Genomic DNA, 115343 nt, shown 5'->3' on the forward strand with positions numbered 1-115343 from the left:
AGTTGTTGGCGTTGGCTGGCAATCCGCACCTGGTGCGGGTGGTGGGGGATCTGCGCAAGCGGTCGCGGCTGTACGCGTTGCCGGCGCTGGCCGACCGGGGCGGGTTGACGGCCTCGGCGGCCGAGCACGTGGAGTTGCTCGAGCTGTTGCTGGCCGGCGACGCGGTGGGTGCTGAGCGGCTGATGCGCCAGCACCTCGGGCACGTTCGGTCCCTGTGGGCGGCGTCGCAGGAGTCCTGAGCCGGTCGGGAGGTCCATGGTGTGACACCGGATCCGGCTTGTGTGCAATGCAATGTCACATGTCTCTTGAGAAGGTGTGAGCTGTGACATATGGTATTGCACTGTCGCTGCATGCGGCACTCGAAGGCGCTACCCACCTCGCCGGCCCGCCATCAGGCCACCCCGACACCGTCGCCTGAGCCGATCGCGGCTCGTCGCGCCGGGGGAGCGCACGCGTATCCCTGCCTCTGCCTCCGCTGCCGCGCGGGCAGATCCGCTCCGCAGAGAGGAACAGCCGTGATCGCACCCTCGGCCGGTGTGCTTCGGCGGGCGAGACATCTCGCCGTCGCCGGGGTCGCCGTCGGCCTCACCCTCGCTGGACTCGCCGGCCCGGCCACCGCCGCGCCGGCCGACCAGCATCCGGCCTCGGCCGGATGGACGCAGCTCGACGGCAAGTGGACGCAGATCCAGGCCGGTCATCCGCACGCCGCTCTGAACGCGAAGACGGTGGCGGAACAGCGACAACGCGCCGCGACCTCCGGCGGGCTCGCCCCGCGCAACCAGTACGACCTCCAGATGGCCTACCACGGCGGCCAGGACTCGATCGGCGTCACCACCGGGCCGCCCAAGGTCTACCTGATCTACTGGGGCTCGCAGTGGGGCAGCCAGTCCAAGAACGCGGACGGCGACACCGTGCTGTCCGGCGACCCCGAGAGTTCGGCCCCCTACCAGCAGGAGTTCTTCAAGGGGCTGGGCACCAACGGCGACGGCTGGAGCGCCGTGATGACCCAGTACTGCGAGGGCGTCGCGGCCGGATCCACCGCCTGCCCGGCGGGCGCGCCGCACGTTGGCTACCCGCAGGGCGGCACGCTGGCCGGCGTCTGGGTGGACGACAAGGCGCCGGCGCCGGGCTCCGCGACCGAGCCGCAGATCGCCGCCGAGGCGGCCGCCGCCGCTGCGCACTTCGGCAACACCACGGCGCAGCAGAACCGCAACGTGCAGTACGTGATCAACACCTCGCAGGGCACCGACCCCGACAGGTGGCTCGAGTTGGGCTACTGCGCCTGGCACACCTTCGAACGCACGTCCTTCGGCACCATCCCGTACACGATCATGCCGTACCTGACGGACAACAAGTACTGCGGCACCAACTGGATCAACCCGGGACAGCGCGGCCACCTCGACGGCTACGGCATCATCGGCGGCCACGAGTACGCCGAGACCATCACCGACCAGAACGCCATCGGCGGTTGGACGGACGCCACCAACCAGGAGAACGGCGACAAGTGCGCCTGGATCCCGCAGGGCAGCAACGGTGGCCTGTTCAACCTCCAGCTCGCCACCGGCACCTTCCCGGTGCAGACCACCTGGTCCAACTACGACCACGCCTGCACGGGCAACGACCCGATCGTCGCCAACCCGCCGTTGGTGCTCAGCGCCATGTGCGACCGCACCACCCAGCCCGGCGACCCGGTCAGCGTGCCGGTCATCGCCACGGACGCCACCAGCGGCAGGGTCGGCTACGGGGCCACCGGGCTGCCGGCGGGCCTCTCGATCGACCAGGCCACCGGCGTCATCACCGGACACACCACGGCGACCGGCTATCACGACGTGCACGTGACCGCGTCGGACACCCAGGGCAACCGGCAGGAAACCCGGTTCTGGTGGGGATTCTTCCCCGGTCGGACGGGATGCCTTGGTGTCGAACAGTTCGTCGACGCCGGCTTCGAGAACGGCTCGGCCACCGTCAACGGATCGGCGATGGACGGCGCGTGGAACCCGTCCACCTACAACCTGATCACGCCGTCCTCGGCGCACCAGGCGCGCACCGGAAGCTGGTACGCGTGGCTCGGCCAGAACACCGCAACCGACGACTCGATCCAGCAGTGGGTGGAGACCACGCCCGGCTACACCGAGGAGACATTCTCCTTCTACCTCAACGTGGCCACCACCGACACCGCCACGAACCCCGAGGACACGCTGTCGCTTGAACTGGTCGACCAGTACACAGGGCACACCCTGGCGACCGTGCGGACCTGGTCGAACCTGGACGCCACCAAGGACTACGGGTTCCAGTCCGTGAACCTGACGCCGTACGTGGCCGCCGAGTTCGGCTCGACGGTGGCGATCAAGCTGGTCTCGCACGAGACCAGCGGCAAGACCGCCTTCCTGATCGACGACACCTCGCTGCGGCTGTTCTGAGGGTCTGTTCCGATTGATCGCCCTGGCGGGCGGGGATCTCACGTCCTCGCCCGCCAGGGCCATGCGCCAAGCGAGGTTCGATGCGTGCCACCACAATCCTGGTCGGCGACCTCACGGTCGAGGTGTCCGCCACCGGGTGCGAACACCTGACCGCCGACACAAGTGCCCTCGCCGAGGGCGTCGTCGAGCTGCGGGTGACCGCGCACGGCGGCGAGCGCGCGACAGTCACGGTCTCCTGGGAGATGCCGTGTCTCGACCTCGTCGGCTACTGGACACCGCGCAGCCAGGACCATCGCTGGCTGCCGGCGGTCTGGGCCGAACCCAGGACGACCTCGTTGCTCACCGACGCGCCGGTCGGCTCGCTGGTGGCCGGCGCGGACACGAACCGGTGCACCTTCGCCGCCGCCGAGACCCGTCGTCCCGTGACGATCGCGGTCGGCGTGCGCGAGGAGACGGGGGAGTACGAGGTTCGGGTCACCCACGAACTCGCCGTCGGCGAGGAGCCCGACTCGCTGCGGCTGCTGCTTGACCTGTCCGACCGGCACTTCGCGGCCTGCCTCGCGGACGTGGCCGACTGGTGGCGGGCCGACCACCGCAGGGCGCCGGTGCCCGCCGTCGCCCGCAGGCCCGCGTACTCCACCTGGTACGCGCACCACCAGCACGTCGACGCGGCCGCGGTGGAGCGCGAGGCCGCGCTGGCCGGGAAACTGGGCTGCGACACCATCATCGTCGACGACGGCTGGCAGACCTCGGACACCCGCCGCGGCTACGCCTTCTGCGGTGACTGGGCGCCGGACCCGGTGAAGTTCCCCGATCCGGCCGGACACGTTGCCCGCGTGCGCGCACTCGGCCTCGGCTACCTGCTCTGGTACGCCCTGCCGTTCCTCGGGCGGGACAGCGCAGCCTGGCCCCGGTTCCACGACCGCTGCCTCAGCTACGACGAGGACCTGCGGGCCGGTGTGCTGGACCCGCGCTATCCGCAGGTGCGGGCGCACCTGGTGGCCTCCTGCGCGCAGGCCGTGCGGACCTGGGGCGCGGACGGCCTGAAGCTCGACTTCGTCGACGCCTTCGCGGTTCCCTCGCCACCGACCGTCGGCCGGGACGCGGACTGCGACTCGGTCGAGGAGGGTGTCGACCGGCTGCTGCGGGAGCTGGACAGCACGCTGCGGGAGACCAACCCGGAACCGCTGGTGGAGTTCCGGCAGGGCTACGTCAGCCCGGGGCTGTGGCGGTACGCGACGATGGTGCGCGCGACGGACTGCCCGCTCACCCCGGCCGAGAACCGCGTGCGCACGGTGGATCTCCGGCTGGTGTGCGGGCCGCTGGCCGTGCACGCCGACATGCTCACCTGGCATCCGGACAGCCCACCGGAACAGGTCGCCGGCCAGCTGATCAACGTCCTGTTCGCGGTGCCACAGATCTCCGTGCCGCTGAAGGAGATCGACCCCGCCCAGCGGGACGTCGTGGCGTTCTGGCTCGGCTTCGTGCGCGAACACGCCGTGGTGTTGCAGTACGGTGAGTTCCGCCCCAGCGGGCTCGAACTCGGCTATCCGTTGGTCCGCGCGACCGACGGCCGGACCTCGATCGTCGGTCTCTATGCTGAGACTGTGGTCGAGTTCCCCCAGCGGTGCCGGGAGTTGTTGGTGGCCAACGCGAGTGCGGCCGACCGGGTCACGGTCCGCGCGGCCGAGGACCTGACCGGGCTGCGGGTGACCGCGCACGACTGTCGCGGGCGGGTGGTGGCCAGCGTCGAGGACATCGACCTGCCGGCCGGCGTGCACGACCTGCCGGTGCCCGTCGGCGGCCTGCTGAGCCTGCGGCGGCCGCTGTGATCGGCGACCGGAACGAACTGTTCAGCCTGGACCCCGAGGTCGCGCACCTCAACAACGGCTCGTTCGGCGCGGTGCCGCGCCAGGTGCAGCGCGCCCAGGACCTGCTGCGCGCCGAGATGGACCGCAATCCCATGCGGTTCTTCACCAGGGGGCTGCCGGCGCGCATCGCCGACGCGCGTCGGCAGGTCGCGGACTTCCTCGGCGCGGCACCCGGGCTGACCGCGTTGCTGCCCAACGTCACCGCGGCGACCTCGGTCGCGCTCGGCACGATCGACCTCGGTCCGGGGGAGGAGGTGCTGGTCACCGACCACGGCTACGCCGCGGTGACCTCGGCCTGCGCGCGGCGCTGCCGCGAGGCGGGCGCGACACTGACCGAGGTGTCGATTCCCTTTGCCGCGACCGACGACGAGGTCACGGCCGCGATGCTCGGCGCGGTCGGCCCGCGCACCAGGCTCGCTGTGGTGGACCACGTCACCTCGCACACCGCGCGCACCCTGCCGGTGCGACGCCTGTGCGCCGAGCTGGCGCGGGCCGGTGTCGCGGTGTTGGTGGACGCCGCGCACGCGCCGGGCATGCTGCCGGAGCCGGTCGCCGGCACGGGCGCGGACTTCTGGATCGGCAACCTGCACAAGTGGGCGTTCTCGCCGCGTTCGGTCGCCGCGCTCGTGGTCGCGCCGCGCTGGCGTTCCTCGGTGCGCCCGCTTGCACTGTCCTATGAGGACTCGATGGGATTCCCCGCCGCCGTGGAGTGGCAGGGCACGCTCGACTACACGGCCCTGCTCGCCGCCCCCGCCGGCCTGGCGATGCTGGCGGAGCTCGGCCTGCCGGCGATGCGCCGGCACAACTCGGCCCTTGCCGCATACGGACAGCGCGTGGTGGCCGAGGCGCTCGACCTGGATCCGGCCGGCCTGCCCGGCGAGGAGGCGTTGGCCATGCGGGTGATCCCGCTCCCCGTGGCGGCGGCGCCGGACGAGGCGTCTGCGGTCGCCCTACGGGAGCGCATCGCCGACGAGCTGCGCTGCGAGGTGGCGCTGAACTTCTGGCGGGGCAGGCCGTTGCTCCGATTGTCCGCGCAGGTCTACAACGACGAGGCCGACTTCGACCGGCTCGCGGCCGGGCTGCCCGGCCTGCTGCGCTGAACGGGCCGTCGCGGTCGACCGACCGCGACGGCCCGTTCAGCTCGCCCGAATCGAGCGGCACCGGCCGGTTCCGGACCGGCCGCTGACCCGCTGTGCGCTCGGCCCGTCGAATCTCCGCACAGCGTGCATTTCGGAATAATGACCACGGAGCTCCCTGACTGGTCGAATGGGTTCATATCAGCGGAACCCGTCAGGCGATATGTCACACTTCAAACTTGACACTTGACGAATCGCGCGACGGCCCCCTGCCGGTGTCGCGGTCGTCAAGCACGAACACCTGCGCGTGCGCATCTTCGTGGCGGAGCAGAACCCTGACTGCGCCGACTGACTATGCAACCGGAGTGTTGATGCAGACATTGGAACTCCGCCATCTTCAAGCTCTGTGTGCGATCGCCGACACCGGCAGCCTGCGTCGTGCGGCGTCGGTGCTCGGCTACTCCCAGCCAGCGTTGACCACCCAACTCCAACGGATCGAACACTACTTCGGCGAGCCGTTGTTCGACCGGGGCAGCGCGGGGGTGGTGCCGACACCGTTCGGCGTGGAGATCATCGCCCAGGCCCGCGACGTGCTCGCCCGTGTGTACGCCATCGGGCGGCGCCCGCCGAGCAGAACCGCGGGAGCGAACCGGGTCCTGCGGCTGGCCGCGACCAACACCCCGATCCTGTCGGGGCTCCTGGCCAGGCTCCGCGCCGCGCTGCCGGATCTGGCGTTGACCGTCAGCAGCGTCTACTCCTCTTCGCAGATCGTCGAACTCCTGGAGGCCGCCGAGCTGGACGCCGCGATCGGCGTGGACTACCCCGGACTGGAGCTGCGCCATTCACATGCCGTGGCGCACCGGGGCATCGTCACCGAGCCCTCGTTCGTCGCGCTGCCCGCGAGCCACCGGTTGGCGCACAAGATGGAGGTCTCGCTCAGGGAACTGGCCGAGGACGCCTGGTTCCTGACCCCCGACGACGGCGCGGGCTGGCCCGGCGTGTTCTACACCGCCTGCGGCGCGGCGGGTTTCAGCCCGGCGACCGTGCACGAGTTCCTCGGCGATCGGATCCAGCTCCAGAATATGATCGCCGACGGGCTCGGCGTCTCGACCGTGCAGGCGACGTTCCAGCCGGCCGACGGCGTCGTGGTCAAACCCCTGACCGGCACGCCCCTGTGGTGCCGCTACCTGTTGGCCTGCCGCGTGCCTGGCGTCGCCGACGAGGTCTCCGACGCCGTCCACCGGTCCGCGACGGCCGCCTACCGCGACCTCGTCGCGCGCGCCCCGCACTACCAGGCGTGGGCGTCGCGGACGTTCTACGCGCCTCGCCGTTAGGCCGTGTCCCGTGGATCTCTTTCCTGCTGCGCGGGGCCCAGGCGCCGCCTCGCCGCGTTGCGCCCACGCCCCCATCCAACACCGGGATGGGGACGCGTGCGCGCCTTGCGAGACGACACCTGGATCCCCGCTCGCGACGGAAAAGACCCACGGGACACGCCCTCACGCCGTCGCAACGCGGTGCGGGGGAGGGGAGGCACCTGCGCCTCCCCTCCCCCGCACCGCACTCACGCGTGTCAGTACTGCGTGCTGACGGTGACTCCGCTGAACGCGGTGGTCGCGTACAGGCTGATGTAGCGGTATCCGGCGGTGGTGTTGGTGACGGTGATGCTCTCGTCGTTCCCCGCGCTGGTCGACTTGGCCGTGTAGGCGGAGTTCGTGGCCCAGGAGGTCGGGTTGTAGTAGAGGTCGGCGTTTCCGGTGCCGCCGCTGGTGGTGACCTTCAGGGTGACGGAGCCGGCCGGCAGGTAGATGTACAGGTAGTCCAGGTTGCCGGCCGTCGCGGACTGGTTCGTGCGCGAGCAGCCCTGGTCCATCACCCGCGAGTCGGTGGCGGTGCAGGCAGGAAGGGTGCTGCCGCCGCCGGCGAGCCCGTCGAGCCAGCTGTTGAAGTCGGCGTCGTACTTCGTGCCGATCCCGGTGTTGTAGACCGCGTAGCCGCCGGTGTAGTCGCCGGTGCGGAACTTGGCCAGCATGGCCTGCACGTCAGCCGGGTGCCGCTCAATCATGTACCGCACCGAAAGGTAGCCCCACGGGTAGGTGCGGGTCTGGTCGGAGTTGGCGTAGGTGCTCTGCCACAACGTGCTCAGCGAGTAGGTGTGGTTGGGAGCGTCGTCGAGCGCCTCGGTGTCGGGGACGCCGCGGTAGCTGTAGGAGATGTACTCCGCGAAGCCCTCGATCCACCAGATGTCCGGGACGGACTGGCCGGCCTCGAAGTCGCCGTAGGTGTCATACCGGCCGTCGAGGTAGTGGGTGTACTCGTGGTTGAGGTTCCAGATGTCCGCGGGGAAACCGTCGTTGACGCTCTTCACGTACGACAGGAAGCGGGCCTGGTTGCCGGCGGCGGAGGGGTCGCCCTCGAGGTATTCGCCGCCGTTGTTGGTGGAGTTGCCGAAGATCCAGCCCGAGTAGGTCTGGTAGTCCTTGGGGCTGGCGAACGTCACGATCTGGATGTTGGTGTTGTGGTCGTTTGCGACCGGGCCGTTGTCCTTGACGATGCCGTGGAAGTAGGCGTCCTGGCCCTGGAGGCTGGTGCACGCGGTGGCCAGGGCGGCGTTGGTCAGCGACTGGGCCCGGAAGGTGTGCCCGGCGTCGCAGTTGTAGGTGATCGGCAGTGCCGCTGCGGTGAGCTTGGCCGTGAAGTCGCAGGTGCCGTAGGAGGAACACTCGGCCTTGTCGTACGCGTCGGTCATCGCGGCCACCCCGACCCACAGGGGCGCCGTCGTGCCGGTGATCGCCGAGGCGCCGAGCAGGCCCTTGGCCAGCGGCCGGACCTTGGCCTGGAGCGCTGGGGTGTCCAGGAAGCGGGCGGTCTCGCTGCCGGCGTTGGAGTCGAGGTAGAACCAGGTGTCGTTCAGCTTGGCCTGGTGGTTGAGCGCGAACGTGCTCAGCGTGTCGATGATGCTCGGGTCGGCGGTGACGGCGGTGATGTACGCCGGGTTCCAGTGACCGCGGAAGATCGGCGTGAAGACGGAGTTGACGGCGGAGTCCATGCTCCAGTACGCGTCGTAGGAGCTGTTGTACGCGTTGAGCACCTGCTTGTAGGTGTTCAGGTAGCGCGCCTGCTCGTTGGCGCTGTCGGTGAGGATGAGGACCTCGCCGAGGACGTCGCCGTTCGCCGAGCTGACGTCGAGGAAGTGCGGCGAGGCCACGAAGGTGTCCAGGCCCGCTTCGGTGGCCGAGGCAAGGGCCTGGCCGTAGGACCCGACGTCGGCGGCGTGGTAGGACTGCACGTAGTAGCCGGCGCGCAGGAACAACACGAGCTGCCACACGTTGCTGGAGTTGTCGCCGGGATAGGTCGCCGACACGGAGTGGAAAGCGTTGGCGACGGTGACCATCTGGGCTTCTTGGAACACATTGCGGGCGTCGGTTCCGGTGAGGGTGAACAGCGAGTTGACGCAGTTCATCGTCGAGGACTCGACGTAGGTGACCAGCGCGGATCCGCTCCGGCTACCGAAGTCCGCTGCGGTGCAGGACTGCGCGGCGGCGAGTGACGCCGTTTTCCGGTCGGCTGCGACCTTCGACGGGTTCTGCGATTCCACCGGGCTGAGCGGACGCTGGTGGGCGGCGTCGAGCTGGCCGCGTTGCGCGGTGGCCTGGTCGGAGGTGGTGCTGGTCGAGCCGAGCGGCCGTGTTGCCTTGGTCGTCGGCGAGACGCTGGCGGCGACCTGGGCGGCGGCGTTCGGGACAGGGGCCGCGAACGCAGGCGAGGCAAGGAGGCCGACGGTGGTGAGGCAGGCCGCTAATCCGGCGGCCAGTGATCTGGGCAGGGCAGACCTGTGGCGCATCAAATGCTCCCTCGTGAACGGAATGCAGCGCCTCGAAGAACGGTAGGTGAGGCGTGTAATGAAACTCTCACCCGCCCGTGCCGATGGCAACGGAATGGGCGATAGAACAATTGTCCAGCCGGCTATAACATCCGCGAGGTCGCGCAACGGTGAAACGGCTTGACCTTCGACACGGGTCGAAGGCTTACCGTCGGGCATGACCACGATGCGGATCTCCCAGCTCGCCGAACGCTGTGGCGTCCCGGCCACGACACTGCGGTTCTACGAGGGCGCCGGTCTGTTGCCGGCCGGCCGTTCCTCCTCGGGGTACCGGGTCTACGGCGAGGAAGCGGTGCGGCGCCTGGCGTTCATCACCGCGGCCAAGCAGCTCGGTCTGCCGCTGGAGGAGATCCGCGACCTGCTGGCGGTGTGGGAGGCGGGTGCCTGTGCCGAGGTGAAGGCCGACCTGTTGCCCAGGATCGCCGCGCACCTCGGCGAGGCCGAAGGCCGCGTCGCGGAGCTGGCCGCGTTCGTCGCCTCGCTGCGCGCCTCGCTGGACCGCCTTGGCGCGCTGCCGGATCGGGCCGGTCGGTGCGATCCCGAGTGCGGCCTGGTCGCGCCGATTCCGTCCGCCACCCCGAGAGTGCGGGACGACGCCGCGTCGGCGGGTCGTCACCCGGTCGGCGAGTCCTGGCGCACCGCGCCCGTGGCCTGCTCGCTGTCGAGCGCGGGACTTGCCGAGCGCGTCGAACAATGGCGTGCGGCCGTCGCCGGCGCTGTGCGCGTCGAGATCCCCGACGGCGTGCGGTTGACGCTGCCGGTGGAGCGGGCCGGCGCGGTGGCGGCGCTGGCCGCGGCCGAGCTGGAGTGCTGTCCCTTCCTCTCCTTCCGGCTCGAGCTGGAAGGAGGAGGTCGGGAGCTGCGCATGGAGGTCCGTGCGCCAGCAGGCGGAGTTGCGCTGCTCAGCGAGTTCCTGTGAAGACAGTGTCCCTTCTCCGGCGAACGTGATCCACGATACCCCCATGGGGTACTTGCGCGAACCGGTTGATCGACTTACTGTCTCCGTCAGATACCCCAAGGGGGTATGAAGTACCTAGAGACGGAGACCGTTATGTTGACCGCAGAAGTGAACCCGCGACGGTGGTGGGCGCTGGCGTTCATCGCGCTCGCCCAGTTCATGGTCATCATGGACACCTCGATCATCGGTGTCGCACTGCCCAGGATGCAGACCGACCTCGGGTTCTCGCCGGGCAGCCTGTCCTGGGTGTTCAACGCCTACGTCATCGCGCTCGGCGGCCTGGTGCTGCTCGGCGGGCGGCTCGCCGACCTGTTCGGCGCGCGCCGCATGTTCGCCGCCGGTTGGGCGATCCTGCTGGCCGGCTCGGTCGTGGCCGCGCTCGCCGGCACCGCCTGGGTCGAACTGGCCGGCCGCGTGTTGCAGGGCGCCGGATCCGCGCTGATCGCGCCCGCCTCGCTCACGCTGCTGATGATGCTGTTCGGCGGCCAGCCCAAGGAACTGGGCAGGGCGTTCGCGATCTACGGCGCGGCCGCACCGGCCGGCGGCACCGCCGGGGTGTTCCTCGGCGGCGTCATCACCCAGTGGCTGTCCTGGCCGTGGATCTTCTGGCTGTACGTGCCGATCGCGCTGCTCGCCATCGCCGCCACGCCGCGCCTGATGCCCACGGCACCCGCACGTCGCGGCTCGGTCGACGTGGTCGGCGCGGCCTCGGTCACCGCTGGCCTCGCGCTCGCCGTGTACGCCATCGTCCGGGCACCCGAACTGGGCTGGGGCTCGCTCCGGACCATCGGGACCCTGGCCGGGGCCGTCGTGCTGCTGGGGATCTTCGTCGCGGTGCAGCGCGCCAGGAAGGAACCGTTGGTGCGGCTGGCGATCTTCCGCACGCCCAACCTCGGCGGCGCGAACCTCGCGCAGTTCGTGCTCGGCGCGGCCTGGATCCCGCTGTGGTACTTCTTGAACCTCTACCTCCAGCAGGTGCTCGGGTACGGCGCGTTCGCCAGCGGCGCGGCCCTGTTGCCGATGACCGTGCTGATCGTCGTCCTGATGGTGGCGGTCGCGCCGAGGCTGATCGCGAAGTGGGGCTTCAAGGCCCTGATCCTCGGCGGCCTCGCCGCCCTCGCGGTCGGCCTGGTGTGGCTGTCCTTCGCGCGCCCGACCGGCAACTTCGTGGTGGACGTGCTGCCCGCCTCGTTGGTCGCCGCGCTCGGCCAGGCGCTCGCGTTCATTCCCTCGCTCGGCACCGCGATCTCCAGCGCCCGCCCGGAGGAGGGCGGCCTTGCCTCGGGCATCGTCAACACCTCCTACCAGGTCGGCTCCGCGCTCGGGCTCGCGGCGATGACCGCCGTCGGCATGTCGCACGGCGCTGGCAGGCTCGGCGACACCGTGGCGCTGACGAATGGCTTCTCCGCCGCGTTCCTCGGCGCGGCCGGTGTCGCGGTGGTCGGCGGGATCCTCGCGATGCTGACGCTGCACACCGCGCCGAAGGCGGTGACCGTTCCCTCGGAGCCGGCGTCGAGCCAGCCCGGCTGACCGAGGATGCCAGGACGCCACCGGGGCGTCGATCGCCTGGCGTGACCGCCGAGCCCGCGCGGCTCGGCACGTCACGCGGAGATCGACGTCCCTCTCGCGTGGTCGGGGCCTCGGTCAGCCGAGGATGAGGAACAGGGCGCCGGCGAAGGCCAGGTAGAACAGCGCGCCGAAGGACATGTTCCGCGCGGTGAAACGCTTGGTGTGCAAGAGGAACAACAGGTAGACGATCGCGGCCGTCGTGGCGAGGCCGGACGCCAGCAGCGCGCCGTCGAAGCGCCACGGAGTGAACAGCAGGCCGAGGCCGCTCGGCACGGTCGCCTGGATCATCATCGCGCCGGAGATGTTGGCCAGCGCCAACGGCATCTTGCCCTGGCGGACCCAGATGATGGCGTTCATGATCTCGGGCAGCTCGGTGGCGATCGGCGACAGCAGCAGCGCGGTGACCGCGGCGGGCAGCCCCAGCATCGGCCCGACGGCGTCGAGTTGGCGCACGAACAGTTGCGAGGCAACGAAAATCACGGCCAGCGCGGCGAGGGTCTGCGCGATGACCGCCCAGGTCTGCGGCTGCCGGCGTCGACGCTGGAGCTTCAACGGGGCCAGCTCCTCGTGCCCGCCGTCGCCGTCGTCGCCGCCGCGGATCTCCTTCCAGAAGTACACGGCGTAGGCCGCGAAGAACAGCAGGCCGAGCCACGGCTTGACGGCGAACGCGACCAGGCCGAGCGCCACCTTGACGACGAAGATCGTCAGGAACCAGGTCTGGTCCCTGGCCAGTTTGCCGACGTCGCCGAGATCGTCACTGGGCAGGCCGGCGCCGCCCCGAGTCCCGGTGCCGACGCCGACCGCGACCCGGGCGCGCCGGCGGGAGAGGATCATCCAGCCGGTCACCGCGTACGCGACCGTGGCCAGCGCGAGCGGGCCGCCCATCGCCGCGCCGACGCCGATGTCCTTGGCGGCGGCGCCGTCGCCGAAGACCACCGCCACGAACGTGACGACGCTTTCGGGCAGCGCGGTGCCGAACGCGGCCAGAATCGTGCCGACGGCCAGCGGGCCGACCTTCAGCCGCTGGCCGAGCCACTCCACGGCGTTGACGAACAACTCGCACGACAGGTAGATCGCTACCGCGCACACGATGAGCAAGACGAAATGAATCACGAGTCCGGTGTCCCTCCGCGTCAACCGCAGGAGTCGCGAACCCGGAACATCCTCACCGAGACCTCGACCCATACGGCGACACACGTCGCCTACGGTCGAAGGTCTCGTCCACCTCACCAGGGATGAGGCTCGGCCACCGGGAGCCCGCCAAGGCTCCAGCATGTCGACGACCGACGGAGGACTACTCCCCTTCAGGCGCGCAAGGGTAGCCCAGTTGGCCGAGGGTTGCGACTCGGGGCGGCGGCTGTGCTCTCGCCGTCACGGAGGGTGGAGCTACCGCGCTACTTCGGGTGATCGGTGGCCGATGCCGAGCGCGGCGGGGTGAAGCGCAGCACGTCGATGCCGTGCGAGTACTGGGCGGCGTACACGAGTCCGTCGTGGAACGCCGGTGTCGCGGCCGTGCTGCCCTTCGGGACGAAGTAGCCGACCTGGACCGGATGCCGTGGGTCGGAGAAGTCGATGAAGCGGGTGCCCTGGCCGTAGTAGGTCTGCACGAGGATGTTGCCGTCGCCGACCCCGGGCATCGGCGCGAAGAAGTGCGCCGAGCATTCGGTGTTGGGCTGCTCGCCAGGGTTTCCCGCCGGTCCCCACTGGCCGATCACGGTGAGCCGGAAGGGGTTCTCGGGCGTCGACCGCCACGCCTGGCCCTGGTAGCTGCCGTCGAGCGAGACGACCAGCAACCGGCCCGCGTCGGCGCAGGTGGCGCCGAAGTCCTCGTCGGTGACGAACAGCAGCTCGCCGGGCGCGAACCCGCCGATGGACCGCCACGGGTGCCAGGAGTTGTGGTCGAAGATGTAGTTCGCGTTGTTCGGGCTGATGATTTTCCCGCCGGCGTAGGGCACGGGATCGGCGGGCGAGGCAAGCCGGATCCGCCGCGCGACGGGGTCGTAGCGCCAGCCAGAGGTCCAGTACCCGCGAACGCCGCCGGTTCCGGAGGTCCAGGCGATGCCGGCGGCGTCAACGTCGGTGGCGTGCACATAGTCGGTGACGCCGTCGTTTCGGTTCAGGTCAACGGGATTCGGGAAGGTGGTCGGGTGTGCCGGGTCGCGCACGTCGGTGACCCAGGCCGGCTGCCCGTGCCACTCCGGCGGCTGGTTGCCTACGCCGGTGTGCGACGGCCCGCCGGTCCACAGGTACTGGCAGCGGGCTATGCACTCGGTGGTGTGGCCGCCGGGCTCGATGTGGGTGGTGATCAGGGTGGGTCGCCGGGGGTCGCGCACGTCCACGATCTGGATCGCCGAGGTGCCGGTCTGCTTGGTGCCGCCGAACGCGCGCGGATCCCGGGACAGGAACACCAGTTTGCGATCCTGGTCGACCTGGAGGTGCTCGCCCTCCCAGAAGCCCTTGGACACGTCGTCGCCGGGCAGGGCGAGCGCGGCGGCGGGCAGCTCGCCGATCAGCCGAGGATCGGCGGGATTGGCCAGCGACCAGGCGCGCAGCCCGAACGGGCCGTCCGCGAACAACACGTCGTGGTCGCGGTGCCCCGGATAGGCGATGAAGGCAAGCCCCGCAACACCTGTCGGCGTGTCAACGTGGGCCAGCCAGGACACGTTCTGCGCATCGACGGGTCCCGTCGGCGGGGACGCCGCCGGATCGGCCGTGGCCGCACTGGCCGCGCCGGTCAGTGTCAGCGCGGCGAGGATGGACGCGAACGAGCGAACCCAGCGCATACGTCACTCCTCGTTCCGAGGCGGCCACCACACGTGACCTGCCCAGTACTAACGAGATCTGGTTTCGCCGTCAAGGAGCCGGTTTGCGCTGTCCGACCGGTGGGACGGGGACGGCACCGCGGGCGCCGCCCCCGTCCGCCGTGGTCAGCCCTGCGACAGCAGGGTCTGCATCTCCTTGATCTCGGCCTGCTGGCCGTCGATGATCTGCTGCGCCAGCTTCTTCGCGTCGGCGTTGGCGCCGCCGGACAGCTCGGTGTTGGCCATCGCGACGGCGCCCTGGTGGTGCTTGACCATCAGCGAAAGCCACTGCCTGTCGAAGTCGGCGCCCTTGGCCGCCGTCAGCTGCCGCATCTCGTCGGCGCTCATCATCCCGGCTCCGGTGCTGTGGTCCATGCCCGGCATGCTCATGCCGGTCATCGACGCGGTCGCGCCCCACGCCGTGAGCCAACCGGTCATCCGCTGGATCTCGGGGTCCTGCGCCTTCTGGATGCGGCCGGCCAGGTCGACCACCTTGGGGTTGGTGGTTCGGCTGTCGACGAGCTTGGCCATGTCCAGCGCCTGCGCGTGGTGCGGGATCATCTGCTGCGCGAAGGTCACGTCGGCCTGGTTGTGGTCGCCCTGCTGGCTGGTCGGCGCGGCGGAGCTCGACCCGCCCATGGCGCCCATGTCGTGGCCGCCGTCGTTGTTGCTGCCGCAGCCGGCGAGTACCGCGCCGGCGGCCAGGACGGCGAGCGCCGTCCCGACCAGTGTCGTCCTGGTCATGCGTTCGTCCTCGAATCTCGTGTGCTGTCAACGGAGATGGCCGGAATGCGCTCCGCGCAGGGCGGCGGCGCATCGGCCATGTCACAGCCGCAGCACGCAGAGGGAGGACAGAAGTTCGGCGGTTCGTGGCACGGACGGCGGCCCGCGACCGGCCGTCGCGATCACCGCAAGGACGCGGTTCGACGCCCGCGCGAGCCGGCCGCGCCGGACCAGCAGCCCGGCCAGCATGAGGGCCGCGGCCGCCACCAGGACGGCAAGGCACAGGTGCAGCATGTCGTGCCCGCCCATGCCGTCGGCGCCGGACAGTTCGACGATCGCGCCGCGGTCGTCGCCGCAACACGGCGGGCCGCCCGCGTCCACGGCGTGCGCCATGACCGTCGGGGCCGGCATCGCCGACGACATCGGGTCGCCCGCGACCAGATGGTGCATCGCCGCGACACCAAGAACGAGCGCGCACAGCAGGACCCACCGGAGCGCTGCCGCGCGCACTGCGTCCCGGCCGTGGCGACCGCGCCGCTCAGTGGTGGTGATGATGGCCATGGTCACCGTGGTGTTCGGCCGGCTGGTGGTCGGGGGAGCCGCCCATCATCCGCATCATCTCCCGGCCGCCCGTGCGCAGGAACCGCACCAGCAGGACGGCGGCCAGGACGAGGAAGGCGATGTTGAGCCACGTCGTGTAGTTCCACGAGATGCCCTCGGTCATCACCATCGCGGAGCGCTGGGTCGGGATCAGCCCGCTGACCCCGAAGATCAGCTCGACCAGGTAGCCAGCGCCGACCATCGCGGCGTAGAAGGTGCCGAGCAGCACCAGCGCCATCCTGGTGCCGTAGTACTTCCGGTAGATGTTGAGGATCGGCAGGATGAGCAGGTCGGCGAAGATGAACGCGACCACGCCGCCGAAGCTGATGCCGCCGTTCCACAGCACCGCCGCCAGCGGGACGTTGCCGATCGAGCAGACGAAGCTGAGGATCGCCACGAACGGCCCGACGATCGGCCCCCACAGCGCCGACAGCGTCGGGTGGTCGGTGAGGAAGAAGTTGTGCCAGAAGCTGTCGGGCACCCACGCGCCGATGGCTCCCGCGATCAGCAGGCCGATCACCAGGTCGCGCAGGATGGCGGCCCACTCCATCACGAACACGTGCGCCACGGCGGTGAAGCCCTGCGGGGAACCGAGCCGTCGCCAGAACGTGCCGTCGCCCTGGACGGACATGTCCATCGCGGCGTGGCCCTCCATGGAGCCGGCCAGTCCCTTGTCGGCCTGCTCGCGGGCCTTCTCCAGCAAACGCTTGCGGACGAAGATCCGGAACAGCACGGCGAGCAGGACGATCATGATCGGTCCGCCGACGAACTCGGCGAGGGTGAACTGCCAGCCCATCAGCAGGGCGAGGATGACGCCGAGCTCGACGACGAGGTTGGTGGAGCCGATCTCGAAGGCCATCGCGGCGGTGAAGTTGGCGCCCTTGCGAAACAGCGAACGGGCCAGCGCGACGGCGGCGTAGGAGCAGGAGGAGGAGGCCGCGCCGAGCAGGGAGGCCACCGCGAGGGTGCGGGGCCGGTCGTCACCCATCAGACGGACCACTGTGGACTTGCGGACCACCGCCTGGACGACGGCCGACAGCACGAAGCCGAGGATCAACGCCCAGAGAATCTCCCAGGTCATCGATCCCGCCAACGCCAGAGCATGCCCGACCGCGCCCACGCCACCCGCTCCTACTCTTACCCTGTATAGGTATCTGCTCGTACTCTTTCCTCGCGGTTACCGGCCTGTCAAGTTGTTGTTGCCGCGGCGCGCCGGTGTCGCCGCCCACCGCCGCGACTCGCTGCGCTGCGTGTCCGCGCCGTCACCCGTTCGCGACAATCGGGACAATCTTCGATGTTTGGCCACCGTTTGCCAGATCATCGTCTTAGGCTCTCGGTCGCAGGCGCTCTGACCAGTTCGTTTGACGACCGTGTCGAGCCCCGTCGTCTGCTGTGTGCGCGTGACTCGAGGAGCAGCTATGAGGAAATCCAGGGCAGCCTCCGGGCTGGCGTTGTTGGCTGGCGCCGCGCTCTTGCTGAGCGCGTGTGGCGGGGGTGGGACCGGCAACGGCGGGTCGGACGGTTCGCCGCAGAACCTGAACCCCGGTCAGATCGGTGGTGCGGACCAGGTCTTCAAGCGGCCGACGGTGTCCGACATCGGCGACGTGGCCGTGGCCGTGGAGGAGAACTTCCACAACTACAACAACTACACGGGCGCAGCGAACAACATCTCGAGCGTCTACGTGCTCAACCAGGTGCTGCCTTCGGCGTTCGTGGTCGACGTCGTGGACGGCAAGCAGATCATCAAGCTCGACGGCGACCTGATGGACTCGGTGACCGTCAAGTCCAAGGACCCGATGGTCGTCGAGTGGAAGGTCCGCAAGGAGGCGGTCTGGTCCGACGGCCAGCCGATCGACGGCAAGGACTTCTACCTGCGGTGGCTCGCCGCCACCAGCAAGGTGAAGGTCGGCACCAGCACCAGCACGGGCGACCCCGGCTCCGGGTTCGACTCCTCGCCCTCCGGCTACGACCAGATCAGCAAGGTCGAGCTGGCTGACGGCAACAAGACCATCACCACGACGTTCAGCAAGCCCTACGCCGACTACCGGTCGCTGTTCTCCCGATTCGGCGCCAACGGATTCCTGCCGGCGCACATCCTTGAGGCGAAGACCGGTATCCCGGACATCACCAAGGTGACCGACGCCGACCAGCCCTCCGTGGACAAGGCCGCGAAGTTCTGGACCGAGGGCTGGAAGGGCTTCACCAAGGACGTCGCTGTGTCCGGCGGTCCCTACCTGATCGATTCCGCGGACCTGAAGGACCAGACGGTCCTGGTGCGCAACCCGAAGTACTTCGGTGCCAAGGGAGGTCCGGCCAAGCTGACCATTCGCACCAACTCCGACTCGCAGGCCGCGATTCAGCAGCTCCAGAACAAGGAGGTGCAGGTCGCCGCTCCGCAGGCGGAGTCAGCGGTGGTGCAGGCGGTCCGCAACGACGGTTCGCTCAAGGCCTTCGTCGATTCCGGTCTGACCTACGAGCACATCGACCTGAACATGTCCCGCCCGCTGTTCAAGGACATCGCGGTGCGTAAGGCCATCTTCCAGTGTGTGCCTCGGCAGAGCCTGATCGACAACCTGGTCAAGGACGTCAACCCGAACGCCAAGCCGCTGGGCAGCTTCATGTTCATGCCCAACGAGCAGGGCTACCAGGACCACTACTCGGACCTGGGCAACGGTGACGTCGCCGCGGCGAAGAAGACGCTCGAGGACGCCGGCTACAAGCAGGGCACCGACGGCGTCTACGCGAAGGGCGACCAGAAGGTCTCCTTCAAGCTGGGCCACAAGGTCGTGCCCCGTCGTGCCGACACCGTTCGCCTGGTGCAGGCGAAGTGCAAGGAGGCCGGCATCGACATCCAGGACGATCAGGCCTCGAACTTCAACGACAAGCGCCTTCCGGCCAGTGAGTTCGACGCGGCGCTGTTCGCGTGGGTCGGCAACCCGACCAAGTCGTCCGCGTTCGGCAACTACGCCACCAAGTCCGCCGGTGGCACGTCGAACTACAACAACTACTCCAACCCCGAGGTGGACAAGGAGTACGCGGATGCCAACGGGGAGCTGGACTTCCAGAAGCGCGTCGACATGCTGAACGACGTCGACAAGAAGATGCACGACGACTACCACAGCCTGCCGCTGTTCCAGCTGCCCGACTTCGCCGCGACCAACGCCGGGTTCGGCCCGGTCAGCTACGTCGGATTCGCCGGCGGCGTCACCTGGAACGCCGAGGTCTGGCAGAAGAATTAGTGGACTCGAGGCACTGACGGGACCGGGGGTCGGCGATTGAACACGCCGACCCCCGGTCCCGTTGTCAGATCACGCGATGCGCCGCAGCAGTAACGGCGGCAGCACCGTCACCCGCACGGTCGCCTGGCAGGTCCCGACGTTCCCCGCCACGTCGACGCCCTGGTAGGTCAGGGTGTAGACGCGGTCGTGCGCGCCGTCGATCATCGCCCGCAGGTAGCCCTGCGTGTCCGCGGTGCCGGTGGTCCAGCCGACGATGTCCTGCGGATGCGGGCCCGAGCTGGTGGTCACCGACTGGAGCGTGAACTGGCCGGGCCCGGACAGTCCGTCGGCGACCGTCACCGACACGCGGATCGGCATCAGCTGGAACGTCGGCGGCCACAGGTGGTCGGGCGTGGCCTGACAGGTCAGGGCAGGTGCGGTCTTGTCCAGTCGCACCGTGACCTGCCCCGAGGAGGTGTTGCCCGTCTCGTCCACCGCGGAGTACGTCACGGTCGTCACGCCGTCCGTGGTGATCGGCACGGTCGCCGAGGCGCCGGGCACCGTGGTCGAGGCGCCGCCGGTGGAGTAGGTCACCGAGGCGACCCCTGAACCACCCGGCTCGTCCGTGGCCGCCAGCGCGACGGTCACGTCCTGGTTGTTCCAGCCGGCCGCGTTCGGCGTCGGGGTCACGGTCGCCGTGACGGTCGGCGGGGTGGTGTCGGGCGGCGCGGCCAACACCGCATTGGACAGCACCGCGAAGTTCCGCCGCGCGCCGCTGGCCGCGCCGACGGTGAGCGCGTCGGTCGTGCCGTCGGCGGTCCCTGCCGGCGGTTGCAGGACGACGGTGACCGTCCCGGTGGCGCCCGCGTCGAGGGTGAGCGTGGCGGGCGTGGCCGACCGGACGTAGCCGTGGTCGTCCGTCGCGGTCACCGAGAACGTGTCCGCCGCGCCGAGGTTGGCCACGGTGAACGCGAAGCTGGTGGCGGTGCCGGGAACCAGGGTCGCGCTCGGCGGTGCCCTGACGACCAGGGACTGCGGGGTGACGACGCCGGGCAACATCCGCTGGAACGCCGTGCCCGCGGTGTCGACACCGGTGACGTACACCAGGAACGGCACGCTCGGCACGGTGATCGGCGCGGCGAACTCGTTGCCGTACTGGGAAAGGCCCAGCGACTGGACTGGGCTGCCGTCGGGTGCGCGCAGCTCGAAGTGCGCCGAGGCGAAGCCGTCGGTGAGCGTCCCGTCGGCGCCGACCTGCTGGCCGGCCACCGGGAATCCGTCGATGGCCCGCACACCGGTCCTCGCCGGGTCGGTGCTCACCTCATCCGTTGGCAGGAAACGGAAGTTGGCCAGATCGAGGCCGCTCTCCCCGGTCACGCGCAGGGACGTCGTGCCCGACCCGCTCAGCGTGACCGTCCACGAGCCTGCCGAGGGCGCGGTGATCGTGGTGATGGTCGCGGGCGCGGAGTTCGGCACCGAGATGACCTGCACTCCGGGGTCGCCGGGCGCCACGGTGGTCCCGTCGGGCCTGGTGATCGTGACGGTCTGGGCGCTGGCGGCCGCACCGCTGGCCGAGAACGTCACCCGCGACAGCGTGCTGTCGACGGGGACGGTGACGCTTTGCCCAGCGGCGGTCAGCGGCGTGGAGACGTTGAGCAGGTTCACCGCGTTGGACCGCACCAGCGCGTCGGCGAGCTGGGTGATGCTGCCGGCGTCGGCGGTGGACAGCGCGAAGACCTGACCGCCGGTGGCGCGGGCCACGTCCTGGAAGGGCTTCGGCGCGGTGAACGCGGGAACGGCGAGCGCGCCCGTGGCCGCGTGCTGGTTGGCCTGCGGCTGCTGGGCCTGCGGCTGCTGGCTCCGCGCGGCCAGGTCTCCGGTGCAGTTGCCGAACAGCATCGGGTAGATGCGGATGTCCTTGGACGCGGCCAGGTTCGACACGGTGTCGGCCAGGTCGGCGTCCTTCGCGTCGGCGTCGGTGAAGGTGAACAGGTCGCTGCCCTCGTCCATCGCGCCGACGGCCTGGAGCAGGCCACTCATCGCCAGTTCCGGACAGTCGCCGCCGCCGCTGGCCGTGAGCGCGGAGATGGCGTTCTTGAACGTGACCGGGTCGTCGGTCGTCGTCAACGGCCCGACGCTCGGGTCGTTGAACGGCGCCAGGACGTACCTCGACGGCTCCTCGTCGGTGCCGATCCGCTTGTCGGTGATCTGGATGGCCTGGGCCTGCACCGACGAGATGATGCCGCCCATGCTGCCGGTGGTGTCGATGCTCATGCCGAGCGTCGGGCCGACACCGAGCAGCAGCTTCAGTTGCCGCGCCGAGACGGCGGCCTTGATGTCCCTGATGAACTGCTCGGTCCCGGCGATGGCCGCGGCGGCCGCGGCGGCGTGCTGCGTGGAGTGCGGCGAGAACAGCGAGTTGTTCAGGTCCTTGTTGATCCCGCCGCTGCCGGGTCCGTGGTCGAACGGGCCGCCGTGCCGGCACTTGGCCACGCCGGCCGGCGCGGCCACGTCCTCTCCGCCGTAGTAGCCGCTGGTCAGCTTGGTGGTGGTCACCAGGCTGCCGTTGCAGGTGCCCTCGGTGGGACCGGCCACCGGCCCGAGGGTGTGGCCCGGCCTGCCGAGGTCGGGGTTGGCCCCGGTGTTGCCCAGCTCGATCCAGTCGCTGTGCGCGTAGAAGTCCTGGATGGTGTGTAGCGCGCCGCCGAAGTCGGTGCGCGCCTGCGCGGCGTTCTCACCCTTGAGGTCGGCGACCACGTTGGCGAACAAGCCGACCACGCGGCTCTGCCCGCCGGCGAAGTTCTCCCCGTCGAAGTGCAGCGCCGAATGGGTCTGGTCGTTGTCGACCTCGGCGTTGGCGTCGGCGATCTGGTTCATGGCCTTTGTCATCGGTTTGGTCAGCTTTGGTATCGAGAAGAACTCGTTGTCCAGTGCCTTGATCGAATCCTCGGTGATGCTCTGGTGCGAACTGGATCCGATCGCCTTGAGTTTCGTCGGGGCGAACGCGTCCGCGCTGCTCACTATGCTCGCGGTCAATGCGAGCGCGGCCGAGGACGCCAGCGTCGCGCGCAGGATGGTATGACGTTTTCCGGACATGATGATCGCCAGCTTTCGCTCGACGCTGCCATGCGGTGTTGCCCGAGGGTTGTCGGAATGATTCGCCGCCGCGTTACGGAAATGGTTAACCGCCGCGTGCCCTTACGGGATGCCCTAATGGTATGAACAGGCAATTGCGGTTACTCCGTCAGTGTCGTTTTCGGTCGTATTCCTCGGCGAACAATCCGAACGCGGGCCGGTGCCCGCACCATGGAGTGGTGAGCGTCGGCCGTCGCGGGGCACGGACAGCGGTCGCCGTGGCGTGCGCGCTGGCCGCCGGGATCCTGTGGACCGTCCAGGCGGTCGCGCCGTCCTATGTCGCCGTCACGGCCAGCTCGGTGGCGTCGGTGACGGCGATCGTGGCGATCTTCGCCTCGAGGTTGGCCCGTGACCAGCCCGTGCACCTCGACGACCTGCTCGACCTCACGGCGGGCAACCTCACGGCCGCCCTGGTCGAGCAGTGGGGACGCGAGGAGACCGTCCGCGCGCACACCCCGGTCGCCCTGCCGGTCCGCTGCGTCGTGGTCTCCGATCCCGCGCGGCCGGGGGGCGCCTTCGACGATGTGGTCGGGCTGCTCACCGGCGGCGACTCGCCCCGGCGCCTCGTCGTCCTCGGCGGCGTCGGCGCGGGCAAGAGCGCGCTGGTGCTGCGGTTGGCCCTCGCCCTGTTGCGGGTCCGAGGCGACGCGGAACCGGTGCCCGTCCTGATGTCGGCGGGCAGTTGGAATCCGCGCCAGACACTGGACGACTGGGTGGCCGGACAACTGGTCGAGCAATATCCGGAGCTGGGCGTCCTGGTGCCGACGATGGGCGGCGCGCCCCGAACACTCGCGAGCGCCCTGGTGGCCAGGCGACGCGTGCTGCCCATTGTCGACGGTCTCGACGAGCTGGAATCAGTCAATCGAGCGCCGGCGTTCCGGCAACTGGAGACGGCCGCGCGCAGGGACCAGCCGCTCATCGTGACCTGCCGGACCGAGGAATACCGGGAATTGCTGGACCAGCCCGATCAGGAACCGCTGGAACACACTCCGGTGATCGAATTGTCGCCGGTCCGGCCCGCCGATGTCCGCGCCTATCTGGTCGACGCGACCGCGCCGCCCGCGAGCCGGTGGGACCCGCTGTTCGAACACCTCGACGCGGAACCGGACGGCGTGCTCGCCGACGTGCTGTCGAGCCCGTTGATGGTGTGGCTGGCCCGCATGGTCTACCAGCGGCGCCGAACCGATCCCGCCGAACTCGTCGCGCTGGCCCCGAATCGGGACGACGTCACGGGCCACCTGCTCGACGGGTTGGTCCCCGCCGCCTACGCCGAGCGCAGCAGGCTGACGCGGTCTCCCGAGCGCGTCGGCGAGTCGCTCGAGCCCGCGCGCCGGGCCCTGGTCGCGCTGGCCCGACATCTCCGGGCCGGCGACCGACAGAACCTCGCGTGGTGGCGCCTGCACGAGCAGGTGCCCTCGGTGCTGGTCGGGCTGTCCACGGCGCTCGCGACCGGCGGCGTGCTCGGCCTCGCGGTGCTGATCGCGGTCGCCGACCGGTACGGCCCCAGGGTCGGGCTCGTCGTCGGGGCGGCCGACGCCGTCGCGGCCGGCGCGCTGTGCTGGGTCACGGTGCTGATCCCCAAGGTGGTGCCGAGAACGCTGAACTTCCGCGTCGACCTGTCCCGACTGGGTTTCAAGCCGCTCGGCGGGCTCGCGGCCGGGCTCGCCGTCGGGCTGAGCTTCGGCCACGCCTGCACCCAGGCCGGCGGCCCGCTGGCCGGGGTCGTGGTCTTCCTTGCCGTGACACCGGTTTCCGCGCTGGCGGTGGGCAGCGTGTTCGGGCCGGTCGTCGGCGCGACGGGCGGCACCTCCGCGGGGCTGGCCATCGGACTGGCGGCGGCGCTCGTCCCGCACCGGTCCTCCGGTGTGCTCGAGGGCATCGTGCTCGGCGCGGTGTTCACGGTCATGGGGTGGCTGTGGACCGGGCTGTACGAACCGGCGAAGACGCCCCGCGCGGTCAGCCCGGACTCCCTCTATCGCGGCGACCGCACCAGTTCCCTCGTCGTCGGACTGACGTCGGGGGCCGTGTACGGGCTCGCCTACACGCTCGCCCTCGGCCCGTGGATCGGCGCGCTGGCCACCGTCGTCCTCGCGTTCGCGGTGACGATCACGGTCAGCAGTTGGGGCCAGTCGGCCGTGGCGAGCGTCTGGCGCCCGCTCTGCCGGGCCGGTCCGCGCGACGTGATGGGCCTGCTGCGCGAGGCGCACGAGCGCGGGGTGATCCGGCAGAACGGCATCTACTACCAGTTCCGGCACGACCTGCTGAAGGAGCGCCTTGCCTCCGATGCGGAACCGGACGCCCTTGGCGCCCTGACCGTCATGCCAGCTTCGCCACCAGCGTCCTGACGATCTGGGACAGGACCTTGTCCTGGTAGGTCTGGTGGCCCGAGGTGTCGTGGCCGTCCTTGCCTGCGGACAGCTCGCCCGCGCTGGACTCGCCGGATACCTCGAAGTAGTACTGACCGGTGCGGCAGTATGCGGTCGGCCTGGAGGCCGCGGCGATCGTGTTGGCGTAGCAGTCCTCCGCGCCCCAGGCCGCACCGATCTCGCTGGTGCCGCTGGTCCTGCTGCCGGACTTCTTGTCCTTCCCGTACAGGTCGACGACCAGGCTCGGGTCGGCGATGCCGAGAATGATGAAGTTGACCGACGAGTTGGGGCCGTTGTACTTGTCCGGCAGCGCGAAGCCGATGTCGCAACCGGCCGCCGGCACGTCCTCGCTCGCCTTCGTCCGCTCGGGGTGGACGAAGTCGGGGACGCTGTAGAGGTGCAGCTTCTTCTGCTTCCGCGAGATGTCCGTCGCCTGCGGGAGCACGGCGGTCAGCTCCTGGTCGGTGAGCAGCGTGCAGGCGTCCGGCCACTGGCCGCCCGACAGCTCCTCGCCGGAGCCGGCCCGCAGGTGCAGCGCCGGACCGGACGGCCGCGCCGACCCGAACTCGACCGCGGCCGGCGCGGAGCACCCGGCGGTCAGCGCGGCCGCCACCGCGACGGCGACGGCAACTCGCCAGATAAGCCTGTGGTGCATGGGATTCCAGCCTCGTCGACTACGGCCGCACGATTCGGGGCCGACCGTCCATACGTTAGTCAGGCCGGATGAAATCCCGATGACACCGCGAGCGGATCGAGTCGGGGGTCAGCACGTCACCCAGTAGCCCGGCGAGGTCTGCCTGAGGCTGCTGAAGGTGGCGATGTTCCACAGGCCCAGCGGCTGGTTGGAGCCCGCGGCATAGGTCAGGCCCCACAGGGCGTAGGCGCGCAGCGCGACGGTGTGGTCGTAGTTGCTCGCCGTGACGCACTGCGGCGGCGGGGTGGTGGTCGGCGGTGGGGTCGAGCCGCCGCGCAGCGCCGCGACCATGCGCACGATGGCCTGCAACTGCGGACCGCTCCGCTGGGCGTACTGGGCGGACTGGTAGCCCCACCAGTCCCAGCAGCCGCGCGGGTTGCCCGACATCGTGGTGGCCTGCGGGTAGAGCACGATCATGGCGTTGGTGTCGGCGTACTCGTTGAGGTAGGCCTGGTCCATCAGCGCGTTGCCGACCAGCCCGAAGTACTGGTAGCAGCCGTGCAGCGTCACCATCAGCCGGCAGGAAGCGCCGTCCTGACAGGTCTTCGGCACGTAGGCGAAGCCGTCGCCGCCCATGCTGATCGCCGCCGCGCTGCCGCCTGGCGCGTAGGCGTTCTGGTCGAACTGGACCAGTTTCCCGGTCAGCGCGGCGGAACTCGGCGGGTGCACGCTGCCGAACAGGTGGGCCAGCATGTCGCCGACCGGATCGCCTCCGCAGTTGTTGACGTAGGGCGAGGTGGTTGCGGAGCAAGGGTTTTTGCCGAGCGGGCTGACCCAGGCGTGCCCCGACGCGGTGCCGCTGTCGTAGGCGACGGTGGCGCCGAGGTCCCGGTAGTAGGTGGCGAGGTCGTCCATCACCGGTTGCGCGATGGTGCTGTCGCTCGTGCCGTGGAACAGCCACACCGGGGAGCCGGCGAGGTTCGCCACCGGGTCGACGGCCCCTGCCGATGCCCGGTCTCTGGTCTCCTGCTCCAGCTGGGCGGGGGTTCGGCGCGGCGACGTCGTGTTCATGCAGGCGTTGAGGGCGGTGGACAGGTTGTCCTGGGCGCAGTCGTAGGCGCCGGCCGAGAAGATTCCCGCGCCCCGGAACACCGACGAGTACGCGACGTGCAGCTGGTTGGCCAGGTATCCGCCGGACGACAGGCCGCTGACGTAGGTCGAGCTGACGTTGTACTGCTGGAGCGTGCCCTGGCTTGGCGGGGGCACGGCCGAGGTCGCGACGGCGACGGACGCGGCGCCGAGGCCGACCGCCGCGACGGCGGCCAGGAGTGCTTGCCGGACAGTCATCTGCTCCTCCTTGAGCGGGTGATGAGGCCATGGTCGCCACGCCAGGTGCCCCGCGCCACGTGCTCAGGGGCCACTCCTGGGATCCGCGCAGTGGTGGCTGGCACCACATGCCCTGGGGTGGCGGTCCGGGACGGCTGTCCCCGCCTCGGGCAGCGCCGGCAGGCTGCGGCGACTGGTCTAGTCCACTGCGCTGGCGGGAGGAACAGTGCGGTCAGCGGCGGTCAACCCTTGACAGACGAGGTGGTCTAGTCCAATTGTTAGGGTCTGGGCAACCGAGGCCCGCCCGCGCGGCGCCCCGAGGTCCGGGCGGAGGCCAGCGACACCGCCTCCGCAGCGCGCCTGGAGCCCTGCAACTCCAGTCGCACTCACACCCTGTGACTCAGGAGAGCGCATGCGGTTACCCAAGTCCCTGCTCGCCGTGCTGACCCTGCTCACCACCGGCGTGGCCACAGCCGGCCTCACGGTGACCGGAGCGGCGACCGCCCAGGCGGCCACCCCGTTGCCCACTCACGTGTTCGCCCCCTACTTCGAGGCGTGGACCGGCGACAGCCCGGCCACCCTGGCCCAGCAGTCCGGCGCGAAGTACCTGACGATGGCGTTCATCCAGGCCGCCACCAAGGGTTCGTGCACGGTCTACTGGAACGGCGACAGCAGCCTGCCGATCGCCAGTTCCAGCTTCGGCAACGACATCAACACCATCCGGTCCAACGGCGGCGACGTCATCCCGTCCTTCGGTGGCTACACCGCGGACAACACCGGAACCGAGATCGCCGACTCCTGCACGGACGTCAACCAGATCGCGGCGGCCTACGAGAAGGCCATCACCACCTACGACGTGTCGCGGCTCGACTTCGACATCGAGGACAACTCGCTGACCAACAGTGGCGGCATCGACCGCCGCAACAAGGCGATGAAGATCGTCGAGGACTGGGCCGCCGGGAACGGGCGGAGCGTGCAGTTCTCCTACACGCTGCCAACGAACACCAGCGGTCTTGCCGACTCCGGCCTCGCCGTGCTGCGCAGCGCCGTCAGCAACAACGCGCGCGTCGACGTGGTCAACATGATGACGTTCGACTACTACGACGGCTCGACCCACAACATGGCCGCGGACACCCAGACGTCCGCGCAGGGCCTGTACGACCAGCTCGCCGGCCTCTACCCGGGCAAGTCCCCCGCGCAGCTGTGGGGATCCATCGGCATCACCGAGATGATCGGCATCGACGACTTCGGCGCGGCGGAGACGTTCACCACTGCCGACGCCACCACCGTCTACAACTGGGCGGTGTCCAAGGGCATCAACGAGTTGTCGTTCTGGGCGTTGCAACGCGACAACGGCAGTTGCCCCGGCACCAAGGGTTCCGACTCCTGCTCGGGTGTCGCGCAGAGCACCTGGCAGTTCAGTCAGACCTTCGAGCCCTTCACCAACGGCAGCACGCCGACCAACGACTTCTCCGTGTCGCTCGGCGCGGGTTCCGGCACGGTGAACGCGGGCGCGTCCACCACGGTCGCGGTCAACACCGCCGTTACCACCGGCACCGCGCAGACCGTCAACCTCACCGTCGCGGGCGCGCCGTCGGGCGTCACCGCCACCGTCAGCCCGACCTCGGTCACCGCGGGCGGGTCGGCCACGCTCACCCTGGCCGCGGCGTCCTCCGTTCCGTCGGGCACCTACCCGATCACGGTGACGGGCAAGGCAGGGGCGACCAGCCACAGCGCGAGCTACAGCCTGACCGTCAAGGGTTCCACCCCTACCAACGACTTCTCGGTCACCCTGAGCCCGACGACGGGCGCGGTCAACGCGGGCGCGTCCACCACGTCCACGGTGCGTACGGCGGTCACCTCGGGCACCGCGCAGACGGTCACCCTGACGACGTCGGGCGCCCCGGCCGGCGTCACCGCGTCGGTCAGCCCGACGTCCGTCACCGCGGGCGGGTCGGCCACGCTCACCCTGAACGCGGCGGCGACCACGGCGTCCGGCACGTACGCGGTCATCGTGACCGGTACCGCGGGTTCCACCACGCACAGCGCGACGTTCAGCCTGACCGTCATCGGTTCCACGCCGCCGGGCACCGTGACCAACGGCGGATTCGAGTCCGGCAGCCTGAGCCCGTGGACCGGCCAGCCCGGCGACGTGGTCGTGTCCAGCCCCGCGCACTCCGGCGGCCACGCCGTGCAGGTGACCCCGACGTCCTCGCAGACCGGTGAGGTGGACCAGACCGTCACCCTCGCGCCCAACCACAGCTACACGCTCACGGCGTGGGTGCAGGGCAACTACGCCTACGTCGGCGTCAGCGGCGGCGCGAGCGCCAGCGGTTGGACGTCCTCCACCGGCTGGGCCCAACTGACCGTGCCGTTCACCACCGGCTCGTCCGGCACGGTGACCGTGTACGCGCACGGCTGGTACGCGCAGGGCAACGTCTACGCGGACGACTTCGATATCAAGTAGCCCGCAGATCCCTTCTCGTGCAACGGTTCCGGCGCGGCGAGCACCCAGGTGCCCGCCGCGCCGGCCTGTTCGGAGTCAGCTAGTCGGCGATCAGCACCGTGCGGGCCCGGAGCCCGGTGCCGCGTTCCTGTTGGCGGCGCACCAACCAACAGCCGGGCGCGACGCCGCTGCCGCCGTGTTCGGGGTGTACCAGGTACGCCGGTTCGGTGTTCTCGAACACCGCGATCCCGAGGCCGATCGGGTCGCGCAGCGAGGTCGTCCACCGGCAGGTGTGCGGGTCGGCGACGAGGGTGTGCGGGTTGTTGCCGGCGATTCCCCTGACGAGTTCGACGCCACCGGGAGGAACCTGTCGCCACGGTGTCGGCGACCACATCGTCACCGTGCCGAGCATGGCCAGCGGGATGACGATCAGGTCGCCCTGCGCCTGCACCCCGTCGACCACCGGGACGGCGACCTGTCGTTCGAGATGGTCCAGCACGTCGAGGCCGGTCCGGTCGAGCAGTTCTGCCAGTTCCATGATGATCACCTGTGGTGTGCGAAGGGTCAGGTTCGGCGCTGCAACAGGGCGTACTGGGCTCCGGTGAGCCCATAGGACCAGCCGGCCGCGTCGATCGGGTCGTCGAACCAGGACGGCACGTGCAGCCCGTACCGCCGCCGCGTGCCGTCGCGTTCCACCGAACCGTTGACGGCCAGCAACAGGCGGACCGACGCGCCCCGCTGGGCGTAGGGCAGGTCGTAGAGGTGTAGTTCGCAGCCGGGGTTGCCGGGATCGGACGACCGGCCGACCAGTCGCAGCCGCGCCAGCTCGATGTACGACTCCCAGCCGATGCGTTCGATCGCGCACCGGCGCACCTCCACGTTGCGCTCGGCGGCGATCAGCTCCACGGTCGGCCCGTCGATCACCCAGGACGGCACCCTGGTGCCGTGCCAGGAATGCACGGCCCAACCGTCCGGGAAGACCACCGAGGGGCCCGTCGCGTTGTGCATCCGCGCCTCGCCGTACACGGCGTCGGGCACCGGTTCGGTGCGGACCGCCAGCGGCCGTTCGGCGATCACGCACACGTCCGCTCTCGGCCACCACCAGCCGCAGGACCGCGCGAGCGTCGCCCACAGCTCCAGCTCCGCCGCGTCGGCCGGGTTGACGCGCGCGCCGGCGACCCGCCTGCGCACGTCGTGGTATGCCACCCAGTCGGCTTCCTGTTGGCCGTACCAGAACATGCCGAGCCTGTCGGGCAGCGCCGCCCGCATCACGCCGGCGACGGAGTCCCGCACGGTTCGGCGCAACGCGCCCCGCACACCATGGTCCACAATGGACTTCAGGGTGTCCCCGGAGCGCAGCGCGGCGACGGGATCCTGCGGAGGTTGGCTGGACAGGAAGGAGGAGTCCCGGTTCGTCCAGCGGTGGCCCTCGAGCCGATGTCGCAACGCGGACACCAGTGACGCCAGCCTGTTCTCCAGCGGCCACGGGCCGTGCGACGAGAGGACGTGCGGGGACGGTGGCAGCTCGCGGAGGGCAGCCGATGGCGACTCGACCCAGACGAATGCCGGCGGGGGATGGTCGACCCGCGCGTAGAGGTCCGTGATGGCGCCCTCGGTGGCGGCGCGGTCGGCTGGCACGCCGCACAGCGCATGGCCGAGCCATTCGGTGCGGAGTTCGACGGCGTGTGCCCAGAGATCGAGGTCTCGGGCGAACTGGTTGAGAACGGCACTGCTGCGGGACTTACGCCCGCGACGCGCGCTCACCTCGTGCGGGCGAACACGCCCTTTCCTTCAGACATGGGCACGATGGTGGCAGTCGACATCGCTTTTCCGCAACCCCCTTCGCGATCGGGCCGCCGAGCCGCCGAGCCGGCGAGTGAACCGGCGAACCGGCGACGGGACGGCCGGGTGGTCAGCCGAGTCGCCTGCGGCGGCGCGGTCGCGACAGCCCGCCGGAGCAGTACACCTGCCAGAACACCGTCGCCGTCACCGCCCACACCAGCCCCGCGATCCCGACGCGCTCGCCGAACAGGCCGAGCGCGAGCGGTACGGCGAAGCAGGGCAGCGCCCAGCCGAGCAGGCGACGGGACACCCGGCCCGTCGCGACGCTGCCGATCACACAGATCCCGAAGTAGGCCATGATCGCCCCGCACAACAGCCAGCGCGCGCCCGGTTGCAGGACGTCGTGCGACTGGTGCACCGCGGCCCCGAGCCCCGCGGCGAGCGCGGCCACCACCGCGGTGGTCACGGCGTGCAGCAGCATGATGTGCCGCAGGGGAAGGCGATCGGGCCGAAGCTGTGGGACACCGGCGAAACCGTGCGTCAGCGACAGCATCCACACGCCGACGAGCAGGCTGAACGCGCCGAGCGCGGTCAGCACCGTGCCGCGATCCCAGGTCAGTTCCGACGCGCCGGAGATGATCAGGATCATGCCCTCGCCGAGCACGATGATCACGTACAGGCCCAGCCGTTCGGCGAGGTGGGCGACGTTCGCGTGGGCGGCCTCGATCGTGGGAATCCGTTCGGGCGACGGCCTGCGCCACTTGATGACCTGGTTCAGCTGTTTGGTCGCCTCGCTGAGCTGCCTCGAACCCGACACGGTGAACAGGATGAGGAAGTCGACGGCGATGCCGAGCGCCCACAACCAGTAGCGGGCCGGCGGGTGCACCCACAGCGAGATGATCCACGGCAGCGTGCCGCCGCCGACCTGGGCGAGCGGCCAGTCCACGACGACGGTGCCGTCCCGCCAGACGCGGCCGGCGACCCAGCGCAGCAGGACGTAGCCCACGATGAACACCGCCGCGTGCGTCTCGCGGATGCCCGCGACCGAGGCCGCGATGACCGCCATGCCGAGCATGCCGACCAGCATCGTGCGGGTGCTGGCCTGCTCGGCCATGACGTTGCCGTAGACGGTGAAACTGGTCCACGCGATCCAGAAGGCGAAGTACAGCAGCGCGTACAGGGCCAGGTCGGCGACGGAGGGCCCCTCGTGCAGCACGTGCGCGAGCTGTCCGACGCCTGCGACGACGACCAGGTCGAAGAACAGCTCGGTCCAGGTCGCGTGCTGTTCCGCGCCAACGCCCTCGTCGGAGGGCACTGCCGGGTCGGATGCGGTCATGCACGCGATCATCGGCCCCCGGCCGGTCACGCGCCACGCGAGGCTTGCTTTCGCCCGCCGGGAGCGACCGAGAGCCGCCGGGGAGCCGGTGGTCGTTGCCGTCACGAGCCGTCGACGGCCGGAGCCGGGGCGCCACCTCGATGGCGTCCCGGCTCCGGCCTCGTGACTCGCTCTCGGGTCAGAACATTCCGGCGTAGAGATAGGTGCCCGGCAGACGGGTGTCCTCGACCAACCGGACCTGGTCACCCGCGCGGGGGATCTGCACCTTCGACACGATGGCCTCGAGGGTCAGGTTGTCCGAACCGCCGGCCGGCAGTACGACCAGCGTCACGACGGGGTCGTGGTTGACCAGCCGGCCGGTGTCGGCGATCGACACGACCAGCGCCGAGGTGGTCGGCGCGCCGGTGGCCAGCAGCGCCTGCACCTCGAGGCCAGAGTTCAGCGCGCCGACCGACTGCTGGATCTTGGCGAAGTCGTCAGAGCCGACGAAGGCGCGGGTGGCGCGGCCGTAGAAACCCTTGCCGCTGGCCACCTTGTTGGCGATCTCCAGGCCGCGCTCCTCGCGGCTCTTGCGCTTTCCGAACAGTCCCATGGTGTTCCTCTTCCTGTGGTCGAGCTCGCTGGTGCCGGATGCGGATACGTCGCGGGGTTTCACGCGTGCGGGTTGGCTGGCAGCTGGAGGGTGACCTCGTGCTCGTCCTCCGGCAGGTAGTAGGCGGTGACGACGCGGCCCGGCTGGAGCAGGCCGACGGTCCGCGCGGCGACGACCTTGGTGACCGTCGTCTCGTACGTGCTGCTGTCGCGGCGGTTCACCAGGAGCGTCAGGGCCAGCTCGGCGTTGCCCTGCACGATCCTTCCGGTCGGCCGGGTCGCGGCGACCACGGCCTCGGTGCGGATGCCCCGGTTGGCGACGTCGATGCTGCGCTCGGTGCTGAGCCCCGACCGGATCAGCACCTGGTTGTGCGCGGCCTGGATCAGCGCCTGGTCGCCGCTCTTGTCGATCTCCACGCGGTCGGTGCGTCCCGGCAGGTAGCGCACCGGCAGCACCGTGCCCGGCGCGAGGACGGACAGCTCGGTGAGGTCCACGATCTGCGTGGCGACCGACTCGAAGCTCTGCCCGTCGGGGGTCCGCACGGTCATGCTGATCGCCAGCTGCGGCTGGTCGTTGACGCTCAGGCCGGTGCGCCGCACCGCCGTGATCGTGCCGATGCCGATCGGGGCGTCGCGCAGCTCCCTGCTGGTGCGCGCGCACGGCGCGCGCCGACGGATCGAGATCAGCGCTGCGGCCGGGAGCGTGGCTCCGGCTCCCGGGGTTCGGCTCGCGGCCGAGGTCAGGGTGGACCGGGGCGACGCGGACCGGATCGCGCTTGACCGGGGCGAGGACGAGTGGGGCGGCGGCGCCGACGTGCCGGTGACGGCCGGTTCGCTGGTGAACGTCGGCGTGCTGCTGCCCGGCTTCGACGCCGGACCCGGTGCGGATGTCCGGGCCGAGCGGGCGTCGGTGAGGGCGCTGGCCGCGCGCAGGCTCGCGGCCGCCGACCCGTTCCTCGCCGAGCTCGTCGCCGCGGGCGGGGTGGGCCGATGACGGCCGTCCTGTTCGGCGAGCCGTTCGACACCGGCCTCGCGACGGCGGAGCGGCTCCTCGAGGCGGCCGATCTCGTTGCCGCGCAACAGGTGTACGAGCAACTGCTGGCGGCGACCGAGGCGTCGTTCCTACGCGCCTACCTGCTGACCAACATCGGCATGACGCAGCTGGAACGCGCGGACCTCGCCGGCAGCGCGGCCAGTCACGACGAGGCGATCGCCCTGCTGCGCGCCATCGCGTCCGCCGACCTGGACCCGATCGAACGGCAGCTGTGCCTTGACGTCCTGCTGAAGGCGCTGATCGGCCAGGGCGACCTGCGCCGCAAATCCGGCGACCTGGCCGCGGCGCTGGCGAGCCTCGACGAGGCCGGGACCCTGCTGCCCGGGTTCGACGGCGACGGCACCCGCGCCGCCGAACTGGGCAACACCAGGGCGATGGTGCTGATGTCGCGGGGCGACTGGGGCGCCGCCGAGGAGATCGCCGCGCTGACACTGTCCACAACGGACAGTCGGGTGAACACCGTGCCGTACCTGCTCACCACGCTCGGCCTGATCTGCGGGTCGACCGGCCGGTTCGACGACGCGGAGGACTACCTCGCGCAGGCCGGCGACCTGCTGGGGGACGAGCAGCCGCAGCTGATCGCGCACCGGGGCTTCGTCGCGATGCGGCGCGGCGACTTCGCCGTCGCGGAGGAGCTGTACACCGAGGCGGCGGCGATCTTCGAGCGGCGCAGGCGGCCCGGCGACCTCGCCGTCTGCGAACAGGCGCGCGGCCTGCTCGCCGCGCGGCGGGGCGACCCGGCGCTGGCGGCGGACCTGATGTCGTCGAGCCTGGCCGAGTTCGAGCGGCACGGGCTCGCGGTCGCCGCCGCGGACACCGCGTTGCTGTTGAGCCAGCAGGCGTACGGCCGGGGCGACATCGCCGAGATGGCGCGGCTGTCCGAGCAGGCGCGCGCCGTGTACGAGTCGCGGGGGCTGTACGAGCGCTGCGCGCAGACGGACTTCCTGACGGCGGCCAGCATCGAGGAGGGGCTGACCCGCTCGGCGTACGGCGAGCACGAGGCCGCCGCCGTGGACTCGGCGCTGGCGCTGGCGATCCCGGCCGCGCTGGCGCTGGAGGCGATGCGCTGCGACTTCGCCTCCGGCCACGCCAGGCGGCAATGGTTGGCGCTCGCGGAGGAGGCGGTGCGGCTCGCGTTCCGGCTCGCCGTCCGCAGGGGAGACCCCGGGCTGCTGTTCGAGCTGGTGGAGTTCCGCTGTGCCGGCGTCCCGCTCGACCGGGCGGCCGGCGAGATCGGCGCGAGTGCCGCGCCACCCGACGGCGCCGTGAAGCTGTTGCCCGACAACGGAACGGCCGCGACGACGTTGTCCGCGACGACGCTGTCTGAGACGGCGCTGTCCGGGGCGGTCGCGGACGTCGCCGTGTCCGAGGGCCTGCGCGTCGCGCCGCCGCCGCAGGTGCTGATGTCGCCGGACTCGGGCCGGGTCGCGCTGCGCGAGTACCTCGACGCGGCGCGGCAGCGGTACCGTCGCAGGATCGTGAGCGAGGAGACGGTGGCGTCGTGGTGACCCCGGTCGTCCAGGTCCGGTTGGCCGATGCCGGCGACCTGTTCCTCACCTGGCGCTGGACCAGCGGCGCGAGCGGCTACGGCAGCGGCCAGGTGCCCGGCGCGGAACTGGCCGAGACGACGGGGCTGCTCGCCTCGGCGCTGCCGGGACACGGCGCCGAGGGCATGCGGCGCGCCTTCCTGGACAGCGCGCTGTGCGGCTACGCCGGTGAGAGCGACCTGGCCGCCGCCCTGGCCGAGACGCTGTGGCCGGTGCAGCTGACCGAGCAGCTTCGCGCGGTCGCCGCCGAAACGGGAACCCGTCCCACGGTGCGCATCCAGCCGTCGCCCCGGGTCGCGCAGGTGCCGTGGGAACTGCTCGCCGTCGACGCCGACACCAGGCTCGTCGAACTGGCCGACCTCGCCACCTCGGTGCCCATCTCGCTGCGGCGCGGAACGAGCGCGGCCCCGCAGGCCACCGACCGGGTCGTCCTCGTGCTCGACCCGCGCGTGCCGGGCACCAGGCCGGGCGGGGCGCTGGGTTCCGTGCTGGGACAGGCGGATGCGGACCCCGGCCTGCTCGCGATGGTCCGGCGGCATGTCGACGCGGGCCGCGTCGAACCGGGGCAGGCGACCGGCCGAGCCGACCTCGACCGCGACTGGTTGGGTGCCGCGCTGCGCGGCGGCGCGCGCAGGCTGCTGTACGTCGGGCACGTGAGTTCCGCGCCGGTCGACGGCGGGCAGAGCGAGGACGCGCAGCTGCACCTGTGCTGCGGGCCGGACACTATCGGGTTCGCCGACGTCACCAGGGGACACCGTCCGTTGTCCGCCAAGGATCTGCTGCTCGGCACGCTGTCCGCGCGGGCGGACGGCGTTGCCGGCGCGGAGCTCTGGCCTGCGCCGGAGCGGGTGGCGCTGATCGCCTGCGAGAGCGGCGGCGACCTTCGGTTCGCCGAGTCGTTCGGGCTGGGGTCCGCGATGATCCACAACGGCGCCGCGCTGGTCACCGCGACCCGCTGGCCGGTGCCCACTTCGCACGCGTTCCAGCGGCTCACCGGGCTGGCCGAGTCGGTCCGCCCGCTGACGGAGCTGATCGTCGCCGTGGACCACGCGCACGAGGGGCCGGATCCCGTGCGGCAGTTGGGCGACTGGCAGCGCGCGCAGCTGGCTCGTTGGCGCGACGGCGGCCGGATCGAGCACTCGCCGCTGCTGTGGGGCGCGCTGACCACGCTCGTCGCCTGAGGGCCGCGCGTCCACGGCACCGCCAGCGGTCGTGGCTGAGCTCCCGATGACCTGGCCGGTCCGCAATCCAGCTGCGATGTTCTGCCGTGCAATGCCAGCATGTTCGGCATGGTCGCGGCGACGGGTGTGCGGATCGGGTGGGCGGACCTGCCGAGGCGGGTCCGCGACGCCGTGGAGACGATCGTCGGTGGCGTCGTGGTCGAGGCGGTGTCCCAGGCCGGTGGGTTCTCGCCGGGATCGGCCGACCGGGTGCGGACCGACGACGGCCGCCGCGCGTTCGTGAAGGCCGTGAGCACGGCGCAGAACGAGCGCAGTCCACGGTTGCACCGCGCGGAGGCGCGGGTGACGGCGGCGCTGCCGGCCGGAGTGCCGGCGCCCCGGTTGCTCGGCTGTCACGATGACGGCGACTGGGTCGCGTTGGTGTTGCAGGACATCGAGGGCCGGCACCCCGCCACGCCGTGGGTCGCCGACGAGCTGGACCGGATCCTCGCCGCGCTCGCGCGGCTCGCGGTGGCCGCCACCCCGGCGCAGCTGCCCGGTCTGCCGTCGGCGGCGGAGTCGCTCGCCAAGGACTTCGCCGGCTGGCACCGGATCGCCGCCGACCCGCCAGCGAACCTGCACCCCTGGGCCGCGAGCCACCTCGACGAGCTTCGCGCGCTGGCGGACCGAGGGTTGGCGGCACTGGCGGGGGACTGCCTGGTGCATGCCGACATCCGGGCGGACAACCTGCTGCTGAGCGCCGACGGAACGGTGACCGTCGTCGACTGGCCGTGGGCGTGCCGAGGGCCGGCGTGGCTGGACTCCGTGGTGCTGCTGGTCAACGTCCGGCTGCACGGCGGTCACGACACCAGCCTGCTGCTCGCCGAGGTGGCCTCGGCCGCAGGCGCCGACCTCGGTGATCTCGTCGCGGTGTTGGCAGGCCTGGCCGGCTACTTCGCCCAGATGGCACGGCAACCGTCGCCGGCCGGCCTACCGACCCTGCGTGCTTTCCAGGCGGCACAGGCAGACGCGGTGCTGTCCTGGTTGGCAGAACTGCTCGCGCCGTGACGGGTCAGCGACCGACGGTCGCCTCGATGAGCCAGGCCGCCGAGTCGTAGCGCACGCCCCGGTCGGTCTGGTGGTCGGCCATGTCGGCGCGCAGGCCGTCGAGCGCGCGGGCCCTGCCGTCCGCGTCGAGTTCGTCGAGCATCCAGGCGAACTGGCCGGAGATGAACCGGCAGGCGTCGTCCACGTCGCGGCCGAAGTACATCGGCTCGCTCAGGCCGCTCAGCCGCACGTCCGCGAACCCGGCCGAGGTCAACAGCTCCCGCACCTGGTCGGGATCGCTGAGCGAGGCGGGATTCGGCGCGGGCACTGGCTGTTCGCGCCCTGCGCGCAGGGCCGCGCGGAAGGAACTGATCCACTCGTTGCGCGCGAGCGGCTGCCAGGACAGCAGGACGAGCCGGCCGCCGGGGCGCGTGGCGCGCGCGATGTTGGCGAACGCGGCGGGGGCGTCGCCGAAGAAGATCGCGCCGTGCCGGCTGATGACGAGGTCGAAGTGCTGTGCGGGAAAGGGATGCACCTGCGCGTCGGCCTGCTGGAACGTCGCGTTCGCGACCTGTTCCCGCTCCGCGAGGCCGCGCGCCAGCTCGATCATGCCCGAGGACAGGTCGACGCCGAGCGCCGTTCCTTCGGTGGCGAGCCGTGCGGCGTCCCTGGTGGTCTGCCCGGTGCCGCACCCGATGTCGAGCACCGCGTCGGTCGCCTCGACGGCGGCCGCGGCGAGGAACTGGTCGTGGTAACCGGCGACACCCTCGTTGAACCGGTCGGCGCGGGCCACCCAGTAGGCGCCCTGGTCGCCGTCCCAGGCGCGGAGCTGGTCGGCATTGGAGGGATCGACGTGGACTGCGCTGTTCTTGGTCACTGGCGGCAGTCTAATCGGGCCAATCGGGCGCGGACGACCCTGTCTCTCCGTAGTTTCAGTCACCGCGCGTATCTGGTCTAGACCACACGATTGACCGCTGGTCGGGCGGAGCCTGCCGCGTCTATGTTGAACCGATCGGCCGCCTCCGAGTTCAGCATCCGTCGAGATGGGAGCTGGGTATGTTCGGTCGAAGTACTCGCGTGTTCGGAGCCGCGTTGGCCGCCGCGCTCGCCGCGTCGCTGTTCGTGCTGATGCCGGCGGGAGCCGCAGTGCCGGCGGGAACGGCGGCAAGGACGGACACCTGCGCGGTGAAGTCGAGGCCAACCGGCAAGGTGCTCCAGGGCTACTGGGAGAACTGGGACGGCGCCTCGAACGGCGTGCACCCGCCGCTCGGCTGGATTCCCATCACCGACAGCCGCATCCAGGCGCACGGCTACAACGTGCTCAACGCGGCCTTCCCGGTGATTCTCTCCGACGGCACCGTCCTGTGGGAGGACGGGATGGACTCGACAGTGAAGGTCGCGACCCCGGCGGAGATGTGTCAGGCCAAGGCGGCGGGCGCCACGATCCTGATGTCCATCGGCGGCGCGGCGGCCGGCATCGACCTCAGCTCCTCGACGGTGGCCGACCGGTTCGTCGCCACCATCGTGCCGATCCTCAAGGCGTACAACTTCGACGGGATCGACATCGACATCGAGACCGGCCTCGTCGGCAGCGGCAGCATCGGCTCGCTGTCGAGTTCGCAGGCGAACCTCGTCCGGATCATCGACGGCGTGCTCGCCGCGATGCCGGCCAACTTCGGCCTGACCATGGCGCCGGAGACGGCGTACGTCACCGGGGGCAGCGTCGCCTACGGCTCGATCTGGGGCGCGTACCTGCCGATCGTGAAGAAGTACGCCGACAACGGCCGGCTCTGGTGGCTGAACATGCAGTACTACAACGGAAGCATGTACGGCTGCGTCGGCGACTCCTACGAGGCCGGCACGGTCCAGGGCTTCACCGCGCAGACCAACTGCCTGAACAAGGGGCTGGTCGTGCAGGGCACCACCATCCGGGTGCCGCTGGACAAGCAGGTGCCCGGCCTGCCCGCCCAGCCGGGCGCCGGCGGTGGATACATGTCCACCGGCCAGGTGTCGCAGGCCTGGCGGACCTACGGCAGCGGGCTCAAGGGCCTGATGACCTGGTCGCTGAACTGGGACGGGTCGCGGAACTGGACGTTCGGCAACAACGTGAAGTCGCTCCAGGGCAGGTGAGAAGACGCTCCCGCGAGCGGCCCACCAGGCGCTGACCGGACGGGCCGCTCGCGGCCGTCGACCCCGTTGCATTCTCTGCATGCACTGTATACATTGCTCGCGGAGGAGGCGCGATGGACGGCGAGACGGTGTACGAGCAGCTGCGGAGCCAGATCGTGGCCGGGGTGTACGAGGCGGGCCAGCGGCTCACCGAGGTGGCGCTGAGCGCCTCGCTCGCCGTCAGCAGGACCCCCGTTCGCGAGGCGCTGCGGCGGCTGGAGAGCGACGGCCTGGTGCGGGGCTCCGGCCGAGGCGTCACGGTGACCGCGCTGTCCTCGGCGGCGTTGGCGCACGCCTATCAGGTGCGCGCGGCCGTCGAGGCGCTGACCGCCGAACTGGCCGCGGACCGGCAGCGGGCCGGGCGGATCGCACCGGCCGCGCTGGCCGAGCTGGAAGCCGACGAGGAACGCCTCGAGGTCGTCACCTCCGCCGGCGACCTGGCCGGGGCCGCCGAGCTCAACCGCCGGTTTCACCTCGGCGTCGCCGAACTCGCCGGCAACCCGATCGCGCTGGACGTGCTCGACCGGCTCTGGAACCAGATCACCGTGTCCACCAGGGCGTCGTTGGTGCCGGCCGAGCGCCCGGACACCGTCGCTGGTGAACACCGCGAACTTCTGCGCGCGATCGCGCGGGGCGACCGCGCCGCCGCGGGCCGCATCGCCGGGGACCACGCCCGCGCCACCGCGTGCGCGGTCGGCGCGACACCGAGAGGGGAGTAGGGCATGCCGAGGACCCACCACTACGAGACGACGGTGACCTGGACAGGCAACACCGGTTCCGGCACGAGCGGCTACCGCGGCTACGAGCGGTCACACGAGGTGGCCTCCGAGGGCAAGCCGACCATTCCCGGCAGTTCTGATCCCTCCTTCCGCGGCGACGCGGCCCGCTGGAACCCGGAGGAACTGCTCGTCGCCTCGGTGTCGCAGTGCCACATGCTGTGGTTCCTGCACCTGTGCTCCGCCGAGGGCGTCGTGGTGACCGAGTACCGCGACCGTCCACAAGGGACGATGCAGGAGACCGGCGGCGGCGGCCGGTTCGTGGAGGTCGTGCTGCGCCCCGAGGCGCGGTTCGGCACGCCGGAGCAGGCCGCCAAGTCCGCGTCGCTGCACGAGCGCGCCCACCACCTCTGCTTCGTCGCGAACTCGGTCAACTTCCCCGTTCGCTGCGAGCCGGTCACGGTGTAGCTCTTAGCCGGGCTGGATGCCTCCCGGGCATCGGACGATGCCCGACGCGTATTGGACCGACGATCCCTCCAGGACGAAGAATCAGGACAGGCCCTGGGGACCGGTCGGTGCGTCGCGCCCGGCCCGACCGACAACGACGTCACGACGATTCTTCCCGGGGCTGCCACCTGCGAGGAGACGTGACGATGACGGTTGATGCCGGCGACCCCGCCGCGACCGGCGCTGCCGCATCCGGTGTGCGCGTTGAGTTCGGGGGACGGTTGTCCAGGCCGGTCGCGCTGTGGATGCTTGCCGCGACGCTCGGCCTGTTGATGTTCGCGTCGGCCGCGCCGTCCCCGATGTACGCCGTCTACCAACAGGCGTGGGGGTTCTCGCCCATCGTGCTGACCGCCGTCTACGCGGCGAACGCGTTGGCGCTGCTGGTGACGCTGCTGTTCGTGGGGTCGCTGTCCGACCACCTCGGACGACGTCCGGTGCTGCTGGTGGCCATGATCGTCGAACTGGTCGGGATGGTGGTGTTCGCCGAGGCGCACGGGGTCGGCTGGCTGGTGGCCGGCCGCGTCCTCCAGGGCGTGGCGACCGGCCTGGCCACGGGGGCGATCAGCGCGACCCTCATCGACCTACAGCCAACGGGATCGCGGCTCGGCGCGCTGCTGACGAACGTCGCTTCGTCGGGCGGAATCGCCGTCGGCGCCCTGGGTTCCGGGCTGCTGGTGGCCTACGGACCGAACCCGACCGGCCTGGTCTACTGGCTGCTGACCGCCGCGTTCGTGCTCGCGCTGGCCGGGATCGCGGCGATGCCGGAGACGGTGACCCGCGACGGCGGCGCGCTGAAGTCGTTGGCCCCCAAGGTGGCCGTGCCGCGCGAGACCCGAGGGGCCTTCTTCGCCCTGCTGCCGTCGATCGCCGCGACCTGGGCGCTCGGCGGCCTGTACCTCGCGTTGGGCGGCTCGCTGGTGCGCGCGCAACTGCACCTGTCCAGCCCGTTGGCCGGCGGGCTGGTGATCGTTGTGCTGCAAGGCACCGCGTCGGTCATGGCCGTGCTGGCGCGGGACTGGAGCCCGGACAAGGCGCTGCGCCGGGGACCCTGGTGGCTGATCGGTGGAGTGGCGCTGGCGCTGCTTGGCCTGCGGCTGGAGTCCGCGTGGCTGTTCTACCTGGCCAGCGCGGTCGCTGGGATCGGGTTCGGCCCGTCGTTCAGCGGCGCGCTCCGCACGCTCACCGGCCTCGCGCCGGCCGCGCGCCGCGCCGAGATGGTGACGGCGATCTACACGGTCTCCTACCTCGCGTTGAGCGTGCCGGCCGTGGCCGCCGGGATCGCGGTGGCCCAGGTGGGACTGCGCGACACCGCCTACGCCTACGGCGCGATGGTGATCGTGCTGGAGGCGGTCGCGGTGGTCGCTTCGGCCCGCCACCGGGGCAGCGCGCCCGCGTCGGCCGGACCGGCCATGGTGCCGGGGCCCGGCACGGTCGCGGCGTGTCCCCGAGCCGTTGCCGCACACGTCTGACCAGCACCAACGACACCACCGCAGAACGAGAGGCACCATAGTGCAGCTGTTGTCCAGGCTGACCAGAGTGATCGCCGTCGCGAGCGCGGTCAGCGCGATCGTCCTGGCCGCCATCCCCACGGCGTCCGCCGACCCGGCGAACCCGTCGCCCGCCCTCGTCGCGGGGCACCGGCCGAACACCTGGGCGCTGCCCGGCGACCACGCCGCGCCCGAGGGCATCGCCCGCGACCCCTACGCGCCGTACTTCTACACCGGCAGCACCGCCGACGGCACGATCTACCGGGGCGACCTGCGCACCGGGGAGGTGCGCAGCTTCCTGCCTGGCGGCGTCGACGGCCGCGCCACCGCCGTCGGCATGAAGGTCGACCGGTTCGGCAGGCTGATCATCGCCGGCGGCTACACCGGCCTGGTCTGGGTGTACGACACCGGCACCGGTTCGTTGCTGCACACCTTCGATACCGGGATCTCGCCCAACTTTCTCAACGACCTGGCCGTGGCCGACGACGGCGACGTCTACGTCACGGACTCCGTCCAGCCGAAGCTGTACCGGATCGCCGCCGAGCAGCTCGACTCCGACGCGCCACGAACCGCCGCGCTGCCCGTCTTCGCGGACCTGACCGGTTCGCCGATCGTCTACCGGGACGGCTTCAACCTCAACGGCATCGTCGTCACCCCGGACCAGCGCTACGTCATCGTGGCGCACGACAACGACAACGGGCTGTTCCGGATCGACCGGCGCAGCAAGGAGATCCGCCGCATTGACCTCGGCGGCGCCGGTGTCGACGGCGACGGCCTGCTGATCCGGGGCCACACCCTCTACGCGGTCAGCAGCGTCGACGGCAACCGCAGCGTCGTCAACGTCGTGAGGCTCGACTGGGGCTACGGCACCGGCGTGCTTGAGCGCCGAGCCACCAACCCGCTGTTGGACCGGCCGTCGACCGCGGCCTTCGACGGCGACGCGATCCTCGTCGTCAACTTCCAGTACGCCGTGCCGAACCCGCACCTGCCCTACACCGTGGTCCGCGTTCCCCTGGCCGACCTGACGTAGCCGCACGCCACCTGCCACCCAACCGCCCCGGTGTCCCGCGAGTCGGCGACACCGGGGCGGTTGGCTAGATTGGTGTGCGTGTCGCTGACGATCACGATCCTGGGCACCGCGTCGCCCTATCCGCGCCCGGACCGGCCGTGCTCGGGCTACCTGCTGCGCGCAGGCGACACGACGGTGTGGCTGGACGCCGGGCCTGGCAGCCTGGCGAACCTGTTGCGGCACACCAGACTGGAGCGGCTGTCGGCGATCTGGCTGTCCCATCTGCACGCCGACCACACCGCGGACCTGATCAGCGCCTACTACGCGCTCGCGTTCGCCGACCTCACCGTGCCGGCCCCGATCCCGGTGTTCGCGCCGCCGGGGCTCGGCGAGCGCCTCGCCGGCTTCTTCGGCCGCCAGGACCCGAGCTTCCTGGCCGGCGTCTTCGACATCCGGGACCTACACGACGGGCACCGCGTCGAGTTCGATGGCCTTGCGCTGACCAGTCGGGCTGTGCGGCACGACGTCGAGGCGTACGGCCTGCACGCTCGCCACCGGGACGCGACCCTGGTGTACTCCGGCGACAGCGGGCCGTGCGCGGAGCTGGACGAGTTGGCCGATGGCGCGGACGTGCTGCTGTGCGAGGCGGACTATCCGAGCCCGCCCGCCGGCGAGCCGCAGGTGCACCACACGCCCGAGGACGCCGGTGCCCTGGCGCGGCGGGCCGGCGTCGGGCGGCTGATCGTCACGCACCTCGGTCCGGCGCTGGAACCGGAGGACGCGGCGACCCGCGCTGGCGCGGTGTTCGGCGGACCCACCTGCGCGGCGCGCGAAGGCGACACGCATGCCGTGCGCGGCTAGGCCGTTTTTTGGGTTTGACGCTTTGGTTGTTTTTGGGGTGGGGCGCTTTGGCCGTTTGATAGGTGGAGACGGCGGGGGCCGGCGACTCGCTTCGCTCGCTGCCCGGTTTCTGGGCTACCTGTGTTTATTGGGCCTCGCTTCGCTCGGCCGGGCGAGTTCGCCTCAAGTCGGCCCCTTCGGCTTCTCGGGCGACTCCGCTTCGCTCCGTCGCCCTCCTGCGCCTCCAGGGACCGACGGCGAACTCGCACACCCCGCGCCGTCACGAAGTGAAAAAGCGGAGCGCTGGGTGCGGGGCGTGGGCCCGCGCCGTCACAAAGTGGAAAAGCGGAGCGCTGGGCGCTGGGCGTGGGGTGTGGGTGCCCCCGCTGGGGTGCGGCCGCTTCGGCAACCTCGCCGGGTGATCTAAGGCGTGTCCCGATCGATGGTCATTCGGCGGGTGCCTCGCGCCGTTCGGTCAGGTCCGCCAGGAGGTCGGTGAGGCGCTGGGCGACCAGTCTTGCGCCGACCGGCGCGGCGAGGTCCAGCGCGTGCCGGGTCCAGCGCAGCGCGTGCTCGACGTTGCCGACGCGCCGATATGCCTGTGCCAGCGCGGTTTCCGCCCGGATCTGCCGCAGCAGCGAGCCGGTCCGCCTGCTGATCGCCCGCGCCCGGTTGGCCGCCGCGACGGCCGCCCGGTGGTCGCCGAGCTCGCGTTCGTCGGCGGACAGCCCGGTCAGCGCGTCCACCGTCACCGCGTCGGTGCCGGCCCGCTCCGCGATCTGCACGGCCTCGCGGCGGTGTTTCCTTGCCAGCGCTAGGGAACCGGCCGCGTGGTGGGCGCCGGCCACCGCGTCGAGCGCGATGGCGATCGGCTCGGCCTCGGAGAACCTCCTGGCCAGGTCGAGCGCCTCGGTGCCGCGCGCCAACGCGCCGACCAGGTCGCCGGCCTCGCACCGCAGCCTGGACAGCCCGCTCAACACGTCGGCCTGGGCGACCGGCGAGGAGAACCTGCGGTAGGAGGCGAGCGCCGCGACCAGGTGCTGTTCCGCCTCGTCGAGCAGGCCCTGGTCGTGCAGCACGAAGCCGAGGTCTCCCGCGAACCGCATGGCCGCGACCTCGTTGCCCGCCTGCCTGACCAGCGCGCCGGCCAGCCGGAGACAGGCCGCCGCGTTGGCCAACTGGCCAAGGCCCCAGTAGGTCTGGCCGAGCACCCCGTTCGCGGTGGCCTCGCCGCCCTCCGCGCCGAGGCCCTCGGTGAACTCGGCCGAGCGGCGCGCGTAGGGCAGCGCCTGCCGGGGCCGGCCGGTGTGCTCGTAGAGCGTGCCGAGGTTGTTCGTCGCGGCCCATTCGCCGCGTTCCCAGCCGACCTCGACGCTGATGTCCAACGCGCGGTGCAGGTGGCCGATGGCGCGCGGGAAGTCCGTCACCCCCATCGCCTGCGCGGCGAGGGTCAGCTCCATGCCGGCCTGCGCCCGTCGGTCGCCTGCCGCCCGCGCGGCCCGCATCCCGCACATCGCGGTCAGCCGCCACTCGCTGACGTGCACCGAGCCGTGGAAGTAGGACCGCAGCGCGTCGGCCAGGTACCAGGCATAGGACCACGGGCCGTGGTCCGCGGCGTGTTCGACGGCCGCGACCAGGTTCGCGCGTTCCGCCGCGAACCAGTCGACCGCGCTGTCCGCGTCGGGCAGGTCGGCGACGGCGGGCCGGACGTCCCTCGGCAGCCGGGTGAAATCGGGGTTGAGGCGGCGGCTCGCCGCGTCGGCCACGTCAAGGTAGTGGTCGAACAGCGCGATCAGCGCCGCGGCGCGCGAGTGGGGCGGCTCGTCCAGCGCCACCCGGTCAACGGCGAACCGGCGCAGCAGGTCGTGCAGCCGGTAACGGCCGGGCTGGTGCTGTTCGACCAGGCTCGCGGCGGCCAGCGCGGTGAGCAGGCGCGCGGCCGTCGCGACCGAGGCGCCGGTGATCGCGGCCGCCGACGCTGGGGTGAAGTCCGGGCCGGGCACCAGCCCGAGCAGCCGGAACAGCCGCCGCTGGTCGGCCGGCAGCGACGCGTAGGACAGCCCGAACGCCTTGGCGACCGCGCCCTCCTCCGCGCCGTCGACGGTCAGGCCACCGAGGCCCGCTCCGTCGGACAGCGCCGCGACCAGCTCGGCGACAGTGGTGTGCGGGTGGCAGATCAGGTTGGCCGCGGCGATGCGCAGCGCCAACGGCAGGCGACCGCACAGCCTGGCCAGCTCCGGCAGCGCCGCAGGCCGCCCGGCCACCTGCCCGGCCGGCACCGCGTCCGTCAGCAGCCTGACGGCCGCCTCGTCGGACAGCACGTCCAGCGGCACCGACACGGCTCCGTCGATGGCGACCAGCTCGCCGAGCCGGTTGCGGCTGGTGATCACCGTCGCGCAGCCGATCCCGCCGGGCAGCAACGGCCGGACCTGCTCGGCGCTGCGCGCGTTGTCCAGCACCAGCAGGCAGCGCCGGTTGGACAGCAGCGACCGGTAGACGGTGGTCTGCTCGGCCAGGTCGCCCGCCACCTGTTCGGCGTCCACGCCGAGCCTGCGCAGCAGCTGCGGCAGCGCCAGTGCGGGCGGCAGCGGTTCGTGCTGCGGGTCGAAGCCGCGCAGGTCGAGGTAGAGCTGGCCGTCGGGGAACCGGTCGGCGGTCGCGTGCGCCCAGTGCACCGCCAGCGCGGTCTTGCCGACCCCGGCGATGCCGCTGATCACCAGCAACCCGGCCGACAGGCCGGCGTCGAGGCGGTCAAGCGCGGCGCGGCGGCCGGCCAGACCGGGGACGTCGCGGGGCAGCTCGGCTGGCCGGACGGCCGGCCGCCGGACCGTCACGGGCTGGTCCTGCGCCGGCTGTTCGTGCGCGGCCAGGACCGTGGCGTGCAGCTCGCGCAACCGAGTGCCCGGCTCGACGCCGAGCTGCGCGACCAGCTCGCGGCGCGCCTCGGCGTACGCGTCGAGGGCCTCGGCTCGCCTGCCGCTGCCGTGCAGGGCGAGCATCAGGTGGCCGCGCAGCCCCTCGCGCAGCGGATGCGCCCGCACCAGGGCGCGCAGCTCGCCGATCACCTCGGCGTGCCGGCCGCGCGCCAGGTCGACCTCGATCCGCCGCTCGACGGCCTGGGCCCACCGCTCGGTCCACATGGCACCGTCCTCGCGGCGCATCCGCTCCGACGGGATGTCCAGCAGCGCTGGCCCGCGCCAGACCTCGATCGCGGCGCGCAGCAGCTCGGCCTCCGCCTCGGCGTCGCCGGCGTGCCTGGCGCGCAGGGCCTCGGCGAACAGCCGCTGCGCGACCTGAACGTCCACTGTGTCCGGTTCGGTGTCCAGGACGTAGCCGGGGGAGCGGGTGCGCACCGGCGACACCGCGTCCGGCCCTGCCGTCAGCCGCCGCAGCCGCATCACGTGGTTGTGCAGGGTGGCCCGCCCGGTCGGCGGCGGCGCGCCGTCCCAGAGCCGGTCGATCAGGTCCTCGGCCGGCACGAGGTGGTTGGCGCGCAACGCCAGGGTTGCCAACACAATGCGTTGCTTCGGTGACGTCACGTGCACGACCCGGCCCGCGACGAACACCTCGAGCGGACCGAGCAACCGGACTTCCACGCCACCTCCGCGGCCAGTCCGCTGTTAGCGGTCTGTTAGGGAACCCGCCGAGACTAACGCCCCCACCCCCAGGTCGAAGGAGTTTGGCGTGCGTCTGCGTCCCCTGTTGCTCGTCGCGGTCGCGACGGGTGTGGTCACCGTCACCGTCGCCGGCTGCTCGTCGCAGACCGGCACCGCCGCCGCGGGCGCGTCGAGCGCGGCCTCTTCCCCGGCGCCGCCGAGCGCGGGCTCGGCCACCGCGTCGGTGCCGGTGAGCCCGAGCCCCGCGGCGTCCGGCTCGGTCGCCTTCACCAAGCAGGGCACCGCCCTCACGTTGGGTGGCAAGGCGATCGTGCCGTTCACCTCCACCGGCCACCAGGGCGCGATCGGCGTCACGGTCACCGGCATCGACAAGGGCGCCACGGCCGACCTCGCGCCGCTCCAGCTCGGCGCCAAGGTCGCCGGCATGGTGCCGTACTACGTGCGGGTGACCGTGTCCAACGAGAGCGGCAGCGACTTCTCCTTCGTCAGCCTCGGCCTCATGCACGGGCTGCTGGCCAGCGGCGACCAGGCCCAGCAGGTGTCGGTGATCGGCAAGTTCGACAAGTGCCCCGGCGGCACGGCCGGCAAGGACTTCACCACCAAGGGCGCGACGTTCACCGGCTGCGTCCTGGCGCTGTCCACGGCGGATGCCCCGGTCGTCGGAGCCGACTACAGCGACGGCCAGTACTCGAAGCAGGCACCCGACACCGACTACGCCCGCACGCCGGTCACCTGGAATTGACATCCTCTCCGTCCTAACGGACGGTGATTCCCTCCATGCCGCGCGTGGACCGCGCGGCGTCCGGGTGGGTTACCGCTTCGCCGCGCCGTGCCGGAACTCGTCCCGGTCTTACCTGCGCTCCACGGTCGTTGAAGTCCGCCTGCCCGGCGGCCTTGATATTCCTGGCGGCGTTGACGTCCCGGTCGTGGACCGACCCACACGGGCAGGTCCACGACCGGACGTCGAGCGCCATCTTCTCATTGACCCTGCCGCAGTCCGAGCACCTGCGGGTGGACGGGAAGAACCGGTCCACCATGGCGAAGGCGCGCCCGTAGCGGGCGGCCTTGTACTCCAGCATCGCGGTGAAACTGGCCCAGCCGGCGTCGTGCACGGACTTGGCCAGCCGGGTCCGACCCAGACCGGCCACACACAGGTCCTCGACATACACCGCTTGGCTGTCGCGGATGATCGCCGTGGACAGCTTGTGCTGCCAGTCCCGCCGGGTGTCAGCCACCCGGGCGTGCGCCCTGGCGACCTTCACCACGGCCTTCGCGCGGTTGCGGCTGCCCCGCTGCTTGCGGGACAGGGCTCGTTGCAGCCGTGTGAGTGCGCGGGCCGCGCGGCGCAGGAACCTCGGGGCCGTGATCTTCGTGCCGTCGGACAGCACCGCGAAATGCGTCAACCCCAGGTCGATACCGACCTCGGGGTCGGCCGGCGGCAGCCTCTCGTTCTCGCCGGTCTGGACGACGAAGGAGGCGAAGTACCGGCCCGCCGCATCCTTGACGACCGTGACCGAGGAAGGGTCCGAGGGCAGGGGCCGCGACCACCGCACCCGCAGGTCACCGACCTTCGGCAACCGCAACCTGCCGTTGTCCAGGACCGCGAACCGGCTGTTCCTGGTGAAACGGATGGCCTGCCGATGGTCTTTGCGGGACCGAAACCGGGGCGGGGCGACCTTGCGGCCCTTGCGGGTGCCGGTGACCGAGGCGAAGAAGTTGTGGTAGGCCATGTTCAGGTCCGCGAGGGCCTGTTGCAGCACGACCGAGGACACCTCGCCAAGCCAGGCACGCTCGGGCGTGTGTTTGGCCGCGGTGATGACCAGCTTGGACAGGTCCCCGTCGGAGATGTGCTGCTCGCCGTTCTCGCGTGCCCGCTGCCGTGCGCGCAGCCCGTCGTTGAACACCACCCTGGCGCACCCGAACGCCCGCGCCAGCGACTGCTGCTGGACGGGTGTCGGACACACGCGGAAGTTGAAGTGAAGCTGCACACCATCAGCATCGAACACACGTGCGAACCCACGCAAGATCACGATCGAGTGACTCCCACGCCACAGCACAGCGGGTGCGGACATCGAGCGACACGACCACCCGGTGCACCGCGCTACTCGGGCCTTGGCAGCCCTCCCAGCGCGGGTTTTCACCCCCGACCCAACGGGCGGAGACTGGCCCGCATCCGGGTGGCGATGGGCCGTGTCTGATGATTCTCGTTCGTCGCGAGCGGGGATCAGGACATGGAATCGTCAGCCACGAGCAGGTCGGCCTCGGCCTGCGCCGCGTCGAGGTCGTCGGGGAGTTCCGCGCCGGCGATCGAGTCCGGCAGGTCGTCCTCCATGTACCGCAGCGGCCGATAGCGCAGCCCGAGCACGCCCCACGCGACGAGGAACAGGCCGCCGAGCAGCACCAGCAGGCCTGTTCCTCGGCCCGGCCCGACGCCGACGACCTGGCCGACGGTCGACGCGAGCGGCCCGCCGTGGCGCAGCAGCGGCTCGAACCAGTCGCTCAGCAGCGGGGCGGTCAGGAACGCCAGCGGAGTCATCGCGACGGCGAGCAGCTGGTTGGTGGCCAACACCCTGCCGAGTAGGTCGGGGCCGACCTTGGTCTGTAGCAACGCCTGCCAGTGCGCGTTGAGGATCGCGCTGGACCCCAGCGTCAGCAGGCCGCCAAGGCAGGCGAGCGGGACCGAAGGGCGCAGGCCGAGCAGCGCGTCGCCGAGGCCGACCCCGATGACGAACCCGACCATGCCGGTGGCGCGTCGGGCCGTGCCGCCCCAGCACACCACCAGCACCGCGCCGAGGATGCCGCCGACGCCGCTGAGCGCGACGACGACGCCGACGGATGCCGTGCCGCCGAAGGAGAACACCAGCGGCGTGGTGAGACAGAACACGAGCGCGCCGACGTAGTTCACCACGACGAAGAAGCCGGCCATGATCAGCAACGGCCTGCGCCTGCTCAGGTAGCGCCAGCCGCCCGTCAGCGCCTTGCCGAAGGACTCCTTGCTGCGCGGGAACATCCGGTTCGGGAACCGCACCGCCAGCAGGGTCAGCGCGCCGACCAGGAACGACGCGAGATCCAGCCCGATGACCCAACCGAGGCCGAGCAGCGCCATCAGCGCCGCGCCGGCCAGTGGGGCCAGCAGCGTGCCGACGGTCGTGCCGACCTGCGCGATCGCGTTGGCCTGCGCCAGATAAGGCTTGGGCACCAGCTGCGCCACCGACGCCACGTAGGCGGGTTGCTGCACGGCGCCGATCGTGGACAGCAGCCCACAGGTCAGCGCGACCTGCCACAGGTGCAGCGAGCCGGTCAGCGCGGGCACCACCAGGCCGAGCATCAGCACGGCCGCCAGCGCGTCGCACACCAACAGGACTCGCCGCCGGTCGACGCGGTCGGCGATCGTGCCGCCGACCGGCGCGAACAGGATGCGCGGCAGCAACGCGAACATCGTGATCAGCGCGTAGTCCGCGATCCGCCCGGTCTGTTGGTAGACCCACACACCGAGGGCGAACGCCGACAGCGCGCTGCCGGCCAGCGACACCGTCTGGCCGGCGGCGAGCAGGTAGAACTCGCGCAGGTTCCGCCGCGCGGTCCTGCCGACGACCGTCACCTCCGGCAGCGGCTCCGGCACCCGCCCCGCCGGCCAGTCCCGCACCCGCTGCGCGATCAGCGCGGCGAGCGCGCCGGCCTGGTGCTTGGCGAAGTAGTGGCCGGCGCGCGGAATCTCCGCCAGCTCGACGCGGTCCGCGAACGCGCCCCACTCCGCGAACCGCTCCTGGTACAGCTCGGTGGTCAGGTCGCGCTGCCCGATCACGCACAGCACCGGGACGGTGAGCGTGCGCCGCCGCTGCGCGGTCAGCTCGCGGGTGAACCAGCGCCTCGCCTCGTGCCCGTCGTGCCGCATGCTCGCCAGCATCATCGCGGTCGCCTCGGCGCCGCCCTCCTCCTCGTCCTCCAGCAGCCCGCCCATCACCCGCAGCGCGTCCTCGAACCCCCGATCCGACCGCCACCGGTCGCCGCCGAGGGTCCGGTTCCACCACGCCGGCAACCGGCCGGGCAGCTGCGCGGTCGGGAAGCTGCCGCCGATGACGAGCCCGATCAGCGGCCGGCCGCCGTCCTCCAGCCGCAGCGCCAGTTCCGTGGCCAGCGCGGAGCCGACGCAGTGCCCGTAGACCAGAATCGGCCCGGTCCGCCGGTCCGCGAGTTCGGCCAGCACCCGGTCGACGACGTCCGGCAGCGGCAGCCTGGCCTCGTCGGGCGCCGCCGGGTCGTGGCCGGGCAGCTCGACGGCCAGCAGCGCCGCGCCGGGCAGTTCGGCGGCCAGCTGCTCGGCCAGGGGCCGGTAGCCGGCCGCGAGCCCGCCGCCGTAGGGCACGCACAACACCGTCACGGTCGGCGTCTCGCCCCGCGCGGGACCGGTGAGCTGGTGCAGCAGGGTGGGGGCGGCCCGGTCGTCGCCGCCGTCCAGGAACTCGGCGAGCGCGCCGACCGTGGGATGGGTGAACAGGTCGATCACCCGCAGCCCGAGGCCGATCTGCCGGACCGCGCGCACCGCGGTGAAGGAGTCGCCGCCGAGCGCGAAGAAGTCGTCCTGCACGCCGATCCCTGGAACCGCCAGCAGCTCCGACCACACCCCGGCGATGCGCAGCTCGGTCGGTGTCTCCGGCGCGGCCGACCCGTGACTCGACTCGGGCAGCGGCTCGGGCAGCGCGGCCCGGTCGACCTTTCCGTTGGGGTTCAACGGGAAAGCGTCGAGCACGACGATCGAGGTCGGCACCAGGTAGTCCGGCAGCACCGAGCGCAGCGCCGTCTTCAACGCATGAACGTCCACAGTGGACTCGCCCGTCGTGATCCAGGCGACCAGTCGCCGCGCGACGGCCTCGCCCCTGGCCAGCACGACGGCCTCGACCACGCCGGGTTGCGCGCGCAGCGCGGCGGCGATCTCGCCGGGTTCGACGCGGAAGCCGCGGACCTTGACCTGGTCGTCGACGCGGCCGAGGAACTCCATCAGCCCTGCGGAGTTGAGCCTGACCCGGTCGCCGGTGCGGTAGCAGCGTTTCTCGCCGGTCACGGGGTCGGGCACGAACCGCGCGGCCGTCTCCTCGGGCCGGCCGAGGTATTCCCGCGCCACGCCGGGGCCGGCGATCCACAGCTCGCCGGGCAGCCCGGTGGGCACCGGTCGGCCGGCCGCGTCGACCACGAAGCATTCCGCGTTGGCGAGCGGAACGCCGATCGGCACGATGCCGGTCCGCGACTCCGCCGGCACGTCCTCGACGGCGCACGCGAGCACGGCGACCGTCGTCTCCGTCGGCCCGTAGTGCACCTGCACGGCCAGGTCCGGTCGGGCCGCGCGGACGCGGTCCAGCAGCGTCCACGGGCACGCCTCGCCGGCCAGGATCAGCATCCGGCGCGGCAGCACCTCGGCCAGCTCTCCGTGCGCGGCAAGCAGTTCGAGCTGGCTCGGCACCAGCTTCACCACGTCGATCCGATGCCGGTCGAGGTAGTCGGCGTACGCCTCGGAGTCCAGGGCGGTCTCGCGGTCGAGCAGGTGCGCCGTGCCGCCGGTCGCCAGCGGCCCCAACACGTTGGTCAGGCCGAGATCCGCGGCATGGGTCGACACCAGCGCGAAGGACCGCCCGCCCGCGACGGGCTCGCCAAGCCGCTCCAGCACGGCGTGCAGGTAGTGGGTGATGTTGCGGTGTTCCACCGCGACGCCCTTCGGACGGCCGGTCGAGCCGGACGTGAAGATCATGTACGCCAGGTGATCCGGACGTACCTCGCGGCGCACGGGCCCGAGGTCGTCGGCCGGGTCGTCGATGACGAGCACGGTTGCACCGACCACCCTCGGCGCGAGCGCGCGATCGGCCAGCGCGACCGTCGCGCCCGCCGACGCCAGCATCTCCGCGACCCGCTCGTCGGGGTAGGAGGAGTCCAGCGGCAGGTAGACGCCGCCGGCCCGCAACACCGCGAGCATGGCGACGACGAGGTCCGCGCCGCGTTCGGCGAACACGCCGACGGGTTCCTCGGTGCGCACGCCCGCCGCGATCAGCCGGTGTGCCAACCGATTGGCCGCGTCGTCCAGTTCGGCGTAGGTGAGCGTGCGGTCGGGGCCGACCACGGCGACCGCGTCGGGTCGCTCCGCGATCCACCGGTCCACCAGCTCGTGCAGCACGCCGTTGCCCGCGAACTCCCTGTGCCGGCCGGTGGCGACGGGACCGGCCACCTCCGCCAACGCGACGGCGCCGACCGGCCGGTCGGGCTCGGCCGCCAGCTCCGCCAGCATGACGAGGTACCAGCGCGCGATGCGTTCGACGGTGGTGCGGTCGAACAGGTCGGTCCGGAACGTCAGCGCGCCCCGGTAGCCCCGCCCCGCGCGCTCCAGCGACAGGCTCAGGTCCAGTTTCACGGTGTCCAGCACGGGATCGAACCGCGTCACGTCGAGGCCCGCGAACCCCGGCGGCCGCGCCGGCGAGTCCACCACGTTGAGCATGACCTGGACGACCGGCGTCGCGCTCAGCCCGCGCTCGGGCGCGAGCCGGTCGACGATCCGCTCGAACGGGGTGCGGTGGTGCGCGAACGCGCCGAGCACCGTTTCCCTGACGCGGTCGACGAGTTCGCGCCCGGTCGGGTCGCCGCCGAGATCGGTCCGCATGGCCAGGGTGTTCACGAAGCAGCCGACGACCCGTTCGGCGTCCGGGTGGTGCCGGCCGAACTCCGGCACGCCGACCACGACGTCGTCCGACCCGGACAACCGGGCCAGCAACGCCTGCCAGGCGGCCAACAACACCATGAACGGGCTCGCGCCACCGGCGGCGGCGAGCGCGCCGACCCGCTCGACGACCTCGGCCGGAATCTCCACCGGCACCGCGCCGCCCGCCCAGTCCGCGACCACCGGCCGGGGCCGATCCGTCGGCAGCGCCAGCACGCCGTCCGCGCCGGCCAACCGCGCCGCCCACCACTCCAGGTCCGCCGACTCGGCGGCCGGGGTCGCGGCGTTTTCCAGCCAGGCAACGCAGTCGTGGTACTGCGGCGCGGCGGGCGGCGCCGCGCCGAGCTCGAGCCGCGCGGCGTAGAGCCCGGCCAGCTCGGTGGCGACCAGCCCGCGCGTCCACGCGTCGGTGACGATGTGGTGGAAGGTGAGCGCCAGGATGTGCTCGTCCTCGCCGACCTCGAGCAGCACGGCCCGCATCGGCGGTTCGGCGTGGAGGGCGAACGGGCGGGTGCGTTCCCGCGCCAGCAGTGCCGCCACCGCAACGGAATCGGCCGGCCGCTCGACCGAGATCGGCACGGAGTCGATCGGACCGACCACCGCGACCGGCCCGCCGTCGCGGTCCTCGATCGTGGACCGCAGCACGAGGTGCCGGCCGGCCAGGTCGCGCAGCGCGCCGAGCAGCGCCGGCACGTCCAGGGGGCCGCGCAGGGCCAGCACGTCGGGCACGTTGTAGGCGGTGCTGTCCGGTTCGAGTTGCCCGAGGAACCACAGCCTCGCCTGGGTGGAGGTCAGGGGCACCGAGTCGGGCACGTCGGTCCGCACGGGAATCGCCGAGGCGGCCGAGGCGAGCCGGCCGCGCGCGGCGGCCAACCGGTCGCGGACCAGTGACCTGGCGCGGGTCGGATCTGTGTCCAGCTCGGTCATTGCGCCGTTTCCTGTTCGGTCGAGGGTGCGAACTCGGTCATCAGCAGCGCCTCGACGGCCTCGGCGAAGTCCGCGAGCACCGGGCGGTCGAACACCGCCCTGACCGGCACCGGCACGTCGAGGACCTCGCGCAGCCGGGCGGTGACCCTGGTGGCAGCCATGGAATGCCCGCCAAGGGCGAAGAAGTCGTCCTCGGCCGAAATCTCGGTGCGGGCCAGCACCGCCGACCAGATCTCGGCGACCAGCAGCTCCGCCTCGGTGGCCGGCGCGCGCCCGGTGCCGGCGGCCCGCGTCTCGGGTTCCGGCAGCGCGGCGCGGTTCACCTTCCCGCTCGGCGTCAACGGGAACGCGTCGAGCACGACGATCGCGGCCGGCACCATGTAGTCCGGCAGCACCGCGCGCACCGCGGTCCGCAGTTCGGTAACGTCCACAGTGGACTTGTCCGTCGTGATCCAGGCGACCAACCGGCGGGTCGCCGGCTCGCCGACAGCCAGCACCACGGCCTCGACCACACCCGGCCGCGCGCGCAGTGCGGCGGCGACCTCGCCGGGTTCGACGCGGAAGCCGCGGACCTTGACCTGGTCGTCGATGCGACCGAGGAACTCGACCAGCCCTGCGGAGTTGATCCGCACCCGGTCGCCGGTGCGGTAGCAGCGTTTCTCGCCGGTCACGGGGTCGGGCACGAACCGCGCCGCCGTCTCCTCCGGCCGGCCGAGGTATCCCCGCGCCACCCCCGGCCCGGCGATCCACAGCTCGCCGGGCAGCCCGGCCGGCACCGGCCGGCCGGCCGCGTCCACCACGAAGCACTCCGAGTTGGCCAGCGGCAGCCCGGTCGGCACCGCCACCGACCGCAGCTCGGCCGGCACGTCGCGGACCGCCCACCCCAGCACCGACACGGTGGTCTCGGTCGGGCCGTACCGGCCCTCCACGGCGAGTTCCGGTCGCGCGGCCCGAATCCGGTCGACCAGCGTCCACGGGCAGGCCTCGCCGCCGAGGATGATCATGCGGCGGGGCAGCACCCTGCCGATATCGCCCTGCGAGGCCAACAGTTCGAGCTGGCTCGGCACCATCTTGATCACGTCGACGGCGTGCCGGTCGAGGTAGTCGGCGAACGCCGCAGGGTCGAGGGCGACCTCGCGGTCCAGCAGGTGGATGGTTCCACCGGTCACCAGGGCGCCGAAGACGTTCGTCAGCCCGTTGTCGGCCGCGTGGGTGGAGACGAGCGCGAAGGACCGCCCGCCCGCCGCGGGCGCGTCGAGCGCGTCGAGGCTCGCGTACAGGTAGTGGGTGATGTTGCGGTGCTCCACCGCGACGCCTTTGGGCCGGCCGGTCGAGCCGGACGTGAAGATGATGTACGCCAGGTGATCCTGGCGCACCTCGCGGAGCACGGGCCCGAGTTCGTCGGCCGGGTCGTCGATGACCAGCACGGTCCGGTCGGCCATCCGCGGCGCCAACGCGCGGTCGGCGAGCACCACCTCCGCGCCGACCGAGTCCAGCATGTCCGCGATCCGCTCGTCGGGGTAGGAGGAGTCCAGCGGCACGTACGCCCCGCCGGCCCGCAACACGGCCAGCAGCGCGACGACGAGGTCCGCGCCGCGTTCGGCGAACACGCCGACGGGTTCCTCGGTGCCGACGCCGGCCGCGATCAGCCGGTGTGCCAACCGATTGGCCGCGTCGTCCAGTTGGGCGTAGGTGAGCGTGCGGTCCTGGCCGACCACGGCGACCGCGTCGGGTCGTTCCGCGATCCACCGGTCCACCAGCCCGTGCAGCAGGACATCGGAGGGAAACTCCTTGCGCGGTCCCGAAATCGCCGGCCCGGGCACCTCGTCGAGCGGGACCGCGCCGACCGACCGGTCGGGCTCGGCGGCGACACCGGCCAGCATCGTGACGTACCACCGGGCGATCCGCGCCGCGGTGCTCCGGTCGAACAGGTCGGTGCGGAACGTCAGCTCGCCACGGTAGGTGTCCGCGTGCCGCGTCAGCGTCAGGTTGAGGTCCAGCTTCGCGACCCGCACCACCGGGTCGACCGGCGTCACGTCGAGACCGTCGAACTCAGGCACGTCGGCCGGCGAGTCCAGCACGCTCAGCATGACCTGGACGACCGGCGTCGCGCTCAGCCCGCGGTCCGGGGCGAGCCGGTCCACGATCCGCTCGAACGGGGTGCGGTGGTGCGCGAACGCGCCGAGCACGGTCTCCCTGACGCGGTCCACGAGTTCGCGCCCCGTCGGCGCGCCGCCGAGATCGACCCGCATGGCCAGGGTGTTCATGAAACAGCCGACGACCCGTTCGGCGTCGGGATGGTGCCGGCCGAACTCCGGCACGCCGACCACGATGTCCTCGGACCCGGACAACCGGGCCAGCAATGCCTGCCAGGCAGCCAACAACACCATGAACGGGCTCGCGCCTGCGTCGGCGGCGAGCGCGCCGACTCGCTCGACGACCTCGGCCGGAATCTCCACCGGCACGGCGGCCCCCGCCCAGCTCACCACCGCGGGCCGGGGCCGGTCGGTCGGCAGCTCCACGACGCCGTCCACGCCGGCCAGCTGCGCCGCCCACCACGCCAGCTCGGCGGACGCCTCAGCGCCGTCGCGCTCGTCGAGGTCCCAGGCGGTCACGTCCGCGTACTGGAGGCGGGGCAGCGCGGGAACCGGCCCCCGGTCGGTCTCCGCCGCGTAGAGCGCGGCCAGGTCCGCCAGCAGCAGGTCCCGCGACCAACCGTCGACGGCGATGTGGTGCAGGGTCAACGCCAGCAGGTGCTCGGTCGGCCCGAGCACGTACAGCACGCCCCGCATGGGCGGCTCCTCGTCGAGCCGGAACGGCCTCGCCAGCTCCTCCGCGACCGCCGACGCGAGCCCGTCCTCGGTAATGTCCACAGTGGACACCGGAATGCGGTCGGCGGACACGAGAACGCCGACCGGGCCGTCGCCGTCCCGCAGGAACACCGTCCGCAGCACCTCGTGCCGCTCGGTGAGTGCACGAACGGCCCTGACCAGCGCGGCCGCGTCCAGCGCGCCCGACATCCGCAGCAGGACCGGCACGTGGTAGGCCGCGCTGTCCGGAGCCAACTGCGCCAGGAACCACAGGCCGGCCTGCACCGAGGACAACGGCGCGGGCGCGTCCCGGTCGGCGCGGACCGGAATTCCCGGCCGCCGCGCGGCGAGTGCCGCGCTCGCGCGCTCCATGAGCAGCGCCTGCAACCGATCCTGCGCGACACCCGTGTCCAGCTCGGTCACTCGGCACTCCTGTTGTCGTTGTCGGAAACCGCGTTGGCCAGCTCGGCGAGGGCGACCCGCTCGAGTTCGGCGGCGAACTCGCCGAGCATCGGCCGCTCGAACACCATGCGCACCGAGACCGCGCAGCCCAGCGCCTCGCGCAGCCGCGCGGACACCCGCGTCGCGGCGAGGGAATGGCCGCCGAGCGCGAAGAAGTCGTCCGTCTCGCCGATCCCCTCGACGCCAAGCACCTCGCCCCACGTCTGCGCGACCAGCCTGGCCAGCACCGAGGCCGGCGCGCGGTACTCGTGGTGGACACGGTCGGGCACCGGCAGCGCGGCCCGATCGACCTTGCCGCCGGCCGTGGTGGGCAGCTCCGGCAGCGTCACCCAGCGGTGCGGCACCATGTACTCCGGCAGCCGATGCCGCGCGTGCGACTCCAGGTCCGCGGGCTCCCCGCGCCACACCACGTACCCGACCAGGTGCTCGTCCGCACCGTCGGTGCGCACCACGACCGCAACGTCGGCGACGGAATCGTTGCCGCGCAACACGGTCTCGATCTCGCCGAGTTCGATCCGGTACCCGCGCACCTTCACCTGGTGGTCGCGCCGACCGAGGTAGTCCAGCGCACCGTCGGCGCGCCACCGAACCAGGTCGCCGGTCCGGTAGCACCGCCCGCCCGGCAGCACAGGGTCGGCGACGAACGCGGCCTCGGTGAGATCGGCCCGCCCACGGTAGCCGAGGGTCACCCCGGCGCCGCCGATCCACAGCTCGCCGGTCGCGCCCGGCGGCGACAGTCGGCCGAACGGATCCATGACATAGCCGCGTTCGCCGGCCATCGGCCGACCGATCGGCACCCGCTCACCATCCACTGTGGACAGTCGATGCACCGTCGCGAGCACGGTGTCCTCGGTGGGACCGTAGACGTTCCACAGCTCGCCGACCAGCGGCAGCACCGCGCCGGCCAGCTCGGGATCGAGCACCTCCCCGCAGCTCAACACGCGCAGCTGCGCCCCGCCGCGCCACCCAGCGGCCAGCAGCGCGCGCAGGATCGTCGGCGGCAGCATCAGCACCGTCGCCGCCGAGTCGCGCAGCCGCTCCGCGAGCTCGTGCCCGTCGAAGGCGGCCCGCCGCTCGACCACCTCGCAGCGCGCGCCGGCCGCCAGCGTTCCCCAGATCTCCCAGCAGGACGCGTCGAACACCAGCGACGCCACCGCCGGCACCACGTCGTCGGGGCCGAGGCCCGGTTCGGCGAGTTGCGCCGCGACGAAGGCCGCGAGGTTCGCGTGCGTCACCTCGACCCCCTTGGGGCGTCCCGTAGAACCCGAGGTATAGAGCACGTAAGCCACGTCGTCCGCGCCGACCACGGGCAGCTCGCCCACCGACCCGTGCACCAGCCCGTCCAGGTCCAGCACGGTGACCCCGGCGACCGCGCGGGCGGCGGGCAGCGCCGAACCCCGTGACACCACCACAGTCGCGCCGGCGTCCGCGACCAGCCAGCTCAGCCGGTCGGCCGGATGTTCGGGGTCCAGCGGCAGGTAGGGCGCGCCCGCCCGCAGCACGGCGAGTAACGCGGCCGGCAGCAGTTCGTCGCGAGGCACGCACACCCCGACCGGCACGCCCATACCGACCTCGGCGGCGACCAGAGCGGCAGCCACCCGGCCGGACCAGTCGACCAGGCCCGCGTAGCTGAGCTCGCCGCCGGAACCCGACAGCGCGACGGCGTCCGGTCGCGCCGAGGCCCGGCCGAGCACCGCGGCCACGATCGTCGCCGGCCGATCTGCCGGCAGCTCGCCGCCGAACCCGTTGCGCAGCACCAACTCCCGCTCGGCCGGGGTCACCGAAGCCAGCCGCGCCACCGGCGCGTCGCCGTCCGCGAGCGCGGTGGTGATGGTGTGCAGCAACCGATCCGCGAACGCGCAGGCGTCCTCGGCCGACAGGAGGTCGACGGCGTACTCGACCTGGAGCTCCGTGCCGAGCGCGGTCTCGTTGAGGAAGACGGTCAGCTCGTACGGGCTGGCGCCGGTGCCGAGTTCGCCGAGGAACTCCAGCCGCACCGGCCCGTCCTCGATCGAGACGGGCAGCCCCGGCGGCTGCACGGAGAGCACGACGGGCGTGCGCACCGAGTCCGGTAGCACGTCCGTCAGGGGTGCGTCCTGGTGCGCGAGCGCGGCCGAGGTCACCAGCGCGGCGTGCGCGACGACCTCCCGGAACGTCGAGCCGACCGCGGGCCGCAACCGCAGCGGCAGCAGGTCGAGCAGCGGCCCGATCACGTCGGCGAGACCGGACGCGGCCCGACGCGCGGCCGGCACGCCGATCACGGTGTCGCCGTGACCGGTCAGCCCGGCGACCGCAAGGCCGAGCGCGGCAAGGTAACAGGCGAACGGCGTGACCCCACTCTCGGTGGCGAACCCGCGAAGCTCCTTGTCCAGCAGGGGATCGAGCGTCCTGGTCAGCCGTTCGGTCCGATACCCGGTGCGGCCGTCCGGCCGGTCGGAGCCGACCGAGGGCGGCACCGCGTCGCCGACCTGGCCAAGCCAGAACTCCCGCAGGCGCGCCGCGGCCGGACCGGACTCCCGCTCGTGCACGGCGACATCACCGAGGTGGAACGCGGGCGCGGGCACCGCGTCCAGGGCCCGGCGGCCGGCAAGTTCGGCGACGATCCCGGCGACCACCTCGCGCAGCAACGGAGCCATGGAAGCGCCGTCGTAGTAGAGGTGGTCCACCACCAGCACAACCTCGGCCACAGCGGGCCCGACCCACAGCACGGTCGCGCGCAGCGCAGGCACCGGTTCTAGCGCCGTGTGGGCGGCCGCATCGGCGAGGGCTGCGGCCCGTGCGTCGCGGTCCGTTTCGGGTAGCTCGCGAAGGTCGTGCTCGGCCATCGGCACAGACATCGGCGGCCCGACCACCGCGACCGGTTCGTCCCCGTCCTGCTCGATCACCGTCCGCAGCACCTCGTGCCTGGCGACCACGGCGTCGAGCGCGGCGCGCAGCGCGCCCGAGTCAGGCAGGCCGGTCAGCCGGAACCTGGCCGCCGTCATCGCGACCGCGAGGTCCGGATTCAGCTGGCGCAGCAACCACAGTTCGCGCTGCATCGCGGTCAGCGGGTAGCGGTCGCGGCCGGTCAACCGGACCAGGGGAGCCGCGTGCTCCGGACCGCCCAGATCCGCACCATCCCGGTCCGCCTCGTCCAGCGCCGCCGCGACGGCGGCGACCGTCGGATTGCCCAGCACCACCCGCAGCGGGACCGGCCGGCCGAGCCGGGTGCTGACCCCCGCGACGACCCGCGCGGCGGCCAGCGAATCCCCGCCCGACTCGACGAACCCGTCCAGCGCGCCGAGTTCGGGCAGCCCGAGTTCGGCCGCCATGACCTCGGCGACGAGCCGCTCGGTGTCGGTACGCGGCGCGACGTAGGGCACCGCGCTGTCCCGGTGCACCGACACCTCCGGCAGCGCGGCCCGGTCGACCTTTCCGTTGGGGGTCAACGGAAAGGCATCGATCAGCGCAAGCCGGGACGGCACCAGCTGGGCGGGCAACCGGTCGGCCAGCCAGCGCAGCAACTCCCGCTCGGTGACCGCCGCCCCGCCGGCCAGCTCGACGTGGCCGACCAGCCGCCGCCCGCCAGCCGCGTCGGTCGGCGCGGTCACCACCGCGTTGCGCACCAAGGGATGTTCGGCGAGCACCGAGGCCACCTCGCCGGGTTCGACCCGGTGGCCGCGAATCTTCACCTGGTCGTCGAGCCGGCCGGCGAAGCGGTGGACACCGCCGTTTCGGCGCACCAGATCCCCGGTGCGATACCACCGTCCTTCCGCCGTCGACACGAATCTCCGCGCGGTCAGCTCCGGCCGGCCGAGGTAGCCGCGCGTGACGCCGGGCCCGGCGACCCACAGCTCACCGGTCTCGCCGTCGGGGACCGGCCGACCGTCGGCGTCCCGCACCGACAGCACCGAGCCCGCGTAACTCGTCCCGATCGGCGGCTCGCCCGATTCGTCGCGGGTCACCTCGGCGGCGAGGCAGGTCGTCGTGCACTCGGTCGGGCCGTACTGATGGACGATCCTGCGGACCTGCGGACTCGCGAAGATCCGATCCGCCAACGCCCTCGGCAGGCGCTCGCCACCGGTGACGACCGTGCGAACACCCGCCGGCAGCGGCCGCCGCAGCAGCGCGGACAGCACCGACGGCACGCCGTTGACCAGCGTGACCTCGTCCCTGGCCGGCAGGACCGGCAGATCAAGCACCGTGTCGGCCAGGATCACCGTGCCGCCGGTGACCAGCGGCAGGAAGAGTTCGCTCACCGAGGGGTCGAAGCTCGCGGACGTCCCGGCGAGCACGCCGCGCAGCTCGTCCGCCGAGTACCGCCGCGCCTCCTCGGCCAGCAGGTTCATCGTGTTCCGGTGCTCGACGACCACGCCCTTGGGGCGGCCGGTCGAGCCGGATGTGTAGATGACGTATGCGATGTCGCCGCCGTCACCGGGCACCGGCATGCGCGTCGGCGGCGGCCCTGGATCCGGCTCGTCGAGCCGGATCGACTCGACGCCGGGGAGGCGCGCCGCCGTGCTGAGCACGACCGACAGCTGCGCGTCGGCCACCACGAAGGCCAGCCGGTCGGCCGGATACGCCGGATCCAGCGGGACGTAGCCGCAGCCCGCCTTCAACACGCCGAGCAGCGCGGGCAGCAGCCAGTGTCCCCGCTCGACGCAGACCCCGACCAACGCGCCCGGTTCGACACCCCTGCCGGCCAACCGCGCCGCGACCCCCTCGGCCAGCTCGTCGACCTCGGCGTAGCTCAGCCGCCGAGTGCCGATGACGACCGCCGTGCGCTCCGGCGTGCGGCCTACCTGCCTCTCGAACGCCGCGTGGATCCTGTCGACCGACCCCAGCCCACCCTGCACCCTGCTTCTCCTCACCCGTCCCCAGCCGCACCACGGGTGAGCCGCGCCACACAGCGTCCCGTGCCGGCAGATACTCCACTGAGCAACTGATGCGTTGGCTATACACGGGCTATTCGGGTGATAGTCAGTAGTTGTCGGCCACGCGGAGTAGCCGCAATGCCGGTCCTAGAGCTCCTAACACGATGACTGTCCGACGGAGTGACGCCCAGGCGGCGCCTCGCCGCGTTGTCGTCGCCCCACATGGCTCCGCCATGAGGGGCTCCTCCGCCTTGCGANNCGCCATCGTGTTAGGAGCTCTTGGGGTCAGCCGATCGGCAGGGCGGCCCAGTCCGCGCGGTCGGGCGCGATCACCGCCGCTCGATGACGTTCGGCGTCGGCCGCGTGTCCGGCCGCGTCCGGCGCTCCCTCGGCGGCCGAGATCCTGCTCGCCAGCGTCGCCGCGAGCGCCTGGCCGCGCGGGTGCGCCATCGCCGCGTAGCGGTCCGCGGCCTCCTCGGCGAAGCCCCGCGCCGCAGGGAACTCCGCCCTGGCAAGGCAGATGTCCGCCAGCGTCAGCAACGCCTCCGCCGCCAGCAGCCCGAAGCCGTGCCGGCGGCAGAACCGCAGCATGCGCCGCGCACACCGCAGCGCCGTGTCCTGGTCGCCAACGCCGCTCAGCACCGCCGCGAGCCCGATCCGCACGGCGACCGCGCCGACCTCGCTGCCCGTGTCCGTGGCGAGCAGCAACGCCCGGCGCAGGATCGCCAGCGCCTCCTCGGCGCGGCCGAGGCGGAGATGCAGCCCGCCGAGCAGCCGCAGCGCCTCGATCTGCTCGGGATGAAAGTCGCCGCCCCGCGCACACGCCACCTCGGCCAGCCGCAGCGCCATCGCGTCCCGGCCGAAGTCCCGGCACACCACCGCGAGCGCGCACAGCGCGGACGTCTCGCCCCTGCGGTCGCCGAGTTCCCGGTACAGGCGCAACGCCTCGACTCCGCGGCGCAGCGCGGCCGCCGACCGGCCGAGGTCGTGCTCGACCAGGGCCGACAGGTTGAGCACCCTGGCGACGCTGCCGACCGAACCGCCGTCGCGCGCGATGTCGCCCGCCTGCGCCAGGTGTTCGGCCGCGCCGGTCAGCCTGCCAAGGTCGCGGCAGACGGACGCCAGGTTGAACGTCGGCTGCCCGAGCATCCGCGTCAGCCCCAGCTCGCGGTCGAGGTCGACCGCGTCGGACAGGAACGCGGCGGCCTCCCTCGGCCGCCCGTACACCCCGCAGACCCCGCCGAGGTTCGACAACGCGGTCGCCTCGCCGGCCCGCCACCCGGCCGCCCTGGTCAGGTCGAGGGCGGCGCGCAGCCGCGCGAGCGAGTTCGTCCGGTCGTTGAGCATGAAGTACGCCTCGCCGAACCCGGACTGGGCGATCGCCTGCGCGTGCAGCTGTTCGGCGGCCGCGCCGGCGGCCAGCGCACCCTCGGAGACCGCGAGCAGGTCGAGACTGTTGTTGCGCAGCCAGAAATAGCCGCGCAGGACGTCGCACAGCTCCCAGGTGATCCGCCCGGGACCGTGCCGCGACGCGTGTCCGGCGATCGCGATCAGGTTCCGCCGCTCGGCGTCCAGCCAGGCCAGCGCCGCCGACTGGTCGGCGAATCCCGGCGGGGCGGGCCGAGGAAGCGAGGCCGTCGGCAGCCGAAGTCGGTGCGGGTACAGCATTCTCGCCGCGGCGTCGCTGCTGGCGAGGTAGAACTCGAACAGCCTGGCCAACGCCTCGGCCGACTCCCGCTCGTGCCGCGCGGCGAGCCGGACCGCGTAGTCGCGCAACAGGTCGTGCAGCACGAACCGGCCGTCGTCGCGTTCCTCCACGAGATGGATCCGCGTCAGGTCGGCCAGCAGCTGACCGGCCGCCGCCGCGTCGATCCCAGCGAGCGCGGCGACGGCCGCGACCGTCACGTCCGGTCCCGGCACGAGACCGAGCAGCCGGAACACCCGCGCCGCGTCGGGCCGCAGCGCCGCGTAGGACAGGTCGAACGCCGCCGGCACCGTCGCGGTGCGGTCACCGGCCAGCGACAGCGCGGCCATCCGGTCGCCGGCGCGCAACTCCTCGACATAACTGGAGATCGTCCGGTGCGGATGGGTCTCCAGCCTGGCCGCCGCGACGCGCAGCGCGAGCGGCAGGCCCGAGCAGAGCCGCGCCAACTCGACCGAGGCGGCGCGCTCCCGCGCGACCCGGCCGCCGCCGACGCACCCGTCCAGCAACGCGACCGCGTCGTCCTCCGGCAGCACACCGAGCCGAATCCGGCTCGCGCCGTCCCGCGCGACCAAACCGTCGAACTGGTCCCGGCTCGTCACCAACACCAGGGACCGTCCCGAGCCGGGCAACAGCGGCCGGACCTGGCCGGGCTCGCGCGCGTTGTCGAGCAGGACGAGCATGCGGCGGTTGGCCAGCAGCGAGCGGTACAGCCCGGCGGCCTCCGACTCGTCGACTGGCAGCTGTCGCGGCGGCACCCCCAACGCCCGCAGGCACTGCGCGAGCGCGTCCACCGGCCGCAGCGGCGCCGTGGCCGAGTAGCCCTGGAGGTCGACGTGCAACTGGCCGTCGGGGAACCGCTCGCTGACCCGGTGCGCCCAGCGGACCGCGAGGGTTGTCTTGCCGGCGCCCGCGTTTCCGACGATCACGCCGACCTGGGTGTCGCTGCCGCCGACCGGCCCCGGCTCGGCCAGCAGCGCGTCCAGTTCGGCCAGCTGCGCGTCCCTGCCGACGAAGGTGGCCGCCGACCTGGGCAGCTGGGCCGGCGTCGGCAGCCGGGCGGAGATGGTCGAGGCGACGTCGAGGACCGGATCGGCGCGCAGCACGGCCCGTTCCAGCTCGGTGAACACCCGGCTCGGGTCGAGCCCCTGCTCGTCGGCCAGCCGCGCGCGGAAGTCGCGCGCCACGATCAGCGCCTCGGCCTGGCGACCGGCCCGGTGCAGGGCGAGCACGAGATGGCCGACCAGTCGCTCGCGCAGCGGATTGGCCGCCACGAGCGGGGCCAGCTCGTCGACGAGCTCGTCGTGCAGCCCCAGCGCGAGACCGGCGTCGCCGAGCTGCTCGAACGCGCCAAGCCGCTGCTCCTCCAAGCGGATCCGCGCCGCGTCGACGTAGGCGGCCCGGACGTCGGCGAGCGGCTGGCCGCGCCACAGGTCCAACGCCTCGCGCACCAACCCGTGCGCGCTGTCCGGATCGCCAGCGCCGAACGCCGCCCTGGCGCGGGCCACCCGCTCGCCGAACACCGAGACGTCCAGCTCGGTGCCGTCCACGGCGAGGCAGTACCCGGCCGACTGCGTCGCCAGGCGGTGTTCCGCCCCGACAACCCGTAACCTGCGGCGAATCTCGGAGACCGCCTGGTGCACCTGGGCGCGTGCGCTCGCCGGGGTCGCCGGCCCCCACAACGCGTCAGCGAGCCGATCCGCCGGCACCGGCCGATTCGCGTTGAGCAGCAGGTACGCGAGCACGGCCCGGCGTTGCGGGCGATCGATCCGTACCACCGCGCCGTCGGCGATCGCCTCGACCGGGCCCAGGATCGCGTAGTACACCTGCCCACCTTCCCGACCGCCGAAGCGATCGTGCCCCCAGTGTGCACAGCCGATGGGCGGCTGCCGCCCTGCCAGGACACAAGCTGATCATGCTCGTGGCGAGGACAGCATCCTCGCTCGCGGCAGGGACACAGTCCAGGCCGTTTCGGGGCGGCGTCGGGTACAGGCGTCGAGTGCAGCGCGCTTCGGGTGCTACCGCAACTTCGGTTCGACCAACTGCGCAACCTGCACGGCAACCGGACACGGATCCACCTTGCCGCCGCCCGTCACCGCGACGTCGACGCGCGACGATCCGCTGACTCCGATGGCGATGAGGCAGTTGCCGAGCCCATCGGCAGCAAGCTTGGCCTCATGGCCACCGACTTTCGTGTCGGTGATCCGCCTGCCATTCGGCTGAAGACCGGCAAGGCCGACATTCGCCTGGATACCGACGATCATGCTGAGGTCCTTGGCACTGAACAGGCAGCTGTCTGCCGTGCCAACCTTCTTTCGCTGCGGCTGGCTGGTAGCGCCCGCGCTGGCAGCCTCGCTTTGGGACAGCAAGGAGCAGGGGTCCCTGCTGTCCAGCGGGGTGTCCTTGCCGGCGGAGCTGGGCGCGCTGCTGCTCGGCGACGCGCTCGGCGCGACTGATTCACCGCACCCGGCGGCAGCAAGCAGAGTGGCTCCGAGTAGACCGGCCAGGACGACGAGTCGTTTCATGGGGATTCCCCGGTGTGGTCTATGCACTCTTAGTGTTCGAGCTTTGACGCGACGTCACCATGATCAGTTCCCTCAGCGGACCTGGACCAGCAGCGCCGTCAGGTACCGGCCGAGCCGGCCGGAGTCGGCGGGGCTGTAGGTGACCCGCATTCGACCGTCGCGGCCGATGTCGGGCATCGCGGCGTAGCGGCCGACATCCGTGTCCACCCAGTTCATCGTGGCCGGCTCGGACTCCCGCCCGTGGCGACCCCGCGCCGCGACCGTGAAGTAGCCACCGCCGAGCCTGGGGCGCCGCAGGATGTCCTCCGCCGCGTGCCGTTGGCCGTCCGGCGCTCCTCGGGGCGCGTTGACGGACGACGTGAACGTGGCTTCCTCGAAGTCCTTGGCACGCCGACGGGAGACCGCGGTGTCGTCGGCGACCGTGACCGACGCGCCGGGGCCCGGATGCAGCGGGGGCAACAGGCCAAGCAGCCCGGGCACCAGCGCGTCGGGCTCCACCAACTCGAAGCGGACCGTCTCGCCCTGCTGTACCGCGAGCACGCCGACCCGGTCGTCGGCTGCGGCCAGGGCGTGCCGTTGAGTCCTGCCAGCGCTGCCGACCATCGCAACCGTCACGCGACCCCCGGCGAACAGCGTCAGCGCCTCCGTCAGCTCCGGCGCGAACTCGCCGCCCCACACCAGTCCGCGTGCCGTCAGATCCCGGTGCACAGCCCCGACCAGCGCGACGCGTTCCTCGGTCGTCTCGCCGTGGTGCGGGATGGTGAACGGGAACCGCCGCACGTCCAGTCGCAGCGCGTCCCCTAGCACGTCCATGGCCGCGAACGAACACTCGAACCCCCGACCCACCGCTGACCGCTCCTCTCCGCACGCCCTCCCCACGGTGCGTGACCGAGGTCGAATACTGCCAGTCGAGTAGTGATCGGCGGAGAGTTACCGAATGGCGTCCCTCGAATGTCCCATCTCGGGCCTGAATCCTGGGGTATCCACGAAAGGAACCTGATGACTCACTCCACCGGGCAGGACCTCCGCATCGGCGTCGTCGGGCTGGGCATGCGCAGCCAGCTCGCCGAGTACGCACACCGCCCTGGCGAGGGCGCGCGCGTGGTGGCCGTCTGCGACACCAGGCAGGCCGCCCTCGAGGCCGCCCGCGCGCGGTACGGCACCGACCTGGTCACCACGGACGACCACCGGACGCTGCTCGACGCGGACCTCGACGGCGTCTTCGTGTTGACGCCGGACCACACCCACGAGGAGATCACGATCGCGTTCCTCGCGGCGGGTGTGGCGACGTTCGTGGACAAGCCGCTGGCGATCACCATCGAGGGCTGCGACCGGGTGCTCGAGGCGGCGCGCGAGCACGGCACGCGGCTCTACGTCGGGCACAACATGCGCCACATGCCGGTGGTCCTCGCGATGCGCGAGTTGATCGAGAACGGTGCCATCGGCGAGGTCAAGGCCGTGTGGTGCCGGCACTTCGTCGGCCACGGCGGCGACTTCTACTTCAAGGACTGGCACGCCGACCGCCGCAACACCACGAGCCTTCTGCTCCAGAAGGGCGCGCACGACCTCGACGTCATCCACTGGCTGGCCGGCGGCACCACCCGCAGGGTCAACGCGCTCGGCGGGCTGGTGGTGTACGGCGGGATCACCGACCGCGCCGACCGGAGCGACCAGCTCATGCGCGACTGGTGGAAGCCGGAGCGGAACTGGCCGCCGACCGCGCTGACCGGGCTCAACCCGGTCGTCGACGTCGAGGACATCAGCATGGTGAACCTCCAGCTCGACAACGGAGTGCTGGCCAGTTACCAGCAGTGCCACTTCACCCCGGACTACTGGCGCAACTACACCGTCATCGGCACCGAGGGCAGGCTGGAGAACTTCGGCGACTCCGCGGGCGGGCACGTGAAGGTGTGGAACCGCCGCAGCGGCTACAACCCGGACGGCGACCTGACCGTGCCGCTGCCCGAGTCGGACGGCTGGCACGACGGCGCCGATCCTCGCCTTGTCGACGAGTTCCTGCGGTTCGCCAGGGACGGCGGCCGGACGTTGACCTCGCCGGTCGCGGCGCGCGAGGCCGTGGCCGCGGGCTGCGCGGCCACCGCCTCGCTGCGCGACGGCGGCCGGCCGGTCGACATCGCCGCGCCGGACGCCGACCTGGTCGAGTACTTCGCCGGGGGACAGGTCACATCTGGCGCACGCCGCAGTTGATCCTTCGTCGGCGCGGCCGACGGAACCAGGCGGGGAACCAGGCTGGGAGCCGGGCGGGAGCCCAAGCGTGGAACCACGCAGGAACCGCACAGCAAGCACAACGGGAATTCTCCGGGACATCGTAGGAGAGTCGTGAAACCGCGAGATCGCGGTTCGGCATGCGGGAGCGGGGAAACCGCCGCACACCGTTCCCGGGCCGCCGGCGCGCCGCGCGCCGGAGTTCGCGGATATTCCTCGGCTGTCGCAACAGACTGGCGCAACAGACTGGCATCCTGCGCGAGTAAACGTGATCCAACGCGTCATCAAGTCCGTGCCATCGTCGGGCGGCGACCGGATGCGCGCGGGATGCGGCGGCGGATGCCGGGGAACCGGTCCGCCGTCGATGCCGGAGGCAATCCCGGAGTCGGCGGGCCGGATTGCCCTGCCCAGTGTCGCGGCCGTCACGGCGCAGCGCCATCGCCGATCCGGGCCACGCAGGTAAACTGCGCATTCCGTCGGTGCGCCCGCCTCGGCGACGCATGATCATCAGGAGGACCCCGGTGACCCACACCGCTGCCGAGGCCCAGCAAGAGGCTCAGATCGTGCAGCGCCGCGTGCTCGTCGCCGAGGACGAGGCGCTCATCCGCCTGGACCTCGTCGAGATGCTGCGCGAGGAGGGTTACGAGGTGGCCGGCGAGGCCGCCGACGGCGAGGAGGCCGTGCGGCTCGCCACGGAACTGCGTCCTGACCTGGTCATTCTCGATATCAAGATGCCAGGAGTCGACGGCATCGAGGCCGCGTCGGTGATCGCGGGCGGTCGCATCGCCCCGGTGGTCATGCTGACCGCGTTCAGCCAGCGCGACCTCGTCGAGCGGGCCCGCGACGCCGGTGCGATGGCCTACCTGGTCAAGCCGTTCGCCAAGCGCGACCTGGTGCCGGCGATCGAGCTGGCGATGAGCCGCTTCGCCGAGCTGAAGGCGTTGGAGAACGAGGTCGTCGGGCTCACCGAGCGGCTGGAGACCCGCAAGGTCGTCGAGCGCGCCAAGGGTCTGCTGATGGCGAAGCAGGGGCTCACCGAGCCTGAGGCCTTCCGCTGGGTTCAGCGCACCGCGATGGACCGCAGGAGCACTATGAAGGCCGTCGCCGAAGCGGTTATCGAAAACTTCGGCTGAGTATATCCCGCGCCCTCTCGACTTAAGGTTCACTTAACACTTCGCCGCGCCCGCACGCGGTTACTGCCAGTATTGTTCTCGTGACATTTGGCGATAATCCCGTTACCGTGTCCGATTAACGGACTGTATTTTTCAGGTGACGACCGTCACGATGTGGACACAGAGCTGAGTGTCCACCTATCCAACTCAGCTTTTGATGGCTACCTTCCTCCCCTAACCCAGCCCCGCGTGGGGCTCCGCCCTAGGGCGGCCGGTTGGTCATGTGGGAGGTACCCGGTGTCAAGAGCACGACTCGCACGAGTTCTCATGCTGGCGGCCACTGCGTCGCTTGTCCTGGGGGCGTGTTCGGCGAGGACGGACACGAACTCCGGCGGCGATTCCGGCTCTGGCGCCGCCGCGCCGTCCAAGCCTGCGGACGCCGCCGATCCGAAGGGCGACGGCAAGGCCACCTGTAGTGGCGTTTCGCTCGCCTACGCCGGCACCATCAACGGTGGCAACGCCGCGCTCGGCCAGAACATCCTCTGGGGCGTCAAGCTCGCCGTGCAGCAGCACAACGAGGCCAACAAGGGCTGCCAGGTCGACCTGAAGCAGTTCGACACCGAGGGCAGCCCGGACAAGGCACCCGGCATCGTCACCCAGGTGATCTCCGACCCGAAGATCATCGGCGCCGTCGGCCTGCCGTTCTCCGGTGAGTCCAAGGCTGCCGGTCCGATCTTCGAGCAGGCCGGCCTGGTGCACGTCACGCCGTCCGCCACGAACCCCGACCTCGCGACGCACGGCTGGAAGACCTTCTTCCGCGCCCTGGGTAACGACGCGGTGCAGGGCCCGGCCGCGGCCAAGTTCATCACCGAGAACCTCAAGGCCGCCAAGGTCTGCGTGATCAAGGACGACTCCGAGTACGGCAAGGGTCTCGCCAAGGCCGTCAGCGACGCGCTTGGCAGCAAGCTCACCTGCTCGGACGACGTCAAGACCAAGCAGACCGACTTCGCCGCCGTGGTCGGCAAGGTCAAGTCCGCCAACCCTGACGCGATCTTCTACTCCGGCTACTACCAGGAAGCCGCGCCGTTCGCGACGCAGCTCAACGACGCCGGCGTGAAGGCCAAGTTCGTCGGTCCGGACGGTGTCAAGGACGACGAGTTCGTGAAGGGTGCTGGCGACGCCTCGGCCGCCGCGTACTTCACCTGCCCGTGTGTGCCGGCCGACGCGTTCACCGACTTCTTCAACTCCTACAAGAAGCTCGCTGGCCAGGAGCCCGGTACGTACTCCCCCGAGGGCTACGACGCCACCACGATCCTGCTCAAGGGCATCGACAAGGGCATCAAGGACCGCGCAGGGCTGCTGGACTTCGTGAAGAACTACGACGGCCAGGGTCTCACCAAGCACTTCAAGTGGGACGACAAGGGCGAGCTCGCCAAGACGACCGTGTGGACCTACAAGGTGGACAACGGCAAGATCGTCAAGAACGTCGAGATCAAGTAAAACCCCACCCGCCAGAGGTAACTGGGGCATGTGTGCGGCGGCTGCGTGCCGCGCACATGCCCCAGCTCATCGTCAGGAACGAGTAGAACCGTGAACCACGTAGTCACGTTCCTCGCGGATGGCTCCGACTGGATTAACTTCGACGTTGGCGCACTGCGGGACCAGTTCTGGAACGACACCATCGAGGGGCTCTCCCAAGGCAGCATCTACGCGCTCGTGGCGCTGGGCTACACCCTCGTCTACGGCGTGCTGCGCCTGATCAACTTCGCCCACTCCGAGGTCTTCATCTTCGGCGTGTTCGGCGCGTACTTCACCTTCTTCGGCCTCGGTTTCCGTCCCGGCCCGACCCCGGAGCTCGGGGCAGGCGAGCTGATCCTGTATCTGGCGCTGGCGCTGATAGTCGCGATGTTGGTGTCCGGCGCGACAGCGGTCGTCGTCGAACGCGTCGCCTATCGGCCGCTGCGTCGAAGAGGCGCGCCACCACTGGTCTTCCTGATCACCGCGATCGGCGCGTCCTTCGTGCTCCAGCAGATCCTGTTCATCTGGCGCGGTGGCAACCAGGAGCGCGCGATCCGGCTGATGCGCCCGCAGGAGGTCTTCACGATCTTCGGCGCGTCGGTCACCAATCTCCAGATCATCATCGTGCTCGCGTCCATCGTGCTGATGCTGATCGCGAACACGTTCATCAACCGCACCAGGCTCGGCCGGGGTGTGCGCGCGGTGGCCCAGGATCCCGACACCGCGACGCTGATGGGTGTCAACAAGGAACGCGTCATCATGCTGACGTTCCTCATCGGCGGCCTGCTCGCTGGTGCGGCCGCGTTGTTCTACCTGATGAAGGCGCCGACCGGCGCGTCCTACCAGGGCGGCTTCCTGTTGGGTATCAAGGCGTTCACCGCCGCGGTGCTCGGCGGCATCGGCAACCTGCGCGGCGCCCTGCTCGGTGGTCTCATCCTCGGCATCGTGGAGAACTACGGTCAGTCCGTGTTCGGCGGCGGCTGGCGCGACATCGTCGCGTTCGTGCTGCTGGTCGTCGTGCTGATGTTCCGTCCGACGGGCATTCTGGGCGAGTCCCTAGGGAAGGCACGGGTATGAACGCACACCACACCGCCTCCCCACCGGCCAAGGTGTCCGGCATGCAGACCATGCGCGACAAGTGGAACAGCCTGAGCCGGGTCCAGCAGTGGGCCGTGCTGATCCCGCTCGTCGTGCTGATCTACCTGCTGCCGGTGCTCAACCCGCCGCTGCTCACCACGGAACCGAACTACAACTTCCCGATCGCGATGTTCGACGTGGCGCGCTACGCGCTGATCGCCATCGGGCTCAACGTGGTGGTCGGTCAGGCCGGGCTGCTCGACCTCGGCTACGTCGGCTTCTTCGCGGTCGGCGCGTACGTCGCGGCGCTGTTCACCAGCCCGGACTCCATGCTGCACAAGCTGCCCTACCTCGCGGTGCTCCCGCTGGCCGTCGTGGTGACGATGTTCTTCGGCGTCATCCTCGGCGCGCCGACGCTGCGACTGCGCGGGGACTACCTCGCGATCGTGACGCTCGGCTTCGGCGAGATGGTCCGCCTGCTCGCCGACCAGGTGCCCGCGCTGCGCGGCAACTCCGGCTTCCAGACGGTCGGCCACCCGCCGGGCACCCGCGCCGACGGCACCGCGCTGTTCAACCAGACCGACGGGAAGCCGTGGTACTGGCTCGCGGTCACGCTCGTGATCGGCGTGCTGCTGTTGGTCGGCAACCTGGAACGCAGCCGGGTCGGCCGCGCCTGGGTCGCCATCCGCGAGGACGAGGCCGTCGCCGAGATCATGGGCGTGCCCACCTTCAAGTACAAGATCTGGGCGTTCGTGATCGGCGCCGCGATCGGCGGCCTGTCCGGCGCGCTGTACGCGGGGCAGATCGGCTTCGTGAACAACCAGAAGTTCGACGTCACGACCTCAGTGCTGTTCCTGGCCGCCGTGGTGCTCGGCGGTTCCGGCAACAAGGTCGGCGTGATGCTCGGCGCGTTCGTCATCGCCTACCTGCCGCTGCGGTTCTCGGGCATCGCGGAGTACAAGTACCTGATCTTCGGCCTGGCGCTGATCGTGCTGATGCTGTTCCGGCCGCAGGGCCTGCTCGGCGCGCGGCAACGCCTGCTGGCCAAGGGCAGAGAGGCCTACCAACGCCTGCTCGGCAGGCCGGAACAGATCAGCAGCGACAGCTCGCTCGTCGCTGAACCGGGGAAGGAGGCGGGGGCATGAGCGAGGACGTGACGGCTGCCGATCAGCCCGAGGTTCCCGCCGAGGGTGGCATCGTCGCCGAGGTGGCGCGGATGTCGCCGGCGGAGCTGGCCGCGCACGAGGCCGAGGTCGCCGAGGCGGTGGCCCCGGACCGCGAGATCGAGGTCGCGGTCGGCGACACCCTGTTGGCGATGCAGGACGTCACGCTCCAGTTCGGCGGCCTTGTCGCGCTCGACTCGGTGAACTTCGAGATCCGGCGCGGCGAGATCCTCGGCCTGATCGGGCCGAACGGCGCCGGTAAGACGACGTGCTTCAACGTGATGACCGGGGTCTACCGGCCGACGTCGGGGCAGGTCGTGCTGGAGGACCGTCCGCTCGGCAAGCGCAAGCGGCACGAGATCACCCAGCTCGGCATCGCCCGCACCTTCCAGAACATCAGGCTGTTCGGCGAGATGACCACGCTGGAGAACGTGGTCGTCGGCGCGGACGCCAGGCACAAGACCAGCGTGCTCGGCGCGCTCGCGCGGGTGCCGAGGCACCACCGCGAGGAGCGGGAGGCCGTCGAGCGCGGCATGGCTCTGCTGGAGTTCGTCGGCATCGCCGACCGCGCCGCGGACAAGGCGAAGAACCTGCCCTACGGCTACCAGCGGCGGTTGGAGATCGCCAGGGCGCTGGCCACCGAGCCGAAGCTGCTGTGCCTGGACGAGCCCGCTGCCGGCTTCAACCCCGCGGAGAAGGAAGAGCTGATGGGGCTCATCCGCAAGATCCGCGGGGACGGGTACACCGTGCTGCTCATCGAGCACGACATGCGCCTGGTGATGGGCGTGACCGACCGCATCGTGGTGCTGGAGTTCGGCAAGAAGATCGCGGAGGGCGTGCCCGCCGAGATCAGGGACAACCCGGCCGTGATCGCTGCCTACCTGGGGGTGCCCGACGATGGCGCTGCTTGAGCTGAGTGACGTGTCCGTCCACTATGGACGGATCGGTGCGTTGTCCGGGATCTCGCTCACCGTCGAGGAAGGCGAGATCGTCACGCTGATCGGCGCGAACGGCGCCGGCAAGACCACCACCATGCGGGCGATCTCCGGGATCCGGCCGCTGTCCGGCGGGAAGATCACCTTCGACGGCGAGGACATCACCAAGCTGCGCGCCGATCTTCGCGTGGTGCGCGGGATCTCCCAGGCCCCAGAGGGTCGCGGCGTGTTCCCCGGCATGACCGTGCTGGAGAACCTCGACATGGGCGCGTACGCGCGCAAGGACCGCAAGAACCTCGCCGAGGACTTCGAGCGGGTCTTCACGCTGTTCCCCAGGTTGGGGGAGCGCAAGTCCCAGGTCGGCGGCACCATGTCCGGCGGTGAGCAGCAGATGGTGGCGATCGGCCGCGCGCTGATGGCGCGACCGAGGCTGCTGTTGCTCGACGAGCCGTCGATGGGCCTGGCGCCGCAGTTCATCCAGCAGATCTTCCGGATCATCACGGAGATCAACCAGCAGGGCACGACGGTGCTGCTGGTGGAGCAGAACGCGCAGCAGGCGCTGAGCCGGGCGCACCGGGCGTACGTGCTGGAGACGGGCAGCATCAGCAAGACCGGCACCGGCCCGGAGTTGCTGGCGGACCCGTCCGTCAAGGAGGCGTACCTCGGCGTGGCCTGATCTTTGAGCAGGCGGACGACGAACGACGATCGGGGCACCCGGCAGCAGCCGGGTGCCCCGTTTCGTTCTCAGCGCCTGATCGTCGACCTGTGAACTTTGGGGAAAAGGTTCGAGGGGTGACGGCCTGCGGCTCGTAACACCTGAGCAAGGCCCATGCCCGGACGCCCATGCCCGGACAGTGGATCCGGCAGGCTAGGCGGTCTCGCCGGGCGGCCGCTCGCGCAGCACGCAGGTCAGCCGGGCCGTGCAGGTGCGCCTGCCGTCCTCGTCGGTGATGACGATCTCGAACGTCGCCGTGCTGCGGCCGGTGTGCAGCGGCGTGCACACTCCGGTGACCAGGCCGTCGCGGGCCGCCCGGTGGTGCGTGCAGGACAGTTCGAGGCCGAGCGCCACCCGGTCCGGCGCCGCGTGCATCGCCGAGGCGATCGAGCCGAGCGACTCCGCAAGCACCGCGTTCGCGCCGCCGTGCAGCAGCCCGTACGGCTGCCGGTTGCCGGCCACCGGCATGGTGCCGACCAGCCGGTCGCGGTTCCACTCGGTGATCTCGATGCCCATCCTGGACATCAGCTGCTCGTCGGCCAGGTCGGGACCGCCGGTGACGTCCGGGGCGCCAGGGGCTTCGGTCGGGTCGGGAGCCACCATGGGCACCTCCGGTCTCTCGGTAGCACTGCGCTAGTACGGCTGTACTGGTCAGCGCCCTGCGACGCTGTCAGGGCTCCACCCTAGACTCGCCTCGTGCCTGCCTCGCCTGAAGCCCGTAGTGACCAAGCCGACAGCGCCGGACCCGGCCGCCTGCTGCTCATCGACGGCCACTCGATGGCCTACCGAGCCTTCTACGCCCTGCCCAAGGACAACTTCCAGACCGGCACGGGGCAGGTCACCAACGCGGTCTACGGCTTCACCTCGATGCTGATCAACCTGCTGCGCGACGAGCAGCCCACGCACGTCGCGGTGGCCTTCGACGTGTCCCGCAAGACCTTCCGCACCGAGGCCTACGCCGAGTACAAGGCCACCCGCAGCGCCACTCCGGACGAGTTCAAGGGCCAGGTCAGCCTCATCCAGGAGGTGCTGGCCACGCTGCGCATCCCGGCGCTCCAGAAGGAGAACTTCGAGGCGGACGACCTGATCGCCACGCTCTCCACGATGGCCGTCGCCGAGGGCTTCGACGTGGCCATCTCCACCGGGGACCGGGACGCGTTGCAGCTGGTCAACGAGCACGTCACGGTGCTGTACCCGGTCAAGGGCGTCTCCGAGATGGCCAGGTACACCCCCGAGCTGGTGCTGGAGAAGTACGGCGTGACGCCGACCCAGTACCCGGACTTCGCCGCGCTGCGCGGCGACCCGTCGGACAACCTGCCCAAGATCCCCGGTGTCGGCGAGAAGACCATCACCAAGTGGATCCAGGAGTTCGGCTCGCTGGCCGCCTTGGTCGACCGCGCCGACGAGGTCAAGGGCAAGGCGGGCGAGGCGCTGCGCGCGAACCTGTCCAACGTGCTGCTCAACCGGCAGCTCACCCAGCTCATCCACGACGTCGAGCTTGGCGTCACCGTGCCCGACCTGGCCGCGCAGCCCTGGGACCGCGACGCGGTGCACCGGCTGTTCGACGAGCTGGAGTTCCGGGTCCTGCGCGACCGGCTGTTCGCCACGCTGTCCACCGCCGAGCCGGAGGCCGAGGAGGGCTTCGAGGTCAGCGGCGGCGAGGTGCCGAGCGACGAGCTGGCCGCGTGGCTGGCCGAGCACGTCACCGGCGGCGGCAGGGTCGGCATGGCCTTCCGCGGCAGCGGCACCGACCTCACCGGCCTCGCCCTGGCCACGGCGACCGGCGACGGCGGTTACGTCGACGTCACCGCGCTCACCGAGTCCGACGAGCAGGCGCTCGCGGCCTGGCTGGCCGACGAGTCGGTCGCCAAGGCCGCGCACGACGTCAAGGAGCCGTTGCAGGGGCTGTGGGCGCGCGGCTGGACGCTCGGCGGGCTGTCCACGGACACCGCGCTCGCCGCGTACCTGGTCCGGCCCGGCCAGCGGTCCTTCCCGCTGGACGACCTGGTGCTGCGCTACCTCCAGCGGGAGCTGCGCGCCGAGGACGGCCCGGCCGACGGCCAGCTGTCGCTGCTCGACGGCGAGGACGAGGACAAGAAGCAGGCCGCCGGCGCGGACATCCTGCGGGCACGGGCGATCGCCGAGCTGGCCGACGCGCTGGACACCGCGCTGGAGGGCATCGGCAGCACCGGGCTGCTCACCGACCTCGAGCTGCCGCTGCTCAAGGTGCTCGCCGAGCTGGAGGCCGTCGGCATCGCCGTCGACGCCGAGCAGCTCGCCGCCCTCGAGGCGCACTTCGCCGCCGGAGTGAAGCAGGCCGCGCAGGACGCGTACGCGGTGATCGGCAAGGAGATCAACCTCGGCTCGCCCAAGCAGCTCCAGGTGGTGCTGTTCGACGAGCTGAACATGCCGAAGACCAAGCGCACCAAGACGGGCTACACCACCGACGCCGAGGCGTTGCAGGACCTCTTCGACAAGACCGAGCACCCGTTCCTCCAGTACCTGCTGGCGCACCGGGACGTCACCAGGCTCAAGAGCACCGTGGACGGCCTGCTCAAGTCGGTCGCCGACGACGGCCGCATCCACACGAGCTTCCAGCAGACCGTCGCCGCGACCGGACGGCTGTCCTCGACCGACCCGAACCTCCAGAACATCCCGGTGCGCACCGACGAGGGCAGGCGCATCCGCGACGCGTTCGTGGTCGGCGGCGAGTACGTCGAGCTGATGACCGCGGACTACAGCCAGATCGAGATGCGGATCATGGCGCACCTGTCCAAGGACGAGGGCCTGATCGAGGCGTTCAACAGCGGCGAGGACCTGCACACCTTCGTCGCGTCCAAGGCGTTCGGCGTGCCAGGTGACGAGGTCACGAGCGAGCTGCGCCGCAGGGTCAAGGCGATGTCCTACGGCCTCGCGTACGGACTGTCGGTGTACGGGCTGGCGCAGCAGCTGCGGATCTCCGCCGAGGAGGCCCGCGCGCAGATGGACGCCTACTTCTCCCGGTTCGGCGGGGTGCGCGACTACCTGCTGGCCGTGGTGGACCGGGCGCGCAAGGACGGCTACACGGAGACCATCCTGGGCCGCCGGCGCTACCTTCCCGACCTGAACAGCGACAACCGGCAGCGCCGCGAGATGGCCGAGCGGATGGCGCTGAACGCCCCGATCCAGGGCAGCGCGGCCGACATCATCAAGGTGGCCATGCTCGGTGTTCGGCGGGCGCTGACGGAGTCCGGCCTGCGCACCAGGATGCTGCTCCAGGTGCACGACGAACTCGTGCTGGAGATCGCCGAAGGCGAGCGCGAGGCGGTCGAGGCCTTGGTGCGCGCGCAGATGGGTGGCGCCTACCAGCTGGACGTGCCGATGGAGGTGTCGGTCGGCGTCGGCCGCTCCTGGGACGCGGCCGCGCATTGACAGTCGCCGGGCCGGTCGTGCCGACCGGCCCGGGAAACCTGCTGGTCACGCCCTCAGCGACCCGCGCGATCGAGGGCGGCGACCTCGCGCACGGCCTCGGCGACGGCGCGGAAGTCCTTGCGCAGGATCGAACCGTGGTTGCTGGCGACCTTCGCGCTGATCCGGATGTTCGGGTTGCGGGCGGTCACCGTGGAGAGGCTGGCGCGGATCCGCTCCTGCTCGTCGCCCTTGCTCCCGAAGGACGTCCCCGACGCCACCACGTACCGGGTCGGGACGGTGATGTTGTCCATGATGGGGCCCAGTTCGCGTACGCGGGCGATCCTGCCGATCTCGATGTTGCTGGTCGCGATCTGGTCGGCACTCATCCTCGGGGTGAGGCCCGTCGGGCGCAGCAGCGGCAGCAGCCAGCTCATCCGCCGAAACAGCGCGCGGATCCGCTGCTCGATGGCGTCGTCCAGCCAGTCGTAGGGCTGCGCGCCCTCGACGAGGACCGTGCCGACGGTGCGTTCGGGATTGCGGCTGGCCCAGTGCGCCGCGACGGACGCCCCGTAGGACCAGCCCACCACCAGCGCGCGCTCCACGCCCCTGGCCGCGAGCACGGCGTCGACGTCCCGGACGTTCGTCTCGAACGAGTAGTCCGCCGACCGCCTCGACTTGCCGCGGGCCCGCATGTCGTAGGTGACGTGCCGCCACCCCGGCCTCAGTTCGGCGATGACCCGCCGCCAGTACCCCTGGGTGGCGGTGTGGCCGTTGAGGTAGACCACGGGGACACCGGGGCCGCCGGTGTCGGTGACGGCCAGGGCCGTGTCATCGACCGGCACCATGCCTGTCCATATCGCTTTGGTCGAGGACGTGCTGTTCTTCGTCATGTGGTCACTGTCGGTGTCCGGCCGGACACCGCCCTGACGTCACCCTGACACGGCGCCCCACCTGGTCGCAGCGCGGCGAGGAGCCGGGTGGGCGACCGGCTGCCCGGCTCCTCCCGCAACGCGGCCGATCGGGCGTAATTCCGATCGACGTGGGGATGCCGGGGCTTGGTGCGCTGTGTCTGTCGGCACCCGGCGGTAGCCTTGGGCGATGCCGCTCCTCGGACCAGCCGACCCGCTGCCGTTGTCGCCGCGCCGCGTGCTCGTCGCCGGTACCTCGGGGGCCGGCAAGTCGACGCTGGCCAGGCGCGTCGCGGCCGAACGCCGTCTGTCCTATGTGGAGCTTGACGCGTTGCACCACGGTCCACAGTGGACGCCACGACCGGAGTTCGCCTCGGACGTCGAGAAGTTCACCGCCCTGCCGCAGTGGGTCACGGAGTGGCAGTACCACGCGGTGCGGCCGTTGCTGCTGGAGCGCGCCGACCTGCTGGTCTGGCTGGACCACTCGCGCGGCACGGTGATGCGCCGGTTGACCTTCCGCACGGTCAGCAGGCGGCTGCGCCGGGTGGAGCTGTGGAACGGCAACACCGAGCCGCCGCTGCGGACCGTGTTCACCGACTCCGAGCACCTGCTGCGGTGGGCGTGGCGCTCGCACGGCGGCATGCCCGACCGGATCCGCGCGGTGCTCGCCGGACCGCACGGGGCCAGGTTGACGGTCGTCCGGCTGCGCGGACAACGACAGGTGGAGGCCTGGCTCGCCGGTCCGCTCCGGCTCGCCGACGGCGTTCGAAAGGAGCACTGCACATGAGCGCACGGACCGCACTCGTCCTCGGTGGCACCGGAATGCTCGTCGGCTGCGCAGAGGCGCTCGTCGCCGAGGGCTGGCGGGTGGTGCTGCCCAGTCGTCGCCAGGCGGTCCTGTCGGCCGAGGTGACCGCGCAGCCCGCCGGGCTCGGCATCGCCGCCCGTCAGTCGATGCGGCCGCCGGGGCACCTGCCGACCGCCGTCGAGGACGGGCCGCGAACGCCGCAGGTCCGCTGGGTCTCCGCCGACTGGTCCGAGCCCGAGCTGCTGGCCTCGGCGACCGAGGACGCGCTGGACGGGCCCGCCGACCTGCTGGTGGCCTGGGTGCACCCGACGTACCGGGCCGCCGTGCTGCGGGCCGTCGCGCCGCTGCTCGCCCCGCACGCCCCAGTGGTCGAGGTGCACGGCAGCGAGTCGGCCGATCCCGTCCGCGGCCTCCCCGACCCGGTGCTGTCCACGCACCCGACGCAGCTGGTCGTGCTGGGCTGCGTCCGGCACTCCGGCACCACCAGGTGGCTCAGCCATGCCGAGATCTCCACCGCCGTCCGGGAGGCCGTGCATCGGGCTCTCGACGGCCGCGCGCCCTCTGCGCATGTCGTTGGTGAGCCGGCCTGACCGGACGGCGGCGCGCGGTTCACCGGCGCGCGGTTCACCGGCGCGCGGTTCACCTGCGGTCGGCCTGGTGCGTCAGACGGTCGGCCAGGGCGCGCACCTCGTCGCGCAGCTCTGCGGGGCGGCGGATGGTGAACGGCCAGCCGAGGCCGGCCAGCATCGCGGCCATGCCGTCTAGGTGCTCGGCCCTGGTCCGCATGAGCACCCCGTCAGCCTCGGCGGACAGCGTCGCCACCGAACGCGGGATCTTCCGTCGGGCGGCCGCGAGCGTCGTGTCAAGCACGACCTCGACCTCGTGCGCGTACGGCACCGAGGACAGGCCGGCGACCACGTGCGCGACCGGGTCGAAGCCCGTCGGCTCGGTGAAGGTCTCCGTGCCGAGCGTGGCGAGCGCGATCCGGTCCAGCCGGAACGTGCGGACCTCGCCGCGCAGGTGGTCGTGGCCGGTGACATACCAGCGGCCGGCGTGGAAGACCAGCCCGTACGGGTCCAGCTCGCGATCGGTCTCGCCGCCGCTCCAGGACCGGTAGCGCAGGCGGGTGCGCAGCCGCCTGCGGGCGGCGTCGGCGAGGGTCAGCAGTGTCTCGGCGGCCGGTCGCGCCTGCGCCCCGGTGCCCGAGGTCAGGTCGAGGGTGTGCTCGACCGCGCCGACGCGCTCGCGCAGCGCGGCCGGCAGCACCCGCTGGATCTTGGCCAGCGCGCTCTCGGTCGCGGTCTCGCCGACCGCCAGGCCGGTCCGCCGCCCGGCGAGCAGGCCGAGCACGACGGCGGTCGCCTCGTCGTCGGTGAGCATCAGCGGCGGGAGCCGGTACCCGGCCAGCAGCCGGTAGCCGCCGTGCCGGCCGCGCCCGGCCTCCACCGGCACGCCGAGGTCGGCGAGCCTGGCCACGTATCGGCGGACCGTGCGCTCGTCCACCTCCAGCCTGGTGGCCAGCTCGACACCGGTCAGGCCGGGCCGCGCCTGCAACAGCTCGAGCAGCGCGAGCACGCGGGTCACGGGATGGGTCACCAGAACTCCGATCGAAATCCGGGCGGATCCTGTCCGGATGCGATTCTAGGCTGGGACCAGACAACCGATGAAGGAGACAGCAATGAGCACGTTCGTCCTGGTCCCCGGCTTCTGGCTCGGCGCGTGGGCGTGGCGCGGGGTCGTCGAGCCGCTGCGCGCCGCGGGCCACACCGCGTACCCGGTGACGCTCACCGGGCTGGCCGACCGCGCGCACCTGGCCGGCCCCTCGGTCGACCTGGACACGCACATCGCCGACGTGGTCAACCTGATCACCCACGAGGACCTGCACGACGTCGTCCTGGTCGGGCACAGCGGCAGCGGGATCGTCGTCACCGGGGCGGCCGACCGGATCCCCGAGCGGATCGCGCGCGTGGTCTACGTGGACAGCGGGCCGGTCGCGGACGGGCTGTCGCAGTTCGACCTGTTCCCGCCGCACGTCCAGGAGGAGACCAAGGCTGGGCTGGTGGACGGCTGGCGGCACCCGTTCCCGAGCTGGGCGCGGCACGAGGCGAACGGCGCCTCGCTCGCCGGGCTCGGCGAGGTAGAGCGGGCCGCGATGACCGCCCGCGTCACGGACCACCCCGCAGGCGCGATCACCCAGCCGCTGACGCTGACCGGGGCGGGCGCCGCGCTGCCGAAGACGCTGGTGACCTGCTCGTTCCCGCTCGAGCAGGTGCGCGCGATGATCGAGGCGCGGCACCCGTACTTCGCGGCGCTGGCCGGCCCGGAGTGGGACTTCCACGAGCTGCCGACGGGCCACTGGCCGATGTTCTCCCGCCCGGCCGACACGGCGGAGGTCCTGATCAAGGCCGCCTGAGCGCTACGGCTGCGGGGCGGGGTTGCGGCTGAGTCCCCTGACCAATAACAGGACGGACTCCCGCACCTCGTCCTGCGTGCGCTCCGGCTGGAACACCTGCCAGTCCAGCGCGACCACCAGCAGCGTGCCGAACAGCGCGGCGGACGCCGTCGGCACCTGCACGCCCTCGGGCAGCCGGCCGGCGTCGGCCAGCCGCTGCATCTGGGCGCGCAGGATCGACACGATGTCGTCGCGCAGCAGGCTCAGCGTGCCGTGCCACTGGCCTGGTGTCCGCCACAGCTCGCTGACCAGCAGCTGGCCGAAGGCGGGGTACTCGGCGAAGAAGCCGAGCATCCCGTCGACCAGCGCCTCCACCGCGCGCTGGTTGTCGTCCTCCTGCTCGGCCGCGCGCAGCCGACCGGCCAGCAGCTCGACCCCGTGCCGCAGCAGGGCGTCCACCAGCGCGTCCTTGCTGGCGAAGTTGTAGTAGACGGTGCCCTTGGCGACCCCGGCCTCGGCCGCTATCTCGTCCACCGTCACGCTCGCCGCGCCGCGCTCGCCGACCAGCCTGAGCGCGGCGTCGAACAGCTTCTGCTTGGTGACGGCGGTGCGGCCGGGCCTGGTCGAGGTCACAGCACGAGCTCCGGCTTGAGTCGGGATGGCGTCCACACCCGCTGCTTGTACGCGGCGTAGGTGGACAGGGCAAGCCCCAGCACCAGATAGCCCACGAGCACCCCGACGTCCTTGCCGATGCTGCTCAGGTCGCCGCCGTAGATCAGGTGCCGCAGGCCGTCCACCACGTAGCCCATCGGCAGGCCGACGTGTAGCGGGTGCAGCGGCCCAGGGATGGTCTGCCACGGGAAGGTGCCGCCCGCGCTGACCAGCTGGAGGATCAGCAGCACCAGGCCGAGGAACTTGCCCACCGCGCCGAGCAGCGCGTTGAGCGCGTGAATGATCGCGATGAACGTCATCGAGGTGAGCAGAAGGAAGCCGAAGGTCGCGAACGGCCTCGCCGGGTGGATGCCGACGGCGAGGGTCACCATCGCGTACATGACCACGACCTGGGCCACGCCGAGCGCCGCGGCCGGCAGCCAGCCGCCGACGGCGATCCGCAGCGAGGACTGCCCGGCGGCCAGCGCGCGCCGGGACAGCGGGCGCAGCAGCAGGAACAGTACGAAGCCGCCGATCCAGGTGGCCAGGCCGAGGAAGAACGGGGCGAGGCCCGCGCCGTAGGTGCCAGCCTCGGACTGGTGGGCGCTCTTGACCGCGACCGGGTCGCCGATGGTCTTCGCGGTGGCCTGGCGGGTCGGGTCGTCGGGGTTGGGGATCTGGTTCACGCCGTCGTTGAGCCCGTCGCGGAGCTTGGCACTGCCGTCCACGGCGGTCTTCTCGCCGTCGCGGAGCTGCGTCGCGCCGTCGCGGAGCTGGCCGAGCCCGTCGCGGAGCTGGGGGAGCTGGTCGGCCATCTGCGCGTTGCCGTCGGCGACCTGCTTGGCTCCGTCGTTGAGCCGGTTGATCCCGCTGACCATTGCCGGCGTGGCGGCCGCCAACTTGCTGGTGCCGGCGGACAGCTGCTGGGCGCCGGCGGCGAGGTCCTTCGCGCCGGCTGCCGCCTGCTTCGACCCGTCGGCGAGCGCGTTCAGCTGGCCGGCGGCCGTCTGGATCTTGCCGTTGACGTCGTCGATCGGCTTGCGTGCCTTGCCGAGGGCATCCATCACCTGCTTGACCTGGTCGTCGGTGAAGCCGGCGTTCTTCAGGTCCTGGGCGACGGTGCCGTTGAGCTGGTCGAGCCCGCCGACGAACTGCTGGCCGATGCTCGCGATCTCGTTGCCCTTCTGGGCGAACTGGGCGTTGCCGTCGGCGATCTTGGGCAGGTTGTCCGCCAGTTGCTGACTGCCGTTCGCGAGCTTCGTGGCTCCGTCGTTGAGCTGTTGCGACTGGCTGGGCAGGTCCTTGGTCTGGTCGCGCAGCGTGCCGAGGCCGCTCGACACCTCCGCTGAGCCATCCCGGAGCCTGTTGGCTCCGTCGACGGCCGTGCCGGTCTTGTCGTACGCGGTGTTCAGACCGTCGACCAGCTTCTGCGAGCCGTCCAGCAGCTTCGCCTGGCCGTCGGCCAGCTTCGTCGCGCCGTCGGCGGCCTCCGCCGTCTTGCCCCGGATGGTGGAGAAGCCAAGCAGCAGCTTGTCCGCCGCCTCGGTGCCGATCTTCGCGGACACCGACCGACGCACCTCGCTGACCACCGTGTTCGCGATGGTGCTGCCGAGGTAGTTGTTGGCGTCGTTGGTGGTCAGCGTGATGATGCCCTGCCGGGGCTTGAACTCGCTCGGCGACAGCAACGCCTGGGAGAAGTCGGCCGGCAGGGTCAGCGCGAACGTGTACTTGTCGTTGGCCACCCCGGCCTCGGCCTCGCTGGCGCTGACCTGTCGCCAGTCGAACTTCTTGCCGGACAACAGCTCGGTCGCGACCTCCTTGCCGGCCTCGAGGTGCTTGCCGTCCGAGGAGGTCGCGCCGGTGTCCTGCACGACCAGCGCGGCCGGCACGTTCTTGAGGTTGCCGTAGGGATCCCAGTTCGCGTACAGGTACAGCGAGCCGTACAGCAGCGGCACGAGAATGAGCGCGAACACGGCGAGCTTGGGCAGCTTGCCCGCACTGACCCGGCGCAGCTCGTTGACGGCCATCCGGACGGAGGTCACGGAGTCTCCTGAAATTCTTGGGTTGCGGCGATGCCGATCGGGGTGGGCTGCTCGTCCTGGCCGAGCCGGGCGGCCGGCACGCCGAGCAGGCGCGCGGAGCTGGTGGAGCACAGCACGACGACGGCGCGGTCCGGGGTGACGTGCCGGCGCGCGGCCTCCCACCAGGGGTGCGGGTCCTCGTGGTGCCGGTCGGGCAGCACCAGCAGCAGGGCGCGCGCGTCGGTCCGGAGCGCGGCGAGCGCGAGCTGCACCTCGGTGCGGACCTGGGGCGGCACGTTCTCGAACCTGGCGGACGCGAGCTGGTCGGCGCCCTGCTCGGTGAGCCAGTCGGCGACGGCCTTGCGGCCGGCGGGCCGGCCGGCCATGGCCAGCTCCTCGCCGACGACGTCGGCCAGCTTGAGCGCTTCCTCCGGCTCGGTGACCTCGGGCGCGTCCACCACCACGGTCTGCCTGCGCAGCTCCGCCTCGGCCGTGCGGCCGTCCAGCAGAACCATGCCGGTGCTCGGCCGCATGCGGCCGGAGAGCACCAGTGCGAGCGTGGTGTGGCCGGTGCCGGGCTCCCCGGCGACCAGGGCCAGCTCGCCCTGCCTGACCCGCAGCGAGGTCGGCCGCAGCAACGGACCGTGCGGTCCCGCGACGCCGACGCGCTGGGCGTGGATCTCCACCCTGCCTCCTTTGAACTGACCAGTCAGTTCAAATAATGGTGCGCGCAGGCACGCGACGCAACCTGAGAAGGGTGTGACCTCCCGCCCACCGTCGCCACTCGAAACGGCTCGGCACGGGACCGGTCAGCGAAGGGCGCCGGCCGGCCGGACCTCCCACACGGTCCACAGTGGACGATAGCCCTGTCGGATCCAGAACACCGAGGACAGCGGGTTCGGCGGGTTGTAGTAGAGGTAGCTGCCGATCGCGCCGCGTCGGTGCAGCTCGCGGTGCACGTGCGCCATGAGCTGCTGGCCGACGCCGGCCCCGCGCGCGCCGGGCAGGACCGACACACAGTTGACATAGCCCCACCGCCCCAGCGGCAGCCGCGACGCGATCCAGCTGCCCGGCGTCGACTCGCTCAGCGCGCACTCGGCCAGCGCCACCGCGATGCCGTCCCGCTCGGCCAGCCACACCAGGCCGCCGGCCTGTAACCGCTCGCGCAGCGCCGCGCGCTTGAGGTCGGCCGCCTCCGGCCGCTGCACGGTCGCCCCGACCAACGCGGAGTAGGCCAGCTCGGCCATGGCCAGGTCGACCACGACGTCCAGGTCGCGCGGCGCGGCCTCGCGGATCGTCAGGGTGGTCGGCACCGAGTTCGCCGGGGGCGCCGCGCGCCGCACCGCGATCGTCGACAGCGGCACGAGCCCGTGGTCCAGCAGCGCCCTGGTGCCCTCCGCGTCCCGGCTCGGCCAGGTCACCACGCAGGACGAGTCCGGTCCCGGCTCGCCGAGCCGGTCCAGCCGCCGCCGCCACGCCCGCAGCACCGCGTCCATGCCGGCCAGCCCCGAGCCGCCGATCAACGGGGTCAGCTCCCAGACCTCGTCGGCCGACCACAGCCGCGCCAGCGCGCCGGGCTCGTGCAGGTGGCGGCTGAGCACCCCGGCCACCCGGCTGCCGTCGGTCAGCGCCGCGGTGATCACGTCGCCGTCCGGGGGCTCCGCCGCCGGCGGGAGCAGCGGGTCGAGCGCGCCGAAGCGTGTCGACTGCGCCTCCATCAGTCCCCGACCGACGGTCATCGTTCCTCCGCGCGCAGCTATTGACCCGGGCGCGCGCGGCAGGGCGCGCCCGTGATCGCCAACGTTACGACTTGCGCGTCACGAAGATCGCGGTGCCCGGGAACAGCCGGCCGCGCAGCGGGCTCCACTGGCCCCACTCCCTGGTGTGGCCCGCCGGCCACTCGGGCTCGACCAGGTCGACGAGCTCGAGGCCGGCCCCGACGATGTGCCGGACGAAGTCGCCGAGCGTGCGGTGGTGCTCGACGTAGGTCGCCGCGCCGTCGTCGTCGACCTCCACGTACGGCGTGCGGTCGAAGTAGGACTGGGTCACGGTCAGCCCGAGCGGGCCGGGGTCGTCCGGGAAGATCCACCTGATCGGGTGGGTCACCGCGAACACCCACCGGCCGCCCGGCCGCAGCGTCCTGGCCACCTCGCCGAACACCGCGCCGAGATCGGCCACGAACGGCACCGCCCCGAACGCGGAGCAGGCCACGTCGAAGGACCCGCTCGCGAACGGCAGCTCCTCGGCGCTGGCCTGCACCAGCGGCACCGCGACACCCGTCGCCGCGTTGCCGGCCAGGGCGTGCCGCAGCATGCCCGAGGACAGGTCGAGCCCGACCACCTCGGCGCCGCGGCCGCGCAGCCAGCGCGCGCACGGCGCGGAGCCGCAGCCGACCTCAAGCACCCGCGCGCCCGCGACGTCGCCGAGCAGGCCGGCGTCGGCCTCGCGCAGTCCCTCCGGGCACCAGACGAACTCGGCGTCGCCGAGGAACTGGCCGTGTTCTGCCTGGTAGTCGTCGGCGTCGGCGTCCCACCACGCGCGGCTGGCCGACCGGGACTCGGCCGTGCCGACGGTGCGCTTGGCCACCCCCGAGGTGCCGAGCTCGCGTTCGGCGCTGGCGTGCCGCTCGCCGAGGTACGAAGGTGTGGCGTCGGTCACGTAGCTCGCGCCGGGGTCGGACTGGGTGGTCACACTGCTCCTTCTGGGGACCGGGTTTGCCCGGCAATCGCGTGGCCGCGTACGATATCGCCCGCGTAGTAGGTTCGCGCTGGCCACCGACCAGAAGTCACCGGAAGGTGAGCGTGCACCGGCTCGCCGTAGCACCGCAGGCCAACAACCCCAATCCGTACCGGAGCCACCTACCTAATGTCCACCGACACCACCATCGTCCCGGCTGCCACGTCGCCGCGGCAGGTCGCCATCAACGATATCGGGACGGAGGAGGACTTCCTCGCCGCCATCGACAAGACGATCAAGTACTTCAACGATGGCGATATCGTTGAGGGAACCATCGTCAAGGTCGACCGGGACGAGGTCCTGCTCGACATCGGCTACAAGACCGAGGGTGTCATCCCCTCGCGCGAGCTGTCGATCAAGCACGACGTCGACCCCGCTGAGGTGGTCAGCGTCGGTGACGAGGTCGAGGCCCTCGTTCTCCAGAAGGAGGACAAGGAAGGTCGGCTGATCCTCTCCAAGAAGCGCGCGCAGTACGAGCGCGCCTGGGGCACCATCGAGGCGCTCAAGGAGAAGGACGAGCCGGTCAAGGGCACCGTCATCGAGGTGGTCAAGGGTGGCCTGATTCTCGACATCGGACTGCGTGGCTTCCTCCCCGCGTCGCTCGTCGAGATGCGTCGCGTCCGCGACCTCCAGCCCTACGTGGGCCGCGAGCTCGAGGCCAAGATCATCGAGCTGGACAAGAACCGCAACAACGTGGTCCTGTCCCGCCGCGCCTGGCTGGAGCAGACCCAGTCCGAGGTTCGCAGCGAGTTCCTCAACCAGCTCCAGAAGGGCCAGGTCCGCAAGGGCGTTGTGTCCTCGATCGTCAACTTCGGTGCCTTCGTGGACCTCGGTGGCGTCGACGGCCTGGTGCACGTCTCCGAGCTGTCCTGGAAGCACATCGACCACCCGAGCGAGGTTGTCGAGGTCGGCCAGGAGGTCACGGTCGAGGTGCTCGACGTCGACATGGAGCGCGAGCGCGTCTCCCTGTCGCTGAAGGCCACCCAGGAAGACCCGTGGCGTCAGTTCGCCCGCACCCACGCGATCGGTCAGATCGTGCCGGGCAAGGTCACCAAGCTGGTTCCGTTCGGTGCGTTCGTCCGCGTGGACGAGGGCATCGAGGGTCTGGTTCACATCTCGGAGCTGGCCGAGCGCCACGTCGAGATCCCGGAGCAGGTCGTTCAGGTCGGCGACGACGTCATGGTCAAGGTCATCGACATCGACCTGGACCGTCGCCGCATCTCGCTGTCGCTCAAGCAGGCCAACGAGGGCTTCACGGTCGACTCGGAGTTCGACCCGACCCAGTACGGCATGGCCGCCGAGTACGACAACGAGGGGAACTACATCTACCCCGAGGGCTTCGACCCGGAGACCCAGGACTGGCAGGAAGGCTTCGAGAAGCAGCGTGAGGAGTGGGAGCGGCAGTACGCCGAGGCTCACACTCGTTACGAGCAGCACATGAAGCAGGTCGCCAAGGCCGCCGAGGCCGAGCTGGAGGCTGCCGGGGAGACCAACTACTCCTCCGGTGGCGAGGCTCCGGCCGCCGCCGCGTCGTCCACGACCGGCGCCCCCGCCCAGAGCGGTGGCACCCTGGCCAGCGACGAGCAGCTCGCAGCGCTGCGCGAGAAGCTGTCCGGCGGCGCGTGATCCACTGAGGATCGCCGCGTGATCCGCTGAGGATCACCGAGCCAGGAAGGCCCCGCACCACTTCGGTGGTGCGGGGCCTTTCGTCTGTCGACCAAGATCGCCCGATCAGAGGCATTGGTACTCGGCAGTTCCCCTTGGCGGGACCCGGGACGGCCGACTACGGTCTGTTTTTCGTGAGCGATGCGCGGCGGTTGCGACGGTTGGCTGTGCTCGGTGTCGCCGTGAGCGCAGGCTGCGCCGTCGCGTTGACGGGCTGCGCGGCGGCCAAACGGGCGCCGGTCGCCGCGCCGCAGATCCCCACCATCGTTGCCAGCACCGCCGTGACCACGACGGTCGCGCCTGCGGACCGGCCGCTGCCGGATGACTGCAAGCTGGTGGTCCCTGCGGTCGACGTCGACGGCGTGGTCGGCCAGCCGCTGGACGGCCAGCCCGCCAGGATCCTCGGCGTGCCGGAGCCGACGGTCGGCCGCACCGGCAAGCTGGACTGCTACTACGGGATCCCCGAAGGCAGGACGATCGCCTCGGCGGCGATCGTGATCGGCCTGGCCACCTACGCCGACGAGGCGTCCGCGCAGCAGCGGGTCAGGGACAGCGTGGACAGCGAGCGGCAGGACGGCGCGGGCGTCGCTGACATCGCGGTGGAGAAGATGCAGGGCAAGCTCGTCACCGGCAAGACCGAACGCATGGTGATCGGCTCGCTCGGCAGGACGACGTACGTGGTGCGCGCCAAGAACGGCGTGTTCCCCGACGACAAGGTGGGCGCCGCGCTGGCCGCGCTCGCGGTGAAGGCGTTGACCCCGAAGTAGCCGGCGATCCCTGCTGGCACACTGTTCGCCATGTTGCGTGTCGGCCTCACCGGGGGCATCGGATCGGGCAAGTCGACGGTGGCCGGTCGGCTCGCCGAGCACGGCGCGGTGCTGATCGACTCGGACCGGCTGGCCCGCGAGGTGGTCGAGCCGGGAACCGACGGGCTCGCCGAGATCGTGGCCGCCTTCGGGGCCGAGGTGCTGCGCGCGGACGGCTCGCTCGACCGGCCTGCGCTGGCCGGCAAGGTCTTCGGCGACGACGCGGCGCGGGCCACGCTGAACGCGATCGTGCACCCGAGGGTCGGGGCGCGCACGGCCGAGCTGCTCGCGGCCGCGCCGCCGGACGCCGTGGTGGTGCACGACATCCCGCTGCTCGTGGAGAACGGCCTCGCCCCCGCGTACCACCTCGTGGTGATCGTGCACGCCGAGCCGGAGCAGCGGGTGCACCGGCTGGTGACGGCGCGCGGCATGGGCGAGGCGGACGCCCGCGCGCGGATCGCCGCGCAGGCCACCGACGAGCAGCGCCGCGCGGTCGCGGACGTGTGGCTCGACAACACCAGCACGCCGGATCTCGTGCTCGCCGAGGTCGACGCCCTGTGGGCCGACCGGCTGGTGCCCTACGAGGCCAACGTCCGGCTGCGCCGCCGCAACGTGGTGCGCCAGGCCAGGATCGTGCCGGCGGACCCGACCTGGCCTGCCCAGGCCGAGCGGCTGTCCCGCAGGATCGCGCTGGCGGCGGGGGAGCGGGGGCTGCGCGTGGACCACATCGGCTCGACCTCGGTGCCGGGTCTCGCGGCCAAGGACGTCATCGATCTCCAGCTCACCGTCGCGTCGCTGGCCGACGCGGACGCGATCGCGGACCAGCTGGCCGACGCCGGTTTCCCGCAGGCGCCCCAGGTCACCGAGGACAACCCGAAGGCGTTCGCCCCGGATCCGGCGGACTGGCGCAAGCGGTTCCACGGGGCGGCCGACCCCGGCAGGAACGCGAACCTGCACCTGCGGGTGCTCGGCTCGCCGGGCTGGCGGCTGGCGCTGCTGTTGCGCGACTGGCTGCGCGCCGAGCCGGAGCGCAGGCGCGAGTACGAGGAGCTGAAGGTGCGGCTGGCGGCCGAGCATGCCGCCGACGGCACCACCGGGCCCTACGCCGAGGCGAAGGAGCCGTGGTTCGACTCGGCCACGCCGGCGGCGCTGGCATGGGCCGAGCGGATGGGCTGGACTCCGCCGAGTTAGCGGGACCGCGCCGAGGTAGCAGCGCCGCGTCACGTTGATCCCCGTCGGGGTGACGGGCCAGACCGCTGCCGGGCTGGACCCCGCCGAGGTAGCCGGGCCGCGCCGCGTCAGGACGTTGGTCCCCGCCGGGGTGACGAGCCAGGCCGCCGCCGGGCGGGGAACGGACGGGGTCGGCCGGTTCGGCGTCGCGAGGAGACGCCGGACCGAGGACTACATCGGCGGCCAGACCTCGTAGATGCCCTGGTCGGTCAGCCACGTGCCGAGATCGTGCCGGTACCGGCTCAACTCCTCCAGCGTCCGGTGCACGGTGCGCAGCGCGAGGTCGGCGTCGCCGGGCAGCAGCACGTGCCCGGCCACGGCGGCGGCGAAGTCCTCGGAGCGGACGATCCGCGCGGTCGTCCCGCCGGGCACGGCCAGCCCGAGCAGCAGGTCGGTGGTGCGCCACGATCGGGTGTCCCGCTCGACTCGCACCGAGGTGAGAATGCTCGGCCCCGAACGGGCGTGTCGCGACCTCGGGCGCAGTTGCGTGAGGCGGAGGCCCAGGTCGGGCAGCAGTAACGTGACCTCGGAGTCCGAGAACGGATCCTCTGGCGTCGGGCACTCCATGCGGAGGCCCCAGCGCTCCACTCGGCAGGTCGTGAGCTGCCGGGTCGTGCCGGACGAGTAGCTGCGCACAGCGGTCAACGTGTCAACAACGTCAACCAACTGCGGTGTGATGACCGCTCCCACGCGACCCGAGGGTAGCCGTAGGTGTGCGCCGCGTGACGGCCCGGTCCGATTCGTTACATCACGGATTGTGTCGAGTTGCATACCGATGTGGTGACGGTGACTGTCCTCCATTCGGACGGCGGTTGACCGCTCCGGCCCCCGCTGAGTATCAGCGCGGTCGCCAGGTCGTGACCACCTTCTCGCTGGCCAGCCACCCTGGCGCGTCGTAGCCGTGCGCCGAGATGCCCCCGACGGCGCGGTAGGCCGTTCGCAGCGCCCACTCCGCCCGTGCCGGGCTGACCAACCCCGCGCCGAGCGCGGCGAGCAGCTCGTCGGTGTCCAGCACGGTCACGCTCCGTCCGGTGCACACGATGAGGTCGAGATAGAGGTCGACGGTTCGCCAGATGGAGTGATCCGAGGTGATCTCGACGACGTCGATGTAGAGGTCGTACTCGCGCTCGTGGCCCGGCCGCCAGGACTGGCGGGTCAGCCGCAGCCCGTGCGAGGGCAGCAGCCACGACTCGAAGTGGCTGAGCTGCGGATGTCCCGGCACCGGTCGGTACATGTACAGCCCGGACCTGGTGAGGTGGAACTCGTCCACCACCCGCGCGAAGCCCTTCGGATCGGTGTTGCTCTTCGCGTCGATGTCGAAGTACTCGATCTTCGGCGGGTGGATGTGCGGCACGGTCGAACCCTCCGGGAACCGGCGCTGTGGGGACTGGGTGCGCTGCTCGGTCGCCATGCGGCCATCCTGCCTAGTCGCCGGCGAAAACGGACCTGCCGACAGCGGCTCATTCCGCCACGAACGGGTGAACCTGCTCGCTAGGATCGCTGGTCAGACGTCTGGTCGGGCGTTTTGTCACGCGGAGGGGAACGCCGTGTTCGGGATCATCCGGCCCTGCCGGAACCGGCTGTCCGAGCAGCTGCGCGCGGCGTGGCTCGCGCACCTGTGCGGCCTGTGCCTCGCCCTCCGCGACGATCACGGCCACCTGGCCAGGACCGTCACCAACTACGACGGCCTGGTGATCTCCGCGTTGGTCGAGGCGCAGTCCCCGGCCGGCTCCGGCCGCAGGGCGGCGGGCCCGTGCGCGCTGCGCGGCCTGCGCTCCGCCGAGGTCGCGCACGGCGACGGCGCGCGGCTGGCCGCGGCCGTCTCCCTGGTGCTGGCCTCCGCCAAGGTCAGCGATCACGTGGTGGACGCCGACGGCGCCTTCGCGCGCCGCCCGGTCGCCGGGGCCGCGCGCCGGGTCGCCGCGCGCTGGGCCAGGCAGGGCGCGACGACCGGGCACGACGTCGGCTTCGACACCGACGTCCTGGTCGAGGCCGTGCGGCGGCAGCCGGAGGTCGAGGCGGCGGCCACGGTCGGCAGTTCCGTGCTCGCGGTGACCGAACCGACCGAGGCGGCCACGGCGGCCGCGTTCGCGCACACGGCCGTGCTCGCCGGTCGGCCGGGGAACACCGAGGCGCTGGCCGAGGCCGGCCGGTTGTTCGGGCGGGTCGCGCACCTCCTCGACGCCGTGGAGGACCTGGCCGCCGACGAGGCGGCCGGCGCGTGGAACCCGTTGCGCGCCACCGGAACCGACCTGGCGCGGGCGCGCCAGCTGTGCGACGACGCCGTGCTCGGCGTGCGGCTCGCGCTGGCCGAGGCGGAGTTCACCGACCAGAAACTGGTGCACGCCCTGCTGGTGCACGAGCTGCGGCACGCCGTCGACCGCACGTTCGCACCCACCGGCCGTCAACAGCCGGGCGGGCCGTACGTGCTGCCGCCCGACGGACCCCAGGCCCCGCCGCCGCAGCCGAGGCGCAACTGGTTCACCGGCTGCGCGGTGGCGACGTTCATGTTCTGCACCTGCCAGCTGTGCTGCCGCGACTCCTTCCCCGGCCCGTGGTCGCGGGTCCAGCGAAGCGGCTGGTGCTCGAACTGCGGCTGCGACGGCTGCGGCTGCGACGGGTCGTGCGGCACGTGCTGTGAGTGCTGCGAGTGCTGCCAAAGTTGCAACTGACCAGAGGCGGGTGAGCGACTGCCCAGGCGCGCCTGAAAATGTCGGGGGCCGCGCGTAACCTCGGGCCGTGGCCTTCCCTACCGAGTACCCCACCGCGCACTCCGAGTTCCGTCCGGTCGGCGACATCCCGCGCACCGACGCGAGGTTCCGGATGGTCGCCGACTACCAGCCTGCTGGCGACCAACCGCAGGCCATCGACGACCTGGAGCGCCGCATCCGGGGCGGTGAGAAGGACGTGGTGCTGCTCGGCGCCACCGGCACCGGCAAGTCCGCGACCACGGCGTGGCTGGTCGAGCGGGTGCAGCGGCCCACCCTGGTGATGGCCCCGAACAAGACGCTGGCCGCGCAGTTGGCCAACGAGCTCAAGGGGTTCTTCCCGGACAACGCGGTCGAGTACTTCGTCAGCTACTACGACTACTACCAGCCCGAGGCGTACATCGCGCAGACCGACACCTACATCGAGAAGGACTCCTCGATCAACGAGGACGTCGAGCGGCTGCGCCACTCCGCCACGATGAGCCTGCTGACCAGGCGGGACGTCATCGTGGTCGCCTCGGTGTCGTGCATCTACGGCCTCGGCACGCCGCAGTCCTACCTGGACCGCTCGATCGACGTGAAGGTCGGCGGGACCATCGAGCGGGACCTGCTGCTGCGGGCGCTGGTTGACGTGCAGTACACCCGCAACGACATCGCGTTCGCGCGCGGCACCTTCCGGGTGCGCGGCGACACGGTGGAGATCATCCCCGCCTACGAGGAGCTCGCCATCCGGGTCGAGTTCTTCGGCGACGAGGTGGACAAGCTCTACTACCTGCACCCGCTCACCGGCGAGATCGTCCGCGAGGTGGACGAGCTGCGGATCTTCCCGGCCACCCACTACGTCGCGGGGCCGGACCGGATGGAGCGGGCGATCCGGGGCATCGAGGCCGAGCTGGCCGAGCGGCTGGCGGAGTTGGAGCGGCAGGGCAAGCTGCTCGAGGCGCAGCGGCTGCGGATGCGCACCAGCTACGACATCGAGATGATGCGCCAGGTCGGGTTCTGCAACGGCATCGAGAACTACTCGCGGCACATCGACGACCGCGCGGCCGGCACGGCGCCCGCGACGCTGATCGACTACTTCCCCGACGACTTCCTGCTCGTCGTCGACGAGTCGCACGTGACGGTGCCGCAGATCGGCGGCATGTACGAGGGCGACGCGTCCCGCAAGCGCAACCTCGTGGAGTTCGGCTTCCGGCTGCCCAGTGCGCTGGACAACCGCCCGCTGACCTGGGAGGAGTTCGCCGACCGGATCGGCCAGACGGTGTACCTGTCCGCGACGCCGGGCCCGTACGAGATGGGCCAGGCGGGCGGCGAGTTCGTCGAGCAGGTGATCCGGCCGACCGGCCTGATCGACCCCGAGGTGATCGTGAAGCCGACCGACGGGCAGATCGACGACCTGGTGCACGAGATCAGGGTGCGGGCCGAGAAGGACGAGCGGGTGCTGGTCACCACGCTGACCAAGAAGATGTCCGAGGACCTCACCGACTACCTGCTGGAGCTGGGCATCCGGGTGCGGTACCTGCACTCGGAGGTGGACACGCTGCGCCGGGTCGAGCTGCTGCGGCAGCTGCGGCTGGGCGAGTACGACGTGCTGATCGGCATCAACCTGCTGCGGGAGGGGCTCGACCTGCCCGAGGTGTCGCTGGTGTCCATTCTGGACGCGGACAAGGAGGGCTTCCTCCGCTCGGGCACGAGCCTGATCCAGACGATCGGCCGCGCGGCGCGAAACGTGTCCGGCCAGGTGCACATGTACGCGGACAAGATCACCGACTCGATGCGGCACGCGATCGACGAGACGAACCGCAGGCGCGCCAAGCAGACCGCCTACAACGCCGAGCGCGGGCTCGACCCGCAGCCGCTGCGCAAGAAGATCACCGACATCCTGGAGGCGGTGTACCGGGAGGCGGAGGACTCCGAGCAGGACGTGCCGGTCGGCGGTTCCGGGCGCAACGTGTCGCGCGGCAAGAAGCCGACGGGGGAGCGCGGTTCCGGCCGCAGTTCGGGCGTGCTGGTGGACAAGGACGTCAGCACGATGGCGCGGGCCGAGCTGGCCGACCTCGTGCAGCAGCTCACCGAGCAGATGATGAACGCGGCGCGCGATCTCCAGTTCGAGCTGGCCGCCAGGCTGCGTGACGAGGTCTCCGACCTCAAGAAGGAGCTGCGCGGCATGGACGCGGCCGGCGTGAAGTAGGGCGGCATTGCACCATTGATGGTACCGTTCCACCATGGCACTCAATATCAAGGATGCCGAGACGGAGCGGCTGGCTGCTGAGGTCGCCGCTCTTACCGGGGAGTCGAAGACCGGCGCGGTGCGGGCGGCGTTACAGGAGCGACGCGACCGGCTCATGGTTCACGAAGATGCCGAACGACGTCGACTGCGACTGCATCGTTTTCTGGAAGAGGAGATCTGGCCGTTGATTCCGCCAGACGAGCTGGGCAAGCCACTAACCAAGGCCGAACAGGAAGAGATCCTGGGAATCGGTCCAGACGGCGTATGATCATCGATACCTCCGCAATCATCGCGATCATCGGTCGCGAGCCGGGATACGAGCGTCTGGAGGAGCGCATCGCCGAGGCAGTGGTACCCAAGATCGGCGCGCCCACGCAGTTGGAGACGGGCATGGTCCTGGTTGGCCGGTGGGGTGCACGTGGAAACACACTGCTGGCGCGTTTCCTACAACACAACGGGATCAAGACCGTTCCGTTCACCGAAGCGCACACCGAGATCGCCGTGGACGCGTTCAATCGATTCGGCAGGGGGCGGCACCCGGCCGCATTGAACTTCGGTGACTGTCTCAGCTATGCGACCGCGTATGTCGCAGGCGAGCCATTGCTGTTCGTCGGAAACGACTTCTCGCAGACCGATCTTCCGTTGGTGAAGTAGGCATGGACGAAGAGACCTCGGACCAGGAGCGCTCAGGCTCCGACAGGCCCCTGCGCAAGGCGGAGTTTCGCCAGTTCATGGAGAAGGAGGTCTGGCCGTTTGTGCCGCCAGGTGAGCGCGGAAAGCCGATCTCCAAGGCCGAACGGGAAGAGATCCTCGGCATCGGGCCCGACGGGGTGTGCGCGTGAGTCTCGATGAGGTGATCGCGTACTGCCTTGCCAGGCCGGGCGCGGAGGAGACCTACCCCTTCGGCGACCAGAGCCTGGTCTGCAAGGTCGGCGGCAAGGCGTTCGCGTTCATCGGGCTGGAGGACGGGACGGTGGGGGTCAAGTGCGGCCCCACCGCCGAGGCGGCGGGCGAGTGGCGCGAGCGGTACCCCGAGGACGTCACCGTTAGCGCCTACATCGGCCGCTACGGCTGGAACAGGGTGCGGCTCGGCGGCGCGGTGCCCGACGACGACGTGCTGGAGCTGCTGGACCGCTCCTACGAGGACGTCGTCGGCAGGCTGCCCAGGTCGCGCCGGCCCTAAGCGCCCGGCCGTGAGTCCGCCCGGTCGGTCGCGCGGGCACGGATGTCGGTCCTGGCGCGTTAGTGCCGTGTTATCCCGATTTCATCGGCCGGCCTTATCGTCCCCCAGGGGGACGGCCGGCCGGGCCGTGATCGACACGAGCCTGAACCTGGGGGCGCCCGATGGAGGTCAGCTTCGCCGAGGACAGCATCCGGTTCCTTGGCTACGACTTCCTCGGTTCGACCGTCCACCCCGCCGGCGTCGTCACCGTGCCGCAGCTCCGCGACGCGGACTGGATCGCGCTCCCGCTCGAGGTCGTGACCACCTCGGGCGAGACCCTGTTCGTCCCGAGCCGGCAACGCGTCGCCCTGCAACGGTTCTGCCGCCACAACGACGTCCCGCACCGCCAGCGCCCCGACGTCTGGGGCGACCTGCTCGAACCGTTCCTGGACACCTCGTTCACCGTCGAGCACGAGATCGACACCGAGACGAGGCTGCGCGAGGCCGGGCTGCGCCGGGACGAGGTCGCAGACATCCGCGGCAGGCTGACCCCGCTGATGAACGCGTACAACTTCGACAGCATGCTCTGGGAGTGGTGCTACCTGGGGCTGTTCGACCTCCTCCGCGCCGCCAACGGCCACCTCGTCCCGCCCGACCTGCCGCCGACCCTCGGTGACCCGACGGCGTTCTACGCTTGGACGATGTCGCTGGCCGAGCGTCACCCGGGTGTGGCCTAGTGCGGTGTCCAGAGGGCGCGACGATCACCGCGCGGGAACTCAACAGAGCGACGCTGGGCAGGCAGCTGCTGCTCGGGCGGGAACCGCTCGGCGCTCCTGACGCGCTGCGTCGCGTGGTTGCCGTGCAGGCGCAGCACGCCGCCTCGCCGTACCTCGCGCTGTGGAACCGGCTCGCCGACTTCGACCCTGCCGACCTTGACGCCGCCTTCGCCGAGCGGAAGCTGGTCAAGGCGACGCTCATGCGGTTCACCCTGCACGTCGTGCACCCCGACGACCATCCGGCCATGCACTCGGCCATGCAGCCGACGCTGCGCAGCAGGATGGGCGACCCGCGCTTCGCGCGCAGCGGCCTGTCCGCCGCCGAGGCCGACGCCCTGGTCCCCGACCTGTTGGCGTTCCTGGCGAAACCCCGCGTGACGGCCGAGGTCGAGGAGTGGTTCGCCGCGCGGATCGAGCTGCCCCCGAAGGGCGCGTGGTGGGCGCTGCGGACGTTCGCGCCGGTGCTGCACGCCCCGACGGGGGACACGTGGTCCTTCGGCCAGCGACCGGCGTACGTGGCGGCCGGGGCACAGGCGACGCCGTACGACAGGGAGCGGTCCGACGACGCGCTCACCACGCTGGTGCTGCGCTACCTGGCCGGGTTCGGCCCGGCGTCGGCGGCCGACGTGGCCCAGTTCGCGCTGGTGCAGCGGGCCAGAGCCAGAACCGCCGTCGCCGCCCTCGGCGATTCGCTGGAACGGCTGACCGGGCCCGACGGCACGGAGCTGTTCGACGTCCCCAGCGGGCTGCGGCCCTTGGCGGACACGCCCGCCCCGCCGAGGCTGATGGCCATGTGGGACAGCGTGCTGCTCGCCCACGCCGACCGGGGCCGTGTCATCCCGCCCGACTACCGCCCGCTCGTGACCAGGTCGAACGGCGACGTGCTGCCGACCCTCCTGGTCGACGGCCAGGTCGCCGGCGTGTGGCGGCCGGTCGACGGCGGCATCGAGGCCACCGCCTTCCACCGCCTGCCGGCCGAGGTGTGGGCCGGGCTCGCCGCCGAGGCCGAGGCGCTGACGGCGTTGCTCGCCGACCGCGAACCCACGGTGTATCGCCGCTTCCGCCACTGGTGGGCCGCGCTGCCGAGCGCCGAGGTCAGGGTGCTGCCGGGATAGCCGAGAGAGTCGCTCCACGAACGGCCGACCGTCGATCACAATGGTGCTCAGGGCACAGACGGAGGTGGCGATCATGGCGATCGGTGTGCAGGTGACCTTCGACGCGAGCGACCCGCAGAAGCTGGCGGAGTTCTGGGTGCTGGCCCTGGACTACGTCCCCGATCCGCCGCCGCCCGGCTTCATCAGCTGGGGAGCGTTCGCCACGGCGCACGGCATGCCCCGCGACCAGTGGCGCGCCGCCGTCATCGACCCGGAGGGGCGCGGGCCCCGGCTGCTGTTCCTGCCGGTGCCGGAGGGCAAGACCGCGAAGAACCGCATGCACCTCGACGTGCACGCGAGCGCGGGCGCGCCCGACCCGGTGCTGCGCCGCGCCGCGGTGGCCGAGCACGTCGAGCGCCTGGTGGCGGCCGGGGCCACCAGGCTGCGCGAGGTCGAGGAGGAGTTCGGCTACTGCGTCGTCATGCAGGACCCCGAGGGCAACGAGTTCTGCGTGACTTGACGTCCTCCCCCGTGTGAACGCGGGGGATTCCGGTCTGTGCGGCCTGGGCCGCGCTCCCGGCGGGTTCCTGCTTCGCGGCCGACCGCTCGGGCGAACCCGAGACTGACATCAGCTCCACAGGCGTTGATCTGTCGGCCCGTCCGGCCGCCAGGATGTCTTCGCCGCGTTCACGTCCCGGTCGTGGCGCGCGCCGCAGCGACATGTCCACTCCCGGATGTCGAGCGGCAGCTTCTCGCCGATCACTCCACAGTCCGAACAGGTGCGGGTGGAGGGAAACCAGCGGTCCACCCGCGTGAACGTCCGACCGTGGCGGACGGCCTTGTATTCCAGCATCGCCACGAACGTCGACCATCCCGCGTCGTGCACGGACTTGGCCAGCCGGGTACCCGGTAGTTGAAGCGAAGCTGCACACCACCAGCATCGAACACCCGTGCGAACCCACGCAAGATCACGTTCGAGTGACTCTCACGCCACGACACTGCGGCACGCCTACACCGAGCAGCACAACCACCCGGTGTCAGGCACTGCTCGGGCCTTGGCGGCCCTCCCAGCAGCGCGGGCCTTCACCCCCGCCCTGAGGGGCCGAGCACTGGCCCGCAGTCCGGTAGCGGTCAGCTGGTGATGTCCTTTGTGGTGAAGCGCCTCGCGGCCAGCAGCGTGAACACCGCGCCGAACACCAGCGACGAGCACGCGCCCTTGATCAGGTTGGACCAGTCAACGTCGGCGGTGAGCAGGTCGGCCCAGGCGAAGGCGTAGTGCGTCGGCAGGTAGTTGCGCAGGCCCTCCAGCGCGGTGATCTGGTCCAGGATCTGCGACAGGATCGACACCAGCACCGTGCCGCCGACCGCGCCGAGCGGCGCGTCGGTGGACACCGACAGGAACAGCGCGAGGCCGGCCACCCAGAACAGGTGCACCGCGACGAAGCACACCGCCAGCGCCAGGCTGACCACGCCGCTGCCGAACGACGCCGCCTCGCCGGTCGGGCTGACCGACTGGCCCGTGCCGTACCAGACCGCGCCGACCGCCAGCGACACCGCGGGCAGCAGCACCAGGGCGAGCAGCGTGAGCAGCCCCGAGGCGAGCGCCTTCTGCCGCAGCAGCCGGTGCCGGGGAATCGGGATGGCCAGCAGGTACTTCAGGCTGGACCAGGACGCCTCGCTGGCGATGGTGTCGCCGAAGAACAGCGCCACGATCATCGGCAGCAGGAAGCTGCCCGACACGAACAGCACGAACACCACGAAGTTCACGCCGCTGGAGGTGGCCAGGTCGACGAACCCGCCGGTCTTCCGGTTGGGCGAGTTGGAGCCGAGCTGGAACGCCAACACCAGCAGGAACGGCAGCACGACAAGGAAGCCGAGCACCAACTGGGTGCGCCGCCGCCGCAGCTGCCTGGCCAGTTCGACCCGCAGCGGCAGCGTCCGGTTGGCCCGGTAGCCCACCGTCGACCCGTCCTTGGCGACCCGGTTGACCTGGTGCGCCGCCGCGTCGGTCAGGTCGCCGACCGCGGCGGGATCGGTGTGCACGTCGTGGTCCTCGGTGTGCACGCCTGCCTCGTCCCTGCTCATCGCGCGTCCTCTCCAACGAGCTGGAGGAACGCGTCCTCCAGCCGGCGCCTCGGCGCGGCTCCTTCGACGGACACGCCTGCCGTGACGAGCGCGGCGACCGCGACCGACCTCGGCACGCCGTCCAGGTTCGCGTGCACCTGACCGCCGTCGACAGCCACCTCGGTCACGCCGTTCAGCGCGCGCAGCACCTCAACGGCCGCGTCCTGCCGGTCGACCACGAAGCTGGCCTCGCCGCCGCCCTGGGCGATGTCGGCGACCTCGCCGGCCGCGACCAGCCTGCCCCGGTGCATGACCACCACATGGCTGCACGTCTGCTCGACCTCGGCCAGCAGGTGGCTGGACACCAGGACCGTGCGCCCCGCCGAGGCGTAGCGCCGCAGCACCTCGCGCATCTGGTGGATCTGCGGCGGGTCGAGCCCGTTGGTCGGCTCGTCGAGCACCAGCAGGTCCGGCAGCCCGAGCATGGCCTGCGCGATGGCCAACCGTTGCCGCATGCCCTGGCTGTAGGTGCGGACCCTGCGGTGCACCGCGTCGCCGAGGCCGGCGATCTCCAGCGCCTCCTCGACGTGCGCCTCCTCGACGGGGCGGCCCGTCGCGGCCCAGTACAGCCGCAGGTTCGCCGCGCCGGACAGGTGCGGCAGGAACCCGGAGCCCTCGACGAACGACCCGATCCGGGACAGCACCGGCGCGCCGGGCGCGATCCGGTGCCCGAACACCCTGATCTGGCCCGCGCTCGGCTTGATCAGCCCCATCATCATCCGCAGCGTGGTCGTCTTGCCAGCGCCGTTGGGGCCGAGCAGCCCGAGCACCTGCCCGTGCTCCACCCGGAAGGACAGGTCGTTCACGGCGGTCAGCCCGCCGGGGTAGGACTTCGTCAGGCCCTCGATGACGAGTGGAACGCCGGTCAGCTCGGGGTCGACGTCGTCGGACCGGCGTCGGCGCAGCGCGCTCACCAGCACGACGGCCAGCGCGCCGACGATCACCGCGGCGATGCCCCACAGCGGGCCGGCCGGCACGCTCTGGCCGGTGCTGGTGTGGCCGGGCACCACCGGGACGGCCAGGCCGGCCCCCTCGGCCAGCGAGACGACGTAGGACGCGGGCTCGGCTGAGTTGGCGTAGGCCTGGTCGGTGGTCGCCAGCACGAGCTGGAGCCGGTGGCCTGCCTCGATCGGCTTGACGATGCCGGGCAGCGTGACGGTGACGTCGGCGGGCAGCTGGCCGACCCGGAACGGCGCGACGGCCGAGCCGGGCAGCGAGCGGGTGCCGTCGGGGGCGATGTCGTAGAGCTTGGCGAACAGCACCGCGCCGTCGGCGGGCGCGGGCTGGCCCTGCGGCGCGGCCACGTGCACCCGGACGGTGGCGGAGCCGGTGACGAGCAGCTGCGCGTCGAGCGGGGCGGTGGTGAAGCTCGCCGCCTGGCCGGGCACGTCGACGGCCAACCGGCCGGCCAGGCTGGCCGTGCCGCTGGTCAGCGCCGAGCCGAGGCCGGGCAGGCTGCTCACCGCGGCCGGGTTGCCGCCCGGCGGGTTCAGCACGGCCTGTTCGCGGCCGGTGAGGGGCAGCGTCCGCCGCTGCGTGCCGTCGCCGGTGAGGCCCGGATAGCCGGGCGCCGTGATGGTCCGCACCGAGGGCACCCCGCTGTTGCGGAACGCGCCCTGCACGGCGTACTCGAACCCGGTGCCGGGGTCGGCGCCACTCCCGGTCAGGTGGAACGACAGGAAGTCGCCGATCTCCTTGCGCAGCTCGGGTCCTGGGCCGCCGCCGTCGTGGCCGCCGGTGTACCAGACCATCTTGACCTTGCCGCCGGCCCTGGTGATCTCGTTGGCGGTGCGGTCGGCCTGGTCGAGCCCGAACAGAGTGTCCTGCTCGCCCTGCACCAGCATGGTCGGCGCGGTGATCTGGCCGGTGACGGTCGACGGGGACGAGTCGCGCAGCAGTTGCAGGGTCTGCGCGTCGGCCCTGCCGGTCGTGGCGAGCTGGGTGTACGCGCGGCAGACCTCGGGCCGATACCGGCCGCAGCTGCCCGGTGGTTGTTGCCCCGCAACGGGCTTCTGGGTGCCCGAGCTACCGGGGGTGTCCGCGCTCGGCGCGGTCGCGCCCTGCTGGGCTCCGGTGTTCTGGGTGCCGGTCTGGCCGGCCTCCGGCGCCTCCTGGGTGGGGTTGGCCTGCGCGCCGCCGAGCCCCGCCGCGAAGAAGATGCCGGCCCACGAGCGCTTGAACACGCCATCCTGGCCGAACGCGCCGGCCGCCGGGGTCTTCGCGTCGCCGGGCTGCTGGCCAGCGGCGTTCGGCAGTAGTGCCTGGGCGAGGTCGTTGTAGGTGATCACCGGGGCGATCGCGTCCACCCGCTTGTCCACGCCGGCCAGCATCAGCGCCAGCGCGCCGCCGTAGGACGCCCCGGTCACCCCGACCCTGGGGTCGCCCGGCTTGTCCAGCTTCACCTCGGGCCGGGTGGCCAGCCAGTCGATCAGCCGCTGGCCGTCGCGCACCTCGTAGTTCAGCGAGTCCAACCCGATCTGGCCGGTGCTGGCGCCGAAGCCCCGCGCGGAGTAGGCGAGCGCAACGAAGCCCTGCCTGGCCAGCTCCTTGGCCTGGTCGGCGACGCTCTGCTTGCTGCCGCCGAACCCGTGCGCGACCAGCACGGCCGGCGCGGGCGTGCTGGCCGGCAGGTAGAGCGTGGTGTCCAGCCGCACGGTGCCGGAGCTGCCGGGACCCTCCGGCACCTCGACGAACGCGTCGCGGGAGCTGACGGGTGGCTCTGGCGCGCCGGAGCGGGTCCACAGCACGACCGCGCCGACCACGGCGAGCACGACAATGACGGCGAGCAGCGACCAACTGCTCCGGAAGCGGGACACTCCGTCGACGGTAGGGGAAGGAAGCTGAGAGTTCGACGCCGGATGATCAGCTTTGCCCGGACGGGTTGTCCGTCTCGTGACCGTTCTCCGGGATCTCCACCACGTGCTCGACGACGGGCGGGTCGAGGAAGTACCCGCTCACGGCGTCCCGCCACTGAACGAAGCCCTCGGAGCGGTAGAAGACCTGGGTGTGCGCCTCGATGGTCTCCCAGTCCACCCGCATGAAGAACCGGCACGGGTCCTCGACGCTGCGGCTGAGCCGGACCGACCGACAGCCCTCGGCGTCCCTGATGTACCGCACGGCGCGGTGGTAGGCGGCGACGAACGCCTCCTCGTCACCTGGGCGGATGAGGAATTCCGCGATGCTGAGGACCACGCGTGGATGGTGTCATGTCCTGGCGGCGATTGGGATCACAGAATCGTCCGAAGGAGGGATCCCTGCGCTCTCCGGCATGACCGGGTGACGCTGCGCAGCGCATCGAGGCGGATACCTGCGCGTTCGGGTGCGACCAGTCACCCTGAGTGGCGCAGGTGCCAATCGTCGGCAATAATCATGGACGGTGGAGGGGAGTATTCCTTCGCGGCGGTGTCGTCAGCACGGAGCCCGACGTAGGGCGCCCGGTGCCGCCGGTCGGTGTTCGCATCGACGGAAGAGACCTCCGGTCATTGGCGTGCGCCCATGTACCGGAGGTTGCTTAGGTGAATGTTCCCGTGTGGCTGTGGATCGCGACGATCGTTGGCCTCCTCGCTCTGCTGGCCATCGACCTCGTGATCGTCGACCGGAAGCCGCATGAGGTCTCCATCGGCGAGGCGGCCAGGTGGGTCGCCTTCTACGTGGCCTGCGCCATCGTGTTCGGTCTCGGCATCTGGTTCTTCGCCGGCGGCACCCAGGCCGGTGAGTTCTTCGCCGGTTACATCACGGAGTACTCGCTCAGCGTCGACAACCTGTTCGTGTTCGTCGTGCTGATGACCGGGTTCGCCGTGCCCGCCATCCACCAGCACCGGGTGCTGCTCGTCGGCATCCTGGTCGCCCTGGTGCTGCGCGGCCTGTTCATCGCCGTCGGCGCGGCCGTCATCGCCCAGTTCAGCGCGATCTTCTACCTGTTCGGCGCGTTCCTCATCGTCACCGCGTACAAGCTGGCGCGCAGCCGCCACAACGGCGGGGGCGAGGAGGAGGAGTACAAGGAGAACGCGCTCGTCCGCGCGGTGCGCAGGGTGCTGCCGGTGACCAAGGAGTACCACGGCGAGAAGTCGTTCGTGCGGGTCGCCGGGCGGCGGATGGTCACCCCGATGTTCATCGTCATGCTGGCCATCGGCACCACCGATCTGCTGTTCGCCCTCGACTCCATCCCTGCCATCTTCGGCCTCACCAAGGAGCCGTTCCTGGTCTTCACGGCCAACGCGTTCGCGCTGATGGGGCTGCGCCAGCTGTACTTCCTGCTCGGCGGCCTGCTCAACAAGCTGGTGTACCTGTCGGTCGGGCTCTCGGTGATCCTCGGCTTCATCGGCCTCAAGCTGATCCTTGAGGCGCTGCACACCAACGCGCTGCCGTTCCTCAACGGCGGCGAGGGCCTGCCGGTGCCGACCATCAGCATCACGCTCTCGCTGACCGTGATCGTCGGCGTCCTGCTGATCACCACGGTCGCGAGCCTGATCAAGGTCCGCCGCGACCCCACCGCCGTGAAGCAGCTGCACTGAGGCGCGGCGGCCAGGGCAAGGCCGCGTTGCGGGTCCGTGGCTCCTGGGAAGGCAGGCGCCCCGGACCCACAACGCAGGTCAGTCGACGCAGGGGATGTCGCCGCCGGTGACGGCGCCGCCCTGCTCACCCGTGGTCGGGATCGCGGCGCTCGTCGGCGCGGCCTGCGTCTGGCCGGACGGGTTCGGGTTGGGCAGCGCGGACGGCCAGGCGAAGTCCGCGCCGAGGTAGATCGACACCTGGCCCTTCGCGGCCTGCGCGCTGGACTGCACGGTGATGCCGAGCAGCTGCCCGAGCTTGTCGGCGTCGTCCTTCGCGCCGGTGCCGTAGAAGATCGTGGACGTGTCGCGCGCGTCGGTCGAGTTGGCCTGGCCCTTGCCGAAGCCGTGCGGGATCAGCGCGTCGAGCAGGTTCTGCGCGGCGAGGTTCTGGCCGCTGCCGTTGCGCACGTTGACCGTCGACCCCGAACCGGTCGGCACGGTGCCCTGGTTGGAGCCAGGGGTCGCGCCGGAGGTGGCGGGCGGCGCCTGCGACGGCGGGGTGCTGCCCGTCGCGAACAGCGTCTTCACCTCGGCCTGGATCTGCGGGATGTCGATGACGTTGACGTCCTGGCCGTGGATCTTGTCGTAGCCCTTGATCGGCAGGGTGTGGAACTCGGTGTTGCCACCGGTCAGGCCGGACGCCTCCTGCGCGAACGTCAGGATGTCCAGCTTGTCGTCGATCACCACGTCCTTCTTGGCCACCTCGATCAGGCCCTGGAGGGCGCCGAGGTTGCCGAACACGCCTTGGTTCTTGAGCTTGTAGGTGATCGAGGCGAGGAAGGCCTGCTGCCGGTGCGTGCGGTCGAGGTCGTTGTTCTGGAGGCCGTCGCGCTGCCGCACGAACGCCAGCGCCTGCGCGCCGTTGAGGTGCTGCTTGCCCTTGGGGAAGTCCGCGCCGGACTTGGGGTCCTTCACGGCGTTGTTCAGGCACACGTCGACGCCGCCGAGCTGGCTGGCCAGGTCGTAGAACCCGGAGAGGCTGATCTCCGCGAAGTGGTTGATCGGCACGTTGAGCAGCTTGGTCAGGTTCGCGATCGTGGAGTTCCTGCCGGCCTCACGGCTGCGCGACTCCAACGTGGGCAGGTCCTTGATGCCCTGGTTGTAGAGCTTGTTCCACTCCTGGTCCTTGGCGAGACCGTAGGCCTCCTTGATCTTGCCGGACTTCTGGCCGTCCGGTGCGTCGACGAAGGTGACGTAGTCGTCGCGGGGGACCGACACGGCGGTGACCTTGCTGCCGTCGTTGGGGATGTGCAGCACGATCATGGTGTTGGTGTTGTAGCCGCCCTCGCTGCCGTCGCCGGCGTGCAGGGCCTCCAGCACGTCCTTGGGCAGGTCCTCGCCGTTCTGTCCCTTCCTGGTGGTCAGGCCGATCACCAGGATGTTGACGGCGCCCTCCTTGTTCTTGGGCGCCTCGGCGACGGTGGCCTGCGAGGTGGTGATGCCCTGTTTCACCTCGCGGATCTTCGCCCACGCGATGCCGGTCAGCAGCAGCACGAGCACCGAGACCAGCGAGACGAACACGCGGCCGGTGATCCGCGCGGTGCGCACGGCCGCGGACTCCACCCTTGGCGCTGACCGGTCGTCGGAGACGGGCGAGAGGACGTCGGTCGCCCCGGCGAGGTCGTCGCGCTGGATCGGGCGGCGCGGCACGGGATTGGGCCCGGACGGCTGGTTGCGCCCCGAGGGGCCCGAGGGCCTCGGCGGCACGGGACGCCCCTGGCCGACCCGGGGTCGGTCCTGCGGGGCCCGGTCCTGCCGGGGACCACCGGACGAGGGTCGTCCTGTTCCGTCGCGACCCTGCTGCGGCTGACGCCGCCCGTCGCCTCCCGGTGGGAAACGCCGGTCGTCCTCGTACTCCACGCTCGCTCCTCGCCCCATCCGCAAACGCAATCCGCAGGCGGTTCAGCGTGTGGGCCGCGTTCCGCCTCCTCCGCGGCACCGACACCTGATCCGCATGGAACAAGACGATCGAGCCGAGCGAGAGGTTGCCATCAACTTTCCGGGAAGTGGCCTGGTCAGCTCGTAGTCGTGACGCAGTTCACCGTGACTGCCGCCGGCTATGACACTGCGTGCCCGAACGCCGACGCAGCGTTCGGGCACGCGGTCAGGAATCTCGGACGGTCACGCGACCCGCGTGCCGTCCTGCCACACGCCCCGGATCGCCGCGCGCAGCGCCGCGCCGCCCTGCGGGATCAGCGCCTCCGCGTCGCCCTCGACGAGCACGAGGTCCGCGCGCTTGCCCGGCTCGACGGTGCCGAGCTCCTGGTCGAGGCTCATCAGCTCGGCGGCCGAGCGGGTCGCCGCGTGCAGCGCCTGCGCCGGCGTCATCCCGCACTCCACCAGCAGGGCCAGCTCGTCCAGGTTGTCGCCGTGCGGGCCGACACCGGAGTCGGTGCCCATGGCGATCCGCACGCCGGCCGCGATGGCCGCCCGCACCGACTCGGTGTGCTGCGTGATCATCGACTTCGCCTTGTCCACCATCGACGTCGGCAGCCCGTCGGCGGCCGCGATCGCCATCCTCGGCGCGACCAGCGTCGGCACCAGCCAGGTGCCGCGCTCCAGCATCAGGCCGATCGCCTCGTCGGTCAGGAAGATCCCGTGCTCGATCGACCTGATCCCGTTGCGCACCGCGGTGAGGATGCCCTCGGTGCCCTGCGCGTGCGCCATCACGTGGATGCCGGCGGCGGTCGCCTCGGCCACCATCTCGGCGACCTCGTCGTCCCGGAAGTGCGCGTGCTTCGGCTTGGACGTCGGCGACAGCACCCCGCCCGAGGTGGCCACCTTGATCACGTCGGCGCCGTCGCGGATCAGCTCGCGGACCTTGCGCCGCACCTCGGCCGGTCCGTCGACGACCGATCCCGGCCTGCCGGGGTGCGGCACGAACGTGGTGACGGTGGTGCCGCAGGGCATCCAGTCGTCGCCGTGGCCGCCGGTCTGGGACAGCATGTTGATCGCGATCTGCATGCGGGGGCCGGGCACCAGGCCGCGCCGCACCGCCTCGGCGATGCCGAGGTCGGCGCCGCCGGCGTCGCGCACGGTCGTGATGCCGGTGGCGAGGGTGGTGCGCAGGTTCGCGGCCGCCTCGTAGAACTGGAGCGAGAACGGGGTGCTCAGGTCGCGCAGCAGGTTGACGCCGCTGAGCACGACGTGCACGTGGCAGTCGAACATGCCGGGTAGCAGCGTGTGCCCGCTCGCGTCGATCGACTCGTCGCCGTCGAGGCCGTGCCCGACCTCGACGATCCTGCCGTCCTCGATCGCCACGTCGGCGTCGGCCGCGGCGGCTCCGGTGCCGTCAAACAGGGTCCCGCCGGTGAACACGGTGCGCGTCATACCGAAAAACTCTAGCGTCGATCAAGAACATTCGTAAGCCTTGCTAAGGGAGTTCGGGTAGCGTGCTGTCTCGTGCGCCCCGAAGACGTTGCCAAGATGCTCGTGCCAGGCACCCCGACTCTGCACGGTGACCTGCTGCTCGTCGATGTCGCGAGCCCCGACCTCACCGCCGACTCCTACCGGGGCGGCCTGCACCGCGTTCCGCTGGACGGCTCCCCGGCCGCGCCGTGGACGCACGGCGACCATGACCAGTCCGCCCAGCTCTCCCCGGACGGCCGCCTGGTCGCGTTCCTGCGCGCCAACGGCAAGGACAAGCCGCAGCTGCACGTCATGCCGACCGAGGGCGGCGAGCCGAGGAAGCTGACGGACCTGCCGCTCGGCGCTGGCGCACCGGTGTGGTCGGCCGACTCGCGCCGGATCGCCTTCACCGCGCGGATCCCCGAGGAGGGCCGGTACGGCACCCCGCTGTCCGCCGAGGACGGCGCGGAGCCGCCGACCCCGGACGCCGAGGCGCCCAGGCGCATCACCCGGCTGTCCTACCGCTCGGACGGCGTCGGCTTCCTGGCCGACCGCCAGCCTCGGCTGTTCGTCATCGACGCGCTGGCCGACCAGCCCGAGGCGCGGCAGCTCACCGACGGCGCCTTCGAGGTCGCCAGCCCGGCCTGGACGCCGGACGGCGCACACCTGGTCTTCGTGGCCGACCGCGACCTCGGCGCCACCGACACGCTGCACTCCGACCTCTACGCGGTGCCGGTCGACGGCGGCGACCCCGTGCTCGTGGTGCGTGGCAACGGCTCGGTCGCGCTGCCCGTCGTCACCGACGACACGGTCTACTTCCTCGGCGAGGAGTACACCGGCATCAACATGGTGGCCCGCAACACCGGCCTGTGGGCCGCGCCGCTGCGGCTGGACGGCACCGCCGTGCCGCGCAGGCTCACCGACGAGGAGACCGTCGACTGCGAGGGGCGGTCCGGGAACCCGGTGGTCACCGCCGACGGCGTGCTGGTCTGCGTGCGCAACCGGGGCGCGGTCGAGCTGCGCAGGGTGCCGGCGGACGCCGACCGCGCGCCGCTCGCCGACCTGCCCCGGCTGGCCGGGGAACACGCGAACGTCAAGGCGTTCGCCGTCGACGGCGGCCGGATCGCCGCCGTCGTGTCCACCCCGGACAGCCCCGGCGAGGTCGTCCTGGTCGACGGCGGCGAGCGCGTGCTGACCGAGTACTCCGCCGCGCTGCGCGAGGCCGGCGTGCGGCCGGTCCGCGAACTCACCGGCTCGGCCTCGGACGGCTACCCGGTGCACGGCTGGCTGGTGCTGCCCGAGGGCGAGGGCCCGCACCCGGTGCTGCTCGCGGTGCACGGCGGCCCGTTCATGTACCACGGCTGGGGGTTCTTCGACGAGGCCCAGGTCTACGCGTCCGCGGGCTACGCCGTCGTGCTGCCCAACCCGAGGGGATCCGCCGGATACGGCCAGTCGCACGGGCAGGCCGTGATCGGCGCGTTCGGCACGGTCGACGTCGACGACGTGCTGTCGGTGCTGGACGTCGCGCTGGCCGAACCGGAGTGCGACGCGGACCGGGTCGGCGTCATGGGCGGCTCCTACGGCGGCTTCATGACCGGCTGGCTGGCCGCCCACCACGGCGGCCGGTTCAGGGCGGCGTGGAGCGAGCGCGCGGTCAACGCGTGGGACTCCTTCACCGGCTCCTCGGACATCGGCTGGTTCTTCGCCGACGCCTACTGCGGCAAGGACCCTGACGTGCAGCGCGCGATGAGCCCGCTCACCCACGTCGACCGGATCACTATGCCGTTCGCGGTGGTGCACTCCGAGCAGGACTGGCGGTGCCCGCTGGAACAGGGCCAGCGGATGTTCGTCGCGTTGCGGCGCAACGGGGTCGACGCCGAACTGCTGATCTTCCCCGGCGAGGGCCACGAGCTGACCAGGTCGGGCAGGCCGAGGCACCGCAGGCAGCGCTTCGACGCTGTCCTGGAATGGTGGTCGCGGCATCTCGCCGAGAGCTGACCAATCACCGAGGGCTGACCAATCGGCGGGAATCCGGGCCCGGCGTTGGCGGTGCGGGCCGGCGTGCGGCACCCGCTGCGCTGTCCTGCAATGGTGGTCGCGGCATCTCGCCGAGAGCTGACCAATCGGCGGGAATCCGGGCCCGGCGTTGGCGGTGCGGGCCGGCGTGCGGCACCCTCTGCTGGATGCAGTGGATCGTGCGCCGGGGTGAGCTGGACGACGCGGCGGAGATCGCCAGGATCAACGTGGCCGCCTGGCAGGGGGCGTACCGGGGGATCGTTGCCGACGCGGTGCTCGACCGGATGCTGCCCGAGAGCCGCCTGCCGGGCTGGACGCGGTGGCTGACCCTGCCGGAGCCGCACGCGGTGTTCGTGGCGACCGACCGTGAGGAGCGGATCGGCGCGTACTGCGCGGTCAGCGGCGTCCGCGAGGACAACGACGACCACCCCGACCTGTCCACCGGCGAGCTGATCGCGATCTACGCCGACCCGGCCTTCCAGGGCACCGGCGCTGGCCACCAGGTGCACGAGGCCGGCGTGCGGCACCTGGCCGGGCAGGGGTTCCGGTACGCGGTGCTGTGGGTCTTCGAGGCCAACACGCGCTCGCGGGAGTTCTACGAGGCGCACGGCTGGCGGCACGACGGGGCCGTGCAGAGCTCCGAGCTGGCCGAGCAGGAGCTCCCGGTGGTCCGCTACGCCCGCTTCCTCAGCGCGGGCCGCACGGCGCGCTATCCCTCGGGTCAGCCGAGGAGGGTGTAGTTGAGCTCCTCGCACACGCGGGCGAGCGGCAGGTCGAGGCCGGGGTGGTCGAGCGGCAGCAGCACGTCCGGCGCGGCCGGCAGGCCGCTCGCGCCCGGCGGGTCCCACAGGCAGATCGCCGGGTCGCCGGAGTCCATCGACGACCGGTACCACAGGCCGTCCAGCTCGGGATAGGCCGCGCGGATCGCCCGCGCCCACGCCTGGGTCAGGTGCTTGGGGCCGCTGCTGATCTCCTGCGACGCGCCGACCCTGGTCGGCCACAGGCCGGCGAGGTCGAGCAGCCGCAGGGTCCGCCTCGGCCGCAGCACGACCAGGAAGGGGCGGCGGGTGGTTCTGTCCACAATGGACGTTGCCTGGAACACCTCGGCGATGCTCGTCCGCACGGACAGCCCGAAGTAGAGGACGCCGTGCTCGTGCGACGGCACCGGGATGCCGTCCGGCGTCTGCGGCTGCGGGTCGAACCTCGCGTGCGCCAGCGGGCCGGTGAACCGGAAGGTGTTCCAGCGCTGCGGGTGCAGGCCCGAGGAGGTGAACACGCGGACCAGCCTGGTCGCCCTGTGCACCGCGACAACGTCCTCGGTGCGGCGCAGGAACGCCTGTAGGACGGCCGGGGCCGGCGGCTGAGGGAGCCGTGCCATGCGGTTGGGTCGTCTCTCGTCCGGGAACGGTAGTCAGGCCGGGGTGCCGAGCGCGGCGGCGAGCGCGGCGACGCGGCGGGGGTCCCCGCCGGCCAGCAGCCAGTCGCGCGGCGTCGCGGGCCTGTCTCCGATCTGGAGGTCGTCCTGCTGCGTGGTCATGAACGCGGCGACCACGAGCGCCGGCTGGTCCTTGGGCACCGCGGCCAGCACGGTGTCCAGGCCGGGCAGCACCCCGGCGTCGGCGAACTGCCACGCGGGCAACCGCCAGCCGCCCTTGTCCTTCCAGCCGACCAGCCGGCCTGCGGCGATCCGGTGCCGGATCCTGCTGCTGTCCACGTTGAGCTGCCGCGCGGCGGCGGCGACCGTCAGCGCCGAGTCGCGCAGCACGGTGTGCATGGCGACCGTCCTGGCGCGCGCGCCCGTGTCCTCGGTGCGGTGCGCGGACAGGTCGAGGCCCACGTCGGCGAGGACGGACTGCTCCTCGACGGTGAAGTAGGCGGCCGGGTCGGGGTGCGGCGGCGTCAGCTTCTTGGCGACGTCTTCGACCAGCGACAGGAACTCCGTCGCGGTCACTCCGAGGCCGGCCTTCGCCAGCACCGTCTCCAGCGCAGGACTCATGCGCACACAGTAGCCTGATCGTGCGCAACTGTGCGCTCATGTGAGGCAATTCACCTGATTGCACAACGCGGCGCAGTTGGTCGAAAACCCTGCGTAGTCAACCATCGCTCGATGGTCGC

General features: G+C 71.3%; 90 protein-coding genes. 49 read left to right on the top strand and 41 right to left on the bottom strand.

All coding sequences use genetic code 11. The annotated features are described in order from the left end of the window. The 5 genes from F0L68_RS15915 to F0L68_RS15935 form a co-directional block, all read left to right on the top strand. Positions 1–239, top strand: a 239-nt coding sequence (locus F0L68_RS15915) for an FCD domain-containing protein (RefSeq protein WP_149850360.1), incomplete at its 5' end; no start/stop codon positions are given. 276 nt (positions 240–515) lie between these two features. Beyond that, the gene (locus F0L68_RS15920) at positions 516–2420 is read left to right on the top strand and encodes an Ig domain-containing protein (RefSeq protein ID WP_149850361.1); all 1905 of its coding nucleotides are present in this window, start codon (positions 516–518) and stop codon (positions 2418–2420) included. Between the two features lie 80 nt (positions 2421–2500). After that, positions 2501–4252, top strand: coding sequence for a glycoside hydrolase family 36 protein (locus F0L68_RS15925; RefSeq protein WP_149850362.1), 1752 nt, complete (start codon positions 2501–2503; stop codon positions 4250–4252). After that, positions 4249–5391, top strand: a complete 1143-nt coding sequence (locus tag F0L68_RS15930) for an aminotransferase class V-fold PLP-dependent enzyme (RefSeq protein WP_223198829.1) — start codon at positions 4249–4251, stop codon at positions 5389–5391. The genes F0L68_RS15925 and F0L68_RS15930 overlap by 4 nt, the downstream gene beginning before the upstream one ends. Positions 5392–5738: 347 nt before the next feature. Further along, complete coding sequence (locus F0L68_RS15935) at positions 5739–6701, top strand: LysR family transcriptional regulator (RefSeq protein ID WP_149850363.1); 963 nt, start codon at positions 5739–5741, stop codon at positions 6699–6701. 236 nt (positions 6702–6937) lie between these two features. On the opposite strand, the gene F0L68_RS15940 is transcribed toward F0L68_RS15935, so the two are convergent. Then, on the bottom strand, positions 6938–9208 hold the full coding sequence (locus tag F0L68_RS15940; protein ID WP_149850364.1) for a M9 family metallopeptidase: 2271 nt from the start codon (positions 9206–9208) through the stop codon (positions 6938–6940). A 196-nt stretch (positions 9209–9404) separates the two neighbouring features. Here F0L68_RS15940 and F0L68_RS15945 point away from each other — a divergent pair, with 196 nt between their 5' ends. Continuing rightward, positions 9405–10166 carry a MerR family transcriptional regulator gene (locus F0L68_RS15945; protein WP_149850365.1) on the top strand — a complete coding sequence of 254 codons (762 nt, stop codon included), beginning with the start codon at positions 9405–9407 and terminating at the stop codon, positions 10164–10166. A gap of 132 nt (positions 10167–10298) precedes the next feature. Beyond that, positions 10299–11735, top strand: coding sequence for an MFS transporter (locus F0L68_RS15950; protein WP_149850366.1), 1437 nt, complete (start codon positions 10299–10301; stop codon positions 11733–11735). A 114-nt stretch (positions 11736–11849) separates the two neighbouring features. Here F0L68_RS15950 and F0L68_RS15955 read toward each other — a convergent pair whose 3' ends face one another. The 5 genes from F0L68_RS15955 to F0L68_RS15975 all read right to left on the bottom strand — a co-directional run bounded on the left by F0L68_RS15955 (position 11850) and on the right by F0L68_RS15975 (position 17018). Beyond that, positions 11850–12887, bottom strand: coding sequence for a sodium:calcium antiporter (locus F0L68_RS15955; RefSeq protein WP_149850367.1), 1038 nt, complete (start codon positions 12885–12887; stop codon positions 11850–11852). 281 nt (positions 12888–13168) lie between these two features. Beyond that, positions 13169–14557 carry an LVIVD repeat-containing protein gene (locus tag F0L68_RS15960; RefSeq protein WP_149850368.1) on the bottom strand — a complete coding sequence of 463 codons (1389 nt, stop codon included), beginning with the start codon at positions 14555–14557 and terminating at the stop codon, positions 13169–13171. A 144-nt stretch (positions 14558–14701) separates the two neighbouring features. Next, entirely contained in the window at positions 14702–15319 is a 618-nt protein-coding gene (locus F0L68_RS15965; protein ID WP_149850369.1) for a DUF305 domain-containing protein, read from the bottom strand. 81 nt (positions 15320–15400) lie between these two features. Next, entirely contained in the window at positions 15401–15859 is a 459-nt protein-coding gene (locus F0L68_RS15970) for a DUF6153 family protein (protein WP_149850370.1), read from the bottom strand. Then, positions 15837–17018, bottom strand: coding sequence for a permease (locus F0L68_RS15975; RefSeq protein WP_149850371.1), 1182 nt, complete (start codon positions 17016–17018; stop codon positions 15837–15839). Before F0L68_RS15975 ends, F0L68_RS15970 begins: the two co-directional genes overlap by 23 nt. A 298-nt stretch (positions 17019–17316) precedes the next feature. Here F0L68_RS15975 and F0L68_RS15980 point away from each other — a divergent pair, with 298 nt between their 5' ends. Further along, complete coding sequence (locus F0L68_RS15980) at positions 17317–19137, top strand: ABC transporter family substrate-binding protein (protein ID WP_149850372.1); 1821 nt, start codon at positions 17317–17319, stop codon at positions 19135–19137. Positions 19138–19206: 69 nt separating this feature from the next. Here F0L68_RS15980 and F0L68_RS15985 read toward each other — a convergent pair whose 3' ends face one another. Continuing rightward, the gene (locus tag F0L68_RS15985; protein ID WP_188316603.1) at positions 19207–22005 is read right to left on the bottom strand and encodes an OmpL47-type beta-barrel domain-containing protein; all 2799 of its coding nucleotides are present in this window, start codon (positions 22003–22005) and stop codon (positions 19207–19209) included. Between F0L68_RS15985 and F0L68_RS15990 the strand changes: the two genes are divergently transcribed. Continuing rightward, positions 21992–22198 carry a hypothetical protein gene (locus tag F0L68_RS15990; RefSeq protein ID WP_149850374.1) on the top strand — a complete coding sequence of 69 codons (207 nt, stop codon included), beginning with the start codon at positions 21992–21994 and terminating at the stop codon, positions 22196–22198. The genes F0L68_RS15985 and F0L68_RS15990 overlap by 14 nt on opposite strands. 232 nt (positions 22199–22430) lie before the next feature. Next, the gene (locus tag F0L68_RS15995) at positions 22431–24596 is read left to right on the top strand and encodes an NACHT domain-containing protein (RefSeq protein ID WP_149850375.1); all 2166 of its coding nucleotides are present in this window, start codon (positions 22431–22433) and stop codon (positions 24594–24596) included. Here the strand turns inward: F0L68_RS15995 and F0L68_RS16000 are convergent. Together F0L68_RS16000 and F0L68_RS16005 are read right to left on the bottom strand one after the other, a co-directional pair. Continuing rightward, on the bottom strand, positions 24568–25272 hold the full coding sequence (locus F0L68_RS16000) for a hypothetical protein (protein ID WP_149850376.1): 705 nt from the start codon (positions 25270–25272) through the stop codon (positions 24568–24570). The genes F0L68_RS15995 and F0L68_RS16000 overlap by 29 nt on opposite strands. 108 nt (positions 25273–25380) lie before the next feature. Next, entirely contained in the window at positions 25381–26598 is a 1218-nt protein-coding gene (locus tag F0L68_RS16005) for an extracellular catalytic domain type 2 short-chain-length polyhydroxyalkanoate depolymerase (RefSeq protein ID WP_149850377.1), read from the bottom strand. Positions 26599–26989: 391 nt separating this feature from the next. Between F0L68_RS16005 and F0L68_RS16010 the strand changes: the two genes are divergently transcribed. Beyond that, positions 26990–29044 (top strand): glycosyl hydrolase family 18 protein, encoded by a 2055-nt coding sequence (locus tag F0L68_RS16010; RefSeq protein ID WP_149850378.1) that lies wholly within the window; start codon positions 26990–26992, stop codon positions 29042–29044. Between the two features lie 79 nt (positions 29045–29123). Here the strand turns inward: F0L68_RS16010 and F0L68_RS16015 are convergent, their stop codons facing one another. From F0L68_RS16015 to F0L68_RS16035, 5 genes are all read right to left on the bottom strand, one after another. Then, positions 29124–29561, bottom strand: coding sequence for a DUF8820 family protein (locus tag F0L68_RS16015; RefSeq protein WP_149850379.1), 438 nt, complete (start codon positions 29559–29561; stop codon positions 29124–29126). A 26-nt stretch (positions 29562–29587) separates the two neighbouring features. Then, positions 29588–30787, bottom strand: a complete 1200-nt coding sequence (locus tag F0L68_RS16020) for a DUF6745 domain-containing protein (RefSeq protein ID WP_188316604.1) — start codon at positions 30785–30787, stop codon at positions 29588–29590. A 148-nt stretch (positions 30788–30935) separates the two neighbouring features. After that, the gene (locus tag F0L68_RS16025) at positions 30936–32141 is read right to left on the bottom strand and encodes a low temperature requirement protein A (protein ID WP_149850380.1); all 1206 of its coding nucleotides are present in this window, start codon (positions 32139–32141) and stop codon (positions 30936–30938) included. A 178-nt stretch (positions 32142–32319) separates the two neighbouring features. After that, positions 32320–32733, bottom strand: coding sequence for a hypothetical protein (locus tag F0L68_RS16030; RefSeq protein WP_149850381.1), 414 nt, complete (start codon positions 32731–32733; stop codon positions 32320–32322). 59 nt (positions 32734–32792) lie between these two features. Continuing rightward, positions 32793–33332: a hypothetical protein gene (locus F0L68_RS16035; protein ID WP_149850382.1), complete on the bottom strand. Its 540-nt coding sequence runs from the start codon at positions 33330–33332 to the stop codon at positions 32793–32795. Here F0L68_RS16035 and F0L68_RS16040 point away from each other — a divergent pair. The 4 genes from F0L68_RS16040 to F0L68_RS16055 all read left to right on the top strand — a co-directional run bounded on the left by F0L68_RS16040 (position 33322) and on the right by F0L68_RS16055 (position 37561). Further along, entirely contained in the window at positions 33322–33726 is a 405-nt protein-coding gene (locus F0L68_RS16040) for a hypothetical protein (RefSeq protein WP_149850383.1), read from the top strand. The two genes, F0L68_RS16035 and F0L68_RS16040, sit on opposite strands and share 11 nt — an antisense overlap. Further along, complete coding sequence (locus F0L68_RS16045) at positions 33723–35294, top strand: hypothetical protein (protein WP_149850384.1); 1572 nt, start codon at positions 33723–33725, stop codon at positions 35292–35294. Before F0L68_RS16040 ends, F0L68_RS16045 begins: the two co-directional genes overlap by 4 nt. Further along, positions 35288–36514, top strand: coding sequence for a CHAT domain-containing protein (locus F0L68_RS16050; RefSeq protein ID WP_149850385.1), 1227 nt, complete (start codon positions 35288–35290; stop codon positions 36512–36514). Before F0L68_RS16045 ends, F0L68_RS16050 begins: the two co-directional genes overlap by 7 nt. A 99-nt stretch (positions 36515–36613) precedes the next feature. Beyond that, positions 36614–37561: a phosphotransferase gene (locus tag F0L68_RS16055; RefSeq protein ID WP_223198830.1), complete on the top strand. Its 948-nt coding sequence runs from the start codon at positions 36614–36616 to the stop codon at positions 37559–37561. A 4-nt stretch (positions 37562–37565) separates the two neighbouring features. Here F0L68_RS16055 and F0L68_RS16060 read toward each other — a convergent pair whose 3' ends face one another. Further along, complete coding sequence (locus F0L68_RS16060) at positions 37566–38417, bottom strand: class I SAM-dependent methyltransferase (protein WP_149850386.1); 852 nt, start codon at positions 38415–38417, stop codon at positions 37566–37568. Between the two features lie 179 nt (positions 38418–38596). Here F0L68_RS16060 and F0L68_RS16065 point away from each other — a divergent pair, with 179 nt between their 5' ends. The 6 genes from F0L68_RS16065 (at position 38597) to F0L68_RS16090 (ending at position 44289) form a co-directional block, all read left to right on the top strand. Next, on the top strand, positions 38597–39670 hold the full coding sequence (locus F0L68_RS16065; protein ID WP_149850387.1) for a chitinase: 1074 nt from the start codon (positions 38597–38599) through the stop codon (positions 39668–39670). Between the two features lie 113 nt (positions 39671–39783). After that, a complete protein-coding gene (locus F0L68_RS16070; protein WP_149850388.1) occupies positions 39784–40428 on the top strand; it encodes a GntR family transcriptional regulator in 645 nt (214 codons plus the stop codon). A gap of 3 nt (positions 40429–40431) precedes the next feature. Beyond that, positions 40432–40893: an OsmC family protein gene (locus F0L68_RS16075; RefSeq protein WP_149850389.1), complete on the top strand. Its 462-nt coding sequence runs from the start codon at positions 40432–40434 to the stop codon at positions 40891–40893. 185 nt (positions 40894–41078) lie between these two features. Then, on the top strand, positions 41079–42401 hold the full coding sequence (locus F0L68_RS16080; RefSeq protein WP_149850390.1) for an MFS transporter: 1323 nt from the start codon (positions 41079–41081) through the stop codon (positions 42399–42401). Positions 42402–42450: 49 nt separating this feature from the next. Further along, positions 42451–43449 (top strand): SMP-30/gluconolactonase/LRE family protein, encoded by a 999-nt coding sequence (locus tag F0L68_RS16085; RefSeq protein WP_149850391.1) that lies wholly within the window; start codon positions 42451–42453, stop codon positions 43447–43449. Between the two features lie 78 nt (positions 43450–43527). Further along, on the top strand, positions 43528–44289 hold the full coding sequence (locus F0L68_RS16090; protein WP_149850392.1) for an MBL fold metallo-hydrolase: 762 nt from the start codon (positions 43528–43530) through the stop codon (positions 44287–44289). A 425-nt stretch (positions 44290–44714) separates the two neighbouring features. Here the strand turns inward: F0L68_RS16090 and F0L68_RS43545 are convergent, their stop codons facing one another. Then, positions 44715–47864, bottom strand: coding sequence for an AfsR/SARP family transcriptional regulator (locus F0L68_RS43545; protein ID WP_149850393.1), 3150 nt, complete (start codon positions 47862–47864; stop codon positions 44715–44717). Positions 47865–47952: 88 nt separating this feature from the next. Here F0L68_RS43545 and F0L68_RS16100 point away from each other — a divergent pair, with 88 nt between their 5' ends. Then, on the top strand, positions 47953–48627 hold the full coding sequence (locus F0L68_RS16100) for a hypothetical protein (protein ID WP_149850394.1): 675 nt from the start codon (positions 47953–47955) through the stop codon (positions 48625–48627). 13 nt (positions 48628–48640) lie between these two features. Here the strand turns inward: F0L68_RS16100 and F0L68_RS16105 are convergent, their stop codons facing one another. The 7 genes from F0L68_RS16105 to F0L68_RS16135 all read right to left on the bottom strand — a co-directional run bounded on the left by F0L68_RS16105 (position 48641) and on the right by F0L68_RS16135 (position 68677). Further along, positions 48641–49873 (bottom strand): RNA-guided endonuclease InsQ/TnpB family protein, encoded by a 1233-nt coding sequence (locus F0L68_RS16105; RefSeq protein ID WP_149850395.1) that lies wholly within the window; start codon positions 49871–49873, stop codon positions 48641–48643. A gap of 236 nt (positions 49874–50109) precedes the next feature. Continuing rightward, the gene (locus tag F0L68_RS16110; protein WP_149850396.1) at positions 50110–55512 is read right to left on the bottom strand and encodes a non-ribosomal peptide synthetase/MFS transporter; all 5403 of its coding nucleotides are present in this window, start codon (positions 55510–55512) and stop codon (positions 50110–50112) included. Continuing rightward, positions 55509–58745: a non-ribosomal peptide synthetase gene (locus tag F0L68_RS16115; protein WP_149850397.1), complete on the bottom strand. Its 3237-nt coding sequence runs from the start codon at positions 58743–58745 to the stop codon at positions 55509–55511. The genes F0L68_RS16110 and F0L68_RS16115 overlap by 4 nt, the downstream gene beginning before the upstream one ends. Then, positions 58742–63619, bottom strand: coding sequence for a non-ribosomal peptide synthetase (locus F0L68_RS16120; protein WP_149850398.1), 4878 nt, complete (start codon positions 63617–63619; stop codon positions 58742–58744). Before F0L68_RS16120 ends, F0L68_RS16115 begins: the two co-directional genes overlap by 4 nt. 303 nt (positions 63620–63922) lie before the next feature. After that, a complete protein-coding gene (locus tag F0L68_RS16125; protein ID WP_149850399.1) occupies positions 63923–67165 on the bottom strand; it encodes an AfsR/SARP family transcriptional regulator in 3243 nt (1080 codons plus the stop codon). A gap of 192 nt (positions 67166–67357) precedes the next feature. Then, the gene (locus tag F0L68_RS16130; RefSeq protein WP_149850400.1) at positions 67358–67864 is read right to left on the bottom strand and encodes a DUF3558 family protein; all 507 of its coding nucleotides are present in this window, start codon (positions 67862–67864) and stop codon (positions 67358–67360) included. A 72-nt stretch (positions 67865–67936) separates the two neighbouring features. Then, on the bottom strand, positions 67937–68677 hold the full coding sequence (locus tag F0L68_RS16135) for an ESX secretion-associated protein EspG (protein ID WP_149850401.1): 741 nt from the start codon (positions 68675–68677) through the stop codon (positions 67937–67939). Between the two features lie 186 nt (positions 68678–68863). Here F0L68_RS16135 and F0L68_RS16140 point away from each other — a divergent pair, with 186 nt between their 5' ends. From F0L68_RS16140 to F0L68_RS16170, 7 genes are all read left to right on the top strand, one after another. After that, a complete protein-coding gene (locus F0L68_RS16140; RefSeq protein ID WP_149850402.1) occupies positions 68864–70072 on the top strand; it encodes a Gfo/Idh/MocA family protein in 1209 nt (402 codons plus the stop codon). 539 nt (positions 70073–70611) lie between these two features. Continuing rightward, entirely contained in the window at positions 70612–71223 is a 612-nt protein-coding gene (locus F0L68_RS16145) for an ANTAR domain-containing response regulator (protein WP_149850403.1), read from the top strand. A gap of 306 nt (positions 71224–71529) precedes the next feature. Beyond that, a complete protein-coding gene (locus tag F0L68_RS16150) occupies positions 71530–72702 on the top strand; it encodes a branched-chain amino acid ABC transporter substrate-binding protein (protein WP_149850404.1) in 1173 nt (390 codons plus the stop codon). 90 nt (positions 72703–72792) lie between these two features. Next, on the top strand, positions 72793–73797 hold the full coding sequence (locus tag F0L68_RS16155) for a branched-chain amino acid ABC transporter permease (protein ID WP_149850405.1): 1005 nt from the start codon (positions 72793–72795) through the stop codon (positions 73795–73797). A 41-nt stretch (positions 73798–73838) separates the two neighbouring features. Further along, entirely contained in the window at positions 73839–74942 is a 1104-nt protein-coding gene (locus F0L68_RS16160; RefSeq protein ID WP_438672288.1) for a branched-chain amino acid ABC transporter permease, read from the top strand. After that, positions 74939–75871 (top strand): ABC transporter ATP-binding protein, encoded by a 933-nt coding sequence (locus F0L68_RS16165; RefSeq protein WP_149850407.1) that lies wholly within the window; start codon positions 74939–74941, stop codon positions 75869–75871. Before F0L68_RS16160 ends, F0L68_RS16165 begins: the two co-directional genes overlap by 4 nt. Continuing rightward, complete coding sequence (locus F0L68_RS16170; protein ID WP_149850408.1) at positions 75858–76571, top strand: ABC transporter ATP-binding protein; 714 nt, start codon at positions 75858–75860, stop codon at positions 76569–76571. The genes F0L68_RS16165 and F0L68_RS16170 overlap by 14 nt, the downstream gene beginning before the upstream one ends. 192 nt (positions 76572–76763) lie before the next feature. Here F0L68_RS16170 and F0L68_RS16175 read toward each other — a convergent pair whose 3' ends face one another. Then, positions 76764–77213, bottom strand: a complete 450-nt coding sequence (locus F0L68_RS16175; RefSeq protein ID WP_149850409.1) for a hotdog fold thioesterase — start codon at positions 77211–77213, stop codon at positions 76764–76766. 93 nt (positions 77214–77306) lie between these two features. Here F0L68_RS16175 and polA point away from each other — a divergent pair, with 93 nt between their 5' ends. Next, complete coding sequence (gene polA, locus F0L68_RS16180) at positions 77307–80021, top strand: DNA polymerase I (RefSeq protein ID WP_223198831.1); 2715 nt, start codon at positions 77307–77309, stop codon at positions 80019–80021. A gap of 53 nt (positions 80022–80074) precedes the next feature. Here the strand turns inward: polA and F0L68_RS16185 are convergent, their stop codons facing one another. After that, on the bottom strand, positions 80075–80890 hold the full coding sequence (locus F0L68_RS16185; protein ID WP_149850410.1) for an alpha/beta fold hydrolase: 816 nt from the start codon (positions 80888–80890) through the stop codon (positions 80075–80077). A 208-nt stretch (positions 80891–81098) separates the two neighbouring features. On the opposite strand from F0L68_RS16185, the gene F0L68_RS16190 reads away from it, so the two are divergent. Together F0L68_RS16190 and F0L68_RS16195 are read left to right on the top strand one after the other, a co-directional pair. Then, entirely contained in the window at positions 81099–81695 is a 597-nt protein-coding gene (locus tag F0L68_RS16190; protein WP_149850411.1) for a P-loop NTPase family protein, read from the top strand. Beyond that, positions 81692–82306 (top strand): Rossmann-fold NAD(P)-binding domain-containing protein, encoded by a 615-nt coding sequence (locus tag F0L68_RS16195; RefSeq protein ID WP_223198832.1) that lies wholly within the window; start codon positions 81692–81694, stop codon positions 82304–82306. The genes F0L68_RS16190 and F0L68_RS16195 overlap by 4 nt, the downstream gene beginning before the upstream one ends. Before the next feature lie 49 nt (positions 82307–82355). Here F0L68_RS16195 and F0L68_RS16200 read toward each other — a convergent pair whose 3' ends face one another. Then, a complete protein-coding gene (locus F0L68_RS16200; protein ID WP_149850412.1) occupies positions 82356–83312 on the bottom strand; it encodes a helix-turn-helix transcriptional regulator in 957 nt (318 codons plus the stop codon). Positions 83313–83394: 82 nt separating this feature from the next. Here F0L68_RS16200 and F0L68_RS16205 point away from each other — a divergent pair, with 82 nt between their 5' ends. Next, entirely contained in the window at positions 83395–84129 is a 735-nt protein-coding gene (locus F0L68_RS16205; protein ID WP_149850413.1) for an alpha/beta fold hydrolase, read from the top strand. A gap of 3 nt (positions 84130–84132) precedes the next feature. Here F0L68_RS16205 and F0L68_RS16210 read toward each other — a convergent pair whose 3' ends face one another. From F0L68_RS16210 to F0L68_RS16230, 5 genes are all read right to left on the bottom strand, one after another. Continuing rightward, positions 84133–84741, bottom strand: a complete 609-nt coding sequence (locus F0L68_RS16210; RefSeq protein ID WP_223198833.1) for a TetR/AcrR family transcriptional regulator — start codon at positions 84739–84741, stop codon at positions 84133–84135. After that, a complete protein-coding gene (locus F0L68_RS16215; RefSeq protein WP_149850415.1) occupies positions 84738–86801 on the bottom strand; it encodes a YhgE/Pip domain-containing protein in 2064 nt (687 codons plus the stop codon). Before F0L68_RS16215 ends, F0L68_RS16210 begins: the two co-directional genes overlap by 4 nt. After that, complete coding sequence (locus F0L68_RS16220) at positions 86798–87466, bottom strand: ATP-binding cassette domain-containing protein (RefSeq protein WP_149850416.1); 669 nt, start codon at positions 87464–87466, stop codon at positions 86798–86800. The genes F0L68_RS16215 and F0L68_RS16220 overlap by 4 nt, the downstream gene beginning before the upstream one ends. Before the next feature lie 123 nt (positions 87467–87589). After that, positions 87590–88519 carry a GNAT family N-acetyltransferase gene (locus F0L68_RS16225; protein WP_149850417.1) on the bottom strand — a complete coding sequence of 310 codons (930 nt, stop codon included), beginning with the start codon at positions 88517–88519 and terminating at the stop codon, positions 87590–87592. A gap of 64 nt (positions 88520–88583) precedes the next feature. Then, on the bottom strand, positions 88584–89438 hold the full coding sequence (locus F0L68_RS16230) for a class I SAM-dependent methyltransferase (protein ID WP_149850450.1): 855 nt from the start codon (positions 89436–89438) through the stop codon (positions 88584–88586). 207 nt (positions 89439–89645) lie between these two features. Here F0L68_RS16230 and rpsA point away from each other — a divergent pair, with 207 nt between their 5' ends. From rpsA to F0L68_RS16250, 4 genes are all read left to right on the top strand, one after another. Next, positions 89646–91142: a 30S ribosomal protein S1 gene (rpsA, locus tag F0L68_RS16235; RefSeq protein ID WP_149850418.1), complete on the top strand. Its 1497-nt coding sequence runs from the start codon at positions 89646–89648 to the stop codon at positions 91140–91142. Positions 91143–91315: 173 nt separating this feature from the next. Further along, the gene (locus F0L68_RS16240) at positions 91316–91948 is read left to right on the top strand and encodes a hypothetical protein (RefSeq protein WP_223198834.1); all 633 of its coding nucleotides are present in this window, start codon (positions 91316–91318) and stop codon (positions 91946–91948) included. A 30-nt stretch (positions 91949–91978) separates the two neighbouring features. After that, the gene (coaE, locus tag F0L68_RS16245; RefSeq protein ID WP_149850419.1) at positions 91979–93178 is read left to right on the top strand and encodes a dephospho-CoA kinase; all 1200 of its coding nucleotides are present in this window, start codon (positions 91979–91981) and stop codon (positions 93176–93178) included. Positions 93179–93227: 49 nt separating this feature from the next. Beyond that, on the top strand, positions 93228–93413 hold the full coding sequence (locus F0L68_RS16250; protein WP_149850420.1) for a hypothetical protein: 186 nt from the start codon (positions 93228–93230) through the stop codon (positions 93411–93413). Here the strand turns inward: F0L68_RS16250 and F0L68_RS16255 are convergent. Together F0L68_RS16255 and F0L68_RS16260 are read right to left on the bottom strand one after the other, a co-directional pair. Further along, complete coding sequence (locus tag F0L68_RS16255; RefSeq protein ID WP_149850421.1) at positions 93389–93907, bottom strand: hypothetical protein; 519 nt, start codon at positions 93905–93907, stop codon at positions 93389–93391. The genes F0L68_RS16250 and F0L68_RS16255 overlap by 25 nt on opposite strands. 148 nt (positions 93908–94055) lie before the next feature. Next, a complete protein-coding gene (locus tag F0L68_RS16260; protein WP_149850422.1) occupies positions 94056–94628 on the bottom strand; it encodes a ribonuclease FAU-1 family protein in 573 nt (190 codons plus the stop codon). Between the two features lie 136 nt (positions 94629–94764). Here F0L68_RS16260 and F0L68_RS16265 point away from each other — a divergent pair, with 136 nt between their 5' ends. The 9 genes from F0L68_RS16265 to F0L68_RS16305 all read left to right on the top strand — a co-directional run bounded on the left by F0L68_RS16265 (position 94765) and on the right by F0L68_RS16305 (position 101707). Beyond that, positions 94765–95889 carry a DUF5685 family protein gene (locus F0L68_RS16265; protein WP_149850423.1) on the top strand — a complete coding sequence of 375 codons (1125 nt, stop codon included), beginning with the start codon at positions 94765–94767 and terminating at the stop codon, positions 95887–95889. A 67-nt stretch (positions 95890–95956) separates the two neighbouring features. Further along, positions 95957–98116 (top strand): excinuclease ABC subunit UvrB, encoded by a 2160-nt coding sequence (gene uvrB, locus F0L68_RS16270; RefSeq protein ID WP_149850424.1) that lies wholly within the window; start codon positions 95957–95959, stop codon positions 98114–98116. A gap of 34 nt (positions 98117–98150) precedes the next feature. After that, entirely contained in the window at positions 98151–98423 is a 273-nt protein-coding gene (locus F0L68_RS16275) for a type II toxin-antitoxin system VapB family antitoxin (RefSeq protein WP_149850425.1), read from the top strand. Then, positions 98420–98809, top strand: coding sequence for a type II toxin-antitoxin system VapC family toxin (locus F0L68_RS16280; protein ID WP_149850426.1), 390 nt, complete (start codon positions 98420–98422; stop codon positions 98807–98809). The genes F0L68_RS16275 and F0L68_RS16280 overlap by 4 nt, the downstream gene beginning before the upstream one ends. 2 nt (positions 98810–98811) lie before the next feature. Then, positions 98812–98997, top strand: coding sequence for a hypothetical protein (locus tag F0L68_RS16285; RefSeq protein ID WP_149850427.1), 186 nt, complete (start codon positions 98812–98814; stop codon positions 98995–98997). Beyond that, complete coding sequence (locus tag F0L68_RS16290; RefSeq protein WP_149850428.1) at positions 98994–99338, top strand: MmcQ/YjbR family DNA-binding protein; 345 nt, start codon at positions 98994–98996, stop codon at positions 99336–99338. The genes F0L68_RS16285 and F0L68_RS16290 overlap by 4 nt, the downstream gene beginning before the upstream one ends. Before the next feature lie 161 nt (positions 99339–99499). Beyond that, the gene (locus F0L68_RS16295; RefSeq protein ID WP_149850429.1) at positions 99500–100054 is read left to right on the top strand and encodes a hypothetical protein; all 555 of its coding nucleotides are present in this window, start codon (positions 99500–99502) and stop codon (positions 100052–100054) included. Further along, the gene (locus tag F0L68_RS16300; protein ID WP_149850430.1) at positions 100054–101208 is read left to right on the top strand and encodes a winged helix DNA-binding domain-containing protein; all 1155 of its coding nucleotides are present in this window, start codon (positions 100054–100056) and stop codon (positions 101206–101208) included. Before F0L68_RS16295 ends, F0L68_RS16300 begins: the two co-directional genes overlap by 1 nt. Before the next feature lie 73 nt (positions 101209–101281). Beyond that, positions 101282–101707, top strand: coding sequence for a VOC family protein (locus F0L68_RS16305; protein WP_149850431.1), 426 nt, complete (start codon positions 101282–101284; stop codon positions 101705–101707). Between the two features lie 108 nt (positions 101708–101815). Here the strand turns inward: F0L68_RS16305 and F0L68_RS16310 are convergent, their stop codons facing one another. The 4 genes from F0L68_RS16310 to F0L68_RS16325 form a co-directional block, all read right to left on the bottom strand. Further along, complete coding sequence (locus F0L68_RS16310; RefSeq protein WP_438672287.1) at positions 101816–102046, bottom strand: zinc ribbon domain-containing protein; 231 nt, start codon at positions 102044–102046, stop codon at positions 101816–101818. Positions 102047–102318: 272 nt separating this feature from the next. Next, positions 102319–103272 (bottom strand): ABC transporter permease, encoded by a 954-nt coding sequence (locus F0L68_RS16315; RefSeq protein ID WP_149850432.1) that lies wholly within the window; start codon positions 103270–103272, stop codon positions 102319–102321. Continuing rightward, on the bottom strand, positions 103269–106127 hold the full coding sequence (locus F0L68_RS16320; protein WP_223198836.1) for an alpha/beta fold hydrolase: 2859 nt from the start codon (positions 106125–106127) through the stop codon (positions 103269–103271). The genes F0L68_RS16315 and F0L68_RS16320 overlap by 4 nt, the downstream gene beginning before the upstream one ends. A 46-nt stretch (positions 106128–106173) precedes the next feature. Further along, complete coding sequence (locus F0L68_RS16325; RefSeq protein WP_149850433.1) at positions 106174–106503, bottom strand: putative quinol monooxygenase; 330 nt, start codon at positions 106501–106503, stop codon at positions 106174–106176. A 323-nt stretch (positions 106504–106826) separates the two neighbouring features. Here F0L68_RS16325 and F0L68_RS16330 point away from each other — a divergent pair, with 323 nt between their 5' ends. Continuing rightward, complete coding sequence (locus F0L68_RS16330; protein WP_149850434.1) at positions 106827–107825, top strand: TerC family protein; 999 nt, start codon at positions 106827–106829, stop codon at positions 107823–107825. A 78-nt stretch (positions 107826–107903) separates the two neighbouring features. Here F0L68_RS16330 and F0L68_RS16335 read toward each other — a convergent pair whose 3' ends face one another. Beyond that, complete coding sequence (locus F0L68_RS16335; RefSeq protein ID WP_149850435.1) at positions 107904–109724, bottom strand: LCP family protein; 1821 nt, start codon at positions 109722–109724, stop codon at positions 107904–107906. Between the two features lie 261 nt (positions 109725–109985). After that, on the bottom strand, positions 109986–111194 hold the full coding sequence (locus F0L68_RS16340; protein WP_149850436.1) for a metal-dependent hydrolase family protein: 1209 nt from the start codon (positions 111192–111194) through the stop codon (positions 109986–109988). Positions 111195–111266: 72 nt separating this feature from the next. On the opposite strand from F0L68_RS16340, the gene F0L68_RS16345 reads away from it, so the two are divergent. Continuing rightward, positions 111267–113210, top strand: coding sequence for a S9 family peptidase (locus F0L68_RS16345; RefSeq protein WP_149850437.1), 1944 nt, complete (start codon positions 111267–111269; stop codon positions 113208–113210). 185 nt (positions 113211–113395) lie between these two features. Further along, on the top strand, positions 113396–113968 hold the full coding sequence (locus F0L68_RS16350) for a GNAT family N-acetyltransferase (protein WP_149850438.1): 573 nt from the start codon (positions 113396–113398) through the stop codon (positions 113966–113968). Here F0L68_RS16350 and F0L68_RS16355 read toward each other — a convergent pair. Further along, positions 113950–114606 carry an RES family NAD+ phosphorylase gene (locus F0L68_RS16355; protein ID WP_149850439.1) on the bottom strand — a complete coding sequence of 219 codons (657 nt, stop codon included), beginning with the start codon at positions 114604–114606 and terminating at the stop codon, positions 113950–113952. The genes F0L68_RS16350 and F0L68_RS16355 overlap by 19 nt on opposite strands. Before the next feature lie 33 nt (positions 114607–114639). Further along, positions 114640–115224, bottom strand: a complete 585-nt coding sequence (locus F0L68_RS16360) for a DNA-binding protein (protein WP_149850440.1) — start codon at positions 115222–115224, stop codon at positions 114640–114642. Positions 115225–115343 lie beyond the last annotated feature (119 nt).

Origin of the sequence: Solihabitans fulvus (assembly GCF_008386585.1) — a bacterium.
Lineage (GTDB): Bacteria > Actinomycetota > Actinomycetes > Mycobacteriales > Pseudonocardiaceae > Solihabitans > Solihabitans fulvus.

Coding starts and splice junctions, on each gene's coding strand:
- F0L68_RS15925 (WP_149850362.1), top strand. CDS start 2,501: ATGCGTGCCACCACAATCCTGGTCGGCGACCTCACGGTCGAGGTGTCC.
- F0L68_RS15935 (WP_149850363.1), top strand. CDS start 5,739: ATGCAGACATTGGAACTCCGCCATCTTCAAGCTCTGTGTGCGATCGCC.
- F0L68_RS15940 (WP_149850364.1), bottom strand. CDS start 9,208: ATGCGCCACAGGTCTGCCCTGCCCAGATCACTGGCCGCCGGATTAGCG.
- F0L68_RS15945 (WP_149850365.1), top strand. CDS start 9,405: ATGACCACGATGCGGATCTCCCAGCTCGCCGAACGCTGTGGCGTCCCG.
- F0L68_RS15950 (WP_149850366.1), top strand. CDS start 10,299: ATGTTGACCGCAGAAGTGAACCCGCGACGGTGGTGGGCGCTGGCGTTC.
- F0L68_RS15960 (WP_149850368.1), bottom strand. CDS start 14,557: ATGCGCTGGGTTCGCTCGTTCGCGTCCATCCTCGCCGCGCTGACACTG.
- F0L68_RS15965 (WP_149850369.1), bottom strand. CDS start 15,319: ATGACCAGGACGACACTGGTCGGGACGGCGCTCGCCGTCCTGGCCGCC.
- F0L68_RS15970 (WP_149850370.1), bottom strand. CDS start 15,859: ATGGCCATCATCACCACCACTGAGCGGCGCGGTCGCCACGGCCGGGAC.
- F0L68_RS15980 (WP_149850372.1), top strand. CDS start 17,317: ATGAGGAAATCCAGGGCAGCCTCCGGGCTGGCGTTGTTGGCTGGCGCC.
- F0L68_RS15990 (WP_149850374.1), top strand. CDS start 21,992: ATGGCCTTTGTCATCGGTTTGGTCAGCTTTGGTATCGAGAAGAACTCG.
- F0L68_RS15985 (WP_188316603.1), bottom strand. CDS start 22,005: ATGACAAAGGCCATGAACCAGATCGCCGACGCCAACGCCGAGGTCGAC.
- F0L68_RS16000 (WP_149850376.1), bottom strand. CDS start 25,272: ATGCACCACAGGCTTATCTGGCGAGTTGCCGTCGCCGTCGCGGTGGCG.
- F0L68_RS16005 (WP_149850377.1), bottom strand. CDS start 26,598: ATGACTGTCCGGCAAGCACTCCTGGCCGCCGTCGCGGCGGTCGGCCTC.
- F0L68_RS16010 (WP_149850378.1), top strand. CDS start 26,990: ATGCGGTTACCCAAGTCCCTGCTCGCCGTGCTGACCCTGCTCACCACC.
- F0L68_RS16015 (WP_149850379.1), bottom strand. CDS start 29,561: ATGGAACTGGCAGAACTGCTCGACCGGACCGGCCTCGACGTGCTGGAC.
- F0L68_RS16025 (WP_149850380.1), bottom strand. CDS start 32,141: ATGACCGCATCCGACCCGGCAGTGCCCTCCGACGAGGGCGTTGGCGCG.
- F0L68_RS16030 (WP_149850381.1), bottom strand. CDS start 32,733: ATGGGACTGTTCGGAAAGCGCAAGAGCCGCGAGGAGCGCGGCCTGGAG.
- F0L68_RS16045 (WP_149850384.1), top strand. CDS start 33,723: ATGACGGCCGTCCTGTTCGGCGAGCCGTTCGACACCGGCCTCGCGACG.
- F0L68_RS16055 (WP_223198830.1), top strand. CDS start 36,614: ATGTTCGGCATGGTCGCGGCGACGGGTGTGCGGATCGGGTGGGCGGAC.
- F0L68_RS16065 (WP_149850387.1), top strand. CDS start 38,597: ATGTTCGGTCGAAGTACTCGCGTGTTCGGAGCCGCGTTGGCCGCCGCG.
- F0L68_RS16070 (WP_149850388.1), top strand. CDS start 39,784: ATGGACGGCGAGACGGTGTACGAGCAGCTGCGGAGCCAGATCGTGGCC.
- F0L68_RS16075 (WP_149850389.1), top strand. CDS start 40,432: ATGCCGAGGACCCACCACTACGAGACGACGGTGACCTGGACAGGCAAC.
- F0L68_RS16080 (WP_149850390.1), top strand. CDS start 41,079: ATGACGGTTGATGCCGGCGACCCCGCCGCGACCGGCGCTGCCGCATCC.
- F0L68_RS16110 (WP_149850396.1), bottom strand. CDS start 55,512: ATGACCGAGCTGGACACAGATCCGACCCGCGCCAGGTCACTGGTCCGC.
- F0L68_RS16130 (WP_149850400.1), bottom strand. CDS start 67,864: ATGAAACGACTCGTCGTCCTGGCCGGTCTACTCGGAGCCACTCTGCTT.
- F0L68_RS16135 (WP_149850401.1), bottom strand. CDS start 68,677: ATGGACGTGCTAGGGGACGCGCTGCGACTGGACGTGCGGCGGTTCCCG.
- F0L68_RS16140 (WP_149850402.1), top strand. CDS start 68,864: ATGACTCACTCCACCGGGCAGGACCTCCGCATCGGCGTCGTCGGGCTG.
- F0L68_RS16150 (WP_149850404.1), top strand. CDS start 71,530: ATGCTGGCGGCCACTGCGTCGCTTGTCCTGGGGGCGTGTTCGGCGAGG.
- F0L68_RS16160 (WP_438672288.1), top strand. CDS start 73,839: ATGCAGACCATGCGCGACAAGTGGAACAGCCTGAGCCGGGTCCAGCAG.
- F0L68_RS16165 (WP_149850407.1), top strand. CDS start 74,939: ATGAGCGAGGACGTGACGGCTGCCGATCAGCCCGAGGTTCCCGCCGAG.
- F0L68_RS16170 (WP_149850408.1), top strand. CDS start 75,858: ATGGCGCTGCTTGAGCTGAGTGACGTGTCCGTCCACTATGGACGGATC.
- F0L68_RS16175 (WP_149850409.1), bottom strand. CDS start 77,213: ATGGTGGCTCCCGACCCGACCGAAGCCCCTGGCGCCCCGGACGTCACC.
- F0L68_RS16185 (WP_149850410.1), bottom strand. CDS start 80,890: ATGACGAAGAACAGCACGTCCTCGACCAAAGCGATATGGACAGGCATG.
- F0L68_RS16190 (WP_149850411.1), top strand. CDS start 81,099: ATGCCGCTCCTCGGACCAGCCGACCCGCTGCCGTTGTCGCCGCGCCGC.
- F0L68_RS16195 (WP_223198832.1), top strand. CDS start 81,692: ATGAGCGCACGGACCGCACTCGTCCTCGGTGGCACCGGAATGCTCGTC.
- F0L68_RS16205 (WP_149850413.1), top strand. CDS start 83,395: ATGAGCACGTTCGTCCTGGTCCCCGGCTTCTGGCTCGGCGCGTGGGCG.
- F0L68_RS16225 (WP_149850417.1), bottom strand. CDS start 88,519: ATGACCGTCGGTCGGGGACTGATGGAGGCGCAGTCGACACGCTTCGGC.
- rpsA (WP_149850418.1), top strand. CDS start 89,646: ATGTCCACCGACACCACCATCGTCCCGGCTGCCACGTCGCCGCGGCAG.
- coaE (WP_149850419.1), top strand. CDS start 91,979: ATGTTGCGTGTCGGCCTCACCGGGGGCATCGGATCGGGCAAGTCGACG.
- F0L68_RS16260 (WP_149850422.1), bottom strand. CDS start 94,628: ATGGCGACCGAGCAGCGCACCCAGTCCCCACAGCGCCGGTTCCCGGAG.
- F0L68_RS16275 (WP_149850425.1), top strand. CDS start 98,151: ATGGCACTCAATATCAAGGATGCCGAGACGGAGCGGCTGGCTGCTGAG.
- F0L68_RS16280 (WP_149850426.1), top strand. CDS start 98,420: ATGATCATCGATACCTCCGCAATCATCGCGATCATCGGTCGCGAGCCG.
- F0L68_RS16285 (WP_149850427.1), top strand. CDS start 98,812: ATGGACGAAGAGACCTCGGACCAGGAGCGCTCAGGCTCCGACAGGCCC.
- F0L68_RS16295 (WP_149850429.1), top strand. CDS start 99,500: ATGGAGGTCAGCTTCGCCGAGGACAGCATCCGGTTCCTTGGCTACGAC.
- F0L68_RS16305 (WP_149850431.1), top strand. CDS start 101,282: ATGGCGATCGGTGTGCAGGTGACCTTCGACGCGAGCGACCCGCAGAAG.
- F0L68_RS16315 (WP_149850432.1), bottom strand. CDS start 103,272: ATGAGCAGGGACGAGGCAGGCGTGCACACCGAGGACCACGACGTGCAC.
- F0L68_RS16340 (WP_149850436.1), bottom strand. CDS start 111,194: ATGACGCGCACCGTGTTCACCGGCGGGACCCTGTTTGACGGCACCGGA.
- F0L68_RS16350 (WP_149850438.1), top strand. CDS start 113,396: ATGCAGTGGATCGTGCGCCGGGGTGAGCTGGACGACGCGGCGGAGATC.
- F0L68_RS16355 (WP_149850439.1), bottom strand. CDS start 114,606: ATGGCACGGCTCCCTCAGCCGCCGGCCCCGGCCGTCCTACAGGCGTTC.
- F0L68_RS16360 (WP_149850440.1), bottom strand. CDS start 115,224: ATGAGTCCTGCGCTGGAGACGGTGCTGGCGAAGGCCGGCCTCGGAGTG.